The following is a 111,965-nucleotide window of genomic DNA, read 5'->3' as shown; positions in this document are numbered from 1 at the left end:
TTGAACAGGCGCTAAAGGACCACTTCGCGCAGATCGATGCCATTGCCGGCAGCACCGAGGCGCCCGGCTTTGCCAATGTGATCGAGGCGCTGGAAACACCCTGCCGTACGCTGGAACAGGTGCTGGGCACCTTCTTTACCGTGGCCGGCGCCGACAGCAATCCAAAGCGCGAGGCCTTGCAGCGGGACTTTTCCCCCAAACTTGCGGCGCATTTCTCCGCCATCACCGCCAATAAGAAGCTTTATGCCCGTGTCAAGGCGGTTTGGGACCAGCGCGAGGATCTTGACCTCTCAGAGGAACAGCAGCGGGTTCTGATGCTGACCCATCGGGGCTTTGTCCGCGGCGGCGCGGCCCTGGAAGGGGAGGCCGACACCCGGATGCAGGAGATCAAGGGGCGGCTTGCAACGCTGGGGACTGAGTTCACCCAGAACCTGCTGGCGGATGAGCGCGACTGGTATATGGAGCTTTCCGAAGATGATCTGGAGGGCCTGCCGGACTTTGTCGTCAGCGCGGCGAGGGCCGCGGGCGAGGAAAAGGGCAAGGATGGGCCGGTGGTCACCCTGTCGCGCTCGCTGATCACCCCGTTTCTGCAATTCTCCCCGCGCCGCGACCTGCGCGAAAGGGCCTTTAATGCCTGGGCCGCCCGCGGCGCCAAGGGCGGGGATACGGACAACCGCGCCATCGCCGCTGAGATCTTGAAGTTGCGGGAGGAGCGCGCGCGTCTTCTCGGCTATGAGAGTTTCGCGGCCTACAAGCTGGAAACCGAGATGGCCAAGACACCGGAAGCGGTGCGCGGTCTCCTGATGGACGTCTGGGGTCCGGCCAAATCGCGCGCTGATGCGGATGCCGGGGTGCTGACCGCAATGATGCAGGCGGATGGCATCAACGGCGATCTGGAACCCTGGGACTGGCGCTACTATGCCGAAAAGCGCCGCAAGGCCGAGCATGATCTGGATGAGGCGGCACTGAAACCTTACCTGCAGCTCGACCGGATGATCGAGGCCTCATTTGCCTGCGCCAACCGCCTGTTCGGCCTGGAATTCGCACCGCTGGATGTGCCGCTCTACCACCCGGATTGCCGCGCCTGGGAGGTGACCCGGAAGGGCCGGCACGTAGCGGTGTTCATCGGCGACTATTTCGCCCGCGGCTCCAAACGTTCAGGCGCCTGGTGCTCGGCGATGCGCCAGCAGGCAAAATTTCCGCATCCTCAGGCGCCAGTTGTGATCAACGTCTGCAACTTCGCCAAGGGCGATCCGGCGCTGTTGTCCTGGGACGATGCCCGCACCCTGTTCCATGAGTTCGGCCATGCGCTGCACCAGATGCTGTCCAATGTGACTTATGAAAGCATTTCGGGCACCTCGGTGGCGCGCGACTTTGTCGAATTGCCCAGTCAGCTCTATGAACATTGGCTGGAGGTGCCGGAGGTGCTGCAAGAGTTCGCAACCCATGCGGAGACCGGCGAACCAATGCCGCAGGAGATGCTGGAGAAGGTGCTGGGCGCCGCCAACTTCGACATGGGGTTCCAGACCGTGGAGTATGTTGCCTCGGCCCTCGTGGATCTTGCCTTCCACGAAGGCACAGCACCAGCCGACCCTATGGCAAAACAGGCCGAAGTGCTCGAAGCCATTGGTATGCCGCGCGCAATCATCATGCGCCATGCCACTCCGCATTTTGCTCATGTCTTTGCAGGCGATGGCTATTCCTCTGGCTATTACAGCTACATGTGGTCCGAGGTGATGGATGCCGATGCCTTTGCCGCCTTTGAAGAGGCCGGCGGTGCCTTTGACGCAGAGCGCGCCAAGGCGCTGGAAGAGCACATCCTTTCCACTGGCGGCTCCGTGGACCCGGCACAGCTTTACACCGCGTTCCGCGGACGGTTGCCTGGGGTTGGGGCGCTGTTGAAAGGCCGCGGGCTGGCAGCAGAATAGCAGCTGTTCCGTAGGGCGCAGTCTTGGAATTGAGTATTTAAGACCAGAAAGAAGCAACAGGTTTTCCGCTTCTTTCTGGCTGAAAATACTCTTGGGGGGAATGCGCCGAAGGCGCAGGGGGGCAAAGCCCCCGCTTAATACCCAAGGCTGCGGTCGACCAGATGCAGCAGCGGCTGGCCTGCCTCAAAGCGGCTGATGTTTTCGGCAATGACTTCGGCGGCTGTGCTTTCCCGGGTCTCTGATGCGATATGCGGCGTGACTGTCACTTTTGGGTGTGCCCAATAGGGGTGTTCAGGCGGCAGCGGTTCGATGCGGAACACGTCCAGGGTCGCGTGGCCCACTTGGCCGTTGTCCAGCGCCGCCAGCAGGGCCGCGTCATCAATCAGCGGTCCGCGGCCCGGGTTGATGATCCTGGCACCTTTTGGCAGCATCGCCAGCGTTTGTGCATTCAGCGTATTTTCCGTGGCCGACGTATCCGGCAGCAGCAGGATCACGATCTCTGCCTGCGCAAGTGCAGCCCGCAACCCGTCTGCCCCGGCCAGGCAAGCAACGCCTTCGATTTCCTTTTGGGTCCGGCTCCAGCCGGACACCCGGAACCCCAGCGCCGCCAGCGCCCTGGCCGAGGCGGTTCCCAGGGCACCCAGGCCCAGAACCGTCACGCGGCGGTCCTTGGCAAGCGGCGGCGCTTTCGGTTCCCAGGCCCCGTTCTGGCCTTGGATATGGGCATCCATGCCGAGGTGATAGCGCAGCGTATGGCCCGCCACCCATTCGGTCATGCCTTGCTCCAGCCCGCTGTCCACCATCCGGGTGAGCGGCACATCAGCGGGGGCCAGGGGTACGATTTTCTCTACCCCGGCCCACATGCTCAGGATCGCCTTCAACCGGGTATATGGTGTGAAATCGCTGACCGGCCCACTGGGGGCGTAGACGATGTAGTCCACCTCTTCCGGCGCAAAATCATTACGCAGGCTGGCGTCCACGCCCAGCTGCGCCAGCTCCGCCTTCAACAGCGGCTCGTAAATCGGCCAGCCATCGGCGCGGCCTGCAAACAGGACATTGACGGTCATGAAAACTCCCTGGGTTTCTTAGCGTGAGGTTTGCCGGGGGCGGTGGATATGGGCGCTTTGCACAATGCCAAAGGCGCCCAGGAGCACCAGCATCGCCGAGCCGCCATAAGAGACCATCGGCAGCGGCACGCCGACCACTGGCGCCAGCCCCATCACCATCGACATGTTCACCGCGAAGAACAGGAAGAAGGTGATGGCGATGCCGAGGATCACCAGCGAGGAGAAACGGTCCTTGGTGGCAATGGCAGAGGCAATGCAGAACAGGATGATCAGCATGTAGATGAACAACAGGGTGAAACCGCCGATAAAGCCGAACTCCTCCGCCAAGGTGGTGAAGATGAAGTCAGTGTGTTTTTCCGGCAGGAAGTTCAGCCGCGACTGTGTTCCCTGCATAAAGCCGCGTCCGGACCAGCCGCCCGATCCCAGTGCGATCTTGGATTGGGTGATGTGGTAGCCGGCGCCAAGCGGGTCCTGGGAAGGATCCAGGAAGGTGTCGATGCGGCGGAACTGGTAGTCCTTCAAAAGCTGCCACTCGGTGCCGCGGCTTTGGAACACGGCGCTGACCAGCCCCACGCCGGCTGCGATCACTGCCGCAAAATAGGCCCAGTGGACGCCTGCTAGGAACATCACACCGCCGCCTGCCGCCATCAAGAGGATCGAGGTGCCAAGGTCGGGCTGTTTCAGCACCAGCGCGGTTGGGATCAGGATCAGCGCCACTGGCAGCAGCACCCACAGGGGCCGCGAGGTTTTCTCGGCGGGCAGCCAGTCGTAATAGGCGGCCAGCAGCATCACCAGTGCGATCTTGGTGACCTCCGATGGCTGCAGCCGCATGAAGCCGATATCAATCCAGCGCTGGGCGCCCATGCCGACGGTGCCAAAGAGCTCCACCGCCACCAAGAGCCCCAGTGAACCCAGATAGGCCAGCACCGAGACATTCCGCCAGAACCAGATCGGGATCATGGCAACCACGAACATGACGCCAAGGCCCAGGCCGAAACGTTTCACTTGCGGCTCCACCCAGGGAGAGAAGGACCCGCCGGCCACCGAGTACAGCATCAGAAAACCGACGCTGGAGACCGTGATCAGCAGCAGCAGCAGCCCCCAGTTCAGATGCAGGACCTTGCGCAGGCCGGCGGGCGTCGATTTGGCATGGTATTCTAGATAGCTCATGCACGGCTGCTCCGGCTGCCAAGCGGCCGCTTGACCCGTTCTCGTTCCAGCCGCTCCTGCTGTGCCTTGATGCGGCTGCGGTCGGCTTTGGGGTAGGCCTCCAGCGGCGGGGTGCCATCATACAGGGCCTGCAGCATCACGTCGCGGGCAATCGGGGCCGCCGCCTTGGAACCGCCGCCGCCGTGTTCCACCACCACTGCCACCGCGTATTTCGGAATGTCATAGGGCGCAAAGCTCACGAACAGCGCGTGGTCGCGGCGCTCCCAGGGCAGGTCCTCGTTGCGGATCACCCCGGCAGCGCGTTCCGCTGCGGTGATGTTGCGGACTTGGCTGGTGCCGGTCTTGCCGGCCATGCGCATGCCGTCACCGATGATGCGGGAGCGGTAGGCGGTGCCGCGGCGGTCGTTGCTGACGGAATACATGCCCTTGCGCACCATGCGCAAGCTGTTCTCGCTGATGTCCAGCGGTTCGCCTGCGCCGCTGGGCTGCTCGAGACCGTCGATGGATTTCAGCAGGCGGGGCATCACACTGCGCCCTGTTGCCAGCCGTGCCGACATCACCGCCAGCTGCAACGGCGAGGCCAGCATGTAACCTTGACCGATGGAGGCATTGGCGGTGTCGCCGATCAGCCAGTCCTTGCCATAGGAACGTTCTTTCCAATCCTTGGTGGGCGTTATCCCTTGCGCCACTGCTGACATCGGAAGATCGTGTTTGATGCCTAGGCCGAATTTGTTGGCCATCGCCGAAATCTTGTCGATACCGGTCTTGATGGCGATGTCATAGTAGTAGACGTCGCAGGACCGTTTCAGCGAGGTGTTCAGGTCAACATGGCCATGTCCGCCCCGTTTCCAGCAGTGAAACCGGCGGCCTGCCACCTTCAAATGGCCGGGGCACCAGACGGTTTCTTCCGGACCGATCACGCCTTCTTCCAGCGCCGCCAGTGCGGTGACCATCTTGAAAGTGGAGCCAGGGGGATAAGTGCCCTGCACCGTCTTGTTGGACAGCGGGCGGTAGTTGTCCTCGGTCAGCATCCGGTAATCCGCCACTGAAATGCCGCGAACAAACAGGTTGGGGTCGAAACTGGGGGAGGAGCAGATCGCGCGGATGCCGCCGTCCTCGCAATCGATCACTACGGCGGCAGCGCTTTCGCGGCCCAGCCTTGCCTGCACATAGTTCTGCAGCTCCGCATCGATGGTCAGCTGCATATCGGCGCCGGCCTCGCCTTCGCGCCGTCCCAGCTCGCGCATGACCCGGCCATAGGCGTTGACTTCCACCTGCTTGGTTCCGGCCTTGCCGCGCAGCTGCTCTTCCAGCTTGGCTTCAAATCCGACCTTCCCGAATTGAAAGCGGGGGGTCAGCAGGACCGGGTCCGGCGCCTCCATCTTGGACAGGTCATAGTCCGACACCGGGCCGACGTAGCCTACCACATGGGCAAAATCCGAGAGCTGCGGATAGACCCGGGTCAAGCCGACGTCTGGCTCAATGCCGGGCAGGGCCGGGGCGTTGGCCGCAACCTTGGCAATGTCTTCCCATGCAACCTGATCGGACAGGGTGATACGGTGAAAGGGTTTGGAGGATTTGATGTCTTTCAGGGCGTCTGCGATATCCTCGTTCGGGATATCGACAAGCTTGCGCAGCTTGGCAATCGCCAGTTCGATGTCATCCGTGTTCTCGGGCACGATCACGATCCGGTAAGACGGCGAGTTCTGCGCGATGACCTTTCCGTTGCGGTCGAATATCCGGCCGCGCGCAGGCGGAAGCAGCTCGAAATTGATCCGGTTTTCCTCGGCCAGCAGCCGGAACTCATCAGCCTGATCGACTTGCAGGAAACGCATCCTGGCCGCCAGCCCGCCGGCAAAGGCCAGCTGCAGCCCGCCTAGAAACAGCGCCCTGCGGGTCATCTTGCCGTGCGAGGCGTCCTGATCCTTGGAATTGCGTTTCATCGGCGGCTCATCAGGGTTTCGGCTTCAGCAGGGGAAAGTTTACGCACGCCCAGAATAGACTGGCTGACCCAAACTGCCAGCGGATAGGCAAGGATCGTCATCACAATCTGGATCACCGTCAGGCTGAGCGGCGACTGCGCCACGCCAAAGAGCACCAGCACCAGCCGGTTGAGCGTGGCAATGCCGCTGAGCACCAATGCCACCGCCAGCCACTCGCTGGCGAAGGTGCTCTCGCGGTGCGGCGCGGCGCGCGCCTTCAGAAACCCGCAACCAAGCACGGTCAGCAGGGCCAGCAGGCCCGGCGGACGCAGAAACAGCAGATCCGCCAGCAGCATCACCAGCGCAATCAACAGGGCCGGCACAAAGTCGGGCCGCCGCAGCGACCAGGCCATCGCCAGCAGCAGCAGGAAATCCGGCGGTGCCCAGAACCGCGGCGCGGTGTCCAACGGCAGCAGGTGAAAGAAGATGATCAGCAGCGCCAGAGCCGGGAAGGCCAGGCGCATGGTCCAGATTCGGGCGGGCGAGGTGTTAGCCATTGCCCGCCTCGGCGGTGCCTTCCGCGCTGCCGCCGCCCAGACCTTCAGGGCGCGGCTGCGGCACCGGATCGCCCGGCACTGCACCGACAAGCCCGCCAGGGTCTTCAATCACCTGTGTGCCGTGATGGCGCAGCACCCGCAGGAACTCCAGCCGTTCATAGTCGGCGGACAAGCGGACGCGCATCCGGCCCGAGCGGTCCTTGGCCACCTGGCCGATCAGCAGCCCGGCCGGAAACACCGAACCGTCGCCGGAGGAGATCACCCGGTCGCCGGGGCGCACCAGGTCGGGGTTTTCCAGAAAGCTCAGTAAAGGAGCAGCATTGTTGTCGCCGGTCACCAGCGCGGTCTGTCCCGAGGGCTGGATGGCGGCAGGCACTGCACTGGCGGCATCGGTCAGCAGGATCACCCGCGCTGTGTCACGCCCGGTGCCGGAAATCCGGCCGACCAGCCCGATCCCGTCCATTGCCGCCCAGCCGTCATGCACCCCGTCGCGGCTGCCCACATTCAGCAGCACCGATTGCCGGAACGGAGAGCCGCTGTCGGCCATCACCACCCCGGTGATGTAGGTGAGCTGCGGATCAAGCCGCACGTTGTTGAGATCCAGCAAGCGGGCGTTTTCCTGCTCCAGCTGCAGTGCGGCCTCCTTCCAGGCCCGCATCTGACGCAATTCGCTGCGCAGCTCGCGGTTCTGCTCGGCCAGCCGCTGGTAGCTCTGGAAATCGCGCACCAGGTTGATCGCAGCCGTCACCGGAACCATCGCCCAATCCATGCTGGGCACCACCTTGTCCACCACCTGGGCCCGGAAGCGCTCCACCCGCGGGCTGTCGATCCGCCAGATAACGAAGACGGCAAACAGGCACAGGCATAGCACCACTGTCAGCAAACGCCGCAGCGGGGTGGCGTAATCTTCGCGCTGTGACCGGTCCTTTGCCACGTCTCTCCTTCCAGCCGCTCAGCTGGCGCTGTTCTCGCGGGCAGGGGCTGTTAACTGTCGTAGTCGATGGCGTGGGCCAGTTGCTTTTCGAACTCCAGCGCCTTGCCGGTTCCCAAAGCCACGCAGTTCAGGCTTTCGTCGGCAATCGACACCGCCAGGCCGGTCTGCTCGCGCAGGGCCAGGTCCAGGTCACCCAGCAGTGCGCCGCCGCCGGTCAGCATAACGCCGCGGTCGACAATATCGGCAGCCAGATCCGGCGGCGTGGTCTCCAGCGCGGTCATCACCGCCTCGCAAATCTGCTGCACGGGTTCAGCCAGTGCCTCGGCAACCTGCGCCTGAGAAATCTCGATCTCCTTGGGCACCCCGTTCAGCAGGTCGCGGCCGCGGATCTGCATCGACTGGCCACGGCCGTCGTCGGGCATCCGGGCGGTGCCGATGGAGGTCTTGATGCGCTCGGCAGTGGCTTCCCCGACCAAGAGGTTCTGCTGGCGGCGCAGGTAGCTGATGATCGCCTCATCCATACGGTCGCCGCCCACCCGGACCGAGCGGGCATAGACGATGTCGCCCAGCGACAGGACGGCTACCTCGGTGGTGCCGCCGCCGATGTCGACCACCATGTTGCCGGTCGGGTCGGTGATCGGCATGCCGGCCCCGATAGCAGCGGCAATCGGCTCGGCAATCAGCCCGGCACGGCGGGCGCCTGCGGACAGAACCGACTGGCGGATCGCGCGTTTTTCAACCGGGGTGGCGCCGTGGGGAACGCAGACAATGATCTTGGGTTTCGAGAAGGTCGAGCGCTTGTGCACCTTGCGGATGAAGTGCTTGATCATCTCCTCGGCGGTGTCGAAGTCGGCAATCACCCCCTCGCGCATTGGCCGGATCGCCTCGATCGAGCCGGGGGTGCGGCCCAGCATCAGCTTGGCGTCTTCGCCCACGGCCAGCACTTTCTTGACACCATCCTTGACGTGATAGGCAACCACCGACGGCTCGGACAGGATGACGCCGCGGCCCTTGACATAAACCAGGGTGTTGGCTGTGCCGAGGTCGATGGCCATGTCCGACGAGAACAGACCGCCTAAGTTTCCGAAAAGCGCCATATAGAAGGGATCCTGTAAAAGCTGCCGTAGACCTTTGGGGCGACTCCAAGGAAGCCGCGTCGCAAACCTTATAAGCGGCACAAGGGGGCCGCGAAAGGGCGTATTATGGTGAAACAGCGCCTTTCCGCCCAGTCCGTGGGGGCACGGGACGCCCGCGTTCCTTAGCTGTTCCCGGCCAGCGGTGAGGCTCCGCGGCACTTGCGCCACGCTGCGGCGCCGGGGCACCGCCGTCAGCTGGGAAAGATCCGCTGCATTTCGGCGTTGAAACGGCTCCACGTCAGGCTGGCGCTGTTGCCCGCATAGCCCTCGTAATAGGATTCGCCGCTGGACGTCGGCAGCCCTGCCCAGATCTTGGCGAGGTTGAGCATGAAGGTTTTGCGCGGCATCTCCCCTTGCAGAAACGCGCTGTAGCCCGCTTCCTCAACCAGCTGATGCGCTAGCTGGTCCTGCAGCTCGGGCGAGAAGCGCGCCTGGGGTTTCACGCCCTGATGCTTGACCAGCCGCCTGAGGGTCGCAGGGATCATCTGGTAGCGGCCGATGGCATGCGGCTGGCCCGGGGTCGCATCGATCCAAGCGTTGATCTCGGCGATGGTCATGCTTGTCGGCTTCTTCGGCGGCTTGCGCTTGGCGCCATATTGCACGGCGTCATATTGCGCCTTGCCGGCCTCGGCGCTGGCGATCAGGTCGAACAGCTGCTTGACGCTGGGCGGGGCGCTGAGAATGGGGGCAAACAGACCGCCGCTGCTGCGGCCCCGGAACAGGCTGGCGGCGCCGGGGTTGAGCGACACCGCGCCGCGCCCGGGATCGGCGCCGGGCAGGGTGTCCGGCAGCAGGCTTGCCACCGCTTGAGGGGCCGTTTCCGATGCCGGCCCGGGCTGCGGTGCCGAGGCCTGATGCAGAAAGAACTGGTTGCCCACCAGAGAATACCCTTGCGCGCTGACGGCTGCAGCCGCGCACAGACACAGGGCCAAGCATGTAAGGACAAAGGCAACGGCGCTCGTTCTGAGGGGCATGGGATCCTGCATTCTGCAACAGTGGAACGGCTGCAGTCTGCCTTAGCCGGGTTGAGAAACCGTTTACCCCGCAGCCGGCCCCTCTTCCGCAGCCTGGCAAATGCGGCTAGAGGGGAAGCATGCTTTCCTATCAGCACATCTATCACGCCGGAAACCTGGCAGACGTTCAGAAGCACGCGCTGCTGGCCTGGATGCTGGCCTATCTGACCCGCAAGGACAAACCCCTCAGCTACATCGAGACCCATGCAGGGCGGGGACTGTACCAGCTGGACGCGCCTGAGGCGGTCAAGACAGGCGAGGCCGAGCAGGGGATCTCCCGGGTTCTGGCAGGGCAGTCGCTTGCTGCGGACCATCCGCTGCACCGGGCCTTGACGGAGACACGTAACCGGCATGGGGAAGCCGCCTATCCCGGCTCTCCCTTGATTGCGGCGTCATTGCTGCGCCCAGGCGATTCGATGCATTTCGCCGAGTTGCACCCGCAGGAGAACGCGGCGCTGCGGGCGGCCCTGAAGCCTTGGAAAGCCAAGGTGCACCAGCAGGATGGCTTTGAACTGGCAATGTCGCTGGTGCCGCCGGCCCCGCGCCGCGGCCTGATGCTGATCGACCCGAGCTATGAGATCAAATCCGACTACGCCCGCATTCCCGGCATCATCGGCCAATTGCACAAGACGTGGAACGTGGGGGTTATTGCGCTGTGGTATCCGGTCCTGAAAGACGGGACGCACCGGCAAATGCTGAAGGCGCTGGAGGCGCAGGCGCTGCCGGGTGCGCTGCGCCACGAAGTCTCTTTCCCGCCTGCGCGCGAGGGGCACCGGATGGTCGGATCGGGCATGTTTGTGGTCAACGCGCCATTTGGGGCGGGCGAAGAAGCAGAGCGTTTGACGGATCTGTTTTCGGCAGTCGCCTGAAAGCGCGGAAAAAGCGGAGAGCTCCCGCGCCCGGCAGGATCATCAATGATGACCCCTCCGGCCTTGGGCCAGGCGCCGGGCTGCCGCCCGGCGCGCCTCGGGCGGGGAGGTATTGCCACGGGGGCAGGGACGGTTCAGCAGCGGCAGGCGGGTCCGCGCCGCGCGTTGCGCGGCGCCCGGCCCAACCCTGGAAGGTGCCGCTAGGCACCTTCAGGGGCGGGAGTGCCTGCCGTCTTCCAGAACAAGGCCTGAAGGCTCGCATGAAAAAGGGCCGCTTTCCTGAAGGTTTTTCGATGCGGGCCTCTGCGTGACAGCGGGGCGTCTGCGGGCGCCGGCCCGCGTTGACAAACCTCGGAAGGAGGAAGCCGCGGGACCCGGGCGCTGTCTATGGGAAAGCGTGCTGCGGGTGATTGCGAGGGCGGGGTCCGGCCACCGGCCGGACATGGCGTGCCTGTCACTGGAGGCCGCTCGGACGGCTGGGGGCGTGGGTTTCGGATGGCGGCGGAACAGCTGATTGCATTTTCCTGAGCAAAGCGCAGTAACGGGCAGGCCAGGAGCGGCCCGGCCTGCGGGCGGCAGCTGGTGAGTTTCGCGCGTTTGAGGCGGGCGTTGCGTCATGCGGCCTGCTCCCGGGGGGGTGCCCGGGATGGCGGCTTCCGACCGCGGCGGAAGATCCCGATGATGCGCACCGCCCCGCCACAGCAGGGGCACGGTTCGCGCAGTGTGAGGGGGATGGCCTCAGCACTCTCCTGCGGGTCCGGGTCCTGGGGCGCCCCGCCGGGCAATCTGCGGATGCGGGCGATGGTGGCCTTGCGAGCCGCGCTGGCCAGCAGCCCGTAGTGCCGGATGCGGTGGAATCCATCGGGCAGGACGCGGATCAGGAACCGGCGGATGAACCCGCCGGTCTCGAGGCGCATCACCTTTTGCCGGCCGCCGTGCTTGATGCGGCAGTCCTTCCAGCGGAACGCCACGGCCGCAGCATCGGCGCCGGTCAGGCGGGGGTTCGAGACCGCCGCGCGGTGCGTGTACCGGCTGAGACAGGCGGGCACGGCCGCGGGGCCGCCGAAGGGCGGTTTGGCGCAGATGACCCGCTCGGTCTTGCGCAGCGGGGCGGGGCAGGCGGCAAAAGCGGCGGCCTGAGCCAGGTTTTTGAGGTCGCCGAAGAACTGAAGCGCGCCCACCTTGTGCAGGACCGCCGGCCCTTCGGGGAAGAGCCGCCGGAATAACCGGGAGAGGACGCGCACCGGCAGGAAGAACCCGGGGCGGCAGGCGATCCATTTGTGCCGTCCGGCGGCAGGCCGCCGTCCCATTGCCCGGCAGGCGATTGCGCAGCGATCTGCCGAGAGGGGGCACGATCATGCGGGCATGCGGATGGCGGGTCAGCGCCGGACCCCAGGTGTGGAGCACGCTGGCCATGCCGGCCCGGGCGCCGGGATGCCGGGGATCCGCGGCGATGGCCGTCACGGTCTCAGCCGAGGCGCGGAACAGCAGGCTGCAGACTGCCTTCTTGTTCCAGTAAGCGATTTGCGCGATCCCGGCCGGCAGGGTGAAGACCGCGTGGAAGCACCCGGCCGGCAGCAAGTCCTCGGCCCGCGCGGCCATCCAGCCACCTGCGGCTGGTCCCTGGCACTTCGGGCAGTGCCCCCCTCCCGGCAGATTTGGCGCCGCCAAATCGCCTGCCGGTCAATGGTATCTTGCAGGAACTGCAGGCGATGTGCCGGTGACCGCATTTTCCGCACGCAGCGGCATGCCCGCCGGGCACCTCGGTCCGGCAGGCCTCGATCGCCGGCATCCCCTTGAGCCGGGTTAGGCTGGCATGCCCGGCATTGGCCCGCCGCCACGCGGGTCCGTGTCTTCGGAAGATGCCAGCAAGCTCCAGTCCCGGCCGCCCGGGCCCCCCCGGCGTCCGGCCGCACCAGTCCGCGCCGGAGAGTGCGGTCCTGCAGCTCCTTCAGACGTTCGTACGGGCTGACGGTGGAGCGGATCGTCCTGGTGGCCGCATGCGCGTAGCGGGCGGTGGTGCTGAGCTTGGCGCGGCCCAGCAAAACCTGGATGATCCGCACATCCGTCCCCGCCTCCAGCAGATGCGCCGCGAAGCTATGGCGGAGCGTGTGCAGGGGTGCGGGCTTGTTGATCCCTGCCATGTGTTTTGCGGACGTGAACGCCCGGTTCAGCTGCCGCGGTGACAGCGGGTTGATCTTCGGCTTGCCCGGGAACAGCCAGCCCTCCGGCCGCGCCTCGCGCCAATAGCCGCGCAAAAGCTCCAGCAGCCCCGGCGGCAGCATCGCCTTGCGGTCCCGGCTGCCCTTGCCGTCCCCGACGCGGATCAGCATCCGGTCACTGCCGGTATCCGTGACCTTGAGATTGCAGACCTCGGAGGCCCGCAGACCTGCTCCGCAGCTGATACCCAGGGCCGCACGGCACTTCAGCCCGGGTCCGGGCACCGCGGCCATCAGGCCGCCCCCCTCTTCGGCGCTGAGGACGATCGGCAACTTCCGGGGGTTGCTTCGGAACGGCATGTACCGCTTCATCTCCCCGCGGCCGCATGCGATGCCGAAGAAGAACCGCAGCGATGAGATCCGCACGTTGAACGCCGAGGCCGGGACGCCGGTATCGGTCATGTGCAACTGGCAGGCCCGAAGCTCTTCCGGCGCCGCTGTATCGGGCGCATGCCCGAGGTATCCCGCGAAATCCTTGACCGCCCGAATACGGGCTTTCCGGGCGCTCTCGCCCAGGCCACGGATGCGCATGCCCTCGATCATCCGCGCGCAGCGGCGCGGTTCCATGATCCTTCATGGGACCCTCCTGTCTGTGGATTGAGAAGGTCCCAATCATCAGACAGATCCGGTCATTCCCAAATGCACAGGGGGGGTCAGATCAGCGAGGTGCGCCCGCCACAGCCGCCCCTGCCGCCCCTGCCGCGCGAGCGGCTTCGTCCTTCCGGCGGAAAGCAGCCCTTATTGCTTTAGATCGGCCTGGCCTCAGGCGAGGTCCTTGTAAGAGATCTCTTTGGCGTCAGCCCCTTCGCCAACGCGGCCGCGGCGCACGATCAGACGGTTCAGCGCGTTCACATAGGCCTTGGCCGAAGCCACCACAGTGTCGGTATTGGCGCTTTCGCCAGTGGCGATATTGCCGTCTTCCTCCAGCCGCACGGACACGGTCGCCTGAGCATCGGTGCCTTCGGTGACTGCGTGCACCTGATAGAGCTGCAGCCGGGCGGTGTTGGGGTAGATCTTGCGGATTGCCTTGAAGGTCGCATCCACCGGCCCGTCACCCTCAGCGGTTTCGGTCACGTCATTGCCGTCGATTTCCATTTCGACCATGGATTCCGCTGGGCCGCCGGTGCCGCAGACCACTTTCATCGACACGATCTTGAGGTAGTCGTTCTCCGCATCAACGCCGGTGCGCATCAATGCGATGAGGTCATCGTCGAACACTTCCTTCTTACGGTCGGCCAGCTCCTTGAAGCGGACAAACACATCCTTCAGCTGGTTGTCGCCAACGTCATAGCCGAGGTGCTCCAGCTTGTCGCGCAGCGCCGCGCGGCCGGAATGCTTGCCAAGCGGCAGTGAAGTGCCGGAGAGGCCGATATCCTCGGGGCGCATGATCTCGAAGTTCTCGCGGTTCTTCAGCATGCCGTCCTGGTGGATGCCGCTTTCATGGGCAAAGGCGTTCTTGCCGACAATCGCCTTGTTGGGCTGCACCACAAAGCCGGAAACGGTCGAGACCCGGCGCGAGATATGCATAATCTTGGTGGTGTCGATGCCGGTGTGCCAGGGCATGATATCATTGCGCGTCTTCAGCGCCATCACCACCTCTTCCAGCGCGGTGTTGCCGGCGCGCTCGCCAAGGCCGTTGATGGTGCATTCGATCTGGCGCGCACCGCCTGCGACGGCTGCCAGGGCATTGGCCGTCGCCATGCCAAGGTCGTTGTGGCAATGGGTGGCAAAAACCACCTCATCCGCACCCGGCACAGTCTCGATCAGGCGCTTGATCAGGTCGGCCGATTCCATCGGCGCGGTATAGCCCACGGTGTCGGGGATGTTGATGGTGGTAGCGCCTGCCTTGATCGCGATCTCGATCACCCGGCACAGGTAATCCCACTCGGTCCGGGTCGCATCCATCGGCGACCACTGCACGTTGTCGACCAGGTTGCGGGCATGGGTGACGGTTTCGTGAATCTTGTCGGCCATCTCATCCATGGTCAGGTTCGGGATGGCGCGGTGCAGCGGAGAGGTACCAATAAAGGTGTGGATGCGCGGTTGCGCGGCTTTGCGCACCGCTTCGGCGCAGCGGTCGATGTCCTTGAAATTGGCACGCGCCAGCCCGCAGATCATCGAATTTTTCGAGCGTTCTGCTATTTCGGACACCGCGGCAAAGTCGCCTTCGGAGGCAATCGGGAAACCGGCTTCGATGATGTCCACGCCCATTTCGTCCAGAAGCTCGGCAATCTCCAGCTTCTCGTCATGGGTCATGGTGGCGCCGGGGCTTTGTTCGCCGTCGCGCAGGGTGGTGTCAAAAATCAATACACGGGATTTATCGCCGGAATTCGGAGAAGCGTTGGTCATGTTGGTATCTCTTGTCTCTGTCCTAGGCCCCTTAGGGCATCATAAGCCTTTGATGGCGCGCGTGCGGCAATCCTCTGAGCGGGCGCGCCGGAAGGGCACGCTCAGAGGCGGGCTAGGATCAGTAGGGCGCGCAGAGCTGCACCGCGGGAGGCGGTGTCTGCAAAAAGGATATCTGCGCAAATGTTCATGGCAGGGATTTATACAGAGGCGCAGTGGAATGGAAAGGGGTTTCTGCGGTTTTAGTAATGCGGCGGAGTGACGGCCCAGACCAGCACGGTACGCCCCGGGCCGGGGTTGTGGTACCGGTGCGGGCGGTCCGAGGCAAACTGGATTGTGTCGCCCGCATGCAGCAGGAAGGTCTCGTCTTCCACCGTCACCTCCAGCTGCCCTTCGACGACATAACCTGCTTCCTCACCCTTGTGGGCATACAGCTGCGCACCGGAACCAGCGCCGGGTTCAAAGGTGGTCAGCACCATTTCCAGCTGCCCCGCCAGCGACGGGCTCAGCAGTTCATCCCTGAGGCCCGAGGCAAACCGCAGCGACCGCCGCCGCCCGGCCCGCACCACCAGGCCTGCCTCGGGGCCTTCAGCCTCCTCCGGGCCGGGGAAAAACCAGTTGATGCCAACCCCCAGCGCCTTGCCGATCACATTCAGCGCCCGGATCGAGGGATCCGCATCCTGCCGCTCCAGCTGGCTGAGATAGCCGATCGACAAGCCGGTCTCTGCCGCCAGCTGTTTCAGGGTCAGGCCGCGCGCTTTGCGCAGCTCGCGCATGCGTGTGCCGATGATCGGCTGGGTATCGCGGAGGCCGGATTTGCTCATGAGGTTTGACTCATCATAATTTCGATACATAAATTCAGATATAGAATCATAACCCGGATCATTATTCAGATAAACCCGCAGAGAGGGTGCCCATGTTCCGCTCAAAGTTTTTTCAGGCCTATGGCTTCTGGCATTGGGGCGAGGGGCTGCAGACGGTTCTGTTCACCTGGTACATGACGTTTCACGCCAATCTGACGGCGTCAGAGATCGGTTTTTTCCAGGCCTTGGTGCTGTCGCCGTTCCTGATCTTCACCATTGCAGGCGGAGCGCTGACCGACCGGATCGGCGCCCGCAGGAGCTTTACCTGGTCGACCCTGCTGTTTGCACTGGTTTTGGCGGGATACGGGTTGGCGGATCATGCGGCAGGTTTTCTGCCCTGGGCGTTCTTTGCCTATTGCCTGCTCGCGGGGATCACCAGCGCAGTCTCGAACCCGGCGATAGACACCTTCATCCCCGGCGCCACGCCGCAGGGCGCCCAGGTCAATGCGCTGCTAGCGGCAACCGCCCACAATACCGCCAAGCTGTCCGGCACGGTGACCGGTCTGCTGCTGCCCTGGCTGCTGGCCTCGGGCGGGTTTGGCCTCAACGCGGTGCTGATGGTGATGAGCGTCGCCATGCTGAGCCTGCATTTCCGCAGCCTTGGGAGGGCGCAGACGCCGCGGCCTGCTGCCGGGGCAGGCAGGCCTTCGTTCCGGGGGGTGCTGCAGCATTACCGCGCCTGTCCTGAAAACTTCGACATTCTCCTGTCCAGCGCTATGCTGGGGCTTCTGGTGGTGCCGGCCGGATACATCCTCTGGCCGCTGCTGCTGCGCGAGCGGTTTCCGGAATACGGCGGCATGATTGGGCTGCTGTTCATCTGTTCCTGGATCGGAGCGATCGGCATTACCTGGCTGGCGGGGCGTCATTCCGCCCGGCTGCTGCGGCCCGGACGGCTGGCGCTGCTGGTCTGGCTGGCTTGGGCGTGCGGGCTGGCGACGCTGGTTCTGGCCGGCAGTTTCTGGGTGATGTGCGGTATTGTCATGCTGATGGGCGGCGGCAAGCTGGGAAAAGCGCTGGTCTATGGCAAATACTTGCATAACAGCCCGGCAGAGGCGCGCGGGGTGCTGATTGCGGTGGATCAGACCGCCTTTTGGGGGCTGGCGACCTTGGGCACCTTTGCCATGGGGCTGGCGGCAGAGCAGTTGGGCGCGGCCGCGGCCATGCTGCTAGTGTCTGCCCTGGTGGCGGTGTGCGTGCTCTTGCTGTGGGCCCGGCGCCAGCTGACAACCCTGATGCCCGCCTGACCCGGCACCATCCGGCACTGCCACACGTGAAACACTTTCGGCAGCGCCTTATGCGGGCTTACTCCGAGCCGCTGCTGACCAGCGCGCCGTTTTCCCAATTGCCCTGCGCCTGCTGGCCGCTGGCATACTTCATCGTGCCCGGCCCCTGGCGCTTGCCGTTGACAAAGCTGCCCTCGTAGACGTCGCCATTGGCATAGGTCGCAACGCCCTCGCCAAAGATCTTGCCGTCTTGCCAGCCGCCCTCATAGGTAAAGCCGTCGGGCATTTCGATCTTGCCCTGGCCGTGGCGCTGGCTGCCCGCAAACTGGCCGGTGTAAACCGAGCCGTCGGCATAGGTCACCCTGGCGTCGCCGTGGCGCTGCCCGTCCTGCCAGCCGCCTTCATAGCGGTAGCCGTCGGCATAGGTCATTACGCCCTGGCCGTGGTTCTTGGCGTTCTTGAAGCCGCCGGTATAGGTGATGCCGTTGGGGTAAGTGGCGGTGCCGTCGCCTTCGATCACGCCGGCAATCCACGCACCTTCGTAGGTGGAGCCGTCGGGATAGGTGATCTTGCCCTGGCCATCGGCCAGGTCGTCGCGGAAGTCGCCCTCGTAGAAAGAGCCGTCGGGGTAAACCGCCTTGCCTTTGCCCTCGATCTGCCCCTGCACCCATTCGCCGGTATAGCTGTAGCCGTCTTTCTCGGTGAAGGTGCCGGTGCCATGGCGCTGGTCATCCAGGAAGGCTCCGGCATAGACATCGCCATTGGCATAGGTCTGCTTGCCGGTGCCATGACGGCGGCCGTTCTTCAGTTCGCCCTCATAGATATCGCCGTTGGGCTGGGACAGGCGGCCGGTGCCATGCATCTGCCCAGCGGCCCATTCGCCTTCGTAGACCAGCCCGTCCGAGGTCTCCAGCCGCCCTTGCCCCTGCAGCTGGCCATCGGCCACGGCGCCTTTGTATACGGTGCCCTCGGCATAGGTGATTTTCGCCTGCCCCTGCTGGCGGCCCTGCACCCAGCTGCCGTCATAGCTATAGCCATCCGGCGAGGTCATCTTGCCCTGGCCGTCCCGCTTGCCGCCGGCAAAGCTGCCCTGGTAGCGCACGCCGCTGGAATAGACCGACAGCCCGTCACCATGGATCTGGCCGTCTTGCCAGCCGCCCTCGTAGGTGCTGCCGTCCGCACGGGTCAGTTTGCCCAGCCCATGCGGTTTGCCCTGCGCGAACCCGCCCTCGTAGACCGAGCCGTCCGGGAACCGCGCCACACCCTGGCCGCGCACTTCGCCGTCGACCCACTCGCCGTTGTATTCATAACCGTTCGGCAGCCGGTATGTGCCGGTGCCATGCTGCAGCCCGTTGCGGAAGCTGCCTTCGTAGACGCCGCCGATCTCGTCCTGGGTTGTAATAACGCCGCTCTCCTGGGCCAAGGCCGGCGCGGCCAGTGCCAAGATCGTGGAAAACGCTAATGCGGTGCCGAAACGGGTCATTCAAAACCTCTGCCTGCCCAGGAAAAAACTGTGCTGCTGCCTTATTGGGTTGCTCGCCCGGAAACTAAGCTACAGCGCCCGGCGCCGCAATGTCTTTTCCCCTGTGCGGGTCCTTGCCCTTTTCCTTGGCCGGTAATCTGGTAAATGGCTTGGGGAGGATTTTTGCAAAGGGCCCAAGCAGCATGGCAGACCGTTTCCGCGTGACACTGGCGCAGCTGAACCCCACCGTGGGCGACCTGGCAGGCAATGCTGCCAAGGCCCGGGACGCCTGGCAGACGGGCCGTGCTGCCGGGGCCGACCTGGTGGCGCTGCCGGAAATGTTCATCACCGGCTACAACACCCAGGATCTGGTGATGAAACCGGCTTTTCACAACGCCGCGATTGCCGAGGTCGAGAATCTGGCGGCGGACTGCGCCGAAGGCCCGGCCCTGGCCATCGGCAGCCCCTGGGTCGAAGGCGGCCGGCTCTACAATGCCTATTTGATCCTGAAGGGCGGCAAGATCGCCTCGCGCAGCCTCAAGCACCACCTGCCGAACGAGACCGTCTTTGACGAGGTCCGCATCTTTGATGCTGGTCCCTTGGGCGGGCCCTATGCGGTCGGCAATACCCGCATCGGCTCCCCTATCTGCGAAGACGGCTGGCACGAGGATGTGGCAGAAACCTTGGCTGAAACCGGCGCTGAGTTTCTGCTGATCCCCAACGGCTCGCCCTATTTCCGCAACAAGATGGACGTGCGTTTCAACCACATGGTGGCGCGTTCGGTCGAGACCCATCTGCCGGTGATCTACCTCAACATGGTAGGTGCCCAGGACGATCAAGTTTTTGATGGTGGTTCCTTTGTCCTGAATCCGGGCGGTGCCCTGGCGCTGCAAATGCCGGTGTTTGACGAGGCCTATTCCCATCTCGACCTGGAGCGCACTGACGAGGGCTGGTGCGCGATCGAGGGCGAAAAAGCGCATCTGCCGGACGAGTGGGAGCAGGACTACCGGGTGATGGTGGAATCCCTGCGCGACTACCTGGGCAAAAGCGGTTTCAACAAGGTACTGCTGGGCCTCTCCGGCGGGGTCGACTCGGCCATCGTTGCGGCCATTGCCGTTGACGCCATCGGCGCCGGAAATGTCCGCTGCGTGATGCTGCCGTCTGAGTACACCTCAGATGAGTTGCTGGAAGATGCCGAAGCCGTCGCCAAGGCGCTGGGCGTGCACTACGACTATGTGCCGATTTCCGAAGGCTGCGATGCGATCACCAGCACTCTGGCGCCGCTGTTTGCCGGCCGTGATGCCGATGTCACCGAGGAAAACATCCAGTCCCGCCTGCGCGGGCTGTTGCTGATGGCCATGTCCAACAAATTCGGCGAGATGCTCCTGACCACCGGCAACAAATCCGAGGTCGCAGTCGGCTATGCCACCATCTATGGCGACATGAACGGCGGCTATAACCCGATCAAGGATCTGTACAAGACCCGCGTCTTCGAGACCTGCCGCTGGCGCAACGCCAACCACCGCCCCTGGATGAAAGGGCCGGAGGGCGAGGTGATCCGCCCCAATGTGATCGACAAACCGCCGACAGCTGAGTTGCGCGAAGATCAAAAAGACAGCGACAGCCTGCCGGACTACCCGGAGCTGGACGCCCTGCTGGAGATTCTGGTCGATCAAGACGGCTCAATCACAGATTGCGTCGCAGCTGGGTTTGACCGGGATATAGCAAAACGCATCGAACATCTGGTTTATATCAGCGAATACAAACGCTTCCAGTCCGCGCCCGGTGCCCGCCTGACACCGCGTGCTTTCTGGCTGGACCGCCGCTATCCGATTGTGAACCGCTGGCGCGACCCGTCCTGAAACATGCGTTAACTGATTGAAGGCGCAAGGCTTTCCGCGCCTTCCTTGCCATATTTCGGCCTTGTGCCGTTGGCGGTAATACCCTGATATGCGGCGCAAAAAACACAATGGCAGAAAGCGGCGCATCCGGCGTCGCCTGCATGCTGGACCCGCGATTGGGCACCGGGCATAGATGCCCGCATGCCTGGACCGAAGCTGCCCCATTTCCAATCCGACCTGGCCTTGCCCAAGGCCGTTGATGCCGTGGTGATCGGCGGCGGCATCATCGGTGCCGCTACCGCGCTGGAGCTGGCTGAGCGGGGCTATTCGGTGCTGCTGTGCGAAAAGGGCCAGATTGCCGGCGAGCAAAGCTCGCGCAACTGGGGGTGGGTGCGAATCTCCTGCCGTGACCCGCGGGAAATTCCGCTGATGGCTGAGGCGCTGCGGCTTTGGGAAGGGCTGAACGAGCGCACCGGGCAGGAGACCGGCTTCACCCGCTCCGGCATCCTCTACACGGCTGAATCCGCCAAGCGCGAGGCGCAGCTGGAACGCTGGCTGCGCAATCTGGACAATTGGGGGCAGGGTGCCCGCATGGTCCGTGGTGATCAGATCGAAGCGCTGATGCCGGGCCATCAAACCAGGACCCGCTCCGGCCTGCTGACCCCGATGGACGGCCGCGCCGAGCCGCAGATGGCCACCCATGCCATCGCCACGGCTGCTCAGGCTGCCGGTGCAAAGATCATGACCGAATGCGCCGTGCGCAGCGTCGAGACAGCGGCAGGCCGGATCAGCGGCGTGATGACCGAGCGCGGCCGTGTGGCCTGCTCTGCCGTTGTGGTCGCCGGCGGCGCCTGGTCGCGGCTGTTCCTGGGCAATGCCAGGGTCCAGCTGCCGCAGCTGAAAGTCCTGAACTCGGTCCTGCGCACCTCACCGGTGCAGGGCGGCCCGGAAACCGCCATCCGTGCCGCCAACCTGGGCCTGCGCAAGCGCGCGGACGGCGGCTACACCGTCGCGGACGCCCATGAAAACATCGTCGACATTGTGCCTGACAGCTTCCGTCTGGGCTGGAAGTTCCTGCCCAGTTACCGCCAGGAATGGCGGGCGCTGCAGTTCCGCCTCTCAGGCCGCTGGGCTGAGGAAGCCGCCCAGGCCCGGCGCTGGAAACCGGATCAGACCACGCCGTTTGAGCTGTGCCGGGTGCTCGACCCCGCGCCGTCGCAAAAGGCACTGAAAAGCGGCTGGGCGGCAGCGCAAAAGGCCTTCCCGGTGCTGCAGGGCGCCGACGTGGTGCAAAGCTGGGGCGGGCTGATCGACGTGACGCCGGACGCGATCCCGGTGATCTCCCAGGCGGACGGCCTGCCAGGGCTGTTTGTGGCCACCGGCTTCTCCGGCCATGGCTTTGGCATCGGCCCGGCGGCCGGCAGGCTTGCTGCGGATCTGGTCACCGGCGACAAGCCGGTTGTGGACCCGCATGAATTCTGTCTGTCCCGTTTTACGGACGGCAGCAAATACGGGCCGCAGACCGGCTACTGACGCCTATCCCATTAACTGATAGCTCACCGGCACATAGCGGAACCCTTCGCCGCGGGGTTCCACAAAACCGGCTGCCGGGAACGGCATGTGATAGCCGATCATCGGCACCCGGTCTGCGGACAGCATCCCCAGCACCTTCCGGCGCGAGGCACTGGCAGCCTCCGCATCCGCATCAAAGCTGAAAGCCCAGTCCGGCCGGGCAAAGCTGTAGACATAGTGATTGGCCAGATCCGCCGTCAGCAACAGCTGCCGCCCGCCGCTCTCCAGCATGTAGCACATATGCCCGGGCGTATGGCCAAAGCTCGCCACCGCGGTAATCCCGGAAGCCACGCTGCCGCCGTCATCGATGAAGGTGGTTTTTTCGGCCAGCGGCGTCACATTGCTGGCGACCAGATCGCCGACCCGGTTGCCGGGCTCCATCTTGGACCAGAAATTATACTCTGCGGCAGCCGTCACATAGCGGGCATTGGGGAAGGTTGGCACGCCATCCGTCATCAGCCCGCCAATGTGATCCGGATGCATATGGGTGATCACAACTACGTCTATCTGATCTGGCGTCACGCCGGCTGCGGCCAGAGCCTTGGCAATGCCGCCCATGCCCAGACCGGTGTCAAACAGCAGCAGCTCGGCGCCGGTATCGACCAGCGTGGGGGTGAAGTAGAACTGCAGCGTATCGCTTGAGATGAAGTTCTCGGCAGAGATTTCAGCAAATTCCTCATCGCTTGCCGCCGCTCCGAACATAGCTTTCTGGCCTTCCCGCGCAATCGACGTGTCCAGCAGCGTGGTGACGGGCATCTCTCCCAGCTTAAAGGAGTGGGCAATCGGCGCCTCGGCGCGGCCGCCATGGCCGCCAGCCAGAACAGGCGCAGCGGCACCGGCCAAGGGCAGGGCGGCAGCGCCTGCCAGCGCCGCGCGTCGGGACAGGGAAACAGTCATCGGGGGATCCTCCAAGTTGCATTGGACTTGCCGCATCCTAGCGCCGCTTGCGCCGGGGGCTGTAAACAATCCCGTGATGAGGCAGTATCACCCCGAGGAGGGCTGCCCATGAGCCAGAACAAGACCGTCCCCACCGGCGCCAGCGTCGAAGCTTTCCTCGCCGCCGTCGAACCCGAGCGCAAGGCGCGCGAGGCACAGCAGCTGGATGCCATCTTCCGCCAGGCCTCCGGTTTCGCGCCGCAAATGTGGGGACCGTCCATTGTCGGCTACGGGCGCTACCACTACCGTTATGCCACGAGGCGCGAGGGTGATTTCCTTGCCACCGGCTTCTCGCCGCGAAAAGCCTGCCATTCGATCTACATCATGCCGGGCTATCAGGACTACAGTTCAATCCTCGCGCGCCTCGGCAAGCATAAGCTTGGCAAAAGCTGCCTCTACGTGAACAAGCTCGCCGATATCGATCTGGAGGTCCTGGTCGAGTTGATCCGCACCGGTCTGAAAGACTTGAATGCACACTGGCCGGTTCAGCCGGATTAATCGGCCGGCTCTTCTTCTGGCTGAAAATATCCCCGCCGGAGGCACGCGCCAAAGGCGCGTTCATGTGTCCGAAACTGGACAATCCGCCGCTCATGTGACAAGGCAACGGCAACAGGAGATCCGAGATGACCACCACCCGTTTTGCCCCGTCGCCGACCGGCTATATCCACGTCGGCAACCTGCGCACCGCGCTGATGAACTACCTGATCGCCCGCAAGGCCGGCGGCACCTTCATCCTGCGCATTGACGACACCGACCCGGAGCGGTCCAAGGAAGAATATGTCGATGCTATCAAACAGGACCTGGAGTGGCTGGGCCTGACCTGGGACAAGGTGGAGCGCCAGTCCGAGCGCCTCGACCGTTATGTCGCCGCGGCAGACCGCCTGCGCGAAATCGAGCGGTTCTACGAGGCTTTCGAGACCCCGACCGAGCTGGACCTGAAGCGCAAGAAGCAGCTCAACATGGGCAAGCCGCCGGTTTATGACCGTGCCGCACTTTCCCTGTCCGAGGACGAGAAAGCCGCCCTGCGTGCTGAGCGCGGCGATGGTGTCTGGCGGTTCAAGCTGGACCACCAGCGCATCGAGTGGACCGACGGCATTCTGGGCGATATCTCGATTGACGCCGCTTCGGTCTCCGACCCGGTGCTGATCCGCGGCGACGGCCAGTTCCTCTACACCCTGGCCTCGGTGGTGGATGACACCGAAATGGGCGTGACCCATGTGGTGCGCGGCTCTGACCATGTGACCAACACCGCCACTCAGATCCAGATCATTGAAGCGCTGGGCGGCACCGTGCCGTCCTTTGCCCACCACTCGCTGCTGACCGGCCCGCAGGGCGAAGCGCTGTCCAAACGCCTCGGCACCCTGGCGCTGCGTGACCTGAGGGAGGCTGGCGTGCAGCCGATGGCGCTCCTGAGCCTGATGGCGCGCCTGGGCTCCTCGGACCCGGTGGAGCTGCGCACGGAGATGGCCGAGCTGATCGAAGGTTTCGACATCAACCGCTTTGGCTCTGCGCCGACCAAATTCGATGTCGAGGATCTCTACCCGCTGACCGCCCGCCACCTGCAGTCGCTGCCGCTGGAGGCTGTCCAGAGCCATGTGGATGCACTGGGTGTTCCCGCTGAGAAGCAGGCGGCGTTCTGGGATATGGCCAAGGAAAACATCACCACGCTGAAGGATCTGGCAGGCTGGTGGGAGCTGTGCCGCGACGGGGCTGAGCCTTTGGTGGCGGATGAGGACAAAGAGTTCATCGCAGAGGCCATGGCGATGCTGCCCGACGGCCCCTATGGCGCTGACAGCTGGAAAAACTGGACCACAGCGGTGAAAGAGGCGACCGGCCGCAAGGGCAAGGGGCTGTTCATGCCGCTGCGCAAGGCCGTGACCGGCATGGAGCGCGGCCCCGATATGTCTGCGCTGCTGGCACTGATGGAAAAGATCCGCGCCCGCGGCTGACACTGGTCCGGCTCCGCAGCAAATAACAGGCGGCACTTGCGGGTGCCGCCTTTTCTGTACCGGTCCGTGAAAATCAGGCGCGGCTCTCCCGCCCGCCGGATCTGCATCAAAGATGCCGCCCCGGCCGTTGGGCCGGGCGCCGCGCCTCCGCGCGGCGCAGCACCGCACCGCAGGTGCGGTGCCATGCCTAACTGACCGAGGTGCAGCTTGCCTGCACCGGGGCAGGCGGGAGGGTCTGCCGATGGTCAGAACGCCAATGCAAACGGGCAGCGGGGTCAGCCTTGCAGAATGCGGGCGCCGGTCTCCGCCACCAAGCTGTCAAAAAGGTCCTGCTCATGCGCAGACAGAACTTGATGCCGCGGGTAGCGGGGGCTTGCTCTGTCATCCAGAACCGGCGCCTCCCAGCCATCGGTGGTGGCAATGAAGTCCTGCACCCCAGTTTCGCCGAATACCTGCAAATAGCCTTGCAGCACCACATCCAGATAGCTGAGCAGCACCGGATGCCGTTCTGTCACACCCTTCTGCTTCTGCGGCGCCACCGCATAGACGGAAATCTCCGGAGAGCCCGGCACATCATGCTGCACCTGCTCCGACGCCGGCAGCCGCTCATAAGCGAATTCCCGTTCGTCCAATGCTGCCCAATCCGCATCCGGCACCTCGGCAATCAGCCCGTCGATCACACTTTCCGCGCAAGGCACCGCCGACAGAAACGCCACCTCGCGCAGCTCCGTGTGCACCCAGGCCCGCCGCCAGCCCCGCAGCCGCGCAGGCCGGGCGCCGCCATAGGTATGAGTGGCCGTGTTCACCAGGCTGCCGTAGCCAAAGAAGTAAGGAGCTGCCATGCCTGCGCCCTTTTGCCGCCGATTGCATTATTGATGTATGTCAAACCGCTTTTTCGCGCCGCGTGCAATAAGCGATGCACTGAAGCTGCGGGAACGAGTCATGCGCATTACCAAAAGGACCAATATCGCCGTGCGGCTGCTGATGTATTGCGCCGCGCATGAAGACCGCCTGGTGACCAAGGCCGAGATTGCCGACTGCTGCAATATTTCGGAAAACCACCTGGCCCAGGTGATCAACCAGCTGAGCCAGCTTGGCTACCTGGCCACCCAGCGCGGCCGCAATGGCGGCATGAGCCTGGGCAAACAGGCCTCGGAGATCCGGATCGGGGATGTGTTCCGCGATGTCGAGGGCAACCTGCCGATGGTGGAATGCTTTGCCGACGCCGACAACACCTGCCCGCTGTCTGACGCCTGCCGCCTGAAAGTGGCGCTGGCCGATGCGGCGCAGGCCTTCTACGCCTCGCTGGACGACATTTCGCTGGAAGCGCTGGTGTGCGGCAATCACGACCTGCTGCGGATCCTGCAGCCGGTGTCCTGCGGCGCCCGCTAAATCCGGACGCCGCAGACTGTCTTATTCCTTTGCGCGCAGGATGCGGGCAGGCTTGGCGGCCAGCGGCCGCAGGGCAAAGGCGAGCCCGGCAAGCAGTGTCGTCATAACGCCGCCGGAAATCACCAGCAGCGCATTGGGCCAGATCACCGCATAGTCTGTCTCGAACACATAGGCATTGATCGCCCAGGCCCCGGCAATGCCCGCTGCCAGCGCCACCGCGCCGGCCGCCGCACCCAGCAGCGCCGAGCGCAGGGCAAAGCTTGCCAGGATCTGCTTGCGCGGTGCCCCCAGTGTTTTCAGGAGCGCAGCCTCGTAGCGGCGCGCAGGCTCTCCAGCGGCTGCCGTTCCCAAGAGCACCAGGAACCCGGTCAAAAGCGTTGCCGCAGCGCCATAGGCCGTTGCCGCTGCCAGCTGGCGCAGAATGTCCGAGACCCGGTCGATTGCGTCGCGCATGCGGATTGCGGTGATATTGGGCATCTCGCGGGCCAGATCGCGCAGGATTGCCGCTTCGGCCTGCTCCTCGGCATAGACGGTGGCGATGAAGCTATGCGGCGCGCCCGCCAGCGCGGCCTCGTTCAGCACCATCACAAACCCCATGCCCGCGGTGGAGAAATCCACGTTGCGGAAGCTGGTGATGGTGCCGGTGATGTCGCGGCCCAGAATGTTGAGCGTCAGCGTGTCGCCCAACTGCAGCCCCATCTCCTCGGCCTCTTCCGCCGAGAAGCTGATCTGCGGATCGCCGGTGTAGTCTTCCGGCCACCATTCGCCTGCGGTCACTGTGGTGGTCTCGGGCTGGGCGGCTGCATAGGTCACGCCGCGGTCGCCTTCGACCACCCAGTGATCGCCAGCCACCTCGGTGGCGGGCTGGCCGTTGATCCGGGTCAGCACGCCGCGCAGCATCGGGGCGTTTTCCACCCGGGTCACGGCAGGGTCATTCTCGACCCGTTCCAGGAAGCTGGGCATCTGGCTGCGCTGGATGTCGACAAAGAAGTAGGAGGGCGCCACATCCGGCAGGTTGCCGGCTATCGCCCGGCGCATGTTGCCGTCGATCTGGCCGATGGCGGCGAGCACCGTCAGGCCCAGCCCCAGGGCCAGCACCGCAGGCACCGCGCCATCACGGGCGCTGCCGATGGACGAGAGCGCCCACCGCAGCGCAGGCCGCCCGCGCGCAGCACCGGTGCCGCGGCGGGCCAGGAACCCGATGCCAAGCGCCGCAATCAGCAAGACGATCAGCGACCCCATCAGCCCGCCCGCGGTCCACAGCGTCAGCTCGGCCGAGCCGCTGAACCAGGCAGCGAGCCCTACCAAGGCGCCCAACGCCACGGCCGTTGCCACCAGATAGCGCGGCGCCGGCAGCCGGGTGCGGCTGGCAAAGGCATCGCGGAACAGCGAGGCGGCGCGGATGCGCTCAGCCCGCGCCAGCGGCCACAGGGCAAAGACAAAGGCGGTGAGCAGCCCGTAAAGCGCCGCTTCGATCAGCGCCGAAGGATAGAGGGAAAACACCGCCGGGAACGGCAGCTGCGCCGCAATCAGCGGCCCCAGCAGCATGGGCATCAGCCCGCCAATGCCCAGCCCGATCACCACGCCCAGCATCGCCAAGGCACCGATCTGCAGGAAATAGGTGAGGAAGATCGTCTGCCGCTCAGCGCCTAGCGTGCGCAGGGTGGCAATGGTCGAAGTTTTGGTCGCCAGATAAGCCCGCACCGCCGCCGACACGCCAACACCGCCCACCGCCAGCCCCGACAGTCCCACCAGCACCAGGAAGGCGCCGAGGCGTTCGACAAACTCGGAAATCCCCGGGGCGCCGTTGCGCGCATCGCGCCAGCGCATGCCGGTGGTTTCAAACAGCCCCTCGGCCTCGGCCTGCAGGGCGTTCAGGTCATGGTTTGCGGGCAGCTCCATCCGGTATTTGGTGTCAAACAGGGTGCCGGTTGCCAGCAGGCCCGAATCCGCCAGGTCCGGCGTTGCCACAATGGTCCGCGGCCCCAGCTCAAACCCCGAGGCCGCCGCATCCGGTTCCAGCGCAATCATCGCCATCAGCCGGAAATCCTGAGTGCCAAGCCGGAAGGTATCCCCCGGCTGCAATCCCAGCCGGTCGGCCAGCACCCGGTCCATCACCCCGCCGGGCAGGCCCTCTGCACCCGCCAAGGCGGTTTCCAGCGGCATCTCCGGAGCTAGCTTCATCTCGCCTTTCAGCGGGTACAGCCCGTCCACCGCCTTCACCTGCGTCAGCCCGCGCTCCTCGCCCACCGTCGCCATCGAGCGGAACTCGGCAATTTCCGAATAGCGCAGCGTGTTCTGCGCCAGCCAGGCCCGCTCATCGTCATTGGCAAATCGGTAGGTGAAATTCAGTTCGGCATCGCCGCCGAGGATCGTTGCACCCTCGCGCGACAGGCCCGTTTCAATCGAGGCGCGGATCGAGCCGATGGCGGCAATTACCCCAACCCCCAGCGCCAGGCAGGCGAGGAAAATGCGGAAGCCCTTCAGGCCGCCGCGCAGCTCGCGCAGGGCAAACCGCCAGGCCAGTCTGAATGAGGGGCGGAAAGCGGAGGCCTTCATTCCGCCGCCTCGCGCGCGGCCTCATCGTCGATCCGCCCGTCGCGCAGCCGGATCACCCGGTCGCAGCGCGAGGCCAGTTCCGGCGCGTGGGTGACCATCACCAGCGTCGCCCCATAGCGGTCGCGCAGCCCGAACAGCAGGTCCATCACCGCTTCGCCATTGGCCTCGTCCAGGTTGCCGGTCGGCTCATCCGCCAAAAGGATCGCCGGCCGCGGCGCCAGCGCACGCGCCAGCGCCACCCGCTGCTGCTCGCCGCCCGACATCTGCGCCGGGAAATGGCCCGCCCGGTGGCCAAGGCCGACGGCTTCCAGCTCTGCCTGGGCGCGGTCGAAGGCATCCTTGACCCCCGCCAGCTCCAGCGGCGTTGCCACGTTTTCCAAGGCAGTCATGGTGGGGATCAGGTGAAAGCTCTGAAACACCACCCCCATGCTGCTGCGGCGGAACCGCGCCAGCGCGTCTTCATCCATTGCGGTCAGGTCCTGATCCAGGGCGGTGACGCGGCCGCCAGTGGCCTGCTCCAGCCCGCCCATCAGCATCAGCAGCGACGACTTGCCCGAGCCGGAGGGGCCGATCAGTCCCAGGGTCTCACCCTGCTGCACGTCCAGCGAGATGCCGTGCAAAATCTCTACCGGGCCGGTATTGCTATTCAGGGTCAAAGACGCATCTAAGAGATGCAGAACGGGGCTGTTATCTTTGGTCATCGGGCCTGCCTGTTGGATCCACCTATCGGATATGGAGTGTTTGCGGCGATGCACAAGATACTGGCCCTGTTGAGTTTGATGCTTTTTGCCGGCACCGCCGGGGCTGAGCCGGTGCGGATCACCGCCTTTGGCGACAGCCTGGTGCAGGGCTACGGGCTGCCGCAGGGCCAGGGGCTGGTGCCGCAGCTGGAGCGCTGGCTCAACGAAAACGGCGCTGAGGTTGAGCTGCAGAATGCCGGTGTCTCGGGCGACACCACGGCGGGCGGCGCCGAGCGTGCCGAATGGACCCTGTCAGACAATCCGGACGGGCTGATCGTGCTCTTGGGGGGCAACGATCTGCTGCGCGGCCTGTCGCCGGAGGAGGCGCGCGCCAACATGACCCGCATCCTCCAGGCGGCCGAGGCCAAGGGGATCAAGGTCATGCTGGTGGGCATGACAGCGCCGCCCAACTACGGGCCGGAGTACAAGCAAAGCTTCGACGCCATTTACCCGGACCTGGCAGCGGAATTCGGCGCCGTGCTGCACCCGGATGCCTTTACCGGCATCGCGTCCGCAGCGGACGGCGACCCGGCAGCGGCGCAGGTCTACATGCAGGAGGATGGCATCCATCCGAATGCCGAGGGCGTGGCGCTGAACGTGGACGCGCTGGGGCCTGCCGCGCTGCAGCTGGTCGAGCGCATCCGCAACTGAAAACAGCCCCGGAAAGGCAGGGCTGTCTGAATTCTCTTACTCTGGATTGGAAATCCGGATCAGGAGACCAGCGCGATATCCACTGCGGACTCGCGGCCGTCACGGCCGGCGCGCAGTTCGTAGGTCACTTTCTGATTGTCCGCCAGGCCGGTCAGCCCCGAACGTTCTACTGCGGAAATGTGGACAAATACGTCCTTGCCGCCTTCGTCGGGCGCAATGAAGCCGTAGCCTTTGGTGGTGTTGAACCATTTGACGGTGCCAGTGGCCATCGTCTCGTACTCCTAAGTCGTCTCAAATTATCTGCCCGCGGAATGCGGCAGGCCGGCAAAGTCTGCGGATGATCATGACCGCGCCGCGCAGGGTACAGTGATGGCATTCGCGTAACGTCGCGATGACACAATTGGGTATGAACCCCCGTTTGCGCAAGAAAAATGCGGAATGACGCGGGGTTTCGGCGCAGATTCCGGCGATACTGTGCCTAAAGCACCGTCACCACAGTGCCCAGCGGCACCCGCTCGTACAGGTCCATGACATGCTCGTTCAGCATCCGGATGCAGCCGTTTGACACCGAATGGCCAATGGTTTGCGGCTGGTTGGTGCCGTGGATGCGAAAGTAGGTGTCGACTCCGTTCTGGAACAGATAGAGCGCCCGTGCCCCTAGCGGATTGTCCGGCCCGCCGGGCTGGATGTACTCGTTATCGATGAATTTGGCATAGGCCTTGGGGTCGCGTTCGATCATTTCGTCGGTGGGGCGCCAGGTGGGCCAGACTTTCTTGCGCTCGATCACTGCAGTGCCGGTGAATTCCAGTCCGGCCTTGCCGACGCCAACCCCATAGCGCATCGCTTTGCGCGGCTCGGTCACGAAGTAAAGATAGTAGGAGCGCGGCAGCACCAGGATCTGTCCCGGGGCGAACTGTTTCTTGATCCGCACTTCCTGCGGCACGGGATCAAAGACCGCAGGACCCGTCTTCCGTGCCAGCGCAGGCAGCGGCAGCAGCGCCGCTGCAGCGGCAGCTGTTCCCGATTTCAGAACTTTCCGGCGTGTCACCATGGCCAATCTCCCGAACTCCTGTTGCCTCTCCCGCCATCTTCCGGCGGCGGGCGAATCCGGTCAACGGGTTTGCGCAGAAGGCCGGGCAACTGTTGCAAGCGCGGCCGCCGCCAGGATGCAGACGGCAATCCAGCCGAAATACCAGAACTGTCCGGCCAGCAGATCCTCGGCATATGACGCCGCGAACCGGGACTTGCCGACGCTGGCCACGGCGTAGGCACCACCTGCAAACCCGGCAAAACCTGCCGCTGCCAGCCAGCGCGGCATCCGCAGATGCCAGGCCGCAAGCGCCAGCGCCAGGCCGGGCAAGGCGCCCAGCCAGATCACCTTTCCGGCCCACCAGGGATGCGCGCCCAGGCCGGCGGTGAGGTTCAGGACATGCGCCAGTTCTGCAGCGATCAGAACGGCGGCCAGCGGCGGCAGGAGGCGGAGTATCTGTTTCATAAGATTGATATTGAAACCATACTCCGCCGCTGCCAGCCCTGGTGACAGCTTTGTGAAGGCGCGGGGGGCTGCCTTGCGGAGCCGCCGCTGCTGCCGCTATCAGGGCAGAACTGAAACCGGAGGAGCTGCCATGGGCGCCAAGACCCTGACCTGCCTGACCTGCGCCCAGTTGAACCGGGTGCCGGAGGAAAAACTGGCCAAGGGCCCGAAATGCGGCTCTTGCAGCGCGGCGCTGATGCCAGGCAAACCGGTGGACGTGGACCCGGCCACTTTGCAGAAGGCGGTGCAGAATGACGACCTGCCGCTGGTGGCGGATTTCTGGGCGCCCTGGTGCGGCCCCTGCCGCGCAATGGCGCCGGAATTTTCCAAGGCCGCCAAAGCGCTTGGCGGCAAGGCGCGGCTGGTCAAACTCAACACCCAGGACCATCAGTCCACCGGCGCCCGGTACCGCATCCGCGGCATCCCCACGCTGGTGGCCTTTGAACGCGGCAAGGAAAAGAAGCGCCAGTCCGGCGCCTTGCGCCAGGGGCAGATTGTCAGCTGGCTGCGCGGCTGAGCGCAGGACTTCATGCGTCGGGAAGGAATGGCCTGCCGCGGATCAGAAGAGATCAGCCCCCAGGTTCCGCGGCATTGCGGAGGCTGCACGGCTCTGGCCGCCGGAGCGTTTGCCATCCAAGCGGCTTTGGCTGCGCCGCCAGTACAGGACGGCCAGCACAATCAGCATCAGCGTGGCAGCAGTAATGGGATACAGCAGCAGAATCAGCCAGACCGGCCAGCCGCCAAGAACGCCGGCAGCAACAGCCAGTATAAGGCCGCCCAATGCACCGCACACTGCGCTTACCCAAGCCATGTTGCGTTTCCCCCGCTATTCAATCCCAGTAACAAGGTAAGCGGCGGGGGCTGTAAGGCAACTATGCAAAGGGTGAGGGTATTCACTCTTTTGCGAGAGCCGCCACAATACATTTGTGCCAAAAGTGGTATTTCCTGCTGCCGCACGGTGCGGCTGCGGGGCCGGTTCAGACCGTGGCCGGTGTGCGGTCCGCCGGATGCAGGCAGGCATTGCGCTCCTGAGCCAGGCCGCGCCACGCCAGGGCTGCGGTCGTCAGAACGGTCACGGCAGAGCCTGTGGCGGGATAGATCAGCAGGCAGGCCCACAGCGGCAGGCCTGCTGCCGTATAGCCCAGCACCGCCGCGAAAAACCCCGCAATCATTCCCAGAATAAGTCCTGCCCAAGCCATGACGCCTCCGATCTGCTGCACCCAGTTAACCTGCTTGCGGTTGTGTTTATCAACCTCATCTTCCGGCTAAGTTTGTTATAATAAGGTTAAGATTGTGGCGATTGAGCGTATCTGCCGCGGAAAATGTGCCTGCGCTATTTGGAAATCAGCGCCACGCCTTCCTTGGCCTTGGGCATCTTGCCTTTGCCCTGCTGCAGCACATGCGCCAGTTCATGGGCCAGTAGTTTGGAATCTTTGGCAAAGGCGGGCCGCGACACATAGACATGGTTGCCCATGGTAAAGGCGCGCGCCTTCAGCTCCTTGCAAACCTCCTTGGCATTGCCGCCCATATGCACCCGCACCTTGCCCAGGCTGCTGCCGAAATGCGCCTCCAGCCCCTTGCGCAGATCGCCGGGCAGTTTCTTCTCCGTGGTGCCTTCCGGTGCGGTCTTGAGCTTCTTGCGCTTGGCCTTCCGGCCTTTGGTCGCCTCGACCTCCGCCTTCACCTCTTCCGGTTTCAGAGCCATGGGAGATCCTTTCCAACGCTTTAACCAACACAAGGCGCGGGGCGCCTGTGGTGAGGGTAGCGCAGGCTGGCGGAAAGGCGAGTTCGGACCGGTCCGCGCAGCGGCAAACGCTCCGGGGGAGCGTTTGAGGTTCGGACGGGCGGAGCCCCGCGCAGCCAGCGATGCAAATCAAAAAACGCAGCGCAGGCGGGATTTCACTTTGGACGTGGGGCGTTAGCCGCACGGCCCGCGCCTGACCTTCCCCCCGGGAGTTCACACTGGTCCGCGAAGCGGCAAACCGTCAGGGGGACGGTTTGAAGTGTGGACGGGCGGAGCCCTTCGCACCCAACCGTGCAAATCATAGAGCAGCGCTGGCAGGATGCCCCTGGGACGTGAGGCGTTAGCCGCACGGCCCGCGCCTGACCTTCCCCACGGGAAGGCGCATCCGCGCCCTCCCAAGGTCAGGCGCGGGCCTTGTGTTGAGTGAGTTGGGAATTCAAAAATGCCTTCAGATACCTACCTGGGTTGCGAATGTTACGCGTGTTCCTCAGAATCGTCTTCAAACGAAAAGTCAGGATGGTACAGCAAAGCGCCATAGCTGCCGAAGCTACCCTTCACCAGGCCATGCCTGTGCATGATTCTTGAGAAGGAGCTATTAGCGAACCAAATGTGTTTGATTACGTAGGTCGTGTATTCTGCAAACTGCTCTAAGCTATAGCCGTAGCGCTCCCAGTCTCCCGGTAAAGGTACTTGGTGCATAAAACGGTGTATGAAATCGTTGCGTAGATCGACGATGGCATTCAGGTATGAAATGTCACGTCCTTCGATCCCGCTTTTTCGCAAAGCTTTCATCAGCCCGCCGAGCGGTGAGCGCCTTATGACATCGTTTCTGGCAATGAAAAGCTCAGCTGCGCTGGCTTCATCTAGATCAAGCTTCAGAGATATTTCCGTTTTTGAAGTAGCGATGATTGCTGCAACCAAGTCTTCGAAAATGGAAATTGCGCTAAAGGCATGTCCAATATTTGCCATAGCAATGAGCGTATCGAGGGACTGATTGTCGTGGTTTACTGATTTTAGCAGCTCTTCTCGACTCTCATATCCCCCGAAATTCATTGCGTCACCGCACAAACTTCTTGTGCTTCAGGCGCTTGGGCTCCAGCGCGTCCGGGCCCAGGCGGCGTTTCTTGTCCTCTTCGTAGTCCTCGAAGTTGCCCTCGAACCACTCCACATGGGCGTCGCCCTCAAAGGCCAGGATATGGGTGCAGATCCGGTCGAGGAAGAAACGGTCGTGCGAGATCACCACGGCGCAGCCGGCGAAATCGACAAGCGCGTCTTCCAGCGCCCGCAGGGTCTCCACGTCCAGGTCGTTGGTCGGTTCGTCGAGCAGCAGCACGTTGCCGCCCTCTTTCAGCAGCCGCGCCATGTGGACCCGGTTGCGCTCACCGCCCGACAGCAGCGACAGTTTCTTCTGCTGGTCGCCGCCCTTGAAGTTGAAGGAGGAGCAATAGGCGCGGGAATTGACCTGCGCGTCGCCCAGCTCGATCAGCTCGGCGCCGCCGGAGATCGCTTCCCACACGGTGTCGTTGTCGTTCAGATCGTCGCGCGACTGGTCGACATAGGACAGCTTCACGGTGTCGCCGTATTCCACCGAGCCCTCGTCGGGCTGCTCCTGGCCGGTCAGCATCTTGAACAGGGTCGACTTACCGGCGCCGTTGGGGCCGATCACGCCGACAATGCCGCCGGGCGGCAGCGAGAATTCCAAGCCCTCGATCAGCTGCTTGTCGCCATAGTGTTTGGCAAGGCCGTTCACTTCGATCACCTTCGAACCCAGACGCGGGCCGTTCGGGATCACGATCTGCGCACGGCCAACCTTTTCGCGTTCGGACTGCGAGGCCATCTCGTTATAGGCGGCAATACGGGCCTTGGATTTCGCCTGTCGCGCCTTCTGGCCCTGGCGCATCCATTCCAGCTCGCGCTCCAGCGTCTTCTGCTTGGCCTTGTCCTCGCGGGCTTCCTGCTCCAGGCGCTTGGCTTTCTGCTCCAGCCAGGAGGAATAGTTGCCCTCATAAGGAATGCCGCGGCCGCGGTCGAGCTCCAGGATCCAACCCGTAATATCATCCAGGAAGTAGCGGTTGTGGGTGACACAGAGGATAGTGCCTTTGTAATCAATCAGATGCTGCTGCAGCCAGGCGATGGTCTCAGCGTCCAGGTGGTTGGTCGGCTCATCGAGCAGCAGCATGTCAGGCGCTTCCAAGAGCAGCTTGCACAGGGCCACCCGGCGGCGTTCACCGCCCGACAGATCCTTGATCGGCGCATCATCCGGCGGGCAGCGCAGCGCCTCCATCGAGACGTCGACCTGGCTGTCCAGATCCCACAGGTTTTCGGCGTCGATGGCGTCCTGCAGCTCGGTCATTTCGGCCATCAGCTCATCGGTGTAGTTCTCGGCCATCTCCACCGCGATCTGGTTGAAGCGGTCGACCTTGTCCTTCTTCGCCTTGACGCCCAGCATGACGTTTTCGCGCACGCTCAGGCTCTCGTCCAGCTGCGGCTCCTGCGGCAGGTAGCCGACTTTGGCGCCTTCAGCCGCCCAGGCCTCGCCGGTGAAATCCGCGTCCAGGCCTGCCATGATTTTCATCAGCGTCGACTTACCGGCGCCGTTGACGCCGACCACACCGATCTTCACGCCGGGCAGGAAGGAGAGGTGGATGTTTTCAAAGCATTTCTTGCCACCCGGGTAGGTCTTGGAGACACCCTGCATGTGGTAGACGTACTGGTAGGAGGCCATGTGCTCGCTCCGTTAAGGGGGGAATTTGCTGGCGGGAGTGATAGCGGATGGGCGGCGGCGGGGCAATTCAAAGGTTACCTTGCTGAGCGCCGCTGTGTGCTTGGCTTGGCAGGCCTTTCAGCGGGCGCTACGGTTCGCAAACGAGCCGACTGGAATTGAAAGGAATAGATTTGAGATCTTCGGCCGTTATGTGCGCATTGCTCGCTTCCTTGTCGCTGTCTTCCTTCGCCAGTGCGCTGGAGATTAAGAACCAAACGGTCATCAAGGGGTGGTCCGTTATTGAGGCAAAGACAGACTGGGATGGCCTTTCCTGCCAGGCACTCCGCTGCGATCAGCCGGATTGCAATTCCCGGGAAGCGTCGGTGTCCCTGTTGCTTTGGGGGTCGAAGTACCGCAATGCCATAACGCCGATGGTTGGTCTTGGGTCAGATCTTCCCAGAAGGTTCCCTGCCCAGCTGAGTGTTGGGGGCAAATTATTCGCATACATTCAAAACAAGAAACCTGGTCCGCACCGTCTATTGCCCAAACGGAAATCTGATGATGCAAAAATTGTCAGGGCGATGTTATCAGCCTTGTCCCGCGATCCACAGGCAGTTGTTCATATAACGTCCTCGCTTGGGGAACGAAAAATCAGCTTGAACGGGCTTCCGGAAGTACTGGCGTACTTTGATGAACATTGTTGGATAAACTAGGTAGCTCTGCCAAGGTTCCCTTGAACGAAGCTAATGAGCTTGCAGTTTGCAAAGCAACGCAATTCCAACTGTTCCGTGCACGGCCCTCTGTTGCGTGAAGGCGCCGCTCAACATGTGATTGATCCCGCCCGCAAATTATGCGCATCAAGGCCTTCATGGTTTGCAAGCTGCCGCATATCCGTCCGGGCCAGAGCGTCGGGCTGCTCGGCGGATCATTTGATCCGCCGCACCGGGGGCATGCGGCGATTGCGCGAGCTGCGCTCACGGCCTTCGGGCTGGATCATCTGGTGCTGCTGGTGTCGCCGGGCAATCCGCTGAAATCCCGCCAGCCGGCACCGCTGGGGCGGCGGATCGCGGCCTGCGAAAAACTGATCCGGCATCCGCGCATCCAAATCAGCGGCATCGAAGCCGACCTTGGCACCCGCTACACCGCCCAGACCCTGCGCCATCTGCGCCGCCGCCATCCCGGCGTGCGTTTTGTCTGGCTGATGGGGGCCGACAACCTCACCCATTTCCACCGCTGGAAGGACTGGCGGCAGATCCTGGACACGGTGCCGGTGGGCGTCCTGGCCCGCCCGAACGACCGGATCTCGGCGCGGTTTTCGCCTGCGGCGACGATCTATAGGCACGCCATGCGGAAAGGCTGCGAAAGCCGTCTGCTGGCACAGGCCGAAAGCCCGGCCTGGTGCTTTGTCAACGTGCCGATGGTGGATGTGAGCTCAACCGAGATCCGCGCCCGCGGCGAGTGGTCAGCGGCGTAAGGCTGCCGAGGCCAGCCCCGCCGACAACACCACCGCCAGCCCGGCCCAGGTCCAGAGATCGGGCAGGTCGCTGAACACCGCCCAGCCCAGCCCCACCGCGGCGACCAGCTGGAAATAGACCATCGGCGCCAGCTTCACCGCCTGCACGCGGGCATAGGCAAACAGCAAAAGGAGGTTGCCGGTCATCGAAAACGCAGCACTGCCCACCGTCAGCGCGGCGGTGGCGGGGGTGAACGCGGGCAGGCTGGAAAGGCCCAGCGGCAGCATCAGCACCGCGCTCAGCAGCAATTGCGTCAGGCTCAGCTCCAGCGGTGAGCCCACATGCGCCAGCCAGCGCGAGCTGGTCAGGAAGGCGCCGTAGAAACAGCCCGCCAGCAGCGCCCACATGAGGTTGACGGAGCCGCCGAGGCCCGGGCGCACCACGATCAGCACCCCAAGGAACCCCATGGCCATCAACAGGCTGCGCAGCCAGGTCGCCTGTTCGCGCAACAGCAGCACGGACAGCACGTAGCTCACGATGGGGCCGATGAAGAAGGCGGCAAAGACATTGGCCAGCGGCTCGGTCACCAGCGCGAACTGGATCGAGAAGATGCCGCCGGTCAGCAGCCCGGCCCGCAGCCACAGCCGCGGATCGCGCAGCAGTGCATAGGCCCGGCGCGGCACAAAGGGCAGGATCAGCAGGGTGCCGATGGCGAACCGCGACCAGGCGACAAAGGCGGGCGCCGCCAGGCCGCTGCCGGTGAGCAGCTTGCCGCACAGATCGCCCGCGGGGATCATTGACATGGCCGCGAACATGAGGAGTACTGCCTGCAACATGGCGCCAGCGGTAGCAGGGTTTCCCGGGGCGCAAAAGCCCGGATGTCACGGCGGATTGCCGGGCGCCGGGGATTGAAGAAGAGCAGCGTCTGGGCCTACAAAGAAAACATGATCTCACGCCGGTTTTTCCTGACATCCGGGCTTGCCGCATTGGCGGGCTCCTCTGCATTGGCCAATGCCCCGGCCGTTTCCCTGCGCCCCGTAGCGCGCCAGGTCAGCTCGCTGGCGGCAGGCGCCGACGGGCTGAAGGCATTGCTGGCACGGGCCAGATTGCCCGGCCATGCGGTCTGCGCGGTGGCGGATGTGAAAACCGGCCAGGTGCTGGAATCCTCGGGCGGTGCCGAGGCCTTGCCGCCTGCCAGCGTCGCCAAGGCGCTGACCGCGCTTTATGCGCTGGACGTGCTGGGGGCGGATCACCGGTTCGAAACCCGTATCCTGGCCACCGGCAGCGTGTCGGGCGGTGTGGTTCAGGGCGATCTGATCCTGGCCGGCGGCGGTGATCCGATGCTGAACACCGACCATCTGGCGCTGCTTGCCAAGGCTCTGAAGACGGCGGGTGTGCGCGAGGTGCGGGGGCGGTTCCTGGTCTGGGACGGGGCGCTGCCAGCGATCAGGACAATTGACCCGGGCCAGCCTGACCACGTCGGCTATTCTCCGGCAATCAGCGGCATCGCGCTGAATTTCAACCGTGTGCATTTCGAATGGAAGCGGGCCTCCAGCGGCTGGGCCATCACCATGGATGCGCGCACCGAGAAATACCGTCCCGAGGTTGCCACCGCCCGGATGCAGATCCAATCCCGCGCGGTGCCGGTCTACACCTATACGGAAAAGGGCGGGGTGGATCAGTGGACCGTCGCCTCCAAGGCGCTGGGCAAGGGCGGCGCGCGCTGGCTGCCGGTGCGCAATCCGGGCGCTTATGCCGGCGATGTGTTCCGCACCCTGGCGCGCTCCAACGGCATTGCCCTGCCCAAGGCCAAAACCGCCAAGACGCTGCCGCAGGCGCAGCTGCTGGCGCAGCATCACAGCCCGCCGATGGATGTGATGCTGAAGGCGATGCTGAAATACTCCAACAACCTGATGGCGGAGATGATCGGCATGGCCGCCACCGCCAAACGCGCCGGGCGGCCTGCCTCGCTGAAAGCCTCTGCGGCAGAGATGAGCCGCTGGGCGGCCGGAAAATACGGCATGTCCGGCACCCGGCTGGTGGACCACTCAGGCCTTGGCGATGCCTCGCGGATGACGCCCGGCGATCTGACCGGGGCATTGGTGGCGGCTTACAAGGCCGGCCATCTGAAACCGCTGCTGAAACGCTTCCCGATGCGCGATGCCAAGGGCCGGATCCTCAAGGGCCACCCGATCAGGGTTGCGGCCAAGACCGGCACGCTGAATTTTGTCTCCGGCCTGGGCGGTTTCATGACCGCCGCCGACGGCACTGAGCTGGCCTTTGCCATCTTCACCGCCGACCAGAAGGCCCGCGCCCGCATCCCGCGCGCCCAGCGGGAACGCCCCAAGGGGGCCCGCGGCTGGAACCGCCGCGCCAAGCAGCTGCAGCAGCAGCTGATTGAACGCTGGGGCGCCGTCTACGGCAGCTGAGCGGCCTCTGCCTCTGCCTCTGCCACCGTTTCACCGGTTTGCGGATCATACAGCCCGCCGCCCAGATGCGCGTGCCCCCAGCCCATGATCTGCAGCAGCACCGGCTCCAGGCTGCGGCCCTGTTCCGTCAGCGTATACCGGTAGCGGACCGGGCGGTCCTGATAGGCCTCCTTGGAGACCAGCCCCAGCGCCATCAGCCGTTTCAGCCGTTCTGACAGCAGGTTGGCGGCGATATGCTCCTCGCTGGCCTGCAACTGCTGAAAGGTATGCTTGCCGTGCCACATCAGGTCGCGCACCACCAGAAGCGTCCATTTGTCTCCCAGCACGTCCAGCGTACGGGCAATCGAGCAGCGTGAGCGATAGGCGGTTTGCGGCTGGGTCATGCGGGGCTCCAGGGAAATCCTTCCTTGCCAGCATAAGACACTTTCAAAATGAAAGCCACTGTTGCAAAGTGACTTGCAAATTTAAAGTGAGTCGTGCGCAGAGGAGGCATCAGCATGCAAGCGATTGGAAACACGCCATTGGTCCGGCTTGCCCGCCTGGCCGGACCGGACAGCGCCGAGGTCTGGGTGAAATGGGAAGGCGCCAACCCCACCGGCAGCATGAAGGACCGGATGGCGCTGTCGATGATTGAGGCGGCCGAGCGCCGCGGCGATCTGAAACCCGGCGGCCGGGTGGTCGAATACACCGGCGGCAGCACCGGCAGCTCGCTGGCGATGGTCTGCGCCGCCCGCGGCTACCAGGCGCATTTTGTCTCCTCCAATGCGTTTTCCGGGGAAAAGCTGCAAACCATGCGCGCCTATGGCGCCGAGGTGGAGATCATCCACGCCGAGGGCGGCATCCTGACCGCCAGCGTGATCGACCGCACCATTGCCCGCGCCAAAGAGCTGGCGGCGGAGCCGGGGGTGTTCTGGACCGATCAGGTCAACAACATGGATAACAAGCGCGGTTATCACGGTATGGCGCAGGAAATCCTGGCGCAGCTTGACGGCCCGGTGGATGAATTTGTGATGGCGGCGGGCGGCGGCGGCTGCATCTCGGGCAATGCCGAGGTGCTGAAGCAGCACGACCCGCAGACCCGCATCACCGCCATCGAACCCTTCCATGTGCGCAATCTTTCCGGCGGCGATACCGGCGGCACCCATCGGCTGGAGGGCATCGGCCTCTCTTTCCAGCCCAGGATCCTGCGCCGCGACCTGATTGATGAGGTGGTGCCGGTCAAGGATGAAGACGCCTTTGCCGCGGCGCGGATGCTGGCGCAGCGCGAGGGGCTGTTGGGCGGCATCACCTCGGGCGCCAATATCTGGGCGGCGCTGCAGCGGGCGCGGGCGCTGGGGCCGGGCAAGCGGGTTGTGACCGTGGTGATCGACACCGGGCTGCGCTATTTGAACAGCGGGCTGCACGGCTGAGTGCGGCGCAGGCAGGTCGCCGCCAGGCTGGCGGTGCTCAGGCGGACAGCGGTCAGGCCAGCGTGTCCTCCAGGCCGACGGCCTTGGCCCGCATCAGCTCTTTGGCCATGTCGCTGAGGATCTCCATGCTGAAGCCGCCCAGCACCCGGTGCCGCTCCAGCAGCGCCGCCCAGACGTCATCGGGGCGGATGTTGTCCAGCAGTTCATGGCCGCTCCAGGTCAGCCCGCGCACAACCCAATTGCCGTTCTCCAGCCGGTTGAACCGGGCAAATCCGGCGCTTTCCAGCAGGCTGAGGTGATAGGCCAGCTTGCGGGCCCCGGCATCGGGCAGGCAGCCCTCGGGCGGCAGCATCATCGCCTCCGCCGCAGAGCGCGGCAGGGTGCAAAACGCCTCTTCGCCTGCTTCTATGGCAAGAAGCAGCCTGCGGATTTCAGTGATGTCCCTTTGCCATGCAGCCATGACGCGACTCCCGGTACGGTGCGAACTAGCGCCAAATGGGAGTGTGTCAATGAAGCTGCAAGTATGCGTTGTGCAACGCCGCCATGCACCAGGCTCATATGGCGGCAGGCACAGCTTCAGTTCCGAAGCGCCGGAACAGCGCCGGGATCAATCTTCTTCTGGCTTGAAATATCCCGGGGGGAGGCCGCAAGGCCGGGGGGCAGAGCCCCCTTCCAACCTGCGGCAGAGTCCCTTCCAACCTGCGGCACTGCCGGCAAGCCGCTCAGACCATGTGGCGGGCGCGGGCGCCGCGTTCGATGGCGGCGGCGTGCAGGCGGTCGATGTTCAGCTCATAGCGGACCTCGGCCAGGAACTCGAGCTCGGTCTCGCCAAGGATGCCGTCGGCAGCGGCGACGTCGCAGGACAGCGCATAGGCGGTCTCGAACAGCCGTTCCGGCAGGTCGCCGCGGATGAGGCCGAACAGGGCGGCCAGCCCGTCTTCCTGCTCGAACAGGTCCAGCACGGTCTGCGAAATGCGGCTGACCCGGTCGATGTCATAGTCGGCAAAGACCGGCAGCATGTTCACCGCCGACTGGATCTTGACCAGCTCCGAGGTGCGGATGTTCTCGTCCGAGGCCGAGACCGCCACCATCAGGGCCACCAGGCAGTCCTGCGGGGTCATCGGGTGCGGGGTCTGCTCACTCATGGACGAAATCCTTATCTGCAATAGTGTGACCCAATCAGGATAGGTACGCCCGCGCAGCACTTCAACAACAGCCTGCGGCACCGCGGCAATTTTTGCGAAAAGCCCCGCCGCAAAACCCTGTCCTGCAAGGGCCGGCATTATTGACTCATGCTGCACAGGCACAATAGAGAGGCGTGCCGGAGCGCGCCCGCGCGCCGCTGGCACTTCCTGAACCCACAGACGCCGTTGGAGAACATCATGTCTGATCTGCGCGAAGAAGCTCTGAAGAGCAAAGCCTGGCCGTTTGAAGAAGCCCGCCGGGTGCTCAAACGCTATGCCAAGGGCGCGCCGGAGAAGGGCTATGTTCTGTTCGAGACCGGCTATGGCCCCTCCGGCCTGCCGCATATCGGCACCTTTGGCGAGGTGGCCCGCACCACCATGATCAAAAAAGCCTTCGAGGTGATCAGCGACATCCCGACCAAGCTGATCTGCTTCTCGGATGATCTGGACGGCATGCGCAAGGTGCCGGGCAATGTGCCCAATCCCGAAAGCCTGGAAGAGCACCTGCAAAAGCCGCTCACCTCGGTGCCGGACCCGTTTGGCACCCACGAAAGCTTTGGCCACCACAACAACGCCATGCTGCGCCGGTTCCTGGATACCTTCGGGTTCGAGTATGATTTCTACTCGGCCAAGGATTTCTATGAATCCGGCCAGTTCGACGAAGTGCTGAAGCGCGCGGTTGAAAAGTATGACGACGTCATGGCGATCATGCTGAAGTCCCTGCGCGAAGAGCGCCGCCAGACCTATTCGATCTTCCTGCCGATCCACCCGGAAACCGGCCGCGTGCTGTACGTTCCGATGAAGAAGGTCTGCGCCGAGACCTATACAATCACCTTCGACGACGAGGACGGCAAGGAATGGACTCTGCCGGTCACCGGCGGCAACGTGAAGCTGCAGTGGAAGCCGGATTTCGGCGCCCGCTGGGCCGCGCTGGAAGTCGATTTCGAGATGTACGGCAAGGACCACTCCACCAACACGCCGATCTATGACGGCATCTGCCGCGTCCTGGGCCACCGCGCGCCGGAGCATTTCACCTATGAGCTGTTCCTGGATGCCAACGGCCAGAAGATCTCTAAAACCTCCGGCAACGGCATCTCGATCGACGAATGGCTGACCTATGCCTCGACCGAGAGCCTGGCCTATTTCATGTACCAGAAGCCCAAAACCGCCAAGCGGATGCATTTCGATGTGATCCCCAAGGCGGTGGACGAATACCACCAGCAGCTGCGCGCCTATCACGGGCAGGACTTGAAGGCACAGCTGAACAACCCGGTCTGGCACATCCACGCAGGCGACGTGCCGCAGTCGGATATGGTGGTGCCGTTCTCGATGCTGTTGAACCTCGCCTCCGCTTCCAGCGCCGAGGACAAGGCCACCATGTGGGGCTTCATCAACAAATACGCGCCCGACGCGACGCCGGAGACGCACCCGGGCATGGATCAGGCCGCGGGCTTTGCCGTTGCCTATTTCAACGACTTCGTGAAGCCCGCCAAGACCTTCCGCCTGCCCACCGATCAGGAGCGCGCGGCGCTGCAGGATCTGGCGGAAGCGCTGAAATCCGGCGATGCCGCGCTGGCCGCAATTGCCAAGAAGAATGAGATCGCAGGCAACGACGATCCGCTGCCCGAAGCCGATTTCGCGGATGAGGAATTCCTGCAATCCGTGGTCTTTGCCATCGGCAAGATCCACGGGTTCGAGCCGCTGCGCGCCTGGTTCTCGGCGATCTATGAGGTGCTGCTGGGTGCCTCCCAAGGCCCGCGTTTTGGCGGCTTCATCGCGCTTTACGGCGTTGAGGACACCATCGCGCTGATTGAAAAAGCGCTGGCGGGCGAGCTGGCGTAAGCAGGCCAAATGCGAGTGGCATAATTAAAAGGGAACGCTTGCGCTCCCTTTTGCGGTTCAGCTCAAGGCTCACCGAAGCAAAGCATTGACCTCACCATACCGTGAGCTACCTGTGAGGTCTGGGTGTTGGAGGGGTCAGATGCGCAAGCTGCTGCTTGCAGTCATGAGTGTTTTGGTACTGGCCCTTCCGGCACTTGCACAGAAGGCGCCAATCACCGGGGTGATCGGCAGCCAGATCGCCGCCTTCCAGCGGGACGACTTCGAAACCGCCTTCACCTATGCCTCCCCGTTGATCCGCAACAGGTTCGGCTCGCCGGAACGTTTCGGCGAGATGGTGCAGCAGGGCTATCCGATGGTCTGGCGCCCCTCCGCGGTGCGCTATCTTGCCCTGCGCGAGGTGGCGGGCAGCCTGTGGCAGCGGGTGATGATCACTGACGCGCAGGGCCGTGTGCACCTCCTGGATTACCAGATGGTTAAGCCTGAAAGCGACTGGAAAATCAACGCGGTGCAGCTGCTGAAAGGGCAGGGCGAAAGCGCCTGAGCCGCCCCAGCGTACGCCCCCCTCGGGCGTTGTTAACGCGGAAACTGTAAACCCTTTTCCCCGAACGCGACATGCGCAGCAGGAAAGGGTTTTCCATGAACAAGGCGATTACCGAAGGTTTGCAGCTGATGCCGCCCGCATTTGCGGATGGTCTGGGTGTCTGGTCCAGCGGCGACGGCACCCCCGGCTCCGACACCTATGACGGCGCCGCCAATGCGGTCTTTGTGGCGGCGGACGGGGACTTTGCCGGCTGCCTGGAGATGCAGAAAACCGCCAATACCCAGAAGCTGCGCTTCATGGGGCAGACGCCGCTGGAGCCGGGCTGCTACCTGCAGGTCAAGGCGCGCGTCAAGGCGGTCAGCGGCGCGCTGCCGTCGGTGCGCATCGCCGGCTGGGCCGCCGCCAGCAATGGCAGCCACATCAGCAACGTGACCGAATTTGCGCCGCAGGTGGCGCTGACCGCCTATGGCGAGGTGGTCGAGGTGACCGGCATCGTCGGCAGCGGCAGCCGCGGCGGCGTCGACATGCCCTGGGGCCGCTCTGCGGCTTACGGCCATTTCGGCCTCGACCTGACCGGCGCCAATGGCGGCGTGGTGCGGATCGACGATATCGAGATCACCGACATCACCAGCGCCTTCCTGCGCGATATGCTGAGCGTGGTGGACGTGACCGACTATGGCGCGGTGGGCAATGGCAGCTTTGACTGCGCGGACGCCTTTGAGGCCGCCGACGCCGCTGCGGACGGGCGCCGCATCCTGGTGCCCGCCGGTGAGTTCTACCTCGGCAGCACCGTGTCGCTGGGCCATGAGACGGTGTTCGAAGGCACGGTCTCGATGCCGGACGACAAGATGCTGCTGCTGACCAAGAATTACGATTTCCCCGCCTATGCCGCCGCCTTCGGCAATGAGGAACTGGGCTTCAAGAAGGCGTTCCAGGCGCTGCTGAACGGCGCCGACCATGAATTGCTGGACCTGAAGGGGCGCAAGATCACCGTGACAGAGCCGATCGACATGGCCGCGGCGGTGCCCAACAAAAGCTCCTATGCCACCCGGCGCGTCATCCGCAACGGCCAGCTGGAGGCGGCCAGCAGCGCCGCCTGGGATACCGATGCGGTGACCTCGCAGGCCACCTACGACGCGTCGGACTCCAAGAAGCTGACCAATGTCGCCAATATCGCCAACATCGCCGTCGGCGCGCTGGTCGAAGGCGCCGGTGTCGGGCGCGAGGTCTATGTGAAATCCAAGAACACCGGTGCGGGTGAGCTGACCCTCAGCGCCGGGCTTTATGACGCCGAAGGCACCCAGAACTTCACCTTCCGCGATTTCAAGTATCTGGTGGATTTCAGCGGTTTCAGCTCGCTCAGCAAATTCGGGCTGCAGGACATCGAGTTCCAGTGCAACGGCCGCTGCAGCGCCGTCCGCCTGGCGCCTTCGGGTTCGGTCATGGCAATCGACAGCTGCTTCATCTCGCGGCCCAAGGACCGCGGGATCACCTCGATCGGCACCGGCTGCCAGGGCATCCTGGTCGACAATTGCCAGTTCCTGTCGCTGGAAGACCCGCTGAACGTGCCGGACCGGGTCAGCATTGCGCTGAACGTGAACAACAATGATGCCAAGCTGCGCAGCAACCGGGCCACGAGGTTCCGCCATTTCGCCATCCTGGGCGGCGGCAACAACACGGTGACCGGCAACCACTTCTTTCAGGGGGACAGCCTTGCCGGCGGCGTGCGCACCGCGGGCCTGGTGCTGACCTCCAACAATTGCACCTCGACGGTGTCGGACAATTACATCGACAATTGCTTCATCGAATGGACCAATGAGCGCGACTCGACCCCCGATTACACCGGCGGTTTCTCCTTCAGCGCCCTGTCGGTCAGCGCCAATGTGTTCCTGTCCGGCGATGTGGCCGACTGGTTCAGCTATATCGTGGTCAAACCCTATGGCAGCGGCCACTACCTGAACGGGGTTTCGGTGACCGGCAACAAGTTCCGCTCGGTCAATGGCAGCATCGACAGGGCTGAGCGGGTCGACACCAGCTTCTCGAACCTGGATTTCAGCCGCTCCAAGAACGTGGATTTCAGCGGCAACATGTTCCACAACATCTCGGTGCACGCTGCCAACCCGCTGCGGGTGCGGCATGACCAAGGCTCGGCGTCCTCCTCCTGGACGGTTGAGGCCGATGGCCAGCTGCCGTTCGAGGGGCGGGCGCGCTATGTCGACAGCGTGGTGCCCCAGGGGCCGCTGCGCACCTCCGGCAACAGCACCCGCTACATCGCCCCCTATACCGAGGCGGAGCAGGGCTCCAACAAGGATGAGGTCCGGCTGCGCTGGGAAGAGGCGGTCAAGGGCGATGTCCAGGTGATCATGCGGATGGACAGCTGATCAGCCGGGCGCTTGCAGATCCGCCGCGGACAGGCGGAAGGCCTTGCCAAAACCGCCGTTCAGATGCGCTGCGGTCACGCGGAAGCGGACAAAGCCGAAGTCGGCCAGCTGCAGATAAAGCTTGGCCTTGGGCTGGCTGCGCAGGTAATGCGCGGCCAGTGCCTCATGCTCCGGGCCCTGGCGCGGCACGAACTCCGCCTGCGCCGCCAGGCTCAGCCGCGGATGGCTGAGCGGGTCGCCCTTGGCGCCGGGCTCGCCGGCCAGCAGCGAACAGGCCGGGCGCTGGCGCAATGCCCGGGTGTGCTGCGCCAGCTCAGAGACCAGGCTGAGCGGCTGCCCCTGCGGATCCAGCCCGAAGGCCACCCGGGTGACCAGCGGGCTGCCGTCCTCCAGCAGCACCCCAAGCGCGGCAAAGCGCGCCTCTGCCAGCAGGTGCCGGGCAAGGGCGCGGGCCTCGTCATCTGTCGGCCGGATCGGGCTGGCCATCGGCAACTCCGGGTTGGGAACGGGTTCAGAACCTCTGCCACAGCCCCAGCCGCAGGCCAAGGCTCTGCTGGCCCGCGCCGCGGTATTCCAGCCCCAGGACCAGCTCTTGCCGTTGGTTCAGGGCATGGCGCAGCGCCGGGCGCAGGGTGTAGGAAAACCGGCCGCCTTCCGGCTTGGAGGTCTCGACCTGCAGCATCGGTGCCAGCTTGCCGGGGCGGTTCAGCCCCACGGTTGCGTCCAGCTTCCATGCCGCATCCAGGCCGCTGTTGCGCAGCTCATAGGCGGCATCGATGGCCAGCCAGCCGGGGTGCCCGGCGGCCTCGATGCTGCGGCCATAGGACAGGGTGGTCTTTTGCATCATCTGCCACAGGCCCTGGACATGATTGCCGCCGGCTGCGGCCTCGATCGCCAGCCGGTAGCGGCGGCCCTGGCGCAGCGGCAGGCGGGCAAAGATCAGCGCATGGCCGGACAGATCCGCCTGCTGGTTCAGATCCACGCCCAGCGTCAGCTTGGGGGTGATCCCGTAGGCGCCGTAATAGCTCAGCTCATGCACCGCACCGCGGCTGGTCTGCCGGTAGGTGATGCTGGCCGCGGCAAACCCCTGTCCCGGTTTCTCCAGCCAAGCGCCGCCCGCCGCCGGCTGGGCCAGCGCCAGGGCAAGACAGGCGGCAACGGCAGGTTTCATCCAAAGGCCTCAAGGTAAACGCAGCAAGGGTTCCGGCTTATGGTTAAGGTTGAGTTAACCGATGCGCGTGCTTCATATGGGTGTGATGCCGAAAAAAGGTGGTGCGCTTTATGCGCGAACGGGCGTAGGCTGGGGGAAGTCAACGGAGGAGCCAATGCCAAAAATAGCAAAAACCGCTGATATCCAGACCGTTATCACCACATTCGAGATGACGCCCGGGACATGCCAGGATCTGCTGGAGGCGCTGCAGGACGCCTATTCCGAGTTCATTTCGAAACAGCCCGGCTTTGTTGCAGCCGGCCTGCATGTGAATGACGCCCAGACCCGCATTGCCAATTACTCGCAATGGCGCCGCCGCGAGGATTTCATGGCAATGCTGCGCAGCCCCGAAATGCGCGAGCGCAACCGCAAGATCAATGAGCTGTGCCGCAGCTTTGAGCCGGTGATGTATGACGTGGCGGAGGTATTTGGCTCGTAACCTCCTGCACCGGCACTGAAATCCTGGCCTGTCTTGACCGGCGTCAAGGCAGCGGGCCTGCGGCATTGCTATCATGGAACGGACAGCAACCGATGGAGGCCTGCCATGTACCACAACATTCTGGTGCCGATTTCCTTTGACCCGGAGCGCGATGTGACCGGGCCGCTCAAGGTGGCACGGCTGCTGTCTGCGCCGGGTGCCAAGGTGACGCTGCTGCATGTGATCGAACAGGTGCCGGCCTATGCGATCTCCTACATCCCGGCGGATTTCCTGGCGGACACCCGCACCGCGCTGCAGGCTGAGCTGGACGGGCTGGCGCAGACGCTGCCCAACGCCCAAGGCACGCTGGTCGAGGGCCATTCCGGCCGCACCATCCTGGATTGGGCCGAGCAGAACCGGCCGGACCTGATCATCCTCGCCTCGCACCGCCCCTCGATGCAGGACCTGCTGTGGGGGTCGACCTCAGGCCACGTGGTGCGTCACGCGGCCTGTGCGGTGCATGTGGTGCGCTGAGGCGGGCGCGGAGGTCAGGCCGGCACCGCCAGTTTCAGGATATGCCAGGCCAGCCGGATAGCTGCGCCGGGCAGCACGGCGGAGCGCAGCAGCACCTTGTTGGAATTCACCGCTTCGGCGATGCGGGCGTAATGCACCTGCTTGTTGGCGGGCGAGCGCAGCAGGATGGTTTCCGCCTGCCGCATGGAGCGCTCCGCCTGCCGTTTGATCTGCGGCACCGCGGCAGGTTTCACCGCGCGGTAGAAGTTCAGCCCTTTGCGCCGGGGGGACTGGCTGGGATCAAGGTTCTGGTTCACCGCTTTGGTCAGCGTGTCCTCGACCAGGGTCAGCGCCTTGTAGGCCTCTGCATAGGCCTGATTGCCATTCAGCTTCTGCGCCGCCAGTTTGTAAGTCTGGCGGAAACAGTCGAATTTATACTCTCTGGGCAGAGTGCCGCAGCGGTCGAAGCCGCGGGTCAGGGTGGTCACCACGGCTTTGGTGGCTTTGGAGCTCAGGCCGCTGCTCTGGCCGGACCCGCCTGCCACCCCTTGGCCCTCACCGCCGCCGCCGCCGCCGGCATAGGCTGTGGTGCAAGCCAGGATCAGGCTGAGAAATCCGGCAAGAAAGGTTCTGCTGCTCATATGCGCCTCCATGATTTGAGGCCAGTTTACCATGGGTCAGCATTCTGGGAATGGGCAGAATCCTGCAAAAACCGCGTTTTTACGGCGCCGGCGGCTTGCGCTGGGCGGAGACGCTGCCCACGTGAAAGGCCAGAGTTGAACAAGGAGACGCAGATGCAGTGCCCGATTGACGGAACCACATTGGTGATGGCCGACCGCGCCGGGGTCGAGATCGACTATTGCCCGCAGTGCCGGGGCGTGTGGCTGGACCGGGGCGAACTGGACAAGATTATCGAGCGGTCGGCACAGCCCGCACAGGCCGCCCCCCAGCAGCCGCAGCAGCGGTATGAAGAGCGCAGCGGCGGCGATGACCGCTACGGCGGCCGGAAATACGACAAGAAGTATTACAAGAAGAAAAAGAAGAACTTCCTGGAAGACCTGTTCGATTTCTGACTGGCCATGGGCGCCGCCCCGGTGAACGGGGGCGGCTGGCCGGGGTATGCTGCCAAAGTCAGTGCACTGTGCAGAAGGAGCCGTGTTTGGCGTCCTGCATCAGCTGGTCGAAATGGCGGCCCTTCATCTCGATGAGGGTCTTGTGGTCGCCGGCCTCGAACCAGACCTTGTCGAGCCCGGTGAGGCTGTCGTCGATCACGGTGGGCACATGATAGGCCTGGCCGACGCAGGGCGCGGCCCCGGGATCGCAATCGTCGAAGACCTGGTTGAGCTCATATTCCGGCGCCAGCCCGAGGCGGCGGTTCATCATCGATTGCAGCGCGTGCAGATCGACATGGTGGTTGGACGGGATCACCGCCAGCACCGGGCCTTCCTCCATATGGATAAGCACCGATTTGGCCAGATGGTCGCCGGGCACATGGGCGCTTTCGGCGCATTCGGCGGAGGTGGCGGTATAGGGATGGCGGACGGTGCCGAAGGGCAGGCCCTGTGCCTCCAGATGATGTTTCAGGCGTGAGGCGATCATCAAAGGGTCCTCCTATGCAGGGTGGGACCCCCCGGCCGCAGCTGGCTCAGGCCTTTGGCGCCGCGGGCGTGTCTTGGGTCACGGGTTATGCGGCAGCGTCAGAACTGGGCGCAGCAAGCGGCAAGCCGGGGCGCCCCGTCGTTTCTGGTGCCTGACAGTGTGGGGCAGGAGGGGTGAGTTGGGCAAGAGGGGCAGACCGGCGGAGGGCGCGGAGTGTAAGGGAAAAGGGGTTTCGCTGCGAAACCTTATTTATTAACAGGCGGTTAATTGATCTTCGGTGGTTTGCGGAGCCAATTGCACGGAGAGCTGTGCATCGCGCCTGACCGTTCAATGGATTAGTGTCGCGCCTGAGGCGCGACACTTTCTTTCCACCTAGCGAACCGGTGATGACCAACTAAATTGGGAGAGAGTGTCTCTTCTACTGATCTTCCTGTCAGAATGAATTAGTTGGTGAGTACATTTTCGGCGTCTATCTTTTTTGCCAAAACTCTTCCAAACTCGCGTCCTGCAATACCTGTTTCCAATTGAACATTCAGAATTTCAGAGCTTGGACCGGTCCTTTTGAAATCAACGCTTTCGATGCCTTTCAAGGCTGGTAGTGCGATGCGAAAATTACTTCTTTCATCCTTGGGGCCGTCAATGTGGATTTCAAGGTAGTCGTTGAAGGCATTCAACGCCTTCACCTCAAGGTACTTCCGCCCTTTGAAGTTTGGACTTCTAATAATGTCTGTTGCGCTCTTTGCTTCTAAGCGGCTTACTGCCCGCCTTAGAGAGCCAATCTCATCCAAGACTAATTCGATAGCGGGCACCTCTTCCTGTTGGAGGTTTGCCGTTTTAAATGAGCCGAAGCTTGAAAGAAAACTGGATCTTCCGCTGCTCTCAGAGGCAGCCGCGAGTTTCTCACTAAGTTTAGACTTAAATTCGATAATCTTGTTAAATCGAAGATCCCTTGGATAGGTCAGATGTTCGACAGGAGACGTGTCAAATGCATAAGATGTTACATCGTCTTTGATAAGAATTACAGGTTTATCAAAAGCGAGCCTCATTCCAAGCTCAAACATGACATTTGGGTTACGGCAGCTTACATCGCAAATAACAACATCGTTCGAGTAAAGGTTTTGTACAATTCTCTTATGAATGACGCCAACATCAACTTCGTCGCTTACGAGGCTGCAAGAATATCCTGCAGTTGTGGCAACTTCTTCAATAATCTGTTTAACGTCTCGCCAATGTTGTTCAGTGCAGCCTTCCGTTTCTGAGATGGGCATCACTAAGCCACACGTTTTTTCAGCACTTTCCAAATTTCGCCCCTACTCACTTTGATGCTCGCTTCGGCTGCAAACTCTAGGAGAACTCGCAAGTGAAATGAAGGCCCAACATAGTGTTTAGGTGTCACGAAAACTTCTTCTGCGACTTGCCCCGATAAGCCCGCGTCCCGGCCTTGCCCGCGGTTGACCTCCCCCGCGATTTAACGGCGGCCTCTGATGCCGCCTCCACCGCGGATTGCCGGGCCAGGGGGTCGTCGGAGATGGCGAGGTCGACCGCCTCCAGCCGTTTGACTTCGTCGCGCAGGCGGGCGGCTTCTTCGAACTCGAGGTTCTCGGCGGCCTTGCGCATCTCGTCGCGCAACCCGTTCAGATGCGCCTCCAGATTGGCGCCGTGCATCGGCTTGTCGACCGTGGCGGTGACGCGGTTCATGTCGACGTCGCCCTCGTAGAGGCCGGCAAGGACATCCTCGACGTTTTTCTTGACCGTTTCGGGGGTGATGCCGTGTTCCGTGTTGTAGGCGATCTGCTTTTCGCGGCGGCGGTTGGTTTCCCCCAGGGCGCGCTCCATCGAGCCCGTGATGCGGTCGGCGTACATGATGACGCGGCCGTCGGCGTTGCGGGCGGCGCGGCCGATGGTTTGGATGAGGGAGGTTTCCGAGCGCAGGAAGCCCTCCTTGTCGGCGTCCAGAATGGCGACGAGGCCGCATTCGGGGATGTCGAGGCCCTCACGCAACAGGTTGATGCCAATGAGCACGTCAAAGGCGCCGAGGCGCAGGTCGCGCAGGATCTCGATCCGCTCCAGCGTGTCGATGTCGGAGTGCATGTAGCGGACCTTGATACCCTGTTCGTGCAGATATTCCGTCAGGTCCTCGGCCATGCGTTTGGTGAGAGTGGTGACCAGGGTGCGGAAGCCGTTTGCGGTGACTTTGCGGATCTCATCCAGCAGGTCGTCGACCTGCATATCGACGGGGCGGATTTCGACCTCCGGGTCCAAAAGGCCGGTGGGGCGGATCACCTGTTCGGTGAAGACGCCGCCGGATTGCTCCAGTTCCCAGCCTGCGGGGGTGGCGGAGACAAAGACCGACTGCGGCCGCATGGCGTCCCATTCCTCGAACTTGAGGGGTCGGTTGTCCATGCAGGACGGCAGGCGGAAGCCGTGTTCGGCGAGGGTGAATTTGCGCCTATGGTCGCCTTTGTACATGCCGCCGATCTGGGGGACGGAGACGTGGGATTCATCTGCAAAAACAATGGCGTTGTCGGGGATGAATTCGAACAGGGTGGGGGGCGGCTCGCCGGGCGCGCGGCCGGTGAGGTAGCGGGAGTAGTTTTCGATGCCGTTGCAATGGCCGGTCGCTTCCAGCATTTCGATGTCGAAGTTGGTGCGCTGTTCGAGGCGCTGGGCTTCCAGCAGCTTGCCGTCGTTTTCGAGGCCCGCGAGGCGCTGTTTCAGCTCGTTCTTGATCGAGATGACGGCCTGATTGAGGGTCGGTTTGGGTGTCACGTAGTGGGAGTTCGCATAGACGCGGATCTGCTCGAATGTGCCGGTCTTTTCACCGGTCAGCGGATCAAATTCGGTGATCTGCTCCAGCTCCTCGCCGAAGAACGACAGCTTCCAGGCGCGGTCTTCGAGGTGGGCGGGGAAGATTTCCAGAGTGTCGCCGCGCACCCGGAAGGAGCCGCGCTGGAAGGCCTGGTCGTTGCGCTTGTACTGCTGGGCGACGAGGTCGGCCATGATCTGGCGCTGGTCGTACATTTCGCCGGCTTTCAGATCCTGGGTCATCGCCGAGTAAGTTTCGACCGAGCCGATGCCGTAGATGCAGGACACGGACGCGATGATGATCACGTCGTCGCGTTCGAGCAGGGCGCGGGTGGCGGAGTGGCGCATCCGGTCAATCTGCTCGTTGATTTGGCTTTCCTTCTCGATATAGGTGTCGGAGCGCGGGACGTAGGCTTCGGGCTGGTAGTAGTCGTAGAAGGAAACGAAATATTCGACCGAATTGTCCGGGAAGAAGCCCTTGAATTCGCCGTACAATTGCGCCGCCAGCGTCTTGTTGGGGGCGAGGATGATCGCCGGGCGCTGGGTTTCCTCGATCACCTTGGCCATGGTGAAAGTCTTGCCGGTGCCGGTGGCGCCCAAGAGGACCTGGTTGCGCTCGCCCTCCAGCACGCCCTGGGACAGTTCGCGGATCGCGGTGGGCTGGTCGCCTGCGGGATCGAAGGTGGTGTTCATGACAAACCGCTTGCCGCCCTCCAGCTTGGGCCGCTGCTGCGGCGCGCGCTGGGTCATCATCGGCATGGTCTTGTCGGAATGGGCATAGGGCATCGGGCGACTCCTTCGGAACGGCGCTGATTTTGGTCTGTTTTTGTTCCGGTTCAAGGGGCATTCGGCGGCAGGCTGGGCAAATGCCTGTGGCAACAGCGCAAAACGCAAGAAATACGCGGCATTTGCCACCTTGCCGCAGCGGCGCTTCCGGCGCATAAATGCGCAAGTTCGAGACTCATCAGGAGACTGCCCATGCAAGCGCGGATTTACCGGCCAGCCCGCAACGCCATGACCTCTGGCATGGCAAAGACGCGGAAATGGGTTCTGGAATACGCGCCGGCCGCGGCCCGCGAAGTGGATCCGCTGATGGGCTGGACCTCCTCCGGCGACACCCAGAGCCAGGTCAAGCTGCGGTTCGAGAGCAAGGAAGCGGCGCTGGAATATGCCAAGGACCACGGCATCGACGCCCAGGTGGTGGAGCCGAAGCTGCGCAAGGCCAACATCCGCGCGGGCGGCTATGGCGAGAACTTTGCCACCAACCGCCGCGGCCCTTGGACGCACTGATCTATGCAGATCTTCCACGGGTTCCTGCCGGAACCTGCACATGAGGCGCCCAATGGGCGCCTTTTTCGGTTTCTGCAGCGGATGTCCGGCCGGGGCCGCTGGGGCGGGTTCAGCCGCCCCAGGTGTCTGACAATGTGAAACCCTGCGGAAACGGGTCGGTGGGGTCGAGGCCGATCTGGCTGATGCCATAGACCCAGCACTGGCCTGAGACGCGGTTCCGGGTTGCGGGATAGGGGCCGACACGGGTTTCGCCGAGGAACCCGGTTGTGAATTCGCCGCCGATGATGGAGCGGGTCAGCGTTTGCGCGCCGGGCTGCACCAGCCCCCGGGCATGACGCGCGGCCATATTAGCGTTGGAGCCGGTGCCGCAGGGGGAACGGTCGGCGCGGCCCGGGCGCAGGGTGGTGCAGGTGCGGATGGCGCCGTCCGGCTCCGGGCTGCGGAACATGACGTAAGCCAGGCCGTTCAGCGCCGGGGTGGTGGGGTGCAGCACGTCGGTGCGTTCGGCGATCAGGTTGCGCAGGGCAACGCCGGTCGTCGCAAGTTCGCGGGCGTTCTCCGGCGTGATGGCGAGGCCCAGCTGGTCTGCATCCACCAGTGCGTAGAACACGCCGCCGAAGCAGAGGTCATAGGTGATGCGGCCCCAGTCCGGGGTTTCGATCACCGCATCTTTGGCGGCCACGAAGGCGGGCGGCATGTCGAGGCTGACACGGGTGACTTTGCCGTCCTGGCAGGCGGCTGTGGCGCGGACCAGGCCTGCGGCGGTGTCGAGCACCACTTCGGTTTCCGGTTCCTGCATCGGTTTCATGCCGGTCTCCAGGATCGCGGTCACCGCGCACATGGCGTTGGAGCCGGACATGGCGTGGGCCTGATCCGGCTGCAGCACGATGAAGCCCGTGTCGGCTTCCGGCGTGGTGGCGGGAGGCAGCAGCACGATGGATCCCGCCGGGCCGGAGCGCGGCTCGGAGCACAAGAGGCGGCGGAGGCTGTCGTCCTGTGTGTTCAGGTAGTCCAGCTTGTCCGCCATCGTGGTGCCGGGAATGTCCAAGACGCCGCCAGTGACGACGCGGCCGATTTCGCCGGCGCAATGCACATCGACGGTTTGCAGGGTACGGGTCCAGCGCATGGGATTCTCCTGTCAGGCGACGGCTTGGGCGCCGGTGATTTCGACGATGCTTCCGCAAAGGTAGCCGGCCTCATCCGAGGCGAGGAAGGCGATCAGGGCGGCGATTTCCTCAGGCTCGCCAATGCGGCCATAGGGCACCAGCGCGTTGAGGTCGTCGAGGCTGCGGCCGGAACGGGCCAGGTTGCTTTCCAGCATCGGGGTGCGGACTTCTCCCGGCGCGACGCCGTTCACCCGGATCTTGTCCGGCGCATAGTCGCGGGCGAGGTTCTGGGTGAAGGCCACAACAGCGGCCTTGGTGGTGTTATAGGCGATGTGGCCTGGCGCTGGGTGCAGCCCCCATTGCGAGGCGGTATTGACGATGGCGCCGCCGCCCTGGGCCTGCATCACCGGGATCACCGCCTGGCACATGTGGAACAGCGCATCGATGTTGACCTGGAAGGAGAGACTCCAGTCTTCGGGGCTCAGCTCCATCAGCGCCCCGCGGCGCATCAGGCCCGCGTTGTTGCATAGCACGTCTATGCCGCAGCCCTTGGATGTGAGGCCGCGGACAAAGCTGCGGATGGCCTGGGGATCGGTCAGGTCGACGGCGCTGCAGTCTGCCATGCCGCCATCTGTGCGGATTGCGGCGGCCAGATCCTCGGCGGCGGCGGCATTGGTGTCGACGATCCAGACAAAAGCGCCCTCAGCGGCGAGGCGGCGGCAGATTGCGGCGCCAATGCCGCCAGCACCTCCAGTGACAATGGCTGTCTTGTTTTCGAACCGGTTCATGCGGCTACCTCATCTGGCTGGCGCCGTTCACGTCAAGGACGGCACCGGAAAGGGACGATTGCGAGGGGCGCAGGGCAAAGGCGGTGAGTTCTGCTATCTCTGCGGGTTCGGCCATGCGGCCGATGGGAATGCCCGACAGCGCAGCGGCTTCTCCATGTTCTGCGATGTAGGCCTCGGACATCTCCGTGCGGACCCAGCCCGGGGCGAGGGCGGTGGCGGTGATGTTGTCGGATCCGAAGCCGCCCGCGATGCTTTGGGTCAGGTTGACCAGCGCGGCCTTGGTGGCGCCGTAAGACATCGCCTCGGCCCGGTAGCCGCCCTGGGCGGCGCGGGAGGCCATGTTGATGATCCTGCCGCCGCCATGGGTGCGGAAGTGGGTGATGGCAGCGCGGCAGAGGTCCGCCGCCGCCAGAAGGTTCACCTGCACATCGCGCGTCCAGGTGGCCTGCCATTGGTCCAGCGGGTCATCCACCGAGGACGGCGACAGGATGCCGGCATTGTTTACCAGCGCGTGGATGCGGCCGGCCGCGGCTTCCGCCTTGGCCCAGAGCCGGGAAGGGGCGGCGGGGTCGCTGAGATCAGCAGCGAAGCACATGGCGCCGTTGCCGATCTCCGCCGCCAAAGCCTCCGCGGCATCGCCGTTGCGGCCATAGTGGAGCAGCACCCGGGCGCCCTCGCGGGCGAGTTCCCGGGCGATGGCGGCGCCGATGGTGCCGGTGGCGCCGGTCAGCAGCACAGTCTGTCCTGTCAGATGCGCCATGGCTCAGCCTTTCAGATACCAGCCCCAGGGTTTGGAGCGGTCGTAGGTGGTGATCTGCTTGGTCTCCAGGTAGTTGTTCAGCCCCCACTCGCCCAGCTCGCGGCCGATGCCGGACTGTTTGTAGCCGCCCCAGGGCGCTTCGGTGAATGTGGGTTGCGAGCAGTTGACCCAGACGATGCCGGCCCGGAAGGCGCGGGCGACGCGGTTGGCGCGCTCCAGATCGTTGGACATCACCGCTGCGCCGAGGCCGAAGCGGGAGTCATTGGCGAGCGCGATGGCTTCTTCTTCGGTCTTGAAGGGGCGGATGCAGACGACGGGGCCAAAGATCTCCTCGTTCCAGATCCAAGCGTCGGTGGGCACGTCGGCAAAGATCGTGGGTTCGACGTAGCAGCCGTGCTCCAGGCCCGCGGGCACGCCGCCGCCGCAGACCAGCCGGGCGCCTTCGGATTTGCCGTGGTCGATGGCGGCGAGGACCTTCTCGTGCTGTCCTTGGCTGACGAGGGGGCCGAGCAGCACGCCGTCTTCCAGCCCGTGGCCGATCCTGATCTTCTGCGCTTCTTCCGCGAGGCGGGCCAGCAGCGGTTCATAGATGCTTTCTTCGATCAGCACGCGGGAGGTGGCGGAGCAGACCTCGCCCTGGTTCCAGAAGATGCCGAACATAATCCACTCGGCGGCCTCGTCGATATCCGCGTCGCCAAAGACCACCATCGGGGATTTGCCGCCCAGTTCCAGGCTGATGGTTTTGATCTCCTGCGCCGCGGTGGCCATGATGCGGGCGCCGGTGGGGACCGAGCCGGTGAAGGCGAGCTTGTCGACGCCCGGGTGTTCGGTGAGCGGCTGGCCGGCCTCGGGGCCGAAACCGGTGACGATGTTCAAAACGCCTGCGGGCAGGCCTGCGGCGGTGGCGATGCTGCCCAGCTCCAGCGCGGTGAGCGGGGTGAGCTCCGAGGGTTTCAGCACCATGGTACAGCCTGCGGCGAGGGCGGGTGCAACCTTCCAGGCGGCCATCAGCATGGGGAAGTTCCAGGGAATGATGGCGCCGGCCACGCCCACAGGTTCCTTCACCGCCTTGGAGGTGAATTCCGCCATCGGCAGTTCGACGTCCTGTTCGGCGCTGTTATCCAGCCGCTCCGCCAGATCGGCATAGAAGTGGAAGCAGCCGGCGGTGTCTTCGATGTCCCAGACCGCTTCGGGCAGGGGTTTGCCGTTGTCGCGGACTTCGAGGCGGGCGAGCTCATCTGTGCGGCGGGTGATCTCATCCCCCATCCTGCGCAGGATTGCGGCGCGCTCGGCCCCGGTCATGCGCGGCCAGGGGCCAGCATCAAAGGCGGTGCGGGCGGCCTGAACGGCGGCGTCGATGTCGGCGGCACTGCCGCGGGCGACCTGGTGGAAGGTCTCGCGGTTCGAAGGATCCACCACATCGAACAGGGCGCCCGAGGCGGAGGCCGTCCATTTGCCGTTGATGAAGAGTTTATCTTGCATGTCTTTTCTCCGGTGCCGGGCAGTGCCCGGCAAATGTTCAGAAGCGGTCCGCCCTGTAGGCGTGCATGTTGATGTTGGGCTGGTGTCCGGCGATCAAGCTGCGCACCAGCTTGCCGGTGGTGGCGCTGAGGGTGAGGCCAAGCTGGCCGTGGCCGGTGGCCAGGATCACGTTGCCCGCACCCGGAGCCGGGCCGATAATCGGTTTGGTGTCTGGCGTCAGAGGGCGGCGGCCGATGCGGCGCTGGGCGGGTTCCGCCTGCAGGCCGGGCAACACCCGCTTGGCCTTCTCCACCAGGATTTCGGCGCGTTTCCAGTTCGGCTGGGCGTCAAGGCCCGCAAACTCGATGCTGCCCGCGACGGCCAAGCCGCTTTCGTAAGGCGTGATGCCAAAGCCGCCCTTGGCGTAGACCATGGCGTGGGTGACATCGACGCCGGGGGCCGTGAGACTGGTCTGGTAGCCGATCACCCCCTCCATCTGGATCGAAAGACCCAGGTCGCGGGCCAGATCCTTGGACCAGGCGCCGGCTGCCAGCACATATTGGTCGCCGGTGATGGTTTCGCCGCTGTCGGTACGGACGCCGCCCGCACAATTGCCACCCTGCAGGAACGCGGTGGCACGGGCGCATTTCACCGTGCCGCCGCGTTCAGAAAAGACACGGTGCAGCTCGGTCACGAACCGCTTGGTGTCCACCACCGACCGCCAGTCGCGGAACACCGTGGCGCAGGCGAAATCGCCGGCGATGGAGGGTTCCATCTCCCTGGCCTCGTTGCCGGTGATCTCGTCGATCTGGAAGCCGAGCGCGCGGCGCATGTCGTGGAAATCGCGCTCGTGGGCGAGCTCTTCGGCGCTGTCGTATAGCTCCAACACTGGGGTGCTGCGGAGCAGATCCGACAGACCGTAGCGCGCCAGCATGGATTGCAGGTCGGCAAGCGACGGCAGGGTGAGGGCGGCGATATCCCCGCTGATGGATTTGATCCGGCTGGCCCGGGCGTTGGCGGCAAAGCGCAGGAACCAGGGCAGCACCGCAAGCGCGGAGGAAGCGCGCAAGGTCAGCGGCCCCAAAGGGTCCAGCAGCCAGCCCGGCGCCTTCATCATGATGCCGGGTTTGGAGAGCGGGATCACCTCGCTGACGGCAATGGACCCGCAGGACGCCCAGCTGGCGCCCTCGCCAACGGGGCCAGGCTCCAGCACGGTGACCTGATGGCCGTCATCCTGCAGTTCCAGCGCGCAGGAAATGCCGACAACGCCGCCGCCGATGACCACGATATGGCTCATGTTTGTCTTGTCCTAAAAAAGGGCCGGGGGCAGTTGGGGTATGCGTCACCCCCGGCCAAGAGAGAGAGGTTACCAGTTCAGGATCGGTTCCATCGCGGTGCGGAACTCGGCCTTTTCCTGATCGGTGAGCGGGCCCAGCGGGGCGCGGCATTCGCCGACGGGCAGGCCCTGCAGCTCGCAGCCGTATTTGATCTTCTGCACGAACTTGCCGGATTCCAGGATGTTCATGGCGCGGTAGAGCGTTTTCATCATCTCCTTCGCCTTATCCAGGTCGCCCGCCTTGTAGGTGCGGTCGAGGTCGCAGCAGGCCTTGGCCATGCAGTTGGACGGGCCGCAGATCCAGCTGCCGGCACCCCAGAACATGAAGTCCAGCGCGATGTCGTCGGAGCCGGAGACCAGCTGGATCTTGCCTTCGTAGCGCGAGGCGATGTCGATCGCGCGCTGCAGCACGCCGGAGCTTTCCTTGATGCCGATGACGCGGGGGTTATCGGCGAAATGGTCCATCAGTTCGAAGCTGATGTCGTTGCCGTCCTTCAGCGGGTAGGAGTAGAGCACCAGGTTCATGTCGACCTCGGCCAGCACGGTCTCATAGTGCTTGATCAGCTCTTCCTGGGTCGGACGGGTGTAGAAAGGCGGGGCCAGCAGCACGTTGTCATAGCCGATGTCCTTGGCCATGGCGGTCTGTTCGATCACTTCGCGGGTGGCGGGGGCGTTGGTGCCGGCGATCAGGATCTCGTCGTTGTTGGCGAATTCCTTGACGAACTGCAGCACCTGGCGGCGCTCTTCGGTCGATTGGCTGAAATATTCGCCGGTGGAGCCGTTGGGCACCCAGCCGGTGACGCCGGCCTCGCGGAAATGGGTCAGCAGTTTTTCGAAGGCTTTGAAGTCGACGCTGCCGTCCGCGCCGAAGGGGGTGACCAGGGCGGGCATGACGCCCGAGAGTTTGACGTTGTAGCTCATGAGGAGGTCCTTTTGGTGTTGTAGGGGAGGTAGCCGCGCTGCTCGACTTCGGGGAAGGCGTCGCCGCGGCGGACATAGTTGGTATTCTGGGTGAGGGGGCGCGGGGTGAAATCCCAAAGCTCCTCGCGCCCGGCGGAGAGGGCGGTGTCGATCAGCTTGCGTGCGACCTGGCTGGCGATGACGTCGTCCAGCAGGGTGTCGAGCGGCCAGGTCTGTTCGGCCAGTTCAGTCAGGCGGGCCTCGTCTGCGCTGCCCTGGCCTGCCAGATTGACCTGCTCCAGCGGGTCGGCGGCCAGATCGTAGAATTGCGGCGGGTAGGCGCGGGAGATGGTCAGCTTCTTGTCGCCGTCACGGACGCAGACGCGCGGGGCGGAGGTGCCGCCGTCGATGTGTTCGGCAAAGACGGGTCCAGTGAGGGCCTCGCCACGCAGGGCGGGCATCAGGCTGCGGCCATCCAGCGGGGTCTTGATGGCGCTGCCGGTGATGCCGCCGATGTCGAGGAGGGTCGGGAAGATGTCCAAGAGCGAGGCCGGCGCCGCAACCCGGCCCGGGGCGTGCCCTGGATGCGCGATGATCAGCGGTACCTGGATCGCCGGGTTGAACAGGGTCTTTTTGAACCACATGCCGCGCTCGCCGATCATGTCGCCATGGTCGGAGGCAAAGAGCACCACGGTGTTATCTGCATAGCCGCTCGCGTCCAGCGCCTGCATCAGGCGGCCGAACAGGTCATCTACGTAAGAGATCATCCCGTAATAGCCGCGCCGCGCATTGCGGTAGTCCTGATCGCTCAGGTCGCATTTGTCCTGGCCATAGTGGTAGTAGAGCGACTGGCTGTGGGCGTCGCGCTCCTCCACCGGGATATGGGGCACTTGCGGCGCGTCGATGGTCTCTTCCGGGTGGCGGTCCCAGTATGCTTGCGTGGTGACATAGGGGTCATGCGGGTGGGTCAGCGAGACCGTCATCATGAAGGGGCGGGTGTCGTCGCTGCGCGCCCGGGTATAAAGCTCGCGCACCGCGTGGTGGATGACGTCCTCGTCATAGTCGATCTGCATCGACCGGGCGACGGGGCCGGCATCGCGCACGGTGTCGATGGTGGAGACGCCGAAGGTATAGGCGCGCTCCTCGTCCTTGTTGTAGTCGCGGAAATCAGCGTCCGGGGTCCAGGACATGTCGGCCGGGTAGATCTCGGTCGTGAGGCGTTCCTCAAACCCGTGGTACTGGTCGGGGCCGACAAAGTGCATCTTGCCGGAAATGCAGGTGTAATAACCATTGGCCCGCAGGTAATGGGCGAAGGTCGGGGTGGACGCGGTGAACTCGGCGCCGTTGTCATAGGCGCCGATGCGCGAGGGCAGGCGGCCCGCCATCATGCCGAAGCGGGACGGCGCGCAGAGCGGATAGGGGCAATAGGCGTTCTCAAACACCGTGCCGCGTGCCGCCAATGCGTCGATGTTGGGTGTCTTGCAGACAGTGCCGCCATAGGCGTTCAGCACGAAAGACGTAAGCTGATCGACCATGAACAGGATGATGTTGGGTTTTTCCATGGTTAGTCCGTTACTTGAAGACAAGGGCCTGTGGCTTGGTCACCCGCCTGTCGCGTCAGCGGCAGGCACGCGTCCGCCCGCCCCACGGCGGGCGCGTTCCGCGCCCACCCGGGCGAACGCTCACCGTGAAATGGCATCGGTTGCATTTCAGTGCCCCAAGACTTGGCTGAGGAACGTCTTGGTACGTTCGGTCTGCGGGTTGTCGAAGAACTGTTCCGGCGTGCCTTGCTCGACAATCTCGCCATCGGCCATGAAGATCACCCGGTCGGCGACCTGGCGGGCAAAACCCATCTCATGGGTGACGCAGACCATGGTCATGCCCTCTTCGGCCAGCGACACCATCACGTCGAGCACTTCGGAAATCATCTCAGGATCAAGGGCTGAGGTGGGCTCGTCGAACAGCATGATTTCGGGCTTCATGCAGAGCGCGCGGGCGATGGCGACGCGCTGCTGCTGGCCGCCGGACAGCTGGCCGGGGAATTTGTCCGCCTGTTCGGGGATCTTGACCTTGTGCAGGTATTCCATCGCCACCGCCTCAGCCTCTTCGCGCTTCTGCTTGCGGACCAGGATCGGGGCGAGGGTGCAGTTCTCCAGGATGGTCATATGCGGGAACAGGTTGAAGTGCTGGAACACCATGCCGGTCTCGCGGCGGATAGCGTCGATGTGGTCGAGGTTGTCGTCAAGTTCGGTCCCCAGCACGTTGATGGAGCCCGCGTGGTAATCCTCCAGCTTGTTGATGCAGCGGATCAGGGTGGATTTGCCGGAGCCGGAGGGGCCGCAGACGACGATCTTCTCACCCTTGCGGATGTCCAGGTTGATGTTCTTCAGCGCGTGAAAGGCGCCATAGTATTTGTCCATATCGGCGATGCGCACGGCGGTGCCGATGTCAGTAGCAGTTGCGGGCATGGGTTCCTCCCTCAGCGGCTGGCAACGGCCAGGCGGCGTTCCAGATAGGCGCCGTAACGGGACAGCGCGAAGACGAAGACAAAGAAGATGAGCGCGACGAAGCTGTAGACTTCGATATGGGCAAAGCTCCATTCGGCGGTGCCGAAGGCCGCATTGCCCGAGGCCATCACATCAAAGAAGCCGATGATCACAACCAGCGAGGTCTCTTTGAAGGTGATCACGAACTGGTTGATGGTTGGCGGCAGCGCGTTGCGGAAGGCCTGCGGCAGCACGATATAGCTGATGCGGTGCCAGTAGGACATGCCAAGCGCCTTGGCGGCCTCTTCCTGGCCTGCGGGCAGCGCCTGCATGCCGCCGCGGATGATTTCGGCCTGGTAGCAGGCAAAGAACAGCGCGTAGCCGACGATGACGCGGTAGAGCTTGTCGCCGATCAGCCAGCCGGGCAGCACGAAGGGCAGCACGATGGCAAAGGTGAACATGATCGACAGCAAGGGCAGCGAGCGGATGGTGTCGATCACCAGCCCCATGGTGCGGGCGATCCACGGCAGCTCGGACCGGCGCAGCAGGGCAAAGACGATCGATAGCGGCATGCCGATGATGGCGACGGCGGCAAAGACGAAGATGGTCAGCGACAGCCCGCCCCAGCTTTGCGGCGGGATTTCCTTGAGCCCGAAATAGCCGCCCGCCATCAGCACATAGAAGACGGCGAAGCCCGTGAGCCACAGCACCGGCAGGCGTTTGGCGTTCCAGAACCAGGGCACGCAGGACAGTGCTGTGACCAGCACGATGGCGGCGCAGGCGATGGCAGAGCGCCACTGTTCCTCGAACGGGTAGAGGCCGAACAGGATCAGCCGCCAGCGCGCGTCGATCACCGACCAGCAGGCGCCGGCATCATGGCCGCACAGTTCCTTGTCGGCGGCGCTGAACACTGCGTCCAGGACAGCCCAGTTCAGCAGGCTCCACAAGATCCACAGGGTGATGGCGCCGAAGAGGACCGACATGGCGGTATCGAGGCGGGTGGCAAAGTAGCGGGCCCGGATTTGGTCCAGAAAGGTCGGGGTATGATAGGTCTTGGCCATGGCGTGTGCTCCCTCAGATCCGCAGCTGCGTGCCTTTGAGCTTGATCGCGTCGTTCACGCGATTGAGCACCCAGGCCATGGAGTAGTTGATCAGCAGGTAGCCCCCCATCAGGATCCCGATCAGCTCCAGTGTCTGACCGGACTGGTTGATTGAGGTGGAGACCACCATGAAGAAGTCCGCAAAGCCGATGGCGATGCCGATGGTGGTGGCTTTGAACAGCCAGACATACTGGTTGATCATCGTCGGCAGCACCACGCGGATCGCCAGCGGCATGCGGATGCGGCTGAAGATCTGCCAGCGGCTGAGGCCCAGGGCGTGGCCCGCCTCGCTCTGGCCGTCGGGGATGGCGTTGAAGCCGGCGCGGATGATCTCGGCGATATAGGCGGCGCCGTAGATCGAGATGGCGATGATGCAGGCCAGAAGCTCCGGCGAGATGCGGATGCCCTCGCGGTAGTTCAGCCCCTTGAGGTAGGGCATGTTGACCAGCGGCGTGTCCGGCAGGCGGCCCAGCCACATCGATAGGATGCCGAGGGCTATGGCCCCCAGCCACAGCGCGCGGCGCAGGGTTTTCTTGCGCGCCTTGCCCATCCGGGAGAAACGGCGCGCGGCGCCAAGCCAGAGCGACAGGCTGAAGGCCGCGAGCAGGAACAAGAAGGCCAGAAAGACAGAGCCGCCGGAGACATTCAGCCCGGGCACAAAAATGCCGCGGCCGGTGAGCGCAATGGAGTCCCAGACAAAGGGCGCCTGTTTCGGCTTCGGCAGCCCGATCAGCAGCGCGTACCAGAAGAACAGCTGCAAGAGCAGCGGCACGTTGCGGAAGATCTCGACAAATGCAGTGCCCAACAGCTCGGCCATGCCGTTGCCGGAAGTGCGCATGACGCCTGCGGTGACGCCCAGAACGGTTGCCACGGTCAGCCCGATGGCGCCGACAAACATTGAGTTCAGCACGCCGACCAGGATGGCCCGCCAATAGGGAGAGGATGTGGAATAGTCGATCAGGGAGAAGTTGATCTCCCAGCCGGTGGCGCGTTCCAGGAAGCCGAAGCCGGATGTCAGCCCCTGGGCTTCCAGGTTGGTTTGCGCGGTCAGCACAAAGACCACGATCATGATGAACAAGCCGCCGGTGAACCCGGCCTGCAATCCGGCATCGCGCACGGATTTGCTTCTGAGCAACGCTGTCATTTTCTCTCCCCCTTTGTTTGATGGGCAGAGCCGGCTGGCTCTGCCCGGGTTCAAACCGGATCAGTCGATGATCATCGGGTAGAAGACGCCGCCCTCGGTATAGAGCGCGTTGATGCCGCGGGGCAGGTTGTAGGGCGAGCCGGAGCCGATGTTGCGCTCGTAGATCTCGCCGAAATTGCCGACTTCCTTGATCATGTTGTAGGCCCAGTCGTCCTTGAGGCCGAGACGCTCGCCATAGCCCGGAGTCACGCCCAGGAACTTGCCTACGGTGGTCGAGGGCGGGTTGGCCTTGAATTCGTCGACATTGTCGGAGGTGATGCCCTGCGCCTCGGCGTACCACAGCGAGTTCAGCATCCAGTTCTGCACGTCCAGCCAGTCCGGGTCGCCCTCGGGCACGATGATGCCTTCGGCCTCCAGCTCCAGCACGTCGGGCAGAATGACGTGGGCAGTGGGGTCTTCGGCCTCAACCCGGGCCGCGGCCAGGCTGGGCGCCCATTCGATCAGCCCGTCGCAGCGGCCGCCGAAGTAGGAGGTGCGGACCTCGTCGCCCTTTTCAAAGACGATGATCTCGGCGTCGATGTTGTGGCTTTCCAGGTAGGAGGCCAGGACCCGCTCGGTCGAGGTGCCGGCCGAGACGCAGATCGAGCCGCCGTCCAGATCCGCCACGCTCTCGGCTTCGGTTTCTGCATGGGCCATCACCTGAAAGGCGCCGATGAAATAGGGGCGGCTGTAGGCCAGGTTCAGTTCGGTGTCGCGGCTCTGGGTCCAGCCGGAGACCTTGATCACAACGTCGATGTCTCCCGACTGCAGGGCAGGCCAGCGCTGAGCCCAGCTGATCGGTACGATTTCCAGGTTGCCGTCGGACTGGCCGAAGAGGCCCGCGGCCAGTGCTTTGCAGAGGTCGATGTCGACGCCCTTCCAGTTGCCCTGATCGTCCACTTCGGCAAAGCCCAGGAACGAGCCGTTATGGCCCGAGCATAAGAGCGAGCCACGCTCCAGCACAGTGCTGAGGCGGGTGTCGTCAGCGGCAAATGCGGTGCCTGCCGCCAGTGCGGCGGCGCCTGCCACGGCGCTCAAAATTGTTGATTTCATGATTTCCTCCCATTCTTGTCGACATTTTGTCTGCACGTTTTGTGTCGACAATTTGGCGACACGTCAATAAATTTGTTTGGCCCGGCAAATGCTGTATGAGTAGGCAGAGGAGCCGCCTGCCGCCTTTGGAAGAGTAAAAATGACGGAAAATCAGCAGTCTGCACAAAAACACGCAAAGGGGCGCGGGGCCAGGTTCGTGTATGAGGAGCTGCGGCGGGAGATCCTGACGCTGGAGCTGGCACCGGGGGACCCGCTGGATGAGACCAGCCTGTCGCAGCAATTCGCCATGTCACGGTCTCCGATCCGCGAGGCGCTGGTGCGGTTGTCAGCGGACGGGCTGGTGGAAATGCTGTCGAACCGCTCGACCCTGGTGGCGCCGATCCGGCTGGCGGAGTTTCCGCGCTATGTCGAGGCGCTGGATTTTCTGCAGCGTATCAATACCAGGCTGGCGGCCGAATTCCGCAACGCAGCAGATCTGGAACAGATGACCCGTGATGCAGAGGCCTTTGAGGAAGCCTGCCGCAAGAACGATTACCTGCGGATGTCGGCAACCAACCGGGATTTTCACATGACGATCGCGGCGGCGGGGCGGAACCCGTATCTGGCGCGCTCTTACGGGCAGCTGTTGGATGAGGGGCGGCGGCTGTTGCACATGCATTTCGACTATATCCAGTCGTCGGCAACGGACCATCTTCTGACCAGCGAGCATTTCGACATCATCAAGGCGATCCGCAATCAGGACGTGCCGCTGGCAGACAAGCTGGCGCATGAGCATACCCGGCAGTTCCATGACCGGTTCATGAATTTCCTGAGCGCCCGCTACCACTCAGATTTCGAGTTCTGAGCCCGGGGCCGGCCTGGGCTGGCAGACCCCCGGCAATTCCCTTGTGCTTGCAGCGTGCAGGCAGAGCTGGGCCGTTGTGCGGCACAGCCATTTGCGCCCGGACAGCTTTCAAGAAGACAGATCTCTTGTGTTTGCAAGGTCTTAGGGCCTTGCCCGGGCAGTTTCCTGCTGGTGGAAAATTTATCAAATGAAACTGAAATTTATAAAAATATTGCAAATGATAAAATCCTTGGCCTAAAGTCACGCCATCCGATGCGGCCCGCAAGAACCCGCACCAGTCTGACGCGTCCTGAGCAAGGGAGGGAAACATGCTCAAATCACTCAAATTCGGAAAATTCCTGGGCCGGGCCGGCCTGGCCGGCGCGCTGGCGCTGTCCGTTGCCACCCTGGCGTCCGCTGCCGATATGCGCCTGAAATTCGCTGGCACCTTCCCGGTCGATCATCCCGGCACCAAGATGATGGAGCAGATCAAGGCGGATATCGAAGCCGCCGATGTGGGCCTCAAGGTGTCGCTGTTCCCGGCCAACCAGCTGGGCTCCGGCGAAGCGCTGATGGAAGACACCATCCGCGGCAACATCGATTTCACCGCCGCCTTTATCTACAGCCACAAGGATCCGCGGCTGGAGTTTCTGTCGATGCCGTTCCTCGTCAACAATTTCGACGAGATGGACAGCATCATGCGCAATATGGACAGCCCTTTCAACCAGATCCTGCAGGAGCGTCTGAACGAGCTGGGCCTGCGCCTTTTGGCCAATAACCCCGAAGGCTTTACCGGCATCGTTGCCAACAAGAAGCCGGAGAACTGGAATGTTCTGGGCGGGAAAAACATGAACATCCGCGTCTGGTCCTCGCCGGTGGTGAAGAACATGGTCGAGGGGCTGGGGTTCCAGGCAACCACCATGGCCTGGGGCGACATCTTCCCGGCGCTGCAATCCGGCATCGTGGACGGCGCCATCTGCTGCACCAAATCGGCGACCTATTCGATCTTTGCGCAGTCGGATGTGGGCAAATACTACGTCCAGTACAACTCGGTGTCCGAGCTGACATCTTACTACGCATCGGAAAAGACCTGGGCCAAGCTGGACGACGCGCAGCGCGCGGCCGTGCAGGCCGCCTTTACCAAGGCGTCGGATGACTTCTTTGCCTACAACCGCGAGAACGACGCCAAGTTCGGCGAGCTGCTGCAGGAAAAGGGCTATGAGATCCTGGCCCTGAACGACGAAGAGCAGGCAGCGATGGCCGCCTGGGTGCGTGAAAACATCTGGCCGACCATGGTCGACACCATTGGCCAGGACACGCTGGACCGTCTGACCGCGGAGTAATCCAAGGACCGGGCCGGCGGCATCCTGTGCTGCCGGCCTTCTTCTGCCATGGCGAAAGGGGAGGGCTGATGAGCGAGATTACCGAAAGACTGCCGCATGGCGCAGCTGCTCCGCTGCGGGCGGCGCTGCGGTTCATGCGACTGTTCGTGGCCGCAGGCGGCCTGTTGATGGCGCTGACCTTCATGGCCGTGGTGATCATCCGCTACGGCTTTGCCGGCAATCTGTTTGCCTATGAGGAATGGCTGCTGGCGATCAGCTTTTGGACCTTCTTCTTTGGTGCTGCTTTGGCCGGCGAAAAGAAATCCCACGTCAATGCCGATATTCTGGGCGTGGTGCTGGGCGACGGCAAACTGGCCTGGGCGCGCGGCATCCTTGTCTACCTGATCGAGATCGTTATCGGCGCCTATATCGTCTACTGGTGCTACCTGGCGGTGGAGAGCGAGATCATTGCCTACCCGCTGTGGGAGCGGACCACGGCGCTGAAAATCCCCGCTGTTTTCCCCCGTGCTGCAATCATGACCGGCTTTGCCTTCATGACCCTCTTCAATGCGATTTACTTCGTGCTGCACCTCATTGATGGGCCTGATTCCTATCACGCGCCCCGCCCCGAGGAGGACGACGCATGATCATCTTTGGCAGCATTGTCATTATCTGCGGCCTGCTGTTGCTGGGCGTCAGCGTCTATATCGCCTTTGGTGCGGTCCTGCTGTTCCTTGCCATGACCGGCGGCCATGACATCACCGGCTATCTGCCTGCGGGCTACTGGAAGATGAACACGCTGGTTCTTCTGGCAATCCCGTTGTTCATGATTTCCGGCGCGATCATGGAAAAGGGCAAGATCGCCGCACCGCTGGTGGCGCTGGCGGAGCTGTTCATCGGCCATATCAAGGGCGGGCTGTCTGCCGCTGCGGTGGTTGCCTCGGGCATTTTCGGGTCGATCTCTGGCAGTGCGAATGCGACGCTGACCTGTATTGGCGGCATCATGATGCCGCATCTGCGCAAGGCGAATTACCCCGACGGCCTGTCGGCGGCGCTGATCGTTAGCGCCAGCCCCCTGGGCCTGCTGATCCCGCCGAGCTCTTCGCATATCCTGTATGCCTGGGTGGCGCAGCAATCGGTGCTGAAGGCGTTCCTGTCGACCGTCTTTCCGGGCATCATCCTGATCATCCTGCTGATCGCCACCAACCAGTTTGCCCTGCGCAAGTACAAGGACATCAAGACCACCGAGAAGCCGGTGGATTTCGCACCGCAGTTCAAGCTGCAGACGCGCCAGGCGATGCCCGCGCTGCTGATGCCGCTGATCATCCTGGGCGGTATTTACGGCGGCATCATGACCCCGACCGAGGCGGCGGGCGTGGCGGTGGTCTATTCGATCCCGATTGCCATCTATGTCTATCGCGGCCTCAGCTGGCGCGGGCTGATGCAGACGCTGACCGGCGCGGGCATCACCATCGGTGTTGTGATGACGATGATCTTCATGGTGCTGATCGTCTCGCGCTTCCTGATCTTCGAAGACATTCCGAACATCGCCCGCGATCTGGTGTTCTCGGTCTCGGAGAACCCGATTGTGATCCTGCTGATGGTCAATCTGGTGATGATCCTGATCGGGATGCTGATGGACGATATCTCGGGCCTCTTACTGGCGACGCCGCTTTTGTTGCCCATCGTGCGCGATGTCGGGGTTGATCCGATCCATTTCGCCGCCATTCTGGGTGTGAATCTGGGCATGGCCAATGTCACGCCGCCCACCGCGCCGCTGCTCTATCTGGGGGCGCAGGTGACCGAGACGCCGGTGGGCAAGATGCTGGGGCCGACGCTTCTGTTCATCTTCTGCGCCTGGCTGCCGACACTGGCGCTGACCACTTTCGTTCCTCAGTTGTCGCTCTGGCTGCCGGATGTGCTGCTGAGCCGCTGAGGCCTCCCCGGGCGGCAAGATGATCCCCCGCGCCGCCCGGGGCCTTGAACTTCCCCGTTGCAAAGATTGCAAATGTAAAATCTTTTGCAGCGGGGTGTATCGAACGGATCGGGCTGCACCCTTGGCAATTGCAGGGGAGCCTTGGATGCAACAGGAGACGCCGGCCGGCATGAATACCTACCTTCACGTAAGCGACAGGCTGAAGGAACTGTTTCCGCAGCTTCCGCGCGCGCTGAAGGTGGCGGCGACCTATATGCTTGAGCATCCGGGCGATATCGCGACGCTGTCGATGCGGCAGGTGGCTGGGAATGCGGGTGTTTCGCTGCCGAATTTCTCGCGCCTGGCCAAGGCGCTGGGATTTGAGACCTACAGCGAACTGCGCGAGGTCTACCGCAAGCAGGTGCAGCAGAACGATATAAACGAGTATCACCTGCGGGCCGAGAACCTGCAGAAATCCGGCGGCGATCAAGCGGCGCGGGAGGTCTGGGAAGACTTCCGCAAATCCACGATTGGCAACCTGACGGCGATCTTCGATTCCATCGATCCCGACTATTTTGCCAGCGTCGCCAAGGAGCTCAACGACGCCGAGCAGGTCTATGTGGTGGGGATGCAGGCCTCGGCCAGCTTCTCGGCCTATGCCCACTACATCGGCGGCATGGCCAGCGGCAAGGTGCGGCTGGTGCGTGGCGAGGGCGGAGTGTTTGCCGACCCGGTCGCCGACATTGGCGCAGGCGACGTAATGATTGCCATCAGCCAGCAGCCCTGCGCGCGGGCTGCGATCGAGCTGGCCATGCTGGCGCGGGAGCGCGGTGCCAAGGTGATTGCGATCACCGACAGCCCGGCCTCCCCCATCGCGATGGAAGCGGACTATGTGCTGCTGGGACCGAACCGCAGCCCGCTGTTCTTTGAATCCTATGTCGGAACCACGGTGCTGATCGAGGCGCTGATCGGCTTTTTCACCATTGGCCAGCCCAGCGGCGTGGTGGAGCGGATCGAGCGGATCGAGGCCGACCGGCTGCGCATGAACGAATACTGGAAAAACAAGAAAGTCTGAGCCATGACCGCCACCGAGACCCTGACCCTTCTGGCTTGCCAGATCAGCATCCCGCCGATGACCAGCGCGGTGGAGCGCGATGCGCATCTGGCGGCCTCGGCGGCCAAGGTGCGGGCGCAATTGGAGGCAGCGGATGGCAAGGTGGATCTGGTGGTGCTGCCGGAGCTGTCCAGCATCGACTATGCCCGCGATACTTTTGCCCGGCTTGATGAGATCGCCGAGCCACTGGACGGCGCCTCGTTCCAGGCCTGGCGGCAGGTGGCTCAGGAGTTCGGCGTGCATGTGTCCTACGGGTTTGCCCGGGCAGGGGCGGGCGGCCCCTTCATCAGCATCGGCGTGGTTGGCCCGGACGGGGAACTTGCGGGGCATTACGACAAGCTGCATCTGGCGCAATACGGCGCCTCGATGGAGAAGGAATACTTCAACCGCGGCAGCCACCTGTTTGTGTTTGAGGTCAACGGCTTCCGCCTGGCGCCGATCATTTGCTACGACATCCGCATCCCGGAGCTGGCGCGGACCTTGGTGGTGGACCACGGGGTCGACGCGATCCTGCATTGCGGCGCCTATTACCGGGATGAGAGCTTTCACACCTGGCATCCCTTTGCGATTGCCCGGGCGCTGGAAAACCAAGTGTTCTTCCTGTCGCTAAACCGGGCCGGGGAGACCTATGGCAACTCGCTGTTCTGCCTGCCGTGGCAGGACGAGAACACCCCGCCGGTGGAATTTGCCGAAACGGAGGAAGACTTTCGCCTGATCACCCTGAACCGCGAAACCCAGGCCAAGGCGCGGCGGGATTACACGTTCCTCAAGGACCGGCTGGACGATTACCGGATCAGTGTGCTGTCCGCTTAACTCCGGATGCGGGGCGTGCGGCCGGCCTTGTAATACGCTCCGCTGTCTTCGCGGGTGGCCTCGTAATCTGCGATGCGCTGCTGGGCGTCCTCGCCGCCAAGCGCCACGAGATGGCCCAGCAGGCATTCCAGCACCGCCATCGCGCCGCCGTAACAGCCGAAGTAGTGGTGCGACTGGGTGGTGATGGGGAAGACCACATCGGGGTCGATCTGCGGCGCGATCACCTCGCTGTCGGAAATCACGATCAGCCTGGCCCCGCGGGTGCGGGCATAGCGCAGGGACTGGATGGTCTCGGCGGAGTAGGGGGCGAAGGTGATGGCGATCAGGCAATCCTGCTCATTGGCGCCGATCAGTTCATCCACCGCCGATCCCATGTGGCGGGGGATCAGCTGCAGGCCGGGCAGGGCCATACGGCCGACGTAGTGGAAGTAATAGGCCATCGCATAGCTGGAGCGGGTGGCCGTCACGTAGCAGTTGCGTGCCCCGGTCATGCAGCGAAGGGCCGCCGCGATCCGGTCCTGCGACATCATCCGCAAGGAGCGTGAGATGATATTGATCTCGTTCCGGGCCAGCCTTCCTTGTGTCTGGGCCAGGTTGTCGCCGTCGTCCAGCTGGGCAATCCAGTCGGCGCCCATCTGGTCTTCGCGCTCGGTCACCAGCGCGTGGCGGAACGGGTCGCGGAAGGGTTCAAACCCGTCAAACCCCATCTTTTGCGCCAGCCGGACCAGCGAGTTGGGACTGACCCCGATTTTCTCTGCTGAGACGCGGATCGGGTCCATGCCGAAGTCGCCGGGGTTGTCGATGATGTACTTGGCGATCACCTTGAGCCGCGGCGGCAGGCCGCCGATGGCGGCTTTGAGATCGGCGAGGAGACGGGCTTTGCGGTTCATGTCCATGGCTCAATAAGAACGAATGTTCTTGAATAGGCAAATTGAAAACATGGGCGGAGAGGGCAATCTGGCGCAAATCTGAGTTTTAGAGAAAGACAGGCCCATGTCCCTTCCTTCCCACGCCTCGGTCGTTGTCATAGGCGGCGGCATCATGGGGTGCTCGACGCTGTACCACTTGGCCCAGATGGGGGTAAGCGATGCGATCCTCTTGGAGCGCAACAAGCTGACCAGCGGCACCACCTGGCATTCGGCCGCGCAAGTGCGGGCGCTGCGCCATTCCCAGAACCTGACCCGGATGATCCAGTATTCGGTGGATCTCTACTCGCGGCTGGAGCAGGAGACCGGCCAGTCGGTGGGCTGGATCCAGAAGGGCAGCCTGTCGATTGCCACCAACCCGGACCGGATGACCCACATCAAGCGGCAGGAGGCGCTGGCCCAGGCCTATAGTGTGCGGGCGCAGTCGGTGAGTGCGGAGGAGGCCAGGGAACGCTGGCCGCTGATGAATGCGGAAGACGTGATTGGCGCGGTCTGGTCGCCGGATGACGGGCGGGTGTCGCCGTCGGATGTCTGCGCGGCGCTTGTCAAGGCGGCCAAGGGGCTGGGCGCGAAGATTTTTGAGAACACCGGTGTCACCGGCATCCTGACCGGGAACGGCAAGGTCGTGGGGGTCGAGACCACGCAAGGCACCGTGATGTGCGATGCGATTGCGCTGTGCACCGGACTGTGGTCGCGCGAGGTGGGCGCTATGGCCGGGGCCGAAGTGCCCGCGCTGGCCTGTGAGCATTTCTATCTGCTGACCAAGCCGATTGACGGGATCACGGGCAATACGCCGACGCTCAGCGACCACGACAACCACCTCTATATCCGCGACGACAGCGGCGGGCTGCTGGTGGGCTGCTTTGAACCGATGGGCAAGCCGATCAAGCCGGGCGTGCTGGACGAAAGCTTTGAATTCGGCCTGCTGCCTGAGGATTGGGAACATTTCGAGCCGATGATGATGAACGCGCTGCACCGTCTGCCCGCGCTGGAGACGGCAGAGGTGAAGATGCTGCTGAATGGCCCCGAAAGTTTTACCCCGGATGGGATGTTCATGCTGGGTGAAACCGCGGAGACCAAAGGGTTGTTCCTGGGTTGCGGCATGAATTCGGTTGGGCTCGCCTCGGGCGGCGGCGCGGGCATGAATCTGGCCCATTGTATTGTGCATGGCCACACCGCCTATGACCTGGGCGAAGCGGACGCCAAGCGGTTTGCCCCTGTTTACAACAGTCTGGAGCATCTGATGGCGCGCGCGCCGGAGATTCTGGGCACCCATTACGAAATTGCGTATCCGGGGCGGCAGCTCTCAACGGCCCGGGGTCTGCGCGCCTTGCCGCTGGAGGCTGAATACAAAGCGGCGGGCGCGCATTTCACCCAAGTCTATGGCTGGGAGCGGCCGCTGTATTTCGGTAAGACCGCTGAGCCGCGAATGACCTTTGGCAAGCCTGACTGGTTCGGGAATGTGAAGGCCGAGGTGATGGCGGCGCAGGAGAAGGCTGCGGTCTTTGACGCCTCGCCATTTGGCAAGATCGAGGTGCAGGGGCCGGATGCGGAAGCCTTCCTGCAGCACACCTGCGCGTCGAACATGGGTAAGGCGCCGGGCAGCGCGATTTATACTGCGGTGCTGAATGAGCGCGGCACCTATGAAAGCGACATCACCGCGCACCGGATTGCGGAGGATCATTACCGGTTATTTGTCGGCACCAATGCGATCAAGCGCGACTTTGCCTGGTTCAAGCGTCATTCTGAGGGCTTTGACGTGACTCTGACTGACAGCACCGAAGATTATGCAGTGCTGGGTCTGATGGGGCCTGAGGCGGCGCGGATCATTGCAGAGTGCGGCGCGCCGGAGCTGAACGAACTGGGCTACTTCAAGGTTGGCCCCGCGCATGTGGCGGGCTGCCATGTTCGGGCTGTGCGGATGTCTTATGTGGGCGAGGCTGGCTGGGAATTGACCATGAAGGCCGAGAATGCCTCGAAGGTCTATGCCGCGCTGACGGCCGCCGGGGCAGTGCCTGCGGGGATGTTAGCGCAGACCTCGATGCGGGTAGAGAAGGGCTTTGCCGCGATGGGGCATGAGCTGGACAGCGATACCAGCCCGGTAGAGGCGGGGCTGGACATGCTGGTCTCCAAGAAGAAGAGCTTCATCGGCTCCGAGGCGCTGGCTGGGCGGCGCAAGGATGCCACGCGGGCACTGATGACGGTGATTATCGAGGATAAGAGCGCCGTGCCGCTGGGGCATGAGCCGGTTTATGCGGGCGGCAGGATTGTCGGGCACACCACCACGGCCTGTTTCGGCTACCGGGTCGGCAAGCCGATCGCGCTGGCCTATGTCCGCATGGAGGATGCGGACGGGGCTGCGGCTGAGGTCGATATTGCAGGCACCCGGTTTGCCGCGCGTCTGCAGTTTGACTGCGCCTTTGACCCGAGCGGCAGCCGGATGAAAGGATAGCTTCCGTCAGGAACAGCCCGGTGCCAGCGTTGACGATGGCGCCGGACTGCCGCGCGCCGGCAGAAAGGCCTGTTTGCGGTCCTGAACGGGCGTGACGCCGTAGAACTTGCGGTAATGCAGCGTGAGGGTCGAGGAACTGGCATAGCCGACCGCATGGGCGATGTCCGAGACGGAATCCCAAGAATAGAGCACCATTTGCCGGGCCGCCTTCAGGCGCTGGCGGCGGTAGTATTCGCCGGGGCTGAGGCCGGTGGCGGTACGGAAGCTGCGCTCCAGCTGGCGGGGCGAGATGCCGGCCATGCGGGCCACGTCGCGGATGCAGACCGGGGTCTCGAAGTTCTCCGAGAAGATTGCCATGGCTTCCTTCACCGCGGGCGGCATCTGGTCGACGGTGCGGTCGCTTTGCAGTACCGGGATTTTCTGCCGCGCACTGCCATTGCGGATGACGGGGTGCTGGAACAGGCAGGCAACCTCGTTCATGGCATCGGCACCAAGCGCTTTGCCGATCAGCTCCAGCGACAGGTCGAACATGGCGGTGGCTCCGGAGACCGTGTGGACATTGCCGTCGCGCACGATCAGCCGGTCGACGGCGGTGCAATCGGGAAAGGCGGCCTCAAATGCGCTGCGGTAGCACCAATGCACTGCCGCGCGCCGCCCGGCCAGCACGCCGCTGCGGGCGAGCGGGAAGACCCCGCCGGACACCGCGCCCAGGGTCACGCCGTGGCGGGCAAGGTAGCGCAGCCGGCCGGGGCTGGAGATCGGGTCTTCAAATTCGGCTTCCGGACCTGACAGAAGGAACAGGCAGTCGAACCCTTCGGCCTCTGCCAGGCTGGCTTCCGCTGGAAAAAGGACCCCGGCAGAAGCCTTTGCGTCCGCGCCACTTTCCGTCACCAGGGACCAGGAGAACACCTGGTGCCCGGCGATTTCATTGGCGGCACGCAAGGGCTCCATTGCCGAGGTCAGGCAGGCCATGGGAAAGCCTGGAAACAGCAGAAAGCCTATGCGGGTATGGGGGGCGGGGCCGAAGTCGTTTGAATGGATGGTCATAGGTTTACTCCAGCCCCAGCGCTTCTTTCTTGGTCCTGGCCCAGGTGGTGACCAGGTGGTCGACCATCAGCCCCATGAAGGCGACGGCAAGACCCAGCACCAGACCTTTGCCCACATCGGTGGAGGACAGTGCGCGCTGCATTTCCTGTCCCAGGTCCTGGGTGCCGATGAAGGCGGCGATAATCACCATGAACAGCGAGAACATCACCGACTGGTTCACCCCGACCATGATGGTGGGCAGCGCCATTGGCAGGCGGACCTTCCACAACGTCTGTGCCCGGGTGGCGCCGGACATATCGGCGGCCTCGATCAGGGTTTCCGGCACCTGGCGCAGCCCTTCGATGGTGTAGCGCACCAGCGGCACGGCGGCGAAGAGGACCACGGCACCGATCACCGCCACGTCGTTCACGCCGAACAGCATGACCACCGGGATCAGGTAGATGAAGCTGGGGAAGGTTTGCAGCGTGTCGCAGATCAAAAGGGCGAGCGCAGCGCGTTTCTCGTGAAACGATCCCCAGATGCCCAGCGGGAAGCCGATGACGGCGGCAATCGAGACGGCGACCACGACAGTATAGACCGTGATCATCGCGCGGTCCCACCAGCCGGACATGGCGATAAGACCGAAGAAGGCGAGGCAGACAAGGGCGGAGCGCAAGCCGCCGATGGCCCAGCCAGCCGCGGCCAGCAGTGCCAGCACCGCGGCATAGGGCATCCACAGGAAGGCATCGCGGATCGGGATCAGCACCCAGGTGATCAGGAACCAGCGCAGCCATTGGGTGATTGGGTCGATCAGCACGATGAACCAGTCCGCAACCGCATCAATCGGCTTGGAAATGGTGAAGGCGTCGCGGCGGCCGATCTGGTCCATCAGCGGGATGAATTGGGCCAGCACCAGGCAGGCCAGCGACAGGCCAAGGCCCAGCAACAGGAACTTGTTGCGGACAGCAAAGGAGGTGCCTTTCTCAAAGTGCTCGGGCTGTTTGGTGGCCCAGGCCTTGGTGCAGCGGTCCAGCATGACCGCCAGCAGCACGATGGTGATGCCGATCTCGACCGAGCGGCCGATCTTGAGGGCCTGCAGCAGTTGCAGCAGCTTCTGGCCGAGGCCGGGCATGCCGATGAAGCTGGCAAGAACCACCATGGCGAGGCATTGCATGATCACCTGGTTGACGCCGACCAGGATCTCGGTGCGAGCGGTGGGGATACGCACGTGGCGCAGCAGCTGCCAACGGGTGGATCCGCACATGTGGCCGCTTTCGATCACCTCATGCGGGACCTTGCGCAGGCCCAGCAGCGACATGCGGATCATTGGCGGCACCGAGAAGATGATGGTGACGATGGCGCCTGCCTTGGGGCCGACGCCGATGAAGACAACCACCGGGATCATATAGGCAAAATGCGGCAGGCTTTGCGCGATGTTGAGGATCGGGTTCAGGATCCGCTCAAAGGTCTTCGAGCGCCAGGCGCAGATGCCCATGACCAGGCCGAACAGGATCGAAAACGGCGCGGCGACGACGATGACCGAAAGGGTCTCCATTGCCCATTTCCACTGTCCCATGACGGCAATCCAGACAAAGGTGCCGCCAGTGAGCAGCGACAGGCGCCAGCCTTGCAGTGCGTAGCCGATGACAAAGCCGATGCTGGCAATCACGGTCCAGGGGATCGGGCCGATGCGGGGCCAGCGGTTCTTGCCGTAGAGCAGATTGGCGGTCACATCGAGCAGCCATTCGACACCATCGGCAAAGGCGCGGGTCAGGTAGAGAAGGCCCAGGTCATCGCGCAGAAAGGCAAAGATGGCATTGATCCAGTCGGCAAAGGGCAGCACCAGCCATTCCGGCGGCCGCACCAGCCCTGCGGGCAGAAGGGAGTTGCCAATGGCCAGCAAGCAGGCTGCGGCAAAGATCGCCCAGCCGGTTTTGGCCCGTGTCCAACTGTGGGATTTTTCAGCAAGTGCCATGGTCTGGTCTGTCATGACGCCTCTCCCAGAAGCACGTCGAGCGCCTCCTGGCGGCTCATGGCTCCAATCAGGCTGCCGGCGGTGTTGGCCACGGGCAGGAAATCGCGGTTGTCATTAACCAGCAGCCGGGCCAGGTCCGAGATGGTCTGTTTCTCGCCGATCGGGGTGCCTGTCAGGCTGTGGCCGTTCACCTCGCGGGCCAGCACGCCGGCATGGACAACGCGGGATTTCTCGATTTCCTCGGTGAATTTGGCGACATATTCAGTGGCCGGGTTCAGCACGATCTGATCGGGGGTGTCGCATTGCTCGACCACGCCGTCCTTCATGATGGCGATGCGGTCGGCGAGGCGCAGGGCCTCGTCAAAATCGTGGGTGATGAATACAATGGTCTTGCCCAGCATCTCCTGCAGGCGCAGGAATTCGTCCTGCATCTCGCGGCGGATCAGCGGGTCGAGGGCGGAGAAAGGCTCGTCCAGGAACCAGATGTCGGGTTCAATCGCCAGGCTGCGGGCGATGCCGACGCGCTGCTGCTGGCCGCCGGACAGCTCACGCGGGAAATAGTCCTCGCGGCCCGAGAGCCCCACTAGTTCGATCACCTCAAGCGCGCGGGCGCGCCGTGCGTGGCGGTCCTGGCCGCGCATTTCCAAGGGGAATGCGACGTTGTCCAGCACGGTGCGGTGCGGCAGCAGGCCGAAGCTTTGGAACACCATGCCCATCTTGTTGCGGCGCAGGTCGATCAGCTCTTTTTCGGACATTTCGCCAATGTTCTGGCCTTCAACCTGAACTTCGCCGCCAGTGATGTCGATAAGCCGTGACAAGCAGCGCACAAAGGTCGACTTGCCGGAGCCCGACAGCCCCATGATCACCAGCATTTCCCCCTTGGCAATTTCCAGGGAAACGTCGCGCACCGCGGCGATATAGCCGGCCTGGCGGATTTCATCAAAGCCCGGATTGCCAGTCAGCGACTTCAGATACTGTTCTGGGTTGGCGCCAAACAGCTTCCAGACGTTTTTGCAGGAAATGACGGGGGTGGCGGCGGTCATGGGTCTACTTTCGTTAGTAAAAATCCGGGGCAGCAGGCCGCCCCGGTGAGTTGGAGAGGAGTGCGTGGTTCAGGAGCCGGTCCAGGGCTTCCAGAGATCCTCATTGGCCTCCAGCCATTCGGCGGCGGCGTCCTCGGGCTCCATCTCGTCAATGTCGACCAGCTTGGCCATCTCGGCGATCTGCGGGTTGGTGAAGCTGATTTCGGTCAGCGTTTGATAGGCGGCAGGCCACTTGTCCTTCATGCCGTCCCAGGCAGCTTTTTTCAGGTAGCCGTTGGCCGGGTTGCCGCAGTCATAGGTAGCATCCGGGTTCGGACCGACCGAGGGGTCCTTGTCGCAGCCTTCGACCCAGGCCGGGAACTCGACAAACTCGCCCGGCCAGACAGCTTCAGCAAAGTTCGGGGTCCAGTTGAAGATCACGACAGGCCGTTTGGTCTTTTCCGCCGCGGCCACTTCGGCCCACAGTGCCGAGGCTGAGCCCGCGTTCACCACGGTGAAGTTCATGTTCAGCGCCTCGACGCGTTCGGCATCATGCTTGAGCCAGTCCACCGGCCCGCCCAGGAAACGGCCCTTGTCGCCGGTTTCAGGCGTGGCAAAGACGGCGGCGCAGTCGTTCAGCGCTTCCCAGCTTGGCAGGCCGGGGCAGGCCTCTTTGGTCCAGGCCGGATACCACCAGTCTTCGCGGGTGACGGCATTGTGGTCGCCTGCGTCATGCAGGCCGCCTTTGGCCAGCGCCTCGTTGAAGGATTTGCCAAAGGCGCCTTCCCAGACTTCCAGCTCCAGCGTTACATCGCCCAGGCGCACGGATTCATAAACCGCCTGGCTGTCGGTCGAGACGTATTCGACATTGTTGCCCATCGACTCGAAGATCTGGCCGACAACGTGGCTCATCACGATCTGGCTGGACCAGTTGTGGACCGGGATTATGATGGGGTCCGAGGAGTCTTCCGCCATTGCCATCGGGGCTGTCATGGCGATGGCCGCTGCACTGGCCAAAAGGGTTTGCCGGTAATTCATGTGTGTCTCCCTGTTGTCGCAGCCCGGGTCCGGATGGCCTGAGCTTTTCGCGTGGTGAAAGCGCGTGCTTTCGGAGGAGGAGGCTAGGCAGCAGATGTGAACAGGTCAGCCCGGCGGGATGAACAGGCTGGTCAGTGATGTTAAAATTTGTTAACCGGTAGGAAAATTCCGCGAAGGGGCACAACGTTCATGGCGCATATTCTGATCATCGAGGACGAGCCGGTCACCCGCGCCACCCTCGCCAGTTATCTGGATGCGCAGGGCTATGATGTCTCGCAGGCAGAGACTGCTGAGGAAGCTGAGAAAATCCTGGAGGAGCAGGAGGTTGACCTGCTTCTGGTCGACATCAACCTGCCTGGAAAGGATGGCTTGCAGATCACCCGCGAGCAACGCGCCAAATCGGAGATCGGGATCATCCTGGTGACTGGTCGGGATGACGAGATTGACCGGATCGTTGGACTGGAGCTGGGGGCGGATGATTACGTCTGCAAGCCGTTCAACCGGCGTGAATTGCTCGCGCGGCTGAAGAATCTCTTGCGGCGGACCCAGGACATCCGGCGGTTGTCGCGCCGGATTTACAAGTTCGGAAAGTTTCAGTTCGATGTGGCCGCGCGGCACCTTCAGACTGCGGAAGGCGACAGTATTTCGCTGACCCGCGCCGAGTTCGAAGTGCTTGACATGCTGGTCAGCCGGGCAGGCGAGGTGGCCTCGCGCGATGCGCTGATGAGCCGTGTCACCCACCGGCAGTACGGCGCCAATCCCCGCACCGTCGATGTTCTGATCCGGCGCTTGCGCGGCAAGCTGGAGGAAGACCCGGCCAACCCGCGGGTGATCACCACCGTGCATGGCGAAGGCTATGTGTTCACGGCGCCTTTGAATTGACGGTCCCGCAGTCGCGAAGCACGGCAGCGAGTGCTTCCAGGATTTGCGGCGCCAGCCGGTGTAAAGCCTCCAGATCTTCAGCAGCACCCGCCCGGTCGCCGTCTCCGGCCCGAGCTTCCAGGTTTGCCAGCAGCGACGCCAGGTCTTGCTGGCCAAAAGTCGCGGCCGCACCTTTGGCCCGGTGGGCTTCCTTGGCCAGCAGCACGAAGTCCTCTGCCTCAAGAGCCGCGTCCATACGCGCGAGGCTCTGCGGCAGCTCCCCTTTGAACATCCGTGCGATGTCCAGCGCCTGAGACGCTCCGAGATCCCGGATATTCTCCTGCATCTGCTGCATGAGGATTGAGCACCGGTCCGGCGGTGCAGCTCCGGCTTGCCGCGCAGACAGGTAAACCGCGCCCTCGCACCCCTTCAGGACGCTGTCCAGCGCTTTGGCTAGGCGTTCGGGTGACACAGGCTTGGCGACAAAGCCTGTCATCCCGGCATGAAGATGGGTTTCGATCTGCTCTTCCTGCACATGTGCGGAGATGCCGATGACCGGCAGGCTGGCAAGTTTCGGATCGGGAAGGGCGCGCAGGCGGCGGGTGGCCTCGGTTCCGCTGATGCCGGGCAGGTTCACATCCATCAGAACCAGATCGAACCCGGAGCCCGGCAGCAGTTCCAGCGCCTCTTCGGCGCTCGTGACGCACTGGCAGGAATGGCCCATACGCTCAAGGTAACCCTGGGCAACCATCTGGTTGATCTCGTTGTCCTCCACGACCAGGACGGACAACGGCGTCTCCGCCTTCTGCACCGGGGCTGGGGTTTCGTCCGGAACCAGCCCTGCGGGATCACCCTTTTCAAGCTCCAGGGCCAGGGTGAAAACCGATCCGACGCCCTGGGCACTCTCGAGCGAAAGCCGGGCGCCGATGGCCTCGGCGAAATGCTTGCTGATCGCAAGCCCCAGCCCGGTGCCGCCGAACCTGCGGGCCGTGTCGCTGTCCTCTTGCTCGAAGGCTTCGAAGATGCGGGATTTGGCCTCGTCTGAGATGCCCATGCCGGTGTCGCTGACTTCAAAGGCAACCTGGTGGCGGCCCTGGCTTTCACCGTTGGTGCGGACCCGCAGGATGACCTCGCCCTCCTCGGTGAACTTCAACGAATTGGAAAGCAGGTTGAAGAGGATCTGACGGAGCTTGGCTGCATCGCCGCTCACCGCATCGGGCAGGTCTGCGGGCGCATCGAGCCAGAGATGCACGCCTTTGGCATCGGCGCCCGGGCGCAGCAGCACGACGATATCGCGCACCAGCCCGTGCAGCGAAAAGGCGGTGTCCTCGGCCTGCAACGCGCCGCTTTCGATTTTCGAGTAGTCCAGAATGTCGTTGAGGATCTTCAAGAGGTTCTGACCCGAGACCAGCGCCGCCCGCAACCGTTCCATCTGCCGGGGCGGCAGCCCGTCATCAGACAGGCTGCGCAGCATCCCCAGTACTCCGTTCATCGGGGTGCGGATTTCATGGCTCATCATCGCCAGGAACTCGGATTTGGCTTGATCGGCTGCCTCGGCCTTTTGCCGGGCCTCGTCGTGGGCTTCGACTTCTTCGCGCAGCCGCTCGGTCTGGTCGTCGACCAGGGCCTGCAGGTTGTTGCGGTGCTCGCGAAGCTCTTGCTCGTTGCGGTCGCGGACGTGTTCCAGCTCCAGCTTTTCGATGGCTTGCTTTCGGAACACCTCGACAGCCTCTTCCATGCGGGCGATTTCGTCGCTGCCGCGGGGGTGCAGCGGGTGATCCAGCCGGCCGCGCATCAAGGCGGCCATGGTGCCGGATAGCTGATTGAGGCGCCGGGTGATGCTGCCGCGCACATAGAACCACAGTACGGCCAGCGACAGGGCAAGCCCGGCGAGTGCTGCAAAGCCATTGCGCAGCTGTGCCCGCTGGATGTCGAGGGCAGCAGCGTTGCCTGACCGGATCGCCCGTGCCTGCGCCTGATCGGCCACAGCGGCGGCCTCGTCCCCCAGCCGCAGCGCGGTGTTCTGCAGTTCCTGCTGCAGCGCCGTGATACGGGTTTCGGTGGCCAGGATCCGGTCGCGCAGCACAAACAGCCCCGCGTCATCGCCCAAAACGGTCCGCAGCTGTGCGGTGTAGCCTTCGGCCTGCTGGCGGCGGCCGGGGTCGCGGATCGCCTTGATCCGGCGCGAGACGACGAGCAGGCGGCTGGTCAGCGAGGCTTCGATTTCCCCCAGCTCAATATCACTGCCGGCATCTTCGATCCGGTTGATCAGCAAGCCGATCTCGGCGGTCTGCGAGCGCAGCTCGAACATCAGGCCCAACTGGAACAGGTCCACCTCGATCAGTTTGTCCAGCGTGTCGGTGCGGGCCTGTTCTTCGATGGGGGAGGCGCCGGGGCCATAAAGGCTTGAGATGACCGCGGTGGTGCCCATCTCTGCGTTGGCCACCAAGGTGTCGGCCATGCTGAGAAGATTGTTTGCAGCCGAGAGGTTGCGTCCGGTCAGCCGCTTGAATTCGCTGCGCAGGGAGATGCGGGTCTCGACCAGTTCATTGAGCAGCGACAATGCCCGGGAGGCCTCGGTCACCGTATCCCGCAGCCGGTCAGAGCTGCCGCCGGTCTGTTCCAGGGCTTCCAGCCGCAGCGTCAGCGCTGCGACCTGATCCGCCAGGAATTGCGCGCGGTTCTGGCGCTCGGACTGGGTGGTTACCGCCGCCAGCTCTGGCGCGATAGCGATAATGCGGGTGCTTTCCTCAGCCATGCCGCGGACTTCGGCAATGGCAGGGATGGTCTGACTGATCACCTCGGCCTGGCGGCGTGCAAGCACCCGCAATTCGACCAGGCCCAGGATGCCGGCAAGGGTCGGCAGCCCCGCAATGACAATGAATGCGAGGCTCAGTTTTCCTCCAAGTCCGAGCTTTCCTAACATCCCCGGACTTTCGCGCGCATCGGCGCGCTGTGCAATTTTGAATTTCCCTTTTCCCTCCCGCTGCCTATCCTCTGCGCCGGGAAGGGGCACAAATGCGCGCGATCTGGCTGCTGATTTTCACGGTTCTTTGCTCTGCTGCGGCTGCGGAAAGCTGGCGGCTGCAGGTGCCAAGGACGCCGTTCGACTATGACAGCGGCTACGGTGCGGCGGATTACCAGCCGCTGGACAGGGCCGCCCGGGCCTGGAAGCTGTGCATTGCCTACCCGCATCTGAAGGACGCTTACTGGCTGAGCGTCAATTACGGGATGGTGGCTGAGGCCGCGCGTCTGGGCGTGTCTTTCAAGCTGGTCGAGGCCGGCGGCTACCCGAATTTGCAGCGCCAGATCCGCCAGGCCGAGGATTGCGTGGAGGCAGGCGCCGACGCGCTGATCCTAGGCACGGTCTCTTTTGCCGGGCTGACCCCGGCTGTCGAACGGATTGCCGCCTCGGTGCCGGTCATTGCCGCAGTGAATGACATCGCTGATGCCGGGATCTCCGCCAAGGTCGGGGTGTCCTGGACCGAAATGGGCGCGGTGGCGGGGCGGATCATTGCAAAACGCCACCCCAAGGGGTCGCCGCCGGTCAAGGTTGCCTGGTTTCCGGGGCCGGAGAAAGCGGGCTGGGTCACGTTTGTGGAGCAGGGGTTTCACGCAGCGCTGGCAGACAGCGCGGCCTCTGTTGCGGTGACCAAGTACGGCGATACCGGCCGGGAAATCCAGGTGCGGCTGGTCGAGGATGCGCTGGATGAGGTGCCGGATCTGGACTATATCGCGGGCTCTGCGCCTGCGGCAGAGGCCGCCGTTTCGGTGCTGCGCGCCCGTGGTCTTCATGGCAAGGTGCAGGTCGTCTCGGATTATATGACTCATGCGGTTTACCGCGGGGTGCTGCGGGGCCGCGTCATTGCAGCACCAACGGATTCGCCTGTGCTGCAGGGACGGCTGGCGGTTGAAATGGCGGTGCGCGCGATCGAAGGCAGCCTGCGCGTCCGGCACGCCGGGCCGGAAATCCGGGTGTTTGACCAGAACGCACTGCAATCGGACGTGCTGGAGCAATCACTGGCGCCGGCCAGTTTTGTTCCCGTCTTCGATTTCCAGCCGCAGCGTTGAGGCGGTATTTGAACAAGCCGGGGAAGTGTTCCCAGCGCCGTCCCGGACACGTTTCGAAGCAAGGGACAGCAAGCTGGCGAGAAATGCTGTGGAAACCGGCTTTTTGGGGTTGCGACTCTGCGGTGCTATGATTAAACCCCGCCGCAGTGGACCGATAGCTCAGCTGGATAGAGTACTTGACTACGAATCAAGGGGTCGGGGGTTCGAATCCTCCTCGGTCCGCCACTTTTCCCTTGTCGAATGCCAAGCAAAACTGACCTTCTTGTCAGGTTTTTGACCCAATCCCTGCAATCAAACGTTCATGCGGTAGCCCGCGAAGGTGCCAGAAGAGCCCACAGCCGCCGCTGCCCTGATTAGCCCACGTTGCTGATGCAGCATGTCGCTCGCAGCCCAATGCGGAAATGCGAATGAGGCGCGAGTACTGGATGCTGTAGGCGCGCGACTTGCCAACCATTTCTTCGAGAGCGGACGTTCATCCAGGTACGAACACATATTACTGATGTAACAAGCTGGACAAGGGGCAGAGATGCGCAAGAAAACCTGCCGGAGTAAAAGGCTTCCGTTTGAGAGTAGAAGGTGCGTTTCAAGAGGTGCTCTGAAATCCCGCGTTTCTGCTTGGCTACTATGAGGCCGATTGTAAGAAGCTGAAACTGAAGGAAAAATTCTGAAGCGGGATCTTGAGGCGAAGCTTGACACTTCAGGGTTGAATTTCCTATTCAGGTTAAATTTAGCGTTTGGATGCTGATAGGCGAAAGTTCGAACTTCTTACGAGCAACAGGATTTTTTATGACTACCTATACAATTATTCCGGAATCTTATTTTCAGATGCTGGATGAGGATTCTTTCGGCAGTCAGCGGCAAGTCCAGACTGCAACGCTCGAAGATGGCCGTCAGGTCGCCGTCTGGGCCGAATTAGACAGCAGAACTGACAGGTATGACATCATGGCCTGCTACCTCGGCGAAAACGGAGAGGCAGAAGGTCAGGCTTTTCTAGTCAACAGCACGACAAAATCGGACCAAATCAAGCCGCATGTTCTGGCATTAAAAGGCGGTGGGTTCACTGTGACTTGGCAATCCTACGGGCAAGACAGTTTTATTGTGCCTGAGCCGTTCAAGACAAGCAGTGGATTTTACACTCAATATGGAATCTACCAGCAAGTCTTTGATGAACACGGCCTTCCGGCAGGTGCAGAAACACTGGTCAACGCACTGGTGGATGGCAAGCAGGCCGATGCGGTCATGGTCCCGTTGCAGGACGGGGGGTACGTAACAATCTGGCAGCACTGGAATTTTCTGTCCGCTGAGGGGCGGGGGGAAATGACTTTCTTTCAGCGGTTTGATGCAGATGGAAACCCCGTCGGTGGCAACATTGAATTGCCTGCAATTGCAGAAATACCCGGATACGGTGAACGATCGCCGTTTATCACGCCCTCAGCGGTCCAGTTGCCCGATGGATCCCTAGCTGTCTCGTGGCATGCATCTCCTTATGGCCTTCATTATCTGACAACGATGACATTGGATGGCGACCTTGTCAGTCAAACGAGAATTGGAGAAATTAAGTACTCTTCGGAGCTGCAGCTTCTCGAGGACGGCAATCTGCTTGTACTTTGGGGGCAAGAGGGTGCCTTTTCTAGCCATGTAAATATCCATGCAGCTGTTTACGGCCCGGATGGAACTGAAATTACCGCGCCATTCCAGCTAAACACAGAGGCGCAGTCGAACAAGATTCCGCTGCAATTGCTGGGCCTAGGCGATGGGCGGACTCTGGCGATTTGGTGGGATCAAACCGAAGGCGCGGTCAAAGGCCGTGTGATCACCGCAAGTGGTAGCGTATCCAAGGAACTTTTCCTGACCCCAGAGGCCACCAGTGAGGCTGAAGTCCGCGCAGTTTTGCTGCCGGACGGCCGTGTTCAGATAATGTGGGAAAGCAAACTTTTCGAAGATTTGGCACTTGGATCAGAGATTTATTCCCGGACCCTGTCCCTTGAAGCACTGGATGATATAGCACGCTTGGGGAGCGGTTCCGGAGAGCATTTGCTCTCAGAAATTGGCGATACCGTTGATGCACAGGCGGGAGACGATCTGCTGCAGGGGCTGGCCGGAGATGATTTGATCTGGGGCGGCGAGGGGCGGGATACGCTCTATGGGGGAGCTGGAGGCGATCAGCTTATGGGCGGGACCAACGCTGACACTGTGTCGGGCGGCGAGGGGGCTGATTTCATTTACGGTGATGCAGGCAATGATGTGCTGCTTGGCGGTGCGCACGATGATCAACTGTTTGGAGGCCGCGGCAGTGATAGCCTCCAGGGAGGAGGTGGCGCGGACGTGTTGTTTGGAGGGCTGGGAAGCGACACACTGCAAGGCGGGCGAGGGAACGATCTGATCGTATCCTCGCCAACAAGTGCCAACTCCCACCGGATTGGCACAAATTTAGTGTTCGGTGGAGGCGGAAATGACACCATTAAAGTCCAGGGGACAGACAACACGGTCTACGGCGGAAACGGCAAGGATGTGATTGTATCGGGTGCCTTCGGCCATATCTCCTCTCAAGGAGAACTGCACGGTGGGGCTGGAAACGACTACATCACTGCCAGGGCTGAGGTCGCCTTTGGTGGAGCTGGTGATGATCTGATCGACACAGGGAGCTGGCAGGCGGGCGTGCACGGCGGCAAGGGGCAAGACACTCTAATCGCAGAGGGCGTGATAGACCTGAAGCGTGGCGAAGTGGGCCACTACAAGTTTCAGCAGATAGAGTACACCGGGGAGATCAGTGGAATTGAGGTGTTCAGCTTCACGACTTCAGATGGAAGTCCGCCGAGCAGCCGGTTCTATGGAGACAGTAAGGCAAATACAGTTTTTTTCTCAAGCGGTTATCTAAGAGCCTATGGTGGCGGTGGAGACGACTATATTGCCTGCTTAGAAAAGCGGTTTGACAGCCGTTACACAGCCAGCCTTTCGGGTGCAACTGTTGATGGCGGTGCTGGTGACGACACCTTGCTCGGTGGCGGCGCCCGCGATCGGATCACTGGAGGTCGTGGCGACGATTTCATTCATGGGGGCTTTTCCCGCGACAGCCTAGCGGGCGGGTTCGGTGATGACACGATTGAGGGTGGCTCTGGCGCAGACACTCTTGACGGCGGTAGGGGAAGTAACTTCCTACGCGGTGGGACTGGAGCAGATGTCTTTGTATTCAAGAGAATTTCCGAGTCCAACCAGATTGAGGATTATGAGGTTGGGCTGGACAAGATTGATATTCGCGCTTTGTCAGGCCGCCACTCGTCACTGGTTTTCGAACTTTCTGGAGAAACCATAGAAGTCGACGGTGAAGGAAAAGGTGGCACCTTGATCATAAGAATCCGGGATGGAGAGGAGGGTTCCGAGTTGTTTTTGAACAAAGACAGTAACGGTGACGAACAGGTTGCAATGCTCATTGGCGTCAGTGCCGGGGACTTCGGAGTAACGGATTTCTTGTTTTGAATGGCCACCGAGGGCAGGCAGAACAATCAAAAGAGGGATACCGGGGCAGGGTGCAGCCTGCTGATGGGCTTTCGCTGGTAGCTGGCAATACAGTTGTTAGGATTTCAATCGCCGGTAAGAGCTTGGTGCAGCGCCTGTCCATCGCCGAAAGGCGCGGTGGAAATTTGCCGCGGATGAAAACCCTAGGTCCTGTGAAATCTCCTCGATGGTCTTTTGCCCGGCTTGCAAATCCTGAATGGCTATATCGCGGCGCAGGCCGTCCTTGATTGCCTGAAAGGAGGTGTCTTCGGCCTCCAGCCGCCGTATCAGCGTCCGGGGGGTGAGCTTCAATGCCCGGGCGGCGCCGGCCAAATGGCACTCCTCCCAGCGGGTCCGGTAAAGAAACTCGCGGATTCTCAGCGACTGGGCGTGTTCGTGGAAGCTGGTAAAGATCCAGTCGCGGGGCGCCCGGCTGAGGAAGACTTTCATCTCTGCGCGTCCGCGGGCGCCGGGCGGCCCCAGGTTCGCCAGGTCAAAAGTTATTGCCGAACAGGGAGCCTGAAAGCCGGGCTGGGCAGGGAAGATGACCGAGTAGTCCTGAGCAAACCCTGGACGCGCAAAGGCAAATTGCACGGCGCGGACCGGCACCTCGTACCCTGCCAGCCATGACAGCAGCCCATGTGCCAGCTTCAGGATCAGCATGTGCCCGAACCGCTGCGGCGGCATCTCCGTACAGGGCAGCAGCTGCAGGACAATGCCCCCGCTCCGGCGGCTGAGATCAAATTGGTAGTCGTCGAGCAGGAGATTCCAGAAAGTGGCAAACCTGTGCAGGGCGGAGGGCAGGGAACTGGCTTCGCGCACCGTGGTCAGCAGATGCTGCAAGGCTCTGGCCCGTACCGGGCGGCTCCACAGGCCCATCATCTCGTCTCCGGTTTCGACGGCGGCGATCTGATACAAGCGCACGATCTGATCCAGAGTGACCCTGTGCGCGGGCTGGCCTTGGCTGATGACAATCCCCGAGCGCTGCAGAAAGGAAGACATTTGCATGCTGGTGCAGCAGGTCCGCAAGGCCAGCAGCCAATCCCCGGCGAATTGCGGGGAGACCGTGGCAAATCTCGAGGCGCCGGAAACTGACATCTTGTGGCTGCCCTGCTCAGATTGTCACTTTTGGAAAGGATCTTGTCCTTTATGGACGTGGAGCTGCGGCACCGCAACGTGTATCTGGCGAGAAGAAACAATTCTTTTGGAGCAGCAGACATGACTTACCAGGCGCCGGTCCGCGACATCATGTTCAATCTCGCGCATCTCTCCGCTTGGCCAGAAGTTACCTCTCTGCCTGCCTACAGCGAAGTTGATTTGCCCGATGTACAGGCCGCACTGGAGACGTTTGGCCGGTTTTGTTCGGAAGCCATCGCACCTTTGTCCGCCTTGGGCGACCAGACCGGGGCGCGATTTGACGGCACCGGCGTTGTGCTGCCCACGGCCTACAGCGACGCTTACGACCAGTTTCGCGAGATGGGCTGGCAAAGCCTGCAGCATCCGGGGGAGTTCGGCGGCATGGGCCTGCCGCGCGCGGCTGGAGCGGCCGCAACAGAGATCCTGAATGCCGCAGACACCAGTTTCGGCCTTTGCCCCTTGCTGACAGATGGTGCGGTCGAGGCGCTGCTTCTCTGCGGATCGGAGGAGCAGAAGAACCGGTATCTGGAGCAGCTGGTTTCCGGGCAATGGTCCGGCACCATGAACCTGACGGAACCGCAGGCGGGCAGCGATCTGGGGCGGGTGCGCTGCAAGGCTGAGCCGGCAGAGGACGGGACCTATGCGGTCAGCGGCACCAAGATCTTCATTACCTACGGCGAACATGACCTGAGCGAAAACATCATCCACCTGGTGCTGGCGCGCACGCCGGGCGCTCCGGCGGGGCCCAAAGGGCTGAGCCTGTTCATCGTGCCCAAATTCCTGGTTGGCGAGGACGGATCGCTTGGCGCACGCAATGCCGTCAATTGCGTCAGCATCGAGCACAAGCTGGGTGTCCGGGCAAGCCCGACGGCAGCGCTGGAATATGACGGTGCAACCGGTTTCCTGGTGGGGGAGGAAAACCGCGGGCTTGAGTATATGTTCGTCATGATGCAGGCCGCCCGGTTTTCGGTTGGGGTTCAGGGTGTTGCTGTTGCCGAACGTGCTTGCCAGCACGCTGTGGCCTATGCCCGGGGACGGGTGCAGAGCCGCCCGGTGGACGGCAGCTCCAAGGAGGCGCTGGCGATCATTGAGCATCCGGACGTCCGGCGCATGCTGGTGCGGATGCGGGCGCTGACCGAGGGCGGGCGGGCTTTGGCCATGGCAACTGCTGGCTGGCTTGACCTAGCGCATCACAGCGGCGGAGAGCGGGATTTTGCGGCGATGGCGGGTTTCCTGGTGCCGCTGGTCAAAGGGTTCTGCACCGAACGTGCGGTGGAGGTGGCCTCGCTTGGTGTGCAGGTCCACGGCGGCATGGGCTTTATCGAAGAAACCGGCGTGGCGCAGTTCTATCGCGATGCGCGGATACTGCCGATCTACGAGGGTACTACTGCGATCCAGGCCAATGATCTGCTAGGCCGTCAGATACTGCGGGACGGTGGTGCAACTGCCCGCCGCTTTGCTGGGCTGATCGCCGGGACCGAAGCGGACCTGCGGGAAGGCAGTGCCAAGGCGCAGCGCATTGCTGACTGTCTGGCCGAGGCGCGGGGCTGTTTCGAGGCGAGCCTCTCCTGGCTTTTGGAGACCGCGCCTGGCGAGCCCAATGCGGCCTATGCCGGCAGCGTTCCCTTTTTGATGCTGACGGGCACCCTGGCGGCCGGCTGGCAACTGGGCCGCGCTGTTCTCGCTGCCGAAGCCCAGCTGGCACAGGGGGAGGACGCAGACTTTATGACCCGCAAAATCGCGACCGCGCTGTTTTATGCGCAGCACATCCTGGCCGAATGCGCCACCGAGAAATCCCGGATCGTGAACGGCAGCGCCAGCGTGCTGGACGCTGAGTTTCATATCTGATCACCTCCTGACCCAGGCGCACCCCTTGCCGCAAGCAACCGAAAAGGTTTGATCCATGTCCCACGCGACCGATCCAAAGTCCTATGAAAACCTCGCCATCGATGTCCGGGACAACGGCGTCTATGTCGTTACGCTGAACCGGCCCGCCAAGCGCAATGCACTGGATGTGGCAACGATCGAGGAACTGGTCCGTTTTTTCAGCAATGCCCACCAGGGCGGCGTCAGGGCCGTGGTGCTGGCGGGCGAGGGGGAGCATTTCTGCGCCGGGCTCGATCTGGTGGAACACTGGAAAGAGGACCGCAGCCCCGATGATTTCATGCATGTCTGCCTGCGCTGGCATGAGGCGTTCAACAAGATGGAATACGGCGGGGTTCCGGTGATTGCCGCGCTTAAGGGAGCGGTAGTGGGCGGAGGGCTGGAGCTGGCCAGCGCGGCGCATGTGCGGGTGATGGACCAGACCACCTATTTCGCGCTGCCCGAAGGCCAGCGCGGCATCTTTACCGGCGGCGGCGCCACCATCCGTGTCTCGGATATGATCGGCAAATACCGGATGATCGACATGATCCTGACCGGCCGGGTCTACCAGGGGCAGGAAGCCGTCGACCTGGGGCTGGCGCAATACATCACCGAAGGCCCCAGTTTTGACAAGGCGCTGGAACTGGCGGACAAGGTGGCGCAGAACCTTCCGCTGACCAACTACGCGATCTGCTCGGCGATCAGTCATCTGAACAACATGTCCGGCATGGATGCAGCCTATGCCGAGGCGGTGGTGGCCGGGGTGGTGAACACCCAGCCCGCCGCGCGTGAACGGCTGGAGGCCTTTGCCAACAAAACTGCCGCGCGGGTGCGTCCAAACAGCTAAGCCCGGCGGCAGTCAGCCTGCGGCCCGGTCAGAACCATCAGGATCGTCCGCCCCTTGCGCATTTCAAAGAAACCGGTGCGGACGATCAGCCCCGGCGGTGGGCGTCCAAATCGGCGGTTTCCCCTGGCAGCGGCCTGCCAGCAGGTACCGCGGTTTTCCAGGGCCCCGGATCTGCCCGCATTAATTCACGGAATGCCCATCCGTTAGTTCTTCCAAAAGGAAGCTCATCAGCTGGTTCTTTCCCGAAAGCCCGGATTTGGCGTAGATCGAATGAGTCTGCGCCTTGACGGTGCCAATTGCTGCATCGCGTATCTCCGCGATTTCGGCGTTGGAGCACCCCTTGAGCACCAGTCTCACGACCTCCCGCTCCGACGGGGTAAGCTCCCAGGACTCATAATGCGCCTCCAGAAGCTGGTTGAAGGACCCCGATGCGGCTTTCAGCTTCTCTGCCATGGTGTCTGCGGCCTGCCGCATCGCCCGGACCTCAAAACTCAGCACAGCCACGGAGCAAAGCAGCCCCGCGGTGACCAGAAGCTCCAGGAAATGGTATTCTTCCCAATCTTCCCACCATTCCGGCTGGAGAAACTCTATGGCGCCTTCGATCAGCATCAGCACTGCCGAGACGGCAATGATCAGAAATGCCGCTTTTACTTTACTGCCGTTGCTCGCCATCTGCCGGTCTTTTTGCTCCCAGGAGGGTGGGCCGGCAGGTTGCCGGAGATAATTCTAATACACATCCCAATCGCCAGGTTGCAATCAGACAGGGCGGAAAAATACATCCTATCCGTATAATTCAAATGCGGAGCCAATTGGCTGATGGAGGCGCCGGGTTCAACCTGTGCTGCAGGCACGCTGCCTGGCCTGAAACACCGTGAATAATCATGGGGTCATTGAAATTGTTGACCGCGTGAACGGTCAAATCATTTTAATTCAAAGCTTGATGGCGCCTCCGTGATGGAGCCGCAGCCGGTTTACGGCCAAGCTGGAAGCGAGGTCCGCATATGCCCGAAACGGCGCGGAAGGCCTATTTGCTCGATACGCACCGGCTGCGCGACCCCGTGCAGACGCTGGAGCAGGTCCGGCCGCATCTTGCCAGCATGGGCATCACCCGCATAGCCAACCTGACCGGGCTTGACCGTATCGGCCTTCCGGCGGTGATGGTCACCCGGCCGAATTCCCGTTCTGTTGCGGTGGCCTTGGGCAAGGGGCTGTCGCTGGAAGCTGCGCGGGCCTCTGGGGTTATGGAGGCGATCGAGACCTGGCACGGCGAGCGGGTCTCGTTGCCGCTTCGCCTGGCACGCTTTGCGGATCTGGAGCGGGAGGTGCAGGTTGCGGATGTTGCCCGGCTGCCCCGGGTGGCAGGGAAAAGCTTTGATCCGCACTGTCCAATGCTCTGGGTTGAAGGCCATGACCTTGCCGCGAAAATATCCCGGTGGCTGCCATACGAGATGGTGGATACGGATTACACCGGTCCGCCCTGTGGCGGGCAGGGGGTGTTTCCGCGCTCCACCAACGGGCTTGCCTCGGGCAATGATGTTCTGGAGGCGGTTTGTCATGCGGTTTGCGAGCTGATTGAGCGGGACGCCACCACGTTGTGGCATTGCGCGCCGCGCCCGCAGCGCCTCGATCCTGTTTCGGTGAACGATCCGCGCTGCATGCAGGCGCTTGAGCGGTTGGAGAGGGCCGGGATTGACTACGGGATATGGGATACGGCGACGGACATAGGTGTTGCCTGCTTTCATTGTGTCATCTGCGAAGCGGGCAGCCAGCCGGGCCACATAGGGATCGGTGACGGCTGCCACCCGGACCGTTCCATAGCGCTGTTGCGGGCCGTGACCGAGGCCGCGCAAACCCGGCTGACCTATATCTCGGGCGCCCGTGATGATCTGGATCCGGCTGAGTTCACGGCAGAGGCGGTCGCAGCGCGGGGGCAATATGCCCGCGGCTTGATCCGCAGCAGCAAGCCGGAGAGAAGCTTTCTGGATTGCCCGGATTTCAGCGCGCTGTCCTTTGAGGAAGACCTGGACTGGCTGCTGGAACGCCTGAAATCCGCCGGCATGGATCAGGTGCTGATCGTTGACCTGTCCCGCGAGGGCTTGGGCATTGCCGTGGTGCGGGCCGTGATACCTGGTCTTGAGGCACCGCATGACGACCCGGGGTTTGTCCCTGGTCCGCGGGCTCAGCAGGTGATGGAGGGGGCAGAATGACGGCGGTTGTCTTTGCAGGCCCCACGATAGCGGCGGACGAGGTGAGGGCGGTGATCGATGCTGATGTTCTGCCTCCGGCCGGACAAGGCGACATCTACCGGGCAGCGCGGGAAAAGCCCGCTGCCATTGGTCTTGTCGACGGGTATTTCGAAGGCATGCCATCAGTCTGGCACAAGGAAATCCTTTGGGCGATGGAAGAGGGAATTGCCGTCTTTGGCAGCGCCAGCATGGGGGCCCTGCGGGCAGCTGAGCTGGCCGGGTTCGGCATGACCGGGGTTGGCCGAATCTTTGAAAGCTACGTCTCCGGCCTGCTGAGCGACGATGATGAGGTCGCGGTCCTTCACAGCCCGGCAGAGTTTGGCTTCAAACCATTGAGCGAGCCGATGGTTTCGATCCGTGCGACTGTTGAGCATGCTGCAAAGGAGGGGGCGCTTGCAGCTGATGAAGCTGCGCTTCTGCTGAATACGGCAAAGGCGCTTTTCTACCAGGAGAGGCGGTGGGACAAAATCCTGGAGGGGTTCAAAGAAGCCCGCTGGCATGCTGCATTCTCGGATTGGCTTCCGTCCGGGCAAATTGACGCCAAGCGCGAGGATGCTGTTGAGATGCTGGTGCGGATGGCGGCCTTTCTGAGCGGCGAAACGCGCGATGCGGCTCCGCCTGGGCATCGGGTCGAGCGAACGCTTGCCTGGCAGGGGCTGACACGCTGCATCGATGCAGGGAGCAAGGGCGTGCAAAACGATGCGCGCGGCCTGCTGGACGAACTGCGCCTGGACCCGGAGCGCTATGCCGGTTTCCGGACAAAGGCCGCAGTTCGCATGCTGGCGCTGGGCCGGGCCGAAGAAGGGGCGGAGTGCATTGAACGCACAGCGCTGCTGGGGCAAATGGCCCTGCACCGCGCAGCGCGGGGGCTGTCCCGAAGTAAGGAGCTGCGGAATTGGCTGTCGGCAAACGGGTTGGACGTGGCCGGATATGAAGAGTTGCTCCGGGCCACTCTATGTGTGGAGGAAACGGTCAACGGCCTCGGCCCCCGGTTGGAGCTGCATATTCTGGCTGAACTCCGGAATGCAGGTGCCTATGCGGGTCTGCAGGCGCGCGCGGCGGCAAAGGAGCAGAGACTGCTCGAGTTGGACCTGGACGGAAGCGGTTTGCAGAGGGCAAGCAATCTGCAGGTTCTGATCTGGTATTTTGAGACCTTGCTGGGCCGCGAAGTGCCTTCGGATCTCGGTTCCCATGCCAAATCCATCGGGCTTGCGGATGCGGAAGAATTCTATGCGCTGATCTCGCGTGAATTCATGTATCATCAAAGCTGCGTAAACCAGTCAGCGGCGGGAAAAACGGAATAGGCAGGAGATACAGGGAACACGGCGGTTCTGGAGGGACGCATGTACAACCCTGATGAGTTCGACGAAGAGGCACCGGGCACCCGGTTCCTTCTGTTTCCGCAGGCGCCGTTCCGCAAGCCGGATGCCGTCCCCGAACTTGTTGAAATCTCTGCGCCGCGGGGGAGCATCGGCCCGGGTCCGTCGGGGCCGCGCATGTATACCGTCAATCCGGCCGGCAAACGGACCCCCTATGGTGCCATCATTGAGCGCCCGGAAGGCCCGGGCATGTATCTGCCGCCTTGGGACGGCCATATTCAGCCGCCGCCGGAGCCGGATGAGTTTGGCAACTTCAGCCACATCCTGCCATCCGATCCCGCATTTGAGGCAGCGCATTTATTTGGTGCAGCGCATTTCACCATGGATGTCTGGGAAGGCTATTTCGGCCACCCGGTACCTTGGCACTTTGCGCGGGATTTCGAACGGCTCGAGCTGTCGCTCTTGCCCAGCCTCGACAATGCCCATATCGGCTGGGGTTTTCTGGAAACGGGAGGCACCAGCGAGCACGGCGGCGAATACCGTGCCTACAGCCTGAATTTCGATGTTGTTGCACATGAGATCGGCCATGCCATCATTTACAGCGTGGTCGGCATGCCGCCGTCAGAGGACGTGCCGGGCGAGTACTACGGCTTTCACAAATCCGCGGCAGACATGGTCGCGCTGCTTGCCTCCCTGCATTTCGGATCGGTTGTGGAGGAGCTGCTGGAGAACACCCGGGGTAATCTTTACACTTTTAATCAGCTCAGTCGCTTTGCGGAACTTGCCGGAAATGCGCAGATCCGGATGGCGGCCAATACCCGGACCCTGCCGGAATTTGCGCATGGCTGGACCAGCGAGCATGCGCTGTCCGAACCGCTGACCGGCGCCATGTTCGATATCTTTGTCGACATTTTCCACGAGCGGTTGCTTGTTCACCGGCTGATCACCCCGGAGATGGAGGACCTTTCGGACCGGCTGGAGGCGACGCCATATTACAGCGACGTCATGCAGGCGCTTTTTGATGCTCGTTATGCACTTGATCCCGAAGGGTTTCGCGTGGCCCTGCTGGAGGCCCGCGATTTTCTGGGCTCTTACCTGGCCGACGCCTGGAGCCTTCTGGAAGCGGAGAACCTCACGTATTCTGCCGTCGAACGGGCACTGCTGGCTGTTGATGCAAACATTACTGGCGGTGCCTTCCGCACAATCATCGAAGGCAATTTCAGAATGCGCGGGATCGGCCTGGTTCAGGCCGGCCCCCGCCTGCAATCCGCCGATGATACAAGCCACGCAGATTCGGTCCGAACCCGGGTGCCTGATCAGTAGAGATTTAATAACCTTTAAATTTTAACCTTTTTGTGGCATTTTAATTGCAGGGGGACTTTCTCGAACAATCGGGCTCGCACGTGTTTCGGCTCATGCATTGGGAGGAATTCTTCTGGTGTTGTTTCCATAGCCACGGGAGTGAGTAAGGTGGCCGAGACGTTACTCAGTTTTTCAGAAGTGTTACTATTTGGACGTTTGGTGAAGGACCTGAAGATCAAGGACAGGGGCCGCGGAGAGCGGTGCGGCGACAACGGGTTTCTCGCAAAACAGCTGCAGGAAGGAACCGATCCAAGGCTCGCCCGCATCTATGGGTTTTCCTATGAAGGCGCCTATCATCAGTTGCCTGAGCCGGTCATCCTGCTGGTGCACGGCAAAGGGGAAGACGCATTTGCCGAAAGCGGAGAATTCGCCCGCTCGCCCCTGAATCCGTCAAAATCCGGCGTTGCCGCGGCCGATTTCCAGATGGCGGACAAGATCAAGTTCTGGGAGTATGACAAGGCCGACTACACGATCCGCATGGATTTGATGACCGGTATGCTGGAACAGGTTCTGCTGGATGTGTACTTCGGGTCCGCAGGCCCGGCGGTCAGCGGTGCCAAGGTGAGCGGCGCCAAGGTCAGCGGTGCAAAGGTCAGCGGTGCCAAAGTCAGCGGTGCCAAGGTGAGCGGTGCAAAAGTGTCAGGCGACTGAAGCGCGCCTGCATTGCTTGCCGGTTCAGAAACCGGCTTTTTTCAGCCCTTCGACAAAGTGCTGGGTGTCCTCTTCCAGACGGTCAGGCTGGACCTTGGCCCAGCGGTCCAGCGAGAAGTTCGGGTGCGCTTCCTGGTGCTTCCGGGTCATTTTCTGTGCCAGATCCATGCGGCCAAGCTGGGCATAGCTTGCCGCCAGCATCCGTTGCCCCTCGGTGGGGTTGTTCATCTTCGTCAGCGTATCGATCACCGCCTGGTATTCCTTGAGATTATAATAGGCCCCTCCGAGGTGCCACAGGTACTGGTCCGGGAAATAGGGGTTCAGGCGCATGGCTTGCTGCAGGTGTTCGATGGCAGCTTCATTGTCGCCGGAATGCGCCATGGCATCTGCGAAGTCCGAACGCAGATCTGCATCATTGGGATTGAGGGCGAGCGCCCGCTTGTAGGCGCCGATCGAGGCGTCATGCTCCTTGCGGTAGAGATGCACGAAACCAAGTTCGCCAAAGCCCCGGGCATCTGTTGGATCCAGGTCGACAGCCCGCTGTGCAAATCCCAGCGCGGTATCAAGCGCATGCTCGGTGTCTTTCGCCCAGGAGTAGCGCCAGTTGATGTTCATCGTGCGGGATATTGCAGCCGAGGCCCGCGCATAATCCTGATCGCAGGCGAGCGCCCTTTCATAAAGCGCATGCGCCTCATGATTGTCCTGACGGGTGTACCTGAAGATAAACTGCTGGCCGCGCAGCACATACCCGTAGGCGGCAAGGTCTGAGGGGGCCCTTTGCGCCATCCGTTTGCGTTCCTGCGTCTCAATCAGAACGGCAGTAGCGGCCACTATGGCATCGGTGACCTCATCCTGTATCTCAAAGATGTCATCGATGTTCCGGTCATAGCGTTCCCCCCAGATGGTCCTGCCGCTGTCCGCGTCGATCAACTCGACCGCGACCCGCACCCGCGAGGCTGCCCGCCGGACACTGCCGCGCGCGATATAGCGCACCCCCAGCTCCCGTGCTGCGTCCTGGGGAGACATGGCCTGGGTCTTGAAGAAAAAGGCGGAGTTCCGGGCGATCACAAACAGGTTCTTGAACTTGGAGAGGTTCAGGATGATGTCATCGGTCAGCCCGTCGGCAAACCAGCTGTCGGATGGATCCCCGCCCTGGCTGGCAAAGGGCAGAACCGCAACCGAAGGCGTCTCGGGCCGGGCCGGCTTGGACGGCTGAAAGTCCGGCCGGCGGCTGGGCGCCATGGTCACGCCTGCAACTTCGCTTCTGACGCAGTAGGTCTGCACCGGCTCGGCAATATTTTTGAGTGAGCAGGGGCCAAGAAACTCGTAGCCGAACCGCAGCCGGTTACGGATCTGCTCATAGACAACCGAACTGACAAAGACGCGGCCGGGTTCTGCAATTTCCTGCAGCCGGGCGGCAATATTGACGTTGTCGCCATGGATCCCGCGGTCGTCCTCCAGAATTTCTCCCAGGTGCACCCCGGCCCGGAACCGGATTTTCTGGCCGTCGGGGCGTGCCTGGTTGCTCAGTTCTGCGATCCGGTGCAGCTCGACGGCGAATTGCACGGCATCGGTTGCCGTCTCAAACAGGGCCAAAACGCCATCTCCGCGGACCGCTATCACTTGGCCGTCATGGGCCTCGCAGGCCGCTTCAAGCTGCATCAGAAGTGATTTCAGCGCACTGTAGGTATCGACTTCGTCGTTCCCCATGAGCCGGGCATAGCCAACCACATCGGCAAAGAGCACCGCACCGAGCCTTCGCCGGAACGAAGGGTTTTCGCTTTGATCGCCCATTGGATGTCCCTCGTGCGTCTAGTTCCTTTGGTTTGCTCGCTGCCCTGCTGCCTCTTGTGCCTGTTCAGCCGGCTGTCTATGCGGACGGGCCGGGCGGCCATGTCCACTCCGGGGAGTCCGGTGTGCCAAAGCAGACCGCCATGCCGGCCTTCAGATTCCGGGCCAGCCCCGCACGGTGCGCGTCCCATTCGTCGCGCAAGATCCCGACTGCAACCATGTCGAAGCACCGGCCTTCTGCGAACCAGGCCCGGCGCATCCTGCCTTCGGTTTCAAAACCAAGCTGCGCGGTCATATCCCGGGAGCGCGCATTGTCTTCGCGGTAGTATGACGTGACGCGGTTCAGCCCGAGCTGGCGAAAAGCAAAATCCAGCACCAGTGCCATGGAGCGGATGCCGATACCCTGCCTGCGTCTTTCCTTTTCTATGAACAGTGCAATCACGGCATCCCGGTTAATTGCTGAAATCGCTTCCAGTCCGGCGATCCCTGCTAGCCCGCCGCCGTCTGCGGTAATGGCAAACCAGCATTTGCCCATGTTTCCGGCAGCATCCGCCGCAGCTTCCCATGCCTGCTCCGTTGCAACAGGGCTGAGTGGCGCGCGCGCCGAGCGGTCGAAACAGGCTAGATCCGCCACATCCCGGAACCAGCGGGATACCAGGGCGAGATCCGCCTTTTCCAGCGGCCTGAGCGTGAAGAGGCACTCCCGACTGTCGGACATGGGCCTGTTCCCCCTTTCCTCCCAGGATGTTCAGCATCTTCGATGCAATCCCTGCATGAATAATCCTGCCGGGCAATTGTACCATGTTTTGGTCCCGCAAGGCACTTTGTTTGGAGGAATGCCATGAATTCCCAAAGCAAAGGGCCTTTGCAGGCATTGTCCTGCCGGTCATCCTGCAGCTTGCGGAAGCGGCAGCCTTTGGAGGGATCGGGGTTCTGCCTGGTTTTTGGGCGCCCTTGCGTTGGCTGCCGCCGCAGGTGTCTTCCCGCTCTTGACACCCGGCGGATCGAAAGCAAACTCAGCGGCGGAAGAGGCATTGGGAATTGGCCCAGGTCCGCCTTTAGCAGGAGTTGCAGCCATGCCCGGTTTTGAAATCCGCCCCGCCAGCCCGGCCGAGCCGGAAGCCGTTGCGCTGATCCGGCGGCATCTGTCGCAGATGGCGGCGCAATCGCCGGAGGAAAGCTGCCACGCGCTGGATGGCAGCGGGCTGGAGGAACCGGATGTGCAGTTCTTCCTGCTGCGTCGGGAAGGGAGGGCGATTGCCATGGGGGCACTGAAATCCCTGAGCGGCGGCGCCCGCGAACTGAAATCTATGCATACGGCCGAGGAAGCCCGCGGTAGCGGGGCAGGGCGGGAGATGCTGGAGTTTCTGCTGTCGCTTGCTCGCGAGGAGGGCGCCACGGGGGTTTACCTGGAGACCGGCTCCACCGAAGAATTCCTGGCCTCGCGCAACCTCTATGGTTCGCTTGGCTTTTCCGAATGCCCGCCTTTCGAGGGCTACAGCGAGGACCCCTGGTCCGTGTTTATGCATCTGGACCTGCGCAGCGCGGCTTGACCCTCAGTGCTAGGCTGTCATAACAGGCGGCAAGCGGTCCCTTAGCTCAACTGGATAGAGCAGCTGACTTCTAATCAGCAGGTTTGGGGTTCGAGTCCTCAAGGGATCGCCATTTTCTCCTTTTGCCAATGAGGCATAAGTATGCACAGAAGCCGGTTTTCATAAACACCGGCTGTCAACACCAAAATGCTCGGCACAGACATTTTTGGGGACCTTCGTCCAGGGCGCAGCACTGCTCCGGGTCTTCAACGCGAAGGGCGGTTAGCCGGCTTTCTCTGCGGGCGCATCGGCGCTAATCAAAAACTGCAAAAGCGGACATACGCTCTTTCAGTCAGCGGTGTTCTGCGGCTTGTCCGTCAGGCCGAGGGTCTCGGTGAGATCGTGCTGCGCCACACTTTCGAAAACGATTGAGGTCTCGATTCTGCTGATTTCTTCGCGCGAGGAGAACCTCTCGACCACCAGCCGGTGCAGGTGCGAGGTGTCCTTGGTCAGCACTTCCACCACCGCATCAAACCGACCGCTGATCATCCAACCGGCGCGCACTTCGGGGATCTTCAGGATCTCTCTCAGAATGCGGTCCAGGTCGGTCTTTTTGTGTTCCGACATCTGGATGAACAACAGCGCCTTCAGCGACAGGCCCAATTGCTTCAGCCGAATATCGGTATAGGTTCCCGCGACCAAGCCGCTTTCATGCAACCGCTTGAGTCGTTCATGCACGCTTGACGCCGCCAAACCGACCTCATGCGAAAGCTCCTTGTTGGTCATCCGAGCATCTTTCGACAAAAGTGCCAAAATGCGTCGATCTGTTCGGTCAATATCCATCTTCGCCCCCCTACTTCCGAAATCACTTCGATGGTTGCAAATATATCCGCTTGATAATCATGTATCACAGCAAAATTACCGAAGATAGTTCGACAATTTGCCATTCACAACTACAACTCTTCGAACCGGGAGGTGCCCATGGAAGTCTCCGCATTTTTCGTCTTCGCGCTCATCGCGTCCGTCACGCCGGGTCCATCCAATGTTCTCCTGACGACGGTCGGCGCGCAGGCGGGTATCCTGCGCGGAATGCCCGCGTTGATCGGGACCGCCCTGGGGACCGGGCTAATCCTGTTCATTGTTGGCTTTGGTCTTGGCGCGACGATTTTGGAAAACCACGCGGTGCTGATGGTGCTGCGTATTGTGGGCATGGGCGCCATTCTTTGGCTGGCCTGGATGATCGCCACCGCCCCCGTGTCCGGCGAAACCGTTCAGGAAGAGGACGAGCTGAGGTTTGGTTTCCTGCCTGCGATGCTGCTTCAGTGGGTCAATCCGAAGGCGTGGATCGTTTCCGTGTCTATCGTCGGAACCTTCATGGCCGTCGAAGGATCAGCGTTTGAGCAGGCTGCATTGTTGAGCCTGGTCTTCATCCTTGCCGCCACCACCGGTTGCTTTCCCTGGCTGGCAAGTGGCGCTGCGCTGCGCAACCTTTTGCAACATCCGCCCCTCGCCCGCCTGTTCAACATGGCGCTTGGCCTTGGCCTCGCCGCCTCAATGATCACGCTGATTTAATAAGGACCCCCTGAATGTTCGACACAAAGATCGCCATCATCGTCCGCGATGACCTCGCCACTTGGCAAAAGCTCAATGTGACCGCCTTTCTGATGAGCGGCATCACCGGCGCCGACCCCGATCTGATCGGGGCCCCTTATGAAGACTGCGATGGCAATGCCCATCTGCCGATGTCGGTGCAGCCGGTGATCGTGCTGACCGGGGCGCCTAATGTGCTCACCAACATCCGCAACCGCGCGCGGGCCCGCGATGTCGAAACCGTGGTCTATATCGAGGAAATGTTCGCCACCGGTCATGATGACGCCAACCGCGCCGTGTTTGCCGAACATGGCCCGGATGAGGCCAACACCGTGGGGATCGCCCTGCACGCTGACAAGAAAATCGTCGACAAGATCACCAAGGGAGCAAAAATGCATGGCTGAACTGAAGGCATTGAGCGTCGGAGAGAGCGTCACCAGCAGGTCGGCACGGCTGACGCGAGAGGCCGCCATCGAATTTGCGCAGGAGTTTGACCCGCAACCGATGCATATCGACGACGCGGCGGCACAGGACGGGTTCTTTGGCACCTTAGTGGCCAGCGGCTGGCATGCGCTGGCGTTGACCATGCGACTGGCGGTCGAAGCGCGCCCCTTTGGCGATGCCCCGCTGATCGGCGCGGAGCTTGACCAGATCCGGTTCACCCGACCGATCCTGCCGGACTGCGACCTTTGCGTGCGCATCACCTTTGAAGCCATCGAAGAGGGGCAAGGGCAGCGCAGCTACAATTTTCTTGGGGTTGAAACTCTTGAAGCAGAGGCTGGTGGCACCCTGATCCGTCAACGCTGGCGGATGCTGCGCAGCTGAGTGGAACGCGGCCAACCACTGCAAAGAGCGATGCCTCTGGTCGACAGAAAGCTACTGCACAAGTTTTTCCTTTACCTCAATTAGGCTTGAGGTTTTAGCAAGGAGGCCATCAACTGATTGGAGAGACTGATGGCGGAAACGGAAAGCAACAAAAACGCAGACAACTTTGTGTCGTGGCAAGAGCTTCTCACGAGCGCTTATGCACCGTCCTTGGCGCTGGTGTGTCTTGCCGTTTGGCTGCACGCCGCCGATGGGCTGATCGTGGCGACCATGCTGCCGTCAATCGTCTCGGACGTTGGCGGGGCGGCGCTGGTCGGTTGGTCCGTATCGCTTTACGAGATCGCCTCGGTTGTGGCAGGTGCAGCGAGTGCGCTGTTAACCATGCGGCATGGGCTGCGGGGGCCGATGAGCCTCGCCGCCGCCCTGTTCGGGCTGGGGTGCCTTCTGAGTGCAATAAGTCCGACGATGGCGCTGATCCTGATGGGTCGCTGTTTGCAGGGGCTTGGCGGGGGCGGGCTGACCGCCATGGCGTTCGTGGCCATCAGCGCGATTTTTCCACGGCGCTACACGGCGGGCACAATTGCGGTGGTGTCAACCTTTTGGGGCGTCTCGGCCTTTCTCGGGCCACTGATCGGTGGTGTTTTTGTCGAACATGCCACATGGCGTTGGGGTTTCGGGTTCTTCGCGCTGCAAGCGCTTGGCCTGTCAGCCTGGATCGCATTGCGACCAGATCAGGCAGCCCCTTGCACCTCGGCCCCCGGCACCTTTCCCCTCAGGCGGTTGGCCTTGCTGTGTCTGGCGGTTCTTTTGGTGTCATCAGGAGGGGTTGAGGGACTTTGTTGCACAAATTGCGTGAGGGATTCACTGTGTGAATCCAGCGTGATAGCTGGAGTGGATGAGCAGTTGGTCCCCTACGAAATACAAGACCAGGAACTGGCCTTCGTACAACATCGCGCTGAAGCAGCGCGGTTCTGTATCGATCTGGTTTGATCCCGAAATGGTCTGGGTGCCGCCGCCAGGTGGCAAGCGCGGTCGGCGACAGCAGTTCAGCGATGCTGCGATCCAGAGCTGTCTGACCCTGAAGGTTCTGTTTGGCATGCCGTTGAGGCAAACAACCGGGTTCATTGAAAGCCTGCTGCAACTGGTCGGGTTGGACTGGGCGGTGCCCAATTTCAGTACATTGAGCCGCCGCCAGAAGACGTTGAACGTAAGCCTGCCGTATCGGGGTGGCGATGGTCCGCTGAACCTGCTGATTGATAGTACTGGTATCAAGTCCGAGGGCGAAGGCGAATGGAATGCCCGCAAGCATGGAGGCCCCAAACGACGCATCTGGCGCAAGATACACATTGGAATAGATGAAGAAACGCTGGAGGTTCGGGCCGTCGAGGTCACCACCAGCAATGTCGGTGACGCACCCATGCTGCCGGAGTTGCTGAACCAAATTCCGTCCGATCAAGACATTGGGGCAGTGACTGCTGACGGAGCCTACGACACCCGCAAATGCCACGACGCGATTGCCGCCCGCAAAGCCCACGCGGTCATACCCCCGCGCAAGAATACCAAGCCGTGGAAACCTACCACCCCTGGCGCCATCGCCCGCAACGATGCGGTCAATGCCTCGCGCTATCTCGGTCGCACCATCTGGAAAAGATGGAGTGGCTATCACCGCCGGAGCCGTGTCGAAAGCAAGATGCATTGCGTGAAGCGACTGGGCCAATCTTTGATGGCCCGGGACTTCGACCGGCAGGTCGCGGAAATCCAAATCCGTGTCGCCGTGCTCAATCGCTACACCGCTCTCGGCATACCCGTCACCGAGCCCGTAGGATAAGTCCGCCCGGGGAAAGGGGAAGTCTGCTCAGCGCCCGATTTGTGCAACAGAGCCCGCCTGAAAGAGATCGCCAGCAACTGCGCAGCTGCGCGTATAGCAAACCCACTGATCATCACAGACAAGGGCAGCGCCGCTTTGCCTTTTGTTTCAAGGCTGAGGCGGTTGCTTGAGCAGGGAGGGCTGAGATCAGGGCTGTTCAGCAGCATTTCTCCCAACCCCCGCGATGATGAGATTGCAGCCGGGCGGGCGCAGTTCCAAGCAGGCGGCCACGACGGCATTATAGCGATTGGCGGCGGCAGCGGCATGGATGGGGCTAAGGCAGTTTGCCTGGTAGCCAACAACGAAGTTGATCTCTGGGATTTCGATCTCGAACGGTCGCCGATGGATATGTCCGGCCAGCCGCCCTTTCCACCCCTGATCTGTATTCCAACCACAGCAGGCACCGGTGCGGAAACCGAAAGCACCGCGATGATCACGGAAACGGCCCGCATGATGAAACTTTGTGTCTGGCATCCCGAGCTGAAGCCATCCCTGGCCTTGCTGGATCCGGAAATTACGCTGGGGCTGCCGCCGCACCTGACAGCGTGGACTGGCATAGATGCAATGGTTCACGCAATCGAGGCCTGTTGCGTGCCTGCTTTTGCCTTGGCTAAACTCGAAGGTGCGCAGTCGTGTTCGCTCGACCATTTTGTGAGTGCATTTGCAAAGACGTACCGTCTCCCGCCTGCATACTCACCTTTCACTGTTGTCGACTTCGAAGAGGCCTTCAATCCCGAGGTGATGGCGTCGCTGCTTCACAAAGAACAATAACGATCAGAGCGCGTGTAGTTGCCGCGAAGAGCCCGTCTTGAGCGGGCTCTTTCTTTGCCAGACCTGTGCATGCGTTTGGTTTTGGCGTGCATGTTTTTGGGGTGCGCCACCATTTGTAAATTAACAAGTAGCTGATTTTAATTGGTAAAATTTGAGAGTTGGATTGCCGAATTGAAGATGCGTGCATTCCTATGTTTCATTGGCACCTTTGAAACCAGCCGGCAGGCCGCCTTGTCTGGTTTGGCGTCTGCGCAGTGGATCCATACTGGGGAAGTTTTCGGGGCGGCTGGGATTTCCGCTTCCCTTCATGATCTTCCTTGTCCAGTCCGCTCTGTCCCTTTTGTCAACGCTGCCGTATCGCTTTGCTGCATCTCAAAAGCCTCGAACCCACACGTTTTTGAGCGCGCTTCCGGCGGCAGTTTGAATACTCCAAGCCGCGGCAGGCGCGGTTGGGCTGCCGTTTCCGCACCGGCTGCTCCTATGCTGCGCAGCCCGCCGCTGCGCGGAAAGCGTTGATTTTACCGGAGGAAAGCGCAGTTGAGGTGTTCTGTGCAGCTGCGGGCACGGGTTAACATTTTTCTGTTGGTTTCACGCTACTCCGAGGGTGCCTCAGAAAGAATCACAGACGCGCGGAGTACTCTCATTGTTTTTCAAGACTAAGAAGGCCAAGCCGGCAGAACAGGACAGCAGCGCCAGGATTATCGCGGACGTGGTCGACAGGACCCAAGCCACGATCCAATTCAACCCGGATGGCACGATCCTGACGGCAAACGGCAATTTCTGTGCTGCGCTTGGATACAGGCTGGAAGAGATCCAGGGGCAGCATCATTCGATGTTTGTGGCACCTGAACTGGCGGCGGGTGAAGAGTACAAGCAATTCTGGCTGGATCTGGCCTCCGGACAGGTGGCCACCGGCCAGTTCCCGCGGGTGACAAAGGGCGGCGCCACCATTTGGATCCAGGCGACTTATGCGCCGGTTACGGGCGAAAACGGGACTGTGGAGAAGGTGGTCAAGGTTGCCACCGACGTGACAGTGCGGCGGGAGGGTCTGCAGGAAATCGCCAAAGGCCTGGATGCGATGAGCCACGGGGATCTGTCGCAGCGGGTCAAGCTATCGCAAGAGGCGGATATCGCCGCGCTGGGCGAGGCATTCAATCGCTCGGCGGAGCAGCTGGAAGCCGCCATGGGCGCGGTCACCCAGGTTTCCGGCGCGGTTGAACGCACGGCGGGGGAGATCTCGAAATCCGCGGGTGACTTGTCGCAACGCACCGAAAGCCAGGCGGCGACATTGGAGCAGACCGCGGCGGCGATTGAAGAGCTGACGGAAACAGTGCAATCCTCGGCTGAAGGCGCGGAAAAGGTGGAAGGCATTGTCAAGGAAGCCAAGTCCACCGCGGAACACAGCGGCGAGGTGGTCAGCAGCGCGGTTGCGGCGATGTCTGAAATCGAAACTTCTTCGGAAGAGATCGCCAAGATCATCGGCATGATCGATGACATCGCGTTTCAGACCAACCTGCTGGCGCTGAATGCCGGTGTCGAGGCCGCGCGGGCGGGCGAGGCAGGGCGCGGCTTCGCGGTTGTGGCCTCCGAGGTGCGGGCCCTGGCGCAGCGCTCGGCGGCGGCGGCCGGCGAAATCAAGCAGCTGATCGGTCAGAGTAAGCAGCAGGTGGCCAGCGGTGTCGACCTGGTGGGCAAAACCGGCGACGAGCTGCAGCAGATCATTGAAAGCGTCGGCAATATTTCGACCCATATCAGCCGGATTGCTGCGGGCGCCAAGGAGCAGGCGACCTCGCTGGGGGAAATCAATATGGGTGTTTCGCAGCTGGATCAGGTGACCCAGCAGAACGCCGCAATGGTGGAAGAGACCTCGGCAGCCAGCCGCCTGCTGTCGGCGGACGCAGGCCAGCTCACCCGGGAAGTGGCCAAGTTCAAAACCGGTTCTGCGCCAGTTGCAGCCCCGGCGGGTGATGTCGTGCCGTTCCAAGCCCCGGCAGTCACGGCGGCGAGCGGTTTCAGTGCCGCGCCCCTGGCCGCGGCAAACGGCTGGGATGACTTTTGACGCGTGCGTCCTGACAATACCGTTGAGGCAGTAAATTGATGTGTTGACACTCCCCGTCCGCACCGCAACGCTGGCGCGCAAAACGACGGGGAGAACATATGACCAGCCAGGAAGTGCCGGCTTACCCGCTGATCCGGCGGGCGGGGTTGAACGGGATGCTGGTGAGCTTTGCCGGCAGTTTGAGCGAGGCCTCGAACCGCGCCGCGCTGGCCTTTCGCAGCGCGGTTGATGATATGGCGCTGGAGGGGGTGGCCGAAACGATGGCCTCATTGGCCTCGGTGTTTGTCCGTTTTGATCCAAGCCTGCTGCCGCATTCTGTTTTGGAGGCCCGGCTGCAGGCGCTGCTGGAAGAACAGGACTGGACCCAGGCAGCTTTGCCGGCCGGGCGCCGGTTCTGGCGGGTGCCGACAGTCTATGGCACCGATCTGGCACCGCAGCTGGCGGAAGCCGCCGATGCAGCGGGCATGAGCGAGGCGCAGGCCATCGACAGCCTGGGGGCTGCGCGCGTGCGGGTGCTGACCATCGGCTTCGCGCCCGGCCAGCCCTACCTGGGCTCGCTCGGGCCGGAGTGGGACCTGCCGCGGCAGACGGGCCTGACTCCGATGGTGCCGCGCGGGGCGCTGGTGCAGGCGATCCGTCAATTCGTTCTGTTCGCCACCTCGGCACCCACTGGCTGGCGCCACGTTGGCCAGACCGGCCTGACGCTGTTTGAGCCGGAAACCAATCACCCCTTCGCCTTGCGTCCTGGGGACGAGATGGTGTTCGAGGCGGTTTCCAAACCGGACTTCCTGAAACATTGCCAGGAAGACCCGCGCCGCGGCGGCGCCATCGTCACGGAGATCACCGTATGAACGGGCTCAGGATTTTGCGGATCGGCCCTGCGGCCTCGGTCCAGGATCTGGGCCGTCCGGGGCTGCTGGGGCAGGGGGTTTCTCAAGGAGGGGCGGCGGACCCGCTGGCTCTGGCCGAGGGCGCGGCACTGCTGCGTCAGGAGCCTGGCCTCGCGGCCTTGGAAATGGGCGGCATGGGCGGCGAGTTCGAAGCAACGGCGCCTTTGCGCATTGCCTTGACCGGCGCGCCGATGGCGGCCGCGCTGGACAGCGAGGCGCTGGCCTGGAACGCCTCGCACTTGATGGAGCCGGGACAGCGGCTCTCGATCGGTGCTGCGCGGACAGGCGTCTATGGCTATCTGCATCTGGGCGGCGGTATCGCAACTGATCCGCTGCTGGGTGCCCGTGCCGTGCATCTGATGGCGGGGCTGGGGCAGGCCGCGCAAGCCGGCGGCCTGCTGCCCGCCGGGCCGGACCAGAGCAACGTCACCGGAATGTCGCTGCGGGCAGAGGACCGGTTCCAGGGCGGAGAGCTGCGCATCGTCGAGAGTTTCCAGAGCCACCTGTTCCCGGATGAGGTGCGGAGCCGGTTTGCGGCGGCCGAATTCCGCCGCGGCAGCCGCGCCAACCGGATGGGTGTCGAGATGGTTTCGGACGGCGAGGGCTTTGCCGCGGCTGGCCAGCTCAACATCCTGTCTGAGGTGATCCTGCCGGGAGATGTGCAGATGACCGGCGATGGCAAGCCTTTTGTCCTGCTGCGGGAGTGCCAGACCACGGGCGGCTATCCCAGAATCGGCACGGTGCTGGCCTGCGACCTGCCCAGGGTTGCGCAGGCGCAGGCCG

The 111,965-nt window shown here is 62.7% G+C and carries 100 protein-coding genes, 2 tRNA genes and 2 pseudogenes (2 of these 104 cut by a window edge); 48 read left to right on the top strand and 56 right to left on the bottom strand.

Annotated features, from left to right (window positions below; all coding sequences use genetic code 11):
- Window positions 1-1,928, top strand: partial view of a M3 family metallopeptidase gene (locus tag ACXAEH_RS12145; protein ID WP_475033087.1) — the 3' portion only. 88 nt of this gene lie to the left of the window's left edge; the window shows 1,928 of its 2,016 coding nt (coding positions 89-2,016); the start codon falls outside the window, past its left edge; its stop codon occupies window positions 1,926-1,928.
- A 134-nt stretch (window positions 1,929-2,062) separates the two neighbouring features.
- Here the strand turns inward: ACXAEH_RS12145 and ACXAEH_RS12140 are convergent, their stop codons facing one another.
- The 7 genes from ACXAEH_RS12140 to ACXAEH_RS12110 all read right to left on the bottom strand — a co-directional run bounded on the left by ACXAEH_RS12140 (window position 2,063) and on the right by ACXAEH_RS12110 (window position 9,688).
- Window positions 2,063-2,995 (bottom strand): 2-hydroxyacid dehydrogenase, encoded by a 933-nt coding sequence (locus ACXAEH_RS12140; protein WP_475033086.1) that lies wholly within the window; start codon window positions 2,993-2,995, stop codon window positions 2,063-2,065.
- An 18-nt stretch (window positions 2,996-3,013) separates the two neighbouring features.
- Window positions 3,014-4,165, bottom strand: coding sequence for a rod shape-determining protein RodA (rodA, locus tag ACXAEH_RS12135; protein ID WP_475033084.1), 1,152 nt, complete (start codon window positions 4,163-4,165; stop codon window positions 3,014-3,016).
- Entirely contained in the window at window positions 4,162-6,108 is a 1,947-nt protein-coding gene (gene mrdA, locus ACXAEH_RS12130; protein WP_475033082.1) for a penicillin-binding protein 2, read from the bottom strand. The genes rodA and mrdA overlap by 4 nt, the downstream gene beginning before the upstream one ends.
- On the bottom strand, window positions 6,105-6,644 hold the full coding sequence (locus ACXAEH_RS12125) for a rod shape-determining protein MreD (RefSeq protein WP_475033081.1): 540 nt from the start codon (window positions 6,642-6,644) through the stop codon (window positions 6,105-6,107). Before ACXAEH_RS12125 ends, mrdA begins: the two co-directional genes overlap by 4 nt.
- Window positions 6,637-7,578 (bottom strand): rod shape-determining protein MreC, encoded by a 942-nt coding sequence (gene mreC, locus ACXAEH_RS12120; protein WP_475033080.1) that lies wholly within the window; start codon window positions 7,576-7,578, stop codon window positions 6,637-6,639. The genes ACXAEH_RS12125 and mreC overlap by 8 nt, the downstream gene beginning before the upstream one ends.
- A 50-nt stretch (window positions 7,579-7,628) precedes the next feature.
- Complete coding sequence (locus ACXAEH_RS12115; RefSeq protein ID WP_039134955.1) at window positions 7,629-8,675, bottom strand: rod shape-determining protein; 1,047 nt, start codon at window positions 8,673-8,675, stop codon at window positions 7,629-7,631.
- A 230-nt stretch (window positions 8,676-8,905) separates the two neighbouring features.
- Entirely contained in the window at window positions 8,906-9,688 is a 783-nt protein-coding gene (locus tag ACXAEH_RS12110; RefSeq protein WP_475033078.1) for a lysozyme family protein, read from the bottom strand.
- 119 nt (window positions 9,689-9,807) lie between these two features.
- Here ACXAEH_RS12110 and ACXAEH_RS12105 point away from each other — a divergent pair, with 119 nt between their 5' ends.
- Window positions 9,808-10,596, top strand: coding sequence for a 23S rRNA (adenine(2030)-N(6))-methyltransferase RlmJ (locus ACXAEH_RS12105; RefSeq protein WP_475033076.1), 789 nt, complete (start codon window positions 9,808-9,810; stop codon window positions 10,594-10,596).
- 614 nt (window positions 10,597-11,210) lie between these two features.
- On the opposite strand, the pseudogene ACXAEH_RS12100 reads toward ACXAEH_RS12105, so the two are convergent.
- The 4 genes and pseudogenes from ACXAEH_RS12100 to ACXAEH_RS12085 form a co-directional block, all read right to left on the bottom strand.
- Window positions 11,211-12,475 (bottom strand): annotated as a pseudogene (locus tag ACXAEH_RS12100) (IS91 family transposase).
- 175 nt (window positions 12,476-12,650) lie between these two features.
- Window positions 12,651-13,049 (bottom strand): annotated as a pseudogene (locus ACXAEH_RS12095) (tyrosine-type recombinase/integrase); the annotation flags it as partial.
- Between the two features lie 528 nt (window positions 13,050-13,577).
- Window positions 13,578-15,164 carry a 2-isopropylmalate synthase gene (locus ACXAEH_RS12090; protein ID WP_475033075.1) on the bottom strand — a complete coding sequence of 529 codons (1,587 nt, stop codon included), beginning with the start codon at window positions 15,162-15,164 and terminating at the stop codon, window positions 13,578-13,580.
- A 239-nt stretch (window positions 15,165-15,403) separates the two neighbouring features.
- Window positions 15,404-15,985 carry a helix-turn-helix domain-containing protein gene (locus tag ACXAEH_RS12085; protein WP_475033073.1) on the bottom strand — a complete coding sequence of 194 codons (582 nt, stop codon included), beginning with the start codon at window positions 15,983-15,985 and terminating at the stop codon, window positions 15,404-15,406.
- A 92-nt stretch (window positions 15,986-16,077) separates the two neighbouring features.
- Here ACXAEH_RS12085 and ACXAEH_RS12080 point away from each other — a divergent pair, with 92 nt between their 5' ends.
- Window positions 16,078-17,268, top strand: coding sequence for an MFS transporter (locus ACXAEH_RS12080; RefSeq protein WP_475033071.1), 1,191 nt, complete (start codon window positions 16,078-16,080; stop codon window positions 17,266-17,268).
- A gap of 58 nt (window positions 17,269-17,326) precedes the next feature.
- On the opposite strand, the gene ACXAEH_RS12075 is transcribed toward ACXAEH_RS12080, so the two are convergent.
- The gene (locus ACXAEH_RS12075) at window positions 17,327-18,730 is read right to left on the bottom strand and encodes an MORN repeat-containing protein (RefSeq protein ID WP_475033070.1); all 1,404 of its coding nucleotides are present in this window, start codon (window positions 18,728-18,730) and stop codon (window positions 17,327-17,329) included.
- Between the two features lie 182 nt (window positions 18,731-18,912).
- Here ACXAEH_RS12075 and ACXAEH_RS12070 point away from each other — a divergent pair, with 182 nt between their 5' ends.
- Complete coding sequence (locus tag ACXAEH_RS12070; protein WP_475033068.1) at window positions 18,913-20,571, top strand: NAD+ synthase; 1,659 nt, start codon at window positions 18,913-18,915, stop codon at window positions 20,569-20,571.
- A gap of 180 nt (window positions 20,572-20,751) precedes the next feature.
- Window positions 20,752-22,083 (top strand): NAD(P)/FAD-dependent oxidoreductase, encoded by a 1,332-nt coding sequence (locus ACXAEH_RS12065; protein WP_475033066.1) that lies wholly within the window; start codon window positions 20,752-20,754, stop codon window positions 22,081-22,083.
- Between the two features lie 3 nt (window positions 22,084-22,086).
- Here the strand turns inward: ACXAEH_RS12065 and ACXAEH_RS12060 are convergent, their stop codons facing one another.
- The gene (locus tag ACXAEH_RS12060; RefSeq protein ID WP_475033065.1) at window positions 22,087-23,019 is read right to left on the bottom strand and encodes an MBL fold metallo-hydrolase; all 933 of its coding nucleotides are present in this window, start codon (window positions 23,017-23,019) and stop codon (window positions 22,087-22,089) included.
- Window positions 23,020-23,127: 108 nt separating this feature from the next.
- Between ACXAEH_RS12060 and ACXAEH_RS12055 the strand changes: the two genes are divergently transcribed.
- Window positions 23,128-23,556, top strand: a complete 429-nt coding sequence (locus ACXAEH_RS12055) for a DUF1801 domain-containing protein (RefSeq protein WP_475033064.1) — start codon at window positions 23,128-23,130, stop codon at window positions 23,554-23,556.
- 125 nt (window positions 23,557-23,681) lie between these two features.
- Window positions 23,682-25,007 (top strand): glutamate--tRNA ligase, encoded by a 1,326-nt coding sequence (gene gltX, locus ACXAEH_RS12050; RefSeq protein WP_475033062.1) that lies wholly within the window; start codon window positions 23,682-23,684, stop codon window positions 25,005-25,007.
- Window positions 25,008-25,282: 275 nt separating this feature from the next.
- Here gltX and ACXAEH_RS12045 read toward each other — a convergent pair whose 3' ends face one another.
- A complete protein-coding gene (locus ACXAEH_RS12045) occupies window positions 25,283-25,849 on the bottom strand; it encodes a gamma-glutamylcyclotransferase family protein (protein WP_475033060.1) in 567 nt (188 codons plus the stop codon).
- Between the two features lie 100 nt (window positions 25,850-25,949).
- On the opposite strand from ACXAEH_RS12045, the gene ACXAEH_RS12040 reads away from it, so the two are divergent.
- Window positions 25,950-26,399: an RrF2 family transcriptional regulator gene (locus ACXAEH_RS12040; protein WP_475033058.1), complete on the top strand. Its 450-nt coding sequence runs from the start codon at window positions 25,950-25,952 to the stop codon at window positions 26,397-26,399.
- Between the two features lie 21 nt (window positions 26,400-26,420).
- Here ACXAEH_RS12040 and ACXAEH_RS12035 read toward each other — a convergent pair whose 3' ends face one another.
- Together ACXAEH_RS12035 and ACXAEH_RS12030 are read right to left on the bottom strand one after the other, a co-directional pair.
- Window positions 26,421-28,958 carry an ABC transporter permease gene (locus ACXAEH_RS12035; protein WP_475033056.1) on the bottom strand — a complete coding sequence of 846 codons (2,538 nt, stop codon included), beginning with the start codon at window positions 28,956-28,958 and terminating at the stop codon, window positions 26,421-26,423.
- On the bottom strand, window positions 28,955-29,659 hold the full coding sequence (locus ACXAEH_RS12030; protein WP_475033054.1) for an ABC transporter ATP-binding protein: 705 nt from the start codon (window positions 29,657-29,659) through the stop codon (window positions 28,955-28,957). Before ACXAEH_RS12030 ends, ACXAEH_RS12035 begins: the two co-directional genes overlap by 4 nt.
- Before the next feature lie 48 nt (window positions 29,660-29,707).
- Between ACXAEH_RS12030 and ACXAEH_RS12025 the strand changes: the two genes are divergently transcribed.
- Window positions 29,708-30,349: an arylesterase gene (locus tag ACXAEH_RS12025; RefSeq protein WP_475033052.1), complete on the top strand. Its 642-nt coding sequence runs from the start codon at window positions 29,708-29,710 to the stop codon at window positions 30,347-30,349.
- A gap of 59 nt (window positions 30,350-30,408) precedes the next feature.
- Here the strand turns inward: ACXAEH_RS12025 and ACXAEH_RS12020 are convergent, their stop codons facing one another.
- The 3 genes from ACXAEH_RS12020 to ACXAEH_RS12010 all read right to left on the bottom strand — a co-directional run bounded on the left by ACXAEH_RS12020 (window position 30,409) and on the right by ACXAEH_RS12010 (window position 31,844).
- Window positions 30,409-30,618, bottom strand: coding sequence for a cold-shock protein (locus ACXAEH_RS12020; RefSeq protein ID WP_039132699.1), 210 nt, complete (start codon window positions 30,616-30,618; stop codon window positions 30,409-30,411).
- Window positions 30,619-30,827: 209 nt separating this feature from the next.
- The gene (locus ACXAEH_RS12015; RefSeq protein WP_475033050.1) at window positions 30,828-31,400 is read right to left on the bottom strand and encodes a L,D-transpeptidase; all 573 of its coding nucleotides are present in this window, start codon (window positions 31,398-31,400) and stop codon (window positions 30,828-30,830) included.
- Between the two features lie 60 nt (window positions 31,401-31,460).
- Window positions 31,461-31,844 (bottom strand): hypothetical protein, encoded by a 384-nt coding sequence (locus ACXAEH_RS12010; protein WP_475033049.1) that lies wholly within the window; start codon window positions 31,842-31,844, stop codon window positions 31,461-31,463.
- Window positions 31,845-31,974: 130 nt separating this feature from the next.
- On the opposite strand from ACXAEH_RS12010, the gene trxC reads away from it, so the two are divergent.
- On the top strand, window positions 31,975-32,400 hold the full coding sequence (gene trxC, locus ACXAEH_RS12005; protein WP_475033048.1) for a thioredoxin TrxC: 426 nt from the start codon (window positions 31,975-31,977) through the stop codon (window positions 32,398-32,400).
- 42 nt (window positions 32,401-32,442) lie between these two features.
- Here the strand turns inward: trxC and ACXAEH_RS12000 are convergent, their stop codons facing one another.
- The 5 genes from ACXAEH_RS12000 to ettA form a co-directional block, all read right to left on the bottom strand.
- A complete protein-coding gene (locus ACXAEH_RS12000) occupies window positions 32,443-32,694 on the bottom strand; it encodes a hypothetical protein (RefSeq protein WP_475033046.1) in 252 nt (83 codons plus the stop codon).
- Window positions 32,695-32,860: 166 nt separating this feature from the next.
- Window positions 32,861-33,082, bottom strand: coding sequence for a hypothetical protein (locus ACXAEH_RS11995; protein WP_475033044.1), 222 nt, complete (start codon window positions 33,080-33,082; stop codon window positions 32,861-32,863).
- Between the two features lie 134 nt (window positions 33,083-33,216).
- Window positions 33,217-33,588, bottom strand: coding sequence for an eCIS core domain-containing protein (locus tag ACXAEH_RS11990; RefSeq protein ID WP_475033042.1), 372 nt, complete (start codon window positions 33,586-33,588; stop codon window positions 33,217-33,219).
- Window positions 33,589-34,101: 513 nt separating this feature from the next.
- A complete protein-coding gene (locus tag ACXAEH_RS11985; RefSeq protein WP_475033041.1) occupies window positions 34,102-34,680 on the bottom strand; it encodes a hypothetical protein in 579 nt (192 codons plus the stop codon).
- Between the two features lie 4 nt (window positions 34,681-34,684).
- Window positions 34,685-36,352, bottom strand: coding sequence for an energy-dependent translational throttle protein EttA (ettA, locus tag ACXAEH_RS11980; protein ID WP_475033039.1), 1,668 nt, complete (start codon window positions 36,350-36,352; stop codon window positions 34,685-34,687).
- 847 nt (window positions 36,353-37,199) lie between these two features.
- Between ettA and ACXAEH_RS11975 the strand changes: the two genes are divergently transcribed.
- Window positions 37,200-37,805 carry a nicotinate-nucleotide adenylyltransferase gene (locus ACXAEH_RS11975; RefSeq protein WP_475033038.1) on the top strand — a complete coding sequence of 202 codons (606 nt, stop codon included), beginning with the start codon at window positions 37,200-37,202 and terminating at the stop codon, window positions 37,803-37,805.
- Here ACXAEH_RS11975 and ACXAEH_RS11970 read toward each other — a convergent pair.
- Complete coding sequence (locus ACXAEH_RS11970) at window positions 37,794-38,600, bottom strand: DMT family transporter (RefSeq protein ID WP_475033037.1); 807 nt, start codon at window positions 38,598-38,600, stop codon at window positions 37,794-37,796. The genes ACXAEH_RS11975 and ACXAEH_RS11970 overlap by 12 nt on opposite strands.
- A 129-nt stretch (window positions 38,601-38,729) precedes the next feature.
- Between ACXAEH_RS11970 and dacB the strand changes: the two genes are divergently transcribed.
- Window positions 38,730-40,214 carry a D-alanyl-D-alanine carboxypeptidase/D-alanyl-D-alanine endopeptidase gene (gene dacB, locus ACXAEH_RS11965; protein ID WP_475033035.1) on the top strand — a complete coding sequence of 495 codons (1,485 nt, stop codon included), beginning with the start codon at window positions 38,730-38,732 and terminating at the stop codon, window positions 40,212-40,214.
- Here dacB and ACXAEH_RS11960 read toward each other — a convergent pair.
- Window positions 40,202-40,597 (bottom strand): winged helix-turn-helix transcriptional regulator, encoded by a 396-nt coding sequence (locus tag ACXAEH_RS11960; RefSeq protein ID WP_475033033.1) that lies wholly within the window; start codon window positions 40,595-40,597, stop codon window positions 40,202-40,204. The genes dacB and ACXAEH_RS11960 overlap by 13 nt on opposite strands.
- A gap of 114 nt (window positions 40,598-40,711) precedes the next feature.
- Here ACXAEH_RS11960 and ACXAEH_RS11955 point away from each other — a divergent pair, with 114 nt between their 5' ends.
- Window positions 40,712-41,623 carry a PLP-dependent cysteine synthase family protein gene (locus tag ACXAEH_RS11955; protein ID WP_475033031.1) on the top strand — a complete coding sequence of 304 codons (912 nt, stop codon included), beginning with the start codon at window positions 40,712-40,714 and terminating at the stop codon, window positions 41,621-41,623.
- A gap of 52 nt (window positions 41,624-41,675) precedes the next feature.
- On the opposite strand, the gene ACXAEH_RS11950 is transcribed toward ACXAEH_RS11955, so the two are convergent.
- Entirely contained in the window at window positions 41,676-42,083 is a 408-nt protein-coding gene (locus ACXAEH_RS11950; protein WP_475033029.1) for a DUF2513 domain-containing protein, read from the bottom strand.
- Window positions 42,084-42,345: 262 nt separating this feature from the next.
- Complete coding sequence (locus ACXAEH_RS11945; protein WP_039132891.1) at window positions 42,346-42,768, bottom strand: tellurite resistance TerB family protein; 423 nt, start codon at window positions 42,766-42,768, stop codon at window positions 42,346-42,348.
- Window positions 42,769-43,005: 237 nt separating this feature from the next.
- Here ACXAEH_RS11945 and ACXAEH_RS11940 point away from each other — a divergent pair, with 237 nt between their 5' ends.
- From ACXAEH_RS11940 to ACXAEH_RS11930, 3 genes are all read left to right on the top strand, one after another.
- Window positions 43,006-44,649: a lysine--tRNA ligase gene (locus tag ACXAEH_RS11940; RefSeq protein ID WP_475033028.1), complete on the top strand. Its 1,644-nt coding sequence runs from the start codon at window positions 43,006-43,008 to the stop codon at window positions 44,647-44,649.
- Window positions 44,650-44,788: 139 nt separating this feature from the next.
- The gene (locus tag ACXAEH_RS11935) at window positions 44,789-45,190 is read left to right on the top strand and encodes a DUF4864 domain-containing protein (protein ID WP_475033027.1); all 402 of its coding nucleotides are present in this window, start codon (window positions 44,789-44,791) and stop codon (window positions 45,188-45,190) included.
- A 95-nt stretch (window positions 45,191-45,285) separates the two neighbouring features.
- On the top strand, window positions 45,286-47,571 hold the full coding sequence (locus tag ACXAEH_RS11930) for a right-handed parallel beta-helix repeat-containing protein (RefSeq protein WP_475033026.1): 2,286 nt from the start codon (window positions 45,286-45,288) through the stop codon (window positions 47,569-47,571).
- On the opposite strand, the gene ACXAEH_RS11925 is transcribed toward ACXAEH_RS11930, so the two are convergent.
- Together ACXAEH_RS11925 and ACXAEH_RS11920 are read right to left on the bottom strand one after the other, a co-directional pair.
- The gene (locus ACXAEH_RS11925; protein WP_475033024.1) at window positions 47,572-48,057 is read right to left on the bottom strand and encodes a HugZ family pyridoxamine 5'-phosphate oxidase; all 486 of its coding nucleotides are present in this window, start codon (window positions 48,055-48,057) and stop codon (window positions 47,572-47,574) included.
- A 25-nt stretch (window positions 48,058-48,082) separates the two neighbouring features.
- The gene (locus ACXAEH_RS11920; RefSeq protein WP_475033022.1) at window positions 48,083-48,742 is read right to left on the bottom strand and encodes a hypothetical protein; all 660 of its coding nucleotides are present in this window, start codon (window positions 48,740-48,742) and stop codon (window positions 48,083-48,085) included.
- A gap of 154 nt (window positions 48,743-48,896) precedes the next feature.
- Here ACXAEH_RS11920 and ACXAEH_RS11915 point away from each other — a divergent pair, with 154 nt between their 5' ends.
- A complete protein-coding gene (locus ACXAEH_RS11915; protein WP_039132736.1) occupies window positions 48,897-49,220 on the top strand; it encodes an antibiotic biosynthesis monooxygenase family protein in 324 nt (107 codons plus the stop codon).
- 105 nt (window positions 49,221-49,325) lie between these two features.
- The gene (locus ACXAEH_RS11910; protein ID WP_475033020.1) at window positions 49,326-49,733 is read left to right on the top strand and encodes a universal stress protein; all 408 of its coding nucleotides are present in this window, start codon (window positions 49,326-49,328) and stop codon (window positions 49,731-49,733) included.
- 14 nt (window positions 49,734-49,747) lie between these two features.
- Here ACXAEH_RS11910 and ACXAEH_RS11905 read toward each other — a convergent pair whose 3' ends face one another.
- Window positions 49,748-50,353 (bottom strand): hypothetical protein, encoded by a 606-nt coding sequence (locus ACXAEH_RS11905; RefSeq protein WP_475033019.1) that lies wholly within the window; start codon window positions 50,351-50,353, stop codon window positions 49,748-49,750.
- Between the two features lie 153 nt (window positions 50,354-50,506).
- Between ACXAEH_RS11905 and ACXAEH_RS11900 the strand changes: the two genes are divergently transcribed.
- On the top strand, window positions 50,507-50,785 hold the full coding sequence (locus ACXAEH_RS11900) for a TFIIB-type zinc ribbon-containing protein (RefSeq protein ID WP_475033018.1): 279 nt from the start codon (window positions 50,507-50,509) through the stop codon (window positions 50,783-50,785).
- A 58-nt stretch (window positions 50,786-50,843) separates the two neighbouring features.
- On the opposite strand, the gene ACXAEH_RS11895 is transcribed toward ACXAEH_RS11900, so the two are convergent.
- The 3 genes from ACXAEH_RS11895 to uvrB all read right to left on the bottom strand — a co-directional run bounded on the left by ACXAEH_RS11895 (window position 50,844) and on the right by uvrB (window position 54,902).
- Window positions 50,844-51,311, bottom strand: a complete 468-nt coding sequence (locus ACXAEH_RS11895; protein WP_475033017.1) for an aminoacyl-tRNA deacylase — start codon at window positions 51,309-51,311, stop codon at window positions 50,844-50,846.
- Between the two features lie 443 nt (window positions 51,312-51,754).
- Window positions 51,755-52,579: a hypothetical protein gene (locus ACXAEH_RS11890; RefSeq protein WP_475033016.1), complete on the bottom strand. Its 825-nt coding sequence runs from the start codon at window positions 52,577-52,579 to the stop codon at window positions 51,755-51,757.
- Between the two features lie 124 nt (window positions 52,580-52,703).
- Window positions 52,704-54,902: an excinuclease ABC subunit UvrB gene (gene uvrB / locus ACXAEH_RS11885; RefSeq protein ID WP_475033014.1), complete on the bottom strand. Its 2,199-nt coding sequence runs from the start codon at window positions 54,900-54,902 to the stop codon at window positions 52,704-52,706.
- 192 nt (window positions 54,903-55,094) lie between these two features.
- Between uvrB and ACXAEH_RS11880 the strand changes: the two genes are divergently transcribed.
- Window positions 55,095-55,406: an ETC complex I subunit gene (locus ACXAEH_RS11880; RefSeq protein ID WP_475033013.1), complete on the top strand. Its 312-nt coding sequence runs from the start codon at window positions 55,095-55,097 to the stop codon at window positions 55,404-55,406.
- Between the two features lie 109 nt (window positions 55,407-55,515).
- Here ACXAEH_RS11880 and ACXAEH_RS11875 read toward each other — a convergent pair whose 3' ends face one another.
- The 11 genes from ACXAEH_RS11875 to ACXAEH_RS11825 form a co-directional block, all read right to left on the bottom strand.
- On the bottom strand, window positions 55,516-56,532 hold the full coding sequence (locus ACXAEH_RS11875; protein WP_475033012.1) for a proline racemase family protein: 1,017 nt from the start codon (window positions 56,530-56,532) through the stop codon (window positions 55,516-55,518).
- A 12-nt stretch (window positions 56,533-56,544) separates the two neighbouring features.
- Complete coding sequence (locus ACXAEH_RS11870; protein ID WP_475033011.1) at window positions 56,545-57,300, bottom strand: SDR family NAD(P)-dependent oxidoreductase; 756 nt, start codon at window positions 57,298-57,300, stop codon at window positions 56,545-56,547.
- Window positions 57,301-57,304: 4 nt separating this feature from the next.
- A complete protein-coding gene (locus tag ACXAEH_RS11865; protein ID WP_475033009.1) occupies window positions 57,305-58,060 on the bottom strand; it encodes an SDR family NAD(P)-dependent oxidoreductase in 756 nt (251 codons plus the stop codon).
- 3 nt (window positions 58,061-58,063) lie between these two features.
- Entirely contained in the window at window positions 58,064-59,542 is a 1,479-nt protein-coding gene (locus tag ACXAEH_RS11860) for an aldehyde dehydrogenase family protein (protein ID WP_475033007.1), read from the bottom strand.
- A 37-nt stretch (window positions 59,543-59,579) separates the two neighbouring features.
- Window positions 59,580-60,818 carry an NAD(P)/FAD-dependent oxidoreductase gene (locus ACXAEH_RS11855; RefSeq protein ID WP_475033006.1) on the bottom strand — a complete coding sequence of 413 codons (1,239 nt, stop codon included), beginning with the start codon at window positions 60,816-60,818 and terminating at the stop codon, window positions 59,580-59,582.
- Between the two features lie 69 nt (window positions 60,819-60,887).
- Window positions 60,888-61,778 carry a 4-hydroxy-tetrahydrodipicolinate synthase gene (gene dapA, locus ACXAEH_RS11850; protein WP_475033004.1) on the bottom strand — a complete coding sequence of 297 codons (891 nt, stop codon included), beginning with the start codon at window positions 61,776-61,778 and terminating at the stop codon, window positions 60,888-60,890.
- Complete coding sequence (gene betC / locus ACXAEH_RS11845; protein WP_475033003.1) at window positions 61,775-63,319, bottom strand: choline-sulfatase; 1,545 nt, start codon at window positions 63,317-63,319, stop codon at window positions 61,775-61,777. The genes dapA and betC overlap by 4 nt, the downstream gene beginning before the upstream one ends.
- 147 nt (window positions 63,320-63,466) lie before the next feature.
- Window positions 63,467-64,225, bottom strand: coding sequence for an amino acid ABC transporter ATP-binding protein (locus tag ACXAEH_RS11840; protein ID WP_475033002.1), 759 nt, complete (start codon window positions 64,223-64,225; stop codon window positions 63,467-63,469).
- An 11-nt stretch (window positions 64,226-64,236) separates the two neighbouring features.
- A complete protein-coding gene (locus tag ACXAEH_RS11835; RefSeq protein ID WP_475033000.1) occupies window positions 64,237-65,304 on the bottom strand; it encodes an amino acid ABC transporter permease in 1,068 nt (355 codons plus the stop codon).
- Window positions 65,305-65,317: 13 nt separating this feature from the next.
- The gene (locus tag ACXAEH_RS11830) at window positions 65,318-66,487 is read right to left on the bottom strand and encodes an amino acid ABC transporter permease (RefSeq protein WP_475032999.1); all 1,170 of its coding nucleotides are present in this window, start codon (window positions 66,485-66,487) and stop codon (window positions 65,318-65,320) included.
- A gap of 60 nt (window positions 66,488-66,547) precedes the next feature.
- Window positions 66,548-67,579, bottom strand: coding sequence for a transporter substrate-binding domain-containing protein (locus ACXAEH_RS11825; RefSeq protein WP_475032998.1), 1,032 nt, complete (start codon window positions 67,577-67,579; stop codon window positions 66,548-66,550).
- Between the two features lie 196 nt (window positions 67,580-67,775).
- Here ACXAEH_RS11825 and ACXAEH_RS11820 point away from each other — a divergent pair, with 196 nt between their 5' ends.
- The 6 genes from ACXAEH_RS11820 (at window position 67,776) to ACXAEH_RS11795 (ending at window position 73,566) form a co-directional block, all read left to right on the top strand.
- The gene (locus ACXAEH_RS11820; protein ID WP_475032997.1) at window positions 67,776-68,423 is read left to right on the top strand and encodes a GntR family transcriptional regulator; all 648 of its coding nucleotides are present in this window, start codon (window positions 67,776-67,778) and stop codon (window positions 68,421-68,423) included.
- A 308-nt stretch (window positions 68,424-68,731) separates the two neighbouring features.
- Complete coding sequence (gene dctP, locus ACXAEH_RS11815) at window positions 68,732-69,745, top strand: TRAP transporter substrate-binding protein DctP (protein WP_475032995.1); 1,014 nt, start codon at window positions 68,732-68,734, stop codon at window positions 69,743-69,745.
- A 68-nt stretch (window positions 69,746-69,813) separates the two neighbouring features.
- Window positions 69,814-70,371: a TRAP transporter small permease gene (locus ACXAEH_RS11810; RefSeq protein WP_475032994.1), complete on the top strand. Its 558-nt coding sequence runs from the start codon at window positions 69,814-69,816 to the stop codon at window positions 70,369-70,371.
- On the top strand, window positions 70,368-71,660 hold the full coding sequence (locus tag ACXAEH_RS11805) for a TRAP transporter large permease (RefSeq protein WP_475032993.1): 1,293 nt from the start codon (window positions 70,368-70,370) through the stop codon (window positions 71,658-71,660). The genes ACXAEH_RS11810 and ACXAEH_RS11805 overlap by 4 nt, the downstream gene beginning before the upstream one ends.
- Before the next feature lie 169 nt (window positions 71,661-71,829).
- Complete coding sequence (locus ACXAEH_RS11800; protein WP_475032991.1) at window positions 71,830-72,714, top strand: MurR/RpiR family transcriptional regulator; 885 nt, start codon at window positions 71,830-71,832, stop codon at window positions 72,712-72,714.
- 3 nt (window positions 72,715-72,717) lie between these two features.
- Window positions 72,718-73,566 carry a carbon-nitrogen hydrolase family protein gene (locus ACXAEH_RS11795; RefSeq protein WP_475032990.1) on the top strand — a complete coding sequence of 283 codons (849 nt, stop codon included), beginning with the start codon at window positions 72,718-72,720 and terminating at the stop codon, window positions 73,564-73,566.
- On the opposite strand, the gene ACXAEH_RS11790 is transcribed toward ACXAEH_RS11795, so the two are convergent.
- Window positions 73,563-74,462: a MurR/RpiR family transcriptional regulator gene (locus tag ACXAEH_RS11790; protein ID WP_475032989.1), complete on the bottom strand. Its 900-nt coding sequence runs from the start codon at window positions 74,460-74,462 to the stop codon at window positions 73,563-73,565. The two genes, ACXAEH_RS11795 and ACXAEH_RS11790, sit on opposite strands and share 4 nt — an antisense overlap.
- Before the next feature lie 97 nt (window positions 74,463-74,559).
- Here ACXAEH_RS11790 and ACXAEH_RS11785 point away from each other — a divergent pair, with 97 nt between their 5' ends.
- Complete coding sequence (locus ACXAEH_RS11785) at window positions 74,560-76,944, top strand: GcvT family protein (protein WP_475032987.1); 2,385 nt, start codon at window positions 74,560-74,562, stop codon at window positions 76,942-76,944.
- Window positions 76,945-76,950: 6 nt separating this feature from the next.
- Here the strand turns inward: ACXAEH_RS11785 and ACXAEH_RS11780 are convergent, their stop codons facing one another.
- The 4 genes from ACXAEH_RS11780 to ACXAEH_RS11765 all read right to left on the bottom strand — a co-directional run bounded on the left by ACXAEH_RS11780 (window position 76,951) and on the right by ACXAEH_RS11765 (window position 82,005).
- On the bottom strand, window positions 76,951-77,991 hold the full coding sequence (locus ACXAEH_RS11780; RefSeq protein ID WP_475032986.1) for a GlxA family transcriptional regulator: 1,041 nt from the start codon (window positions 77,989-77,991) through the stop codon (window positions 76,951-76,953).
- A gap of 4 nt (window positions 77,992-77,995) precedes the next feature.
- Window positions 77,996-79,960, bottom strand: coding sequence for an ABC transporter permease (locus tag ACXAEH_RS11775; RefSeq protein ID WP_475032985.1), 1,965 nt, complete (start codon window positions 79,958-79,960; stop codon window positions 77,996-77,998).
- Window positions 79,957-80,988 (bottom strand): quaternary amine ABC transporter ATP-binding protein, encoded by a 1,032-nt coding sequence (locus tag ACXAEH_RS11770; RefSeq protein WP_475032983.1) that lies wholly within the window; start codon window positions 80,986-80,988, stop codon window positions 79,957-79,959. Before ACXAEH_RS11770 ends, ACXAEH_RS11775 begins: the two co-directional genes overlap by 4 nt.
- Window positions 80,989-81,057: 69 nt before the next feature.
- On the bottom strand, window positions 81,058-82,005 hold the full coding sequence (locus ACXAEH_RS11765) for an ABC transporter substrate-binding protein (protein ID WP_475032981.1): 948 nt from the start codon (window positions 82,003-82,005) through the stop codon (window positions 81,058-81,060).
- A gap of 189 nt (window positions 82,006-82,194) precedes the next feature.
- Here ACXAEH_RS11765 and ACXAEH_RS11760 point away from each other — a divergent pair, with 189 nt between their 5' ends.
- Complete coding sequence (locus ACXAEH_RS11760) at window positions 82,195-82,887, top strand: response regulator (RefSeq protein ID WP_475032980.1); 693 nt, start codon at window positions 82,195-82,197, stop codon at window positions 82,885-82,887.
- On the opposite strand, the gene torS is transcribed toward ACXAEH_RS11760, so the two are convergent.
- A complete protein-coding gene (torS, locus tag ACXAEH_RS11755) occupies window positions 82,868-85,792 on the bottom strand; it encodes a TMAO reductase system sensor histidine kinase/response regulator TorS (protein WP_475032978.1) in 2,925 nt (974 codons plus the stop codon). The two genes, ACXAEH_RS11760 and torS, sit on opposite strands and share 20 nt — an antisense overlap.
- 92 nt (window positions 85,793-85,884) lie before the next feature.
- Between torS and torT the strand changes: the two genes are divergently transcribed.
- From torT to ACXAEH_RS11740, 3 genes are all read left to right on the top strand, one after another.
- Window positions 85,885-86,937 carry a TMAO reductase system periplasmic protein TorT gene (gene torT, locus ACXAEH_RS11750; protein WP_475032977.1) on the top strand — a complete coding sequence of 351 codons (1,053 nt, stop codon included), beginning with the start codon at window positions 85,885-85,887 and terminating at the stop codon, window positions 86,935-86,937.
- A 148-nt stretch (window positions 86,938-87,085) separates the two neighbouring features.
- Window positions 87,086-87,162: transfer RNA gene (locus ACXAEH_RS11745), tRNA-Arg, on the top strand.
- Window positions 87,163-87,723: 561 nt separating this feature from the next.
- Window positions 87,724-90,414, top strand: coding sequence for a calcium-binding protein (locus ACXAEH_RS11740; RefSeq protein ID WP_475032976.1), 2,691 nt, complete (start codon window positions 87,724-87,726; stop codon window positions 90,412-90,414).
- 96 nt (window positions 90,415-90,510) lie between these two features.
- Here ACXAEH_RS11740 and ACXAEH_RS11735 read toward each other — a convergent pair whose 3' ends face one another.
- The gene (locus tag ACXAEH_RS11735) at window positions 90,511-91,530 is read right to left on the bottom strand and encodes an AraC family transcriptional regulator (RefSeq protein WP_475032974.1); all 1,020 of its coding nucleotides are present in this window, start codon (window positions 91,528-91,530) and stop codon (window positions 90,511-90,513) included.
- Window positions 91,531-91,650: 120 nt separating this feature from the next.
- On the opposite strand from ACXAEH_RS11735, the gene ACXAEH_RS11730 reads away from it, so the two are divergent.
- Entirely contained in the window at window positions 91,651-93,417 is a 1,767-nt protein-coding gene (locus ACXAEH_RS11730) for an acyl-CoA dehydrogenase (RefSeq protein WP_475032972.1), read from the top strand.
- 55 nt (window positions 93,418-93,472) lie between these two features.
- Window positions 93,473-94,279: a methylthioacryloyl-CoA hydratase gene (dmdD, locus tag ACXAEH_RS11725; protein ID WP_475032971.1), complete on the top strand. Its 807-nt coding sequence runs from the start codon at window positions 93,473-93,475 to the stop codon at window positions 94,277-94,279.
- A gap of 180 nt (window positions 94,280-94,459) precedes the next feature.
- On the opposite strand, the gene ACXAEH_RS11720 is transcribed toward dmdD, so the two are convergent.
- Window positions 94,460-94,951: a helix-turn-helix transcriptional regulator gene (locus ACXAEH_RS11720; RefSeq protein ID WP_475032970.1), complete on the bottom strand. Its 492-nt coding sequence runs from the start codon at window positions 94,949-94,951 to the stop codon at window positions 94,460-94,462.
- A 329-nt stretch (window positions 94,952-95,280) separates the two neighbouring features.
- Here ACXAEH_RS11720 and ACXAEH_RS11715 point away from each other — a divergent pair, with 329 nt between their 5' ends.
- The 4 genes from ACXAEH_RS11715 to ACXAEH_RS11700 all read left to right on the top strand — a co-directional run bounded on the left by ACXAEH_RS11715 (window position 95,281) and on the right by ACXAEH_RS11700 (window position 99,857).
- Window positions 95,281-96,486 carry a YcaO-like family protein gene (locus ACXAEH_RS11715; protein ID WP_475032968.1) on the top strand — a complete coding sequence of 402 codons (1,206 nt, stop codon included), beginning with the start codon at window positions 95,281-95,283 and terminating at the stop codon, window positions 96,484-96,486.
- Window positions 96,483-97,829: a TfuA-like protein gene (locus ACXAEH_RS11710; protein ID WP_475032967.1), complete on the top strand. Its 1,347-nt coding sequence runs from the start codon at window positions 96,483-96,485 to the stop codon at window positions 97,827-97,829. The genes ACXAEH_RS11715 and ACXAEH_RS11710 overlap by 4 nt, the downstream gene beginning before the upstream one ends.
- A 39-nt stretch (window positions 97,830-97,868) precedes the next feature.
- Window positions 97,869-99,167 carry a gluzincin family metallopeptidase gene (locus ACXAEH_RS11705; protein ID WP_475032966.1) on the top strand — a complete coding sequence of 433 codons (1,299 nt, stop codon included), beginning with the start codon at window positions 97,869-97,871 and terminating at the stop codon, window positions 99,165-99,167.
- A 198-nt stretch (window positions 99,168-99,365) separates the two neighbouring features.
- Window positions 99,366-99,857 carry a hypothetical protein gene (locus tag ACXAEH_RS11700; protein ID WP_475032965.1) on the top strand — a complete coding sequence of 164 codons (492 nt, stop codon included), beginning with the start codon at window positions 99,366-99,368 and terminating at the stop codon, window positions 99,855-99,857.
- A gap of 24 nt (window positions 99,858-99,881) precedes the next feature.
- Here the strand turns inward: ACXAEH_RS11700 and ACXAEH_RS11695 are convergent, their stop codons facing one another.
- On the bottom strand, window positions 99,882-101,651 hold the full coding sequence (locus ACXAEH_RS11695; RefSeq protein ID WP_475032963.1) for an adenylate/guanylate cyclase domain-containing protein: 1,770 nt from the start codon (window positions 101,649-101,651) through the stop codon (window positions 99,882-99,884).
- A 76-nt stretch (window positions 101,652-101,727) separates the two neighbouring features.
- Window positions 101,728-102,366: a GNAT family N-acetyltransferase gene (locus tag ACXAEH_RS11690; RefSeq protein WP_475032961.1), complete on the bottom strand. Its 639-nt coding sequence runs from the start codon at window positions 102,364-102,366 to the stop codon at window positions 101,728-101,730.
- 358 nt (window positions 102,367-102,724) lie between these two features.
- On the opposite strand from ACXAEH_RS11690, the gene ACXAEH_RS11685 reads away from it, so the two are divergent.
- Both ACXAEH_RS11685 and ACXAEH_RS11680 read left to right on the top strand, forming a co-directional pair.
- A complete protein-coding gene (locus ACXAEH_RS11685; protein WP_475032959.1) occupies window positions 102,725-103,201 on the top strand; it encodes a GNAT family N-acetyltransferase in 477 nt (158 codons plus the stop codon).
- A gap of 35 nt (window positions 103,202-103,236) precedes the next feature.
- Window positions 103,237-103,313, top strand: a tRNA-Arg gene (locus tag ACXAEH_RS11680).
- Between the two features lie 215 nt (window positions 103,314-103,528).
- Here the strand turns inward: ACXAEH_RS11680 and ACXAEH_RS11675 are convergent.
- On the bottom strand, window positions 103,529-104,023 hold the full coding sequence (locus tag ACXAEH_RS11675; RefSeq protein WP_475032958.1) for an Lrp/AsnC family transcriptional regulator: 495 nt from the start codon (window positions 104,021-104,023) through the stop codon (window positions 103,529-103,531).
- A gap of 138 nt (window positions 104,024-104,161) precedes the next feature.
- Here ACXAEH_RS11675 and ACXAEH_RS11670 point away from each other — a divergent pair, with 138 nt between their 5' ends.
- The 9 genes from ACXAEH_RS11670 to ACXAEH_RS11630 all read left to right on the top strand — a co-directional run.
- Complete coding sequence (locus tag ACXAEH_RS11670) at window positions 104,162-104,752, top strand: LysE family translocator (RefSeq protein WP_475032956.1); 591 nt, start codon at window positions 104,162-104,164, stop codon at window positions 104,750-104,752.
- Between the two features lie 14 nt (window positions 104,753-104,766).
- The gene (locus ACXAEH_RS11665; RefSeq protein ID WP_475032954.1) at window positions 104,767-105,174 is read left to right on the top strand and encodes a DUF2000 family protein; all 408 of its coding nucleotides are present in this window, start codon (window positions 104,767-104,769) and stop codon (window positions 105,172-105,174) included.
- Complete coding sequence (locus ACXAEH_RS11660; protein ID WP_475032952.1) at window positions 105,167-105,595, top strand: MaoC/PaaZ C-terminal domain-containing protein; 429 nt, start codon at window positions 105,167-105,169, stop codon at window positions 105,593-105,595. Before ACXAEH_RS11665 ends, ACXAEH_RS11660 begins: the two co-directional genes overlap by 8 nt.
- A 129-nt stretch (window positions 105,596-105,724) precedes the next feature.
- Entirely contained in the window at window positions 105,725-106,585 is an 861-nt protein-coding gene (locus tag ACXAEH_RS11655) for an MFS transporter (RefSeq protein ID WP_475032950.1), read from the top strand.
- Window positions 106,491-107,423: an IS5 family transposase gene (locus ACXAEH_RS11650; protein ID WP_475032948.1), complete on the top strand. Its 933-nt coding sequence runs from the start codon at window positions 106,491-106,493 to the stop codon at window positions 107,421-107,423. Before ACXAEH_RS11655 ends, ACXAEH_RS11650 begins: the two co-directional genes overlap by 95 nt.
- Window positions 107,424-107,462: 39 nt before the next feature.
- On the top strand, window positions 107,463-108,233 hold the full coding sequence (locus tag ACXAEH_RS11645; RefSeq protein ID WP_475032946.1) for an iron-containing alcohol dehydrogenase: 771 nt from the start codon (window positions 107,463-107,465) through the stop codon (window positions 108,231-108,233).
- A 643-nt stretch (window positions 108,234-108,876) separates the two neighbouring features.
- Window positions 108,877-110,292 carry a methyl-accepting chemotaxis protein gene (locus ACXAEH_RS11640; RefSeq protein ID WP_475032944.1) on the top strand — a complete coding sequence of 472 codons (1,416 nt, stop codon included), beginning with the start codon at window positions 108,877-108,879 and terminating at the stop codon, window positions 110,290-110,292.
- A gap of 98 nt (window positions 110,293-110,390) precedes the next feature.
- Window positions 110,391-111,143, top strand: coding sequence for a 5-oxoprolinase subunit B family protein (locus tag ACXAEH_RS11635; protein WP_475032943.1), 753 nt, complete (start codon window positions 110,391-110,393; stop codon window positions 111,141-111,143).
- Window positions 111,140-111,965, top strand: partial view of a 5-oxoprolinase subunit C family protein gene (locus ACXAEH_RS11630; RefSeq protein WP_475032941.1) — the 5' portion only. Its footprint extends 206 nt past the window's final position; the window shows 826 of its 1,032 coding nt (coding positions 1-826); the start codon lies at window positions 111,140-111,142; the stop codon falls past the right edge of the window. Before ACXAEH_RS11635 ends, ACXAEH_RS11630 begins: the two co-directional genes overlap by 4 nt.

Source organism: Leisingera sp. ABM4_060 (assembly GCF_056158765.1).
This window is presented reverse-complemented; position numbering and strand designations above follow the sequence as displayed.

Excerpts from the sequence above, each read along its gene's own strand:
- ACXAEH_RS12140 (WP_475033086.1), bottom strand. The coding sequence starts at position 2,995 with ATGACCGTCAATGTCCTGTTTGCAGGCCGCGCCGATGGCTGGCCGATT.
- rodA (WP_475033084.1), bottom strand. The coding sequence starts at position 4,165 with ATGAGCTATCTAGAATACCATGCCAAATCGACGCCCGCCGGCCTGCGC.
- mrdA (WP_475033082.1), bottom strand. The coding sequence starts at position 6,108 with ATGAAACGCAATTCCAAGGATCAGGACGCCTCGCACGGCAAGATGACC.
- ACXAEH_RS12125 (WP_475033081.1), bottom strand. The coding sequence starts at position 6,644 with ATGGCTAACACCTCGCCCGCCCGAATCTGGACCATGCGCCTGGCCTTC.
- ACXAEH_RS12115 (WP_039134955.1), bottom strand. The coding sequence starts at position 8,675 with ATGGCGCTTTTCGGAAACTTAGGCGGTCTGTTCTCGTCGGACATGGCC.
- ACXAEH_RS12110 (WP_475033078.1), bottom strand. The coding sequence starts at position 9,688 with ATGCCCCTCAGAACGAGCGCCGTTGCCTTTGTCCTTACATGCTTGGCC.
- ACXAEH_RS12105 (WP_475033076.1), top strand. The coding sequence starts at position 9,808 with ATGCTTTCCTATCAGCACATCTATCACGCCGGAAACCTGGCAGACGTT.
- ACXAEH_RS12090 (WP_475033075.1), bottom strand. The coding sequence starts at position 15,164 with ATGACCAACGCTTCTCCGAATTCCGGCGATAAATCCCGTGTATTGATT.
- ACXAEH_RS12085 (WP_475033073.1), bottom strand. The coding sequence starts at position 15,985 with ATGAGCAAATCCGGCCTCCGCGATACCCAGCCGATCATCGGCACACGC.
- ACXAEH_RS12080 (WP_475033071.1), top strand. The coding sequence starts at position 16,078 with ATGTTCCGCTCAAAGTTTTTTCAGGCCTATGGCTTCTGGCATTGGGGC.
- ACXAEH_RS12075 (WP_475033070.1), bottom strand. The coding sequence starts at position 18,730 with ATGACCCGTTTCGGCACCGCATTAGCGTTTTCCACGATCTTGGCACTG.
- ACXAEH_RS12070 (WP_475033068.1), top strand. The coding sequence starts at position 18,913 with ATGGCAGACCGTTTCCGCGTGACACTGGCGCAGCTGAACCCCACCGTG.
- ACXAEH_RS12065 (WP_475033066.1), top strand. The coding sequence starts at position 20,752 with ATGCCTGGACCGAAGCTGCCCCATTTCCAATCCGACCTGGCCTTGCCC.
- ACXAEH_RS12060 (WP_475033065.1), bottom strand. The coding sequence starts at position 23,019 with ATGACTGTTTCCCTGTCCCGACGCGCGGCGCTGGCAGGCGCTGCCGCC.
- ACXAEH_RS12055 (WP_475033064.1), top strand. The coding sequence starts at position 23,128 with ATGAGCCAGAACAAGACCGTCCCCACCGGCGCCAGCGTCGAAGCTTTC.
- gltX (WP_475033062.1), top strand. The coding sequence starts at position 23,682 with ATGACCACCACCCGTTTTGCCCCGTCGCCGACCGGCTATATCCACGTC.
- ACXAEH_RS12045 (WP_475033060.1), bottom strand. The coding sequence starts at position 25,849 with ATGGCAGCTCCTTACTTCTTTGGCTACGGCAGCCTGGTGAACACGGCC.
- ACXAEH_RS12040 (WP_475033058.1), top strand. The coding sequence starts at position 25,950 with ATGCGCATTACCAAAAGGACCAATATCGCCGTGCGGCTGCTGATGTAT.
- ACXAEH_RS12035 (WP_475033056.1), bottom strand. The coding sequence starts at position 28,958 with ATGAAGGCCTCCGCTTTCCGCCCCTCATTCAGACTGGCCTGGCGGTTT.
- ACXAEH_RS12030 (WP_475033054.1), bottom strand. The coding sequence starts at position 29,659 with ATGACCAAAGATAACAGCCCCGTTCTGCATCTCTTAGATGCGTCTTTG.
- ACXAEH_RS12025 (WP_475033052.1), top strand. The coding sequence starts at position 29,708 with ATGCACAAGATACTGGCCCTGTTGAGTTTGATGCTTTTTGCCGGCACC.
- ACXAEH_RS12020 (WP_039132699.1), bottom strand. The coding sequence starts at position 30,618 with ATGGCCACTGGCACCGTCAAATGGTTCAACACCACCAAAGGCTACGGC.
- ACXAEH_RS12015 (WP_475033050.1), bottom strand. The coding sequence starts at position 31,400 with ATGGTGACACGCCGGAAAGTTCTGAAATCGGGAACAGCTGCCGCTGCA.
- ACXAEH_RS12010 (WP_475033049.1), bottom strand. The coding sequence starts at position 31,844 with ATGAAACAGATACTCCGCCTCCTGCCGCCGCTGGCCGCCGTTCTGATC.
- trxC (WP_475033048.1), top strand. The coding sequence starts at position 31,975 with ATGGGCGCCAAGACCCTGACCTGCCTGACCTGCGCCCAGTTGAACCGG.
- ACXAEH_RS12000 (WP_475033046.1), bottom strand. The coding sequence starts at position 32,694 with ATGGCTTGGGTAAGCGCAGTGTGCGGTGCATTGGGCGGCCTTATACTG.
- ACXAEH_RS11995 (WP_475033044.1), bottom strand. The coding sequence starts at position 33,082 with ATGGCTTGGGCAGGACTTATTCTGGGAATGATTGCGGGGTTTTTCGCG.
- ACXAEH_RS11990 (WP_475033042.1), bottom strand. The coding sequence starts at position 33,588 with ATGGCTCTGAAACCGGAAGAGGTGAAGGCGGAGGTCGAGGCGACCAAA.
- ACXAEH_RS11985 (WP_475033041.1), bottom strand. The coding sequence starts at position 34,680 with ATGAATTTCGGGGGATATGAGAGTCGAGAAGAGCTGCTAAAATCAGTA.
- ettA (WP_475033039.1), bottom strand. The coding sequence starts at position 36,352 with ATGGCCTCCTACCAGTACGTCTACCACATGCAGGGTGTCTCCAAGACC.
- ACXAEH_RS11975 (WP_475033038.1), top strand. The coding sequence starts at position 37,200 with ATGGTTTGCAAGCTGCCGCATATCCGTCCGGGCCAGAGCGTCGGGCTG.
- ACXAEH_RS11970 (WP_475033037.1), bottom strand. The coding sequence starts at position 38,600 with ATGTTCGCGGCCATGTCAATGATCCCCGCGGGCGATCTGTGCGGCAAG.
- dacB (WP_475033035.1), top strand. The coding sequence starts at position 38,730 with ATGATCTCACGCCGGTTTTTCCTGACATCCGGGCTTGCCGCATTGGCG.
- ACXAEH_RS11960 (WP_475033033.1), bottom strand. The coding sequence starts at position 40,597 with ATGACCCAGCCGCAAACCGCCTATCGCTCACGCTGCTCGATTGCCCGT.
- ACXAEH_RS11955 (WP_475033031.1), top strand. The coding sequence starts at position 40,712 with ATGCAAGCGATTGGAAACACGCCATTGGTCCGGCTTGCCCGCCTGGCC.
- ACXAEH_RS11950 (WP_475033029.1), bottom strand. The coding sequence starts at position 42,083 with ATGGCTGCATGGCAAAGGGACATCACTGAAATCCGCAGGCTGCTTCTT.
- ACXAEH_RS11945 (WP_039132891.1), bottom strand. The coding sequence starts at position 42,768 with ATGAGTGAGCAGACCCCGCACCCGATGACCCCGCAGGACTGCCTGGTG.
- ACXAEH_RS11940 (WP_475033028.1), top strand. The coding sequence starts at position 43,006 with ATGTCTGATCTGCGCGAAGAAGCTCTGAAGAGCAAAGCCTGGCCGTTT.
- ACXAEH_RS11935 (WP_475033027.1), top strand. The coding sequence starts at position 44,789 with ATGCGCAAGCTGCTGCTTGCAGTCATGAGTGTTTTGGTACTGGCCCTT.
- ACXAEH_RS11930 (WP_475033026.1), top strand. The coding sequence starts at position 45,286 with ATGAACAAGGCGATTACCGAAGGTTTGCAGCTGATGCCGCCCGCATTT.
- ACXAEH_RS11925 (WP_475033024.1), bottom strand. The coding sequence starts at position 48,057 with ATGGCCAGCCCGATCCGGCCGACAGATGACGAGGCCCGCGCCCTTGCC.
- ACXAEH_RS11920 (WP_475033022.1), bottom strand. The coding sequence starts at position 48,742 with ATGAAACCTGCCGTTGCCGCCTGTCTTGCCCTGGCGCTGGCCCAGCCG.
- ACXAEH_RS11915 (WP_039132736.1), top strand. The coding sequence starts at position 48,897 with ATGCCAAAAATAGCAAAAACCGCTGATATCCAGACCGTTATCACCACA.
- ACXAEH_RS11910 (WP_475033020.1), top strand. The coding sequence starts at position 49,326 with ATGTACCACAACATTCTGGTGCCGATTTCCTTTGACCCGGAGCGCGAT.
- ACXAEH_RS11905 (WP_475033019.1), bottom strand. The coding sequence starts at position 50,353 with ATGAGCAGCAGAACCTTTCTTGCCGGATTTCTCAGCCTGATCCTGGCT.
- ACXAEH_RS11900 (WP_475033018.1), top strand. The coding sequence starts at position 50,507 with ATGCAGTGCCCGATTGACGGAACCACATTGGTGATGGCCGACCGCGCC.
- ACXAEH_RS11895 (WP_475033017.1), bottom strand. The coding sequence starts at position 51,311 with ATGATCGCCTCACGCCTGAAACATCATCTGGAGGCACAGGGCCTGCCC.
- ACXAEH_RS11890 (WP_475033016.1), bottom strand. The coding sequence starts at position 52,579 with ATGCCCATCTCAGAAACGGAAGGCTGCACTGAACAACATTGGCGAGAC.
- uvrB (WP_475033014.1), bottom strand. The coding sequence starts at position 54,902 with ATGCCCTATGCCCATTCCGACAAGACCATGCCGATGATGACCCAGCGC.
- ACXAEH_RS11880 (WP_475033013.1), top strand. The coding sequence starts at position 55,095 with ATGCAAGCGCGGATTTACCGGCCAGCCCGCAACGCCATGACCTCTGGC.
- ACXAEH_RS11875 (WP_475033012.1), bottom strand. The coding sequence starts at position 56,532 with ATGCGCTGGACCCGTACCCTGCAAACCGTCGATGTGCATTGCGCCGGC.
- ACXAEH_RS11870 (WP_475033011.1), bottom strand. The coding sequence starts at position 57,300 with ATGAACCGGTTCGAAAACAAGACAGCCATTGTCACTGGAGGTGCTGGC.
- ACXAEH_RS11865 (WP_475033009.1), bottom strand. The coding sequence starts at position 58,060 with ATGGCGCATCTGACAGGACAGACTGTGCTGCTGACCGGCGCCACCGGC.
- ACXAEH_RS11860 (WP_475033007.1), bottom strand. The coding sequence starts at position 59,542 with ATGCAAGATAAACTCTTCATCAACGGCAAATGGACGGCCTCCGCCTCG.
- ACXAEH_RS11855 (WP_475033006.1), bottom strand. The coding sequence starts at position 60,818 with ATGAGCCATATCGTGGTCATCGGCGGCGGCGTTGTCGGCATTTCCTGC.
- dapA (WP_475033004.1), bottom strand. The coding sequence starts at position 61,778 with ATGAGCTACAACGTCAAACTCTCGGGCGTCATGCCCGCCCTGGTCACC.
- betC (WP_475033003.1), bottom strand. The coding sequence starts at position 63,319 with ATGGAAAAACCCAACATCATCCTGTTCATGGTCGATCAGCTTACGTCT.
- ACXAEH_RS11840 (WP_475033002.1), bottom strand. The coding sequence starts at position 64,225 with ATGCCCGCAACTGCTACTGACATCGGCACCGCCGTGCGCATCGCCGAT.
- ACXAEH_RS11835 (WP_475033000.1), bottom strand. The coding sequence starts at position 65,304 with ATGGCCAAGACCTATCATACCCCGACCTTTCTGGACCAAATCCGGGCC.
- ACXAEH_RS11830 (WP_475032999.1), bottom strand. The coding sequence starts at position 66,487 with ATGACAGCGTTGCTCAGAAGCAAATCCGTGCGCGATGCCGGATTGCAG.
- ACXAEH_RS11825 (WP_475032998.1), bottom strand. The coding sequence starts at position 67,579 with ATGAAATCAACAATTTTGAGCGCCGTGGCAGGCGCCGCCGCACTGGCG.
- dctP (WP_475032995.1), top strand. The coding sequence starts at position 68,732 with ATGCTCAAATCACTCAAATTCGGAAAATTCCTGGGCCGGGCCGGCCTG.
- ACXAEH_RS11810 (WP_475032994.1), top strand. The coding sequence starts at position 69,814 with ATGAGCGAGATTACCGAAAGACTGCCGCATGGCGCAGCTGCTCCGCTG.
- ACXAEH_RS11805 (WP_475032993.1), top strand. The coding sequence starts at position 70,368 with ATGATCATCTTTGGCAGCATTGTCATTATCTGCGGCCTGCTGTTGCTG.
- ACXAEH_RS11800 (WP_475032991.1), top strand. The coding sequence starts at position 71,830 with ATGAATACCTACCTTCACGTAAGCGACAGGCTGAAGGAACTGTTTCCG.
- ACXAEH_RS11795 (WP_475032990.1), top strand. The coding sequence starts at position 72,718 with ATGACCGCCACCGAGACCCTGACCCTTCTGGCTTGCCAGATCAGCATC.
- ACXAEH_RS11790 (WP_475032989.1), bottom strand. The coding sequence starts at position 74,462 with ATGGACATGAACCGCAAAGCCCGTCTCCTCGCCGATCTCAAAGCCGCC.
- ACXAEH_RS11785 (WP_475032987.1), top strand. The coding sequence starts at position 74,560 with ATGTCCCTTCCTTCCCACGCCTCGGTCGTTGTCATAGGCGGCGGCATC.
- ACXAEH_RS11780 (WP_475032986.1), bottom strand. The coding sequence starts at position 77,991 with ATGACCATCCATTCAAACGACTTCGGCCCCGCCCCCCATACCCGCATA.
- ACXAEH_RS11775 (WP_475032985.1), bottom strand. The coding sequence starts at position 79,960 with ATGACAGACCAGACCATGGCACTTGCTGAAAAATCCCACAGTTGGACA.
- ACXAEH_RS11770 (WP_475032983.1), bottom strand. The coding sequence starts at position 80,988 with ATGACCGCCGCCACCCCCGTCATTTCCTGCAAAAACGTCTGGAAGCTG.
- ACXAEH_RS11765 (WP_475032981.1), bottom strand. The coding sequence starts at position 82,005 with ATGAATTACCGGCAAACCCTTTTGGCCAGTGCAGCGGCCATCGCCATG.
- ACXAEH_RS11760 (WP_475032980.1), top strand. The coding sequence starts at position 82,195 with ATGGCGCATATTCTGATCATCGAGGACGAGCCGGTCACCCGCGCCACC.
- torS (WP_475032978.1), bottom strand. The coding sequence starts at position 85,792 with ATGTTAGGAAAGCTCGGACTTGGAGGAAAACTGAGCCTCGCATTCATT.
- torT (WP_475032977.1), top strand. The coding sequence starts at position 85,885 with ATGCGCGCGATCTGGCTGCTGATTTTCACGGTTCTTTGCTCTGCTGCG.
- ACXAEH_RS11740 (WP_475032976.1), top strand. The coding sequence starts at position 87,724 with ATGACTACCTATACAATTATTCCGGAATCTTATTTTCAGATGCTGGAT.
- ACXAEH_RS11735 (WP_475032974.1), bottom strand. The coding sequence starts at position 91,530 with ATGTCAGTTTCCGGCGCCTCGAGATTTGCCACGGTCTCCCCGCAATTC.
- ACXAEH_RS11730 (WP_475032972.1), top strand. The coding sequence starts at position 91,651 with ATGACTTACCAGGCGCCGGTCCGCGACATCATGTTCAATCTCGCGCAT.
- dmdD (WP_475032971.1), top strand. The coding sequence starts at position 93,473 with ATGTCCCACGCGACCGATCCAAAGTCCTATGAAAACCTCGCCATCGAT.
- ACXAEH_RS11720 (WP_475032970.1), bottom strand. The coding sequence starts at position 94,951 with ATGGCGAGCAACGGCAGTAAAGTAAAAGCGGCATTTCTGATCATTGCC.
- ACXAEH_RS11715 (WP_475032968.1), top strand. The coding sequence starts at position 95,281 with ATGCCCGAAACGGCGCGGAAGGCCTATTTGCTCGATACGCACCGGCTG.
- ACXAEH_RS11710 (WP_475032967.1), top strand. The coding sequence starts at position 96,483 with ATGACGGCGGTTGTCTTTGCAGGCCCCACGATAGCGGCGGACGAGGTG.
- ACXAEH_RS11705 (WP_475032966.1), top strand. The coding sequence starts at position 97,869 with ATGTACAACCCTGATGAGTTCGACGAAGAGGCACCGGGCACCCGGTTC.
- ACXAEH_RS11695 (WP_475032963.1), bottom strand. The coding sequence starts at position 101,651 with ATGGGCGATCAAAGCGAAAACCCTTCGTTCCGGCGAAGGCTCGGTGCG.
- ACXAEH_RS11690 (WP_475032961.1), bottom strand. The coding sequence starts at position 102,366 with ATGTCCGACAGTCGGGAGTGCCTCTTCACGCTCAGGCCGCTGGAAAAG.
- ACXAEH_RS11685 (WP_475032959.1), top strand. The coding sequence starts at position 102,725 with ATGCCCGGTTTTGAAATCCGCCCCGCCAGCCCGGCCGAGCCGGAAGCC.
- ACXAEH_RS11675 (WP_475032958.1), bottom strand. The coding sequence starts at position 104,023 with ATGGATATTGACCGAACAGATCGACGCATTTTGGCACTTTTGTCGAAA.
- ACXAEH_RS11670 (WP_475032956.1), top strand. The coding sequence starts at position 104,162 with ATGGAAGTCTCCGCATTTTTCGTCTTCGCGCTCATCGCGTCCGTCACG.
- ACXAEH_RS11665 (WP_475032954.1), top strand. The coding sequence starts at position 104,767 with ATGTTCGACACAAAGATCGCCATCATCGTCCGCGATGACCTCGCCACT.
- ACXAEH_RS11660 (WP_475032952.1), top strand. The coding sequence starts at position 105,167 with ATGGCTGAACTGAAGGCATTGAGCGTCGGAGAGAGCGTCACCAGCAGG.
- ACXAEH_RS11655 (WP_475032950.1), top strand. The coding sequence starts at position 105,725 with ATGGCGGAAACGGAAAGCAACAAAAACGCAGACAACTTTGTGTCGTGG.
- ACXAEH_RS11650 (WP_475032948.1), top strand. The coding sequence starts at position 106,491 with ATGAGCAGTTGGTCCCCTACGAAATACAAGACCAGGAACTGGCCTTCG.
- ACXAEH_RS11635 (WP_475032943.1), top strand. The coding sequence starts at position 110,391 with ATGACCAGCCAGGAAGTGCCGGCTTACCCGCTGATCCGGCGGGCGGGG.